The sequence below is a fragment of the Paradesulfitobacterium ferrireducens genome (assembly GCF_017310645.1).
GTDB lineage: Bacteria > Bacillota > Desulfitobacteriia > Desulfitobacteriales > Desulfitobacteriaceae > Paradesulfitobacterium > Paradesulfitobacterium ferrireducens.
Map to the genome: position 1 here is coordinate 57,672 of NZ_JAFLRH010000017.1, position 115,343 is coordinate 173,014.

General features: G+C 49.7%; 118 protein-coding genes, 5 tRNA genes, 1 pseudogene and 3 riboswitches (2 of these 127 cut by a window edge). Of the genes and pseudogenes, 17 read left to right on the forward strand and 107 right to left on the reverse strand.

Features of this window, described 5'->3' with window-relative positions:
- From J0X21_RS05450 to J0X21_RS05465, 4 genes are all read right to left on the reverse strand, one after another.
- On the reverse strand, nucleotides 1–182 hold the 5' end (the start) of the coding sequence (locus J0X21_RS05450) for a WecB/TagA/CpsF family glycosyltransferase (RefSeq protein WP_206811184.1). The gene continues 559 nt to the left of window position 1, outside the view; the window shows 182 of its 741 coding nt (coding positions 1–182); it begins with the start codon at nucleotides 180–182; the stop codon falls past the left edge of the window.
- Between the two features lie 170 nt (nucleotides 183–352).
- Nucleotides 353–1,339 (reverse strand): rod shape-determining protein MreB, encoded by a 987-nt coding sequence (mreB, locus tag J0X21_RS05455; protein ID WP_209011304.1) that lies wholly within the window; start codon nucleotides 1,337–1,339, stop codon nucleotides 353–355.
- 230 nt (nucleotides 1,340–1,569) lie between these two features.
- On the reverse strand, nucleotides 1,570–1,818 hold the full coding sequence (spoIIID, locus tag J0X21_RS05460; RefSeq protein WP_206811186.1) for a sporulation transcriptional regulator SpoIIID: 249 nt from the start codon (nucleotides 1,816–1,818) through the stop codon (nucleotides 1,570–1,572).
- Nucleotides 1,819–2,033: 215 nt separating this feature from the next.
- A complete protein-coding gene (locus tag J0X21_RS05465; protein WP_206811187.1) occupies nucleotides 2,034–3,410 on the reverse strand; it encodes a methyl-accepting chemotaxis protein in 1,377 nt (458 codons plus the stop codon).
- Nucleotides 3,411–3,779: 369 nt separating this feature from the next.
- Here J0X21_RS05465 and J0X21_RS05470 point away from each other — a divergent pair, with 369 nt between their 5' ends.
- From J0X21_RS05470 to rd, 3 genes are all read left to right on the forward strand, one after another.
- Nucleotides 3,780–4,469: a flavin reductase gene (locus tag J0X21_RS05470; RefSeq protein WP_206811188.1), complete on the forward strand. Its 690-nt coding sequence runs from the start codon at nucleotides 3,780–3,782 to the stop codon at nucleotides 4,467–4,469.
- 19 nt (nucleotides 4,470–4,488) lie between these two features.
- Nucleotides 4,489–5,679, forward strand: coding sequence for an anaerobic nitric oxide reductase flavorubredoxin (locus J0X21_RS05475; protein WP_206811189.1), 1,191 nt, complete (start codon nucleotides 4,489–4,491; stop codon nucleotides 5,677–5,679).
- A gap of 69 nt (nucleotides 5,680–5,748) precedes the next feature.
- Nucleotides 5,749–5,913 carry a rubredoxin gene (gene rd, locus J0X21_RS05480; protein ID WP_206811190.1) on the forward strand — a complete coding sequence of 55 codons (165 nt, stop codon included), beginning with the start codon at nucleotides 5,749–5,751 and terminating at the stop codon, nucleotides 5,911–5,913.
- A gap of 245 nt (nucleotides 5,914–6,158) precedes the next feature.
- On the opposite strand, the gene J0X21_RS05485 is transcribed toward rd, so the two are convergent.
- The 13 genes and pseudogenes from J0X21_RS05485 to J0X21_RS05545 all read right to left on the reverse strand — a co-directional run bounded on the left by J0X21_RS05485 (nucleotide 6,159) and on the right by J0X21_RS05545 (nucleotide 19,402).
- Nucleotides 6,159–7,256, reverse strand: a complete 1,098-nt coding sequence (locus tag J0X21_RS05485; RefSeq protein WP_206811191.1) for an HD-GYP domain-containing protein — start codon at nucleotides 7,254–7,256, stop codon at nucleotides 6,159–6,161.
- 129 nt (nucleotides 7,257–7,385) lie between these two features.
- Nucleotides 7,386–9,116 carry a methyl-accepting chemotaxis protein gene (locus tag J0X21_RS05490; protein WP_206811192.1) on the reverse strand — a complete coding sequence of 577 codons (1,731 nt, stop codon included), beginning with the start codon at nucleotides 9,114–9,116 and terminating at the stop codon, nucleotides 7,386–7,388.
- Between the two features lie 143 nt (nucleotides 9,117–9,259).
- The gene (locus J0X21_RS05495; RefSeq protein WP_206811193.1) at nucleotides 9,260–9,682 is read right to left on the reverse strand and encodes a chemotaxis protein CheW; all 423 of its coding nucleotides are present in this window, start codon (nucleotides 9,680–9,682) and stop codon (nucleotides 9,260–9,262) included.
- Between the two features lie 72 nt (nucleotides 9,683–9,754).
- Nucleotides 9,755–9,838, reverse strand: a riboswitch (cyclic di-GMP riboswitch).
- A gap of 59 nt (nucleotides 9,839–9,897) precedes the next feature.
- A pseudogene (locus J0X21_RS16180) lies at nucleotides 9,898–9,976 on the reverse strand (methyl-accepting chemotaxis protein); the annotation flags it as partial.
- A gap of 613 nt (nucleotides 9,977–10,589) precedes the next feature.
- Nucleotides 10,590–10,787, reverse strand: coding sequence for a PDDEXK-like family protein (locus J0X21_RS05505; RefSeq protein ID WP_206811194.1), 198 nt, complete (start codon nucleotides 10,785–10,787; stop codon nucleotides 10,590–10,592).
- A 29-nt stretch (nucleotides 10,788–10,816) separates the two neighbouring features.
- Complete coding sequence (locus J0X21_RS05510) at nucleotides 10,817–12,166, reverse strand: ATP-binding protein (RefSeq protein WP_206811195.1); 1,350 nt, start codon at nucleotides 12,164–12,166, stop codon at nucleotides 10,817–10,819.
- Nucleotides 12,167–12,449: 283 nt separating this feature from the next.
- Nucleotides 12,450–12,674, reverse strand: a complete 225-nt coding sequence (locus tag J0X21_RS05515; RefSeq protein WP_206811196.1) for a hypothetical protein — start codon at nucleotides 12,672–12,674, stop codon at nucleotides 12,450–12,452.
- 129 nt (nucleotides 12,675–12,803) lie between these two features.
- Nucleotides 12,804–14,525, reverse strand: a complete 1,722-nt coding sequence (locus J0X21_RS05520) for a methyl-accepting chemotaxis protein (RefSeq protein ID WP_206811197.1) — start codon at nucleotides 14,523–14,525, stop codon at nucleotides 12,804–12,806.
- Between the two features lie 14 nt (nucleotides 14,526–14,539).
- Complete coding sequence (locus J0X21_RS05525; protein ID WP_206811198.1) at nucleotides 14,540–14,629, reverse strand: chemotaxis protein CheW; 90 nt, start codon at nucleotides 14,627–14,629, stop codon at nucleotides 14,540–14,542.
- 72 nt (nucleotides 14,630–14,701) lie between these two features.
- A riboswitch (cyclic di-GMP riboswitch) is annotated at nucleotides 14,702–14,785 on the reverse strand.
- A 972-nt stretch (nucleotides 14,786–15,757) separates the two neighbouring features.
- A complete protein-coding gene (locus J0X21_RS05530) occupies nucleotides 15,758–16,180 on the reverse strand; it encodes a universal stress protein (RefSeq protein WP_206811199.1) in 423 nt (140 codons plus the stop codon).
- Nucleotides 16,181–16,241: 61 nt separating this feature from the next.
- Complete coding sequence (locus J0X21_RS05535) at nucleotides 16,242–17,258, reverse strand: YeiH family protein (RefSeq protein ID WP_268939352.1); 1,017 nt, start codon at nucleotides 17,256–17,258, stop codon at nucleotides 16,242–16,244.
- A 193-nt stretch (nucleotides 17,259–17,451) separates the two neighbouring features.
- The gene (locus tag J0X21_RS05540; RefSeq protein WP_206811200.1) at nucleotides 17,452–19,026 is read right to left on the reverse strand and encodes an ASKHA domain-containing protein; all 1,575 of its coding nucleotides are present in this window, start codon (nucleotides 19,024–19,026) and stop codon (nucleotides 17,452–17,454) included.
- Entirely contained in the window at nucleotides 19,013–19,402 is a 390-nt protein-coding gene (locus tag J0X21_RS05545) for a DsrE family protein (RefSeq protein WP_206811201.1), read from the reverse strand. Before J0X21_RS05545 ends, J0X21_RS05540 begins: the two co-directional genes overlap by 14 nt.
- Before the next feature lie 309 nt (nucleotides 19,403–19,711).
- Between J0X21_RS05545 and J0X21_RS05550 the strand changes: the two genes are divergently transcribed.
- The gene (locus J0X21_RS05550; RefSeq protein WP_206811202.1) at nucleotides 19,712–20,596 is read left to right on the forward strand and encodes a LysR family transcriptional regulator; all 885 of its coding nucleotides are present in this window, start codon (nucleotides 19,712–19,714) and stop codon (nucleotides 20,594–20,596) included.
- Nucleotides 20,597–20,678: 82 nt separating this feature from the next.
- On the opposite strand, the gene J0X21_RS05555 is transcribed toward J0X21_RS05550, so the two are convergent.
- Nucleotides 20,679–21,437: a M23 family metallopeptidase gene (locus tag J0X21_RS05555; protein ID WP_206811203.1), complete on the reverse strand. Its 759-nt coding sequence runs from the start codon at nucleotides 21,435–21,437 to the stop codon at nucleotides 20,679–20,681.
- A 106-nt stretch (nucleotides 21,438–21,543) separates the two neighbouring features.
- On the opposite strand from J0X21_RS05555, the gene J0X21_RS05560 reads away from it, so the two are divergent.
- On the forward strand, nucleotides 21,544–22,782 hold the full coding sequence (locus J0X21_RS05560; RefSeq protein ID WP_206811204.1) for an O-antigen ligase family protein: 1,239 nt from the start codon (nucleotides 21,544–21,546) through the stop codon (nucleotides 22,780–22,782).
- On the opposite strand, the gene spoIID is transcribed toward J0X21_RS05560, so the two are convergent.
- From spoIID to sleB, 40 genes are all read right to left on the reverse strand, one after another.
- Nucleotides 22,766–23,704, reverse strand: a complete 939-nt coding sequence (spoIID, locus tag J0X21_RS05565) for a stage II sporulation protein D (RefSeq protein ID WP_206811205.1) — start codon at nucleotides 23,702–23,704, stop codon at nucleotides 22,766–22,768. The two genes, J0X21_RS05560 and spoIID, sit on opposite strands and share 17 nt — an antisense overlap.
- A gap of 152 nt (nucleotides 23,705–23,856) precedes the next feature.
- The gene (gene murA / locus J0X21_RS05570) at nucleotides 23,857–25,107 is read right to left on the reverse strand and encodes a UDP-N-acetylglucosamine 1-carboxyvinyltransferase (protein WP_206811206.1); all 1,251 of its coding nucleotides are present in this window, start codon (nucleotides 25,105–25,107) and stop codon (nucleotides 23,857–23,859) included.
- 29 nt (nucleotides 25,108–25,136) lie between these two features.
- Complete coding sequence (locus tag J0X21_RS05575) at nucleotides 25,137–25,814, reverse strand: hypothetical protein (RefSeq protein WP_206811207.1); 678 nt, start codon at nucleotides 25,812–25,814, stop codon at nucleotides 25,137–25,139.
- Nucleotides 25,815–26,003: 189 nt separating this feature from the next.
- Nucleotides 26,004–26,420: a F0F1 ATP synthase subunit epsilon gene (locus J0X21_RS05580; protein ID WP_206811208.1), complete on the reverse strand. Its 417-nt coding sequence runs from the start codon at nucleotides 26,418–26,420 to the stop codon at nucleotides 26,004–26,006.
- A gap of 3 nt (nucleotides 26,421–26,423) precedes the next feature.
- A complete protein-coding gene (gene atpD, locus J0X21_RS05585; RefSeq protein WP_206811209.1) occupies nucleotides 26,424–27,821 on the reverse strand; it encodes a F0F1 ATP synthase subunit beta in 1,398 nt (465 codons plus the stop codon).
- A 36-nt stretch (nucleotides 27,822–27,857) separates the two neighbouring features.
- Entirely contained in the window at nucleotides 27,858–28,703 is an 846-nt protein-coding gene (gene atpG, locus J0X21_RS05590) for an ATP synthase F1 subunit gamma (RefSeq protein WP_206811210.1), read from the reverse strand.
- A gap of 23 nt (nucleotides 28,704–28,726) precedes the next feature.
- Nucleotides 28,727–30,235 (reverse strand): F0F1 ATP synthase subunit alpha, encoded by a 1,509-nt coding sequence (atpA, locus tag J0X21_RS05595; RefSeq protein WP_206811211.1) that lies wholly within the window; start codon nucleotides 30,233–30,235, stop codon nucleotides 28,727–28,729.
- A gap of 4 nt (nucleotides 30,236–30,239) precedes the next feature.
- Entirely contained in the window at nucleotides 30,240–30,812 is a 573-nt protein-coding gene (locus J0X21_RS05600; RefSeq protein WP_206811212.1) for a F0F1 ATP synthase subunit delta, read from the reverse strand.
- Entirely contained in the window at nucleotides 30,806–31,300 is a 495-nt protein-coding gene (gene atpF / locus J0X21_RS05605; RefSeq protein WP_206811213.1) for a F0F1 ATP synthase subunit B, read from the reverse strand. The genes J0X21_RS05600 and atpF overlap by 7 nt, the downstream gene beginning before the upstream one ends.
- Nucleotides 31,301–31,397: 97 nt before the next feature.
- Nucleotides 31,398–31,628 (reverse strand): F0F1 ATP synthase subunit C, encoded by a 231-nt coding sequence (atpE, locus tag J0X21_RS05610; protein ID WP_206811214.1) that lies wholly within the window; start codon nucleotides 31,626–31,628, stop codon nucleotides 31,398–31,400.
- 122 nt (nucleotides 31,629–31,750) lie between these two features.
- Nucleotides 31,751–32,467, reverse strand: coding sequence for a F0F1 ATP synthase subunit A (gene atpB / locus J0X21_RS05615; protein WP_206811409.1), 717 nt, complete (start codon nucleotides 32,465–32,467; stop codon nucleotides 31,751–31,753).
- Between the two features lie 39 nt (nucleotides 32,468–32,506).
- Complete coding sequence (locus J0X21_RS05620) at nucleotides 32,507–32,863, reverse strand: hypothetical protein (RefSeq protein ID WP_206811215.1); 357 nt, start codon at nucleotides 32,861–32,863, stop codon at nucleotides 32,507–32,509.
- Nucleotides 32,853–33,083 carry an AtpZ/AtpI family protein gene (locus tag J0X21_RS05625; RefSeq protein WP_206811216.1) on the reverse strand — a complete coding sequence of 77 codons (231 nt, stop codon included), beginning with the start codon at nucleotides 33,081–33,083 and terminating at the stop codon, nucleotides 32,853–32,855. Before J0X21_RS05625 ends, J0X21_RS05620 begins: the two co-directional genes overlap by 11 nt.
- Before the next feature lie 203 nt (nucleotides 33,084–33,286).
- Nucleotides 33,287–34,387, reverse strand: a complete 1,101-nt coding sequence (gene wecB, locus J0X21_RS05630) for a non-hydrolyzing UDP-N-acetylglucosamine 2-epimerase (protein ID WP_206811410.1) — start codon at nucleotides 34,385–34,387, stop codon at nucleotides 33,287–33,289.
- Between the two features lie 732 nt (nucleotides 34,388–35,119).
- A complete protein-coding gene (locus tag J0X21_RS05635) occupies nucleotides 35,120–35,575 on the reverse strand; it encodes a deoxycytidylate deaminase (protein ID WP_206811217.1) in 456 nt (151 codons plus the stop codon).
- Complete coding sequence (gene upp, locus J0X21_RS05640; RefSeq protein WP_206811218.1) at nucleotides 35,575–36,204, reverse strand: uracil phosphoribosyltransferase; 630 nt, start codon at nucleotides 36,202–36,204, stop codon at nucleotides 35,575–35,577. The genes J0X21_RS05635 and upp overlap by 1 nt, the downstream gene beginning before the upstream one ends.
- 74 nt (nucleotides 36,205–36,278) lie before the next feature.
- Nucleotides 36,279–37,535: a serine hydroxymethyltransferase gene (locus tag J0X21_RS05645; RefSeq protein ID WP_206811219.1), complete on the reverse strand. Its 1,257-nt coding sequence runs from the start codon at nucleotides 37,533–37,535 to the stop codon at nucleotides 36,279–36,281.
- 25 nt (nucleotides 37,536–37,560) lie between these two features.
- Entirely contained in the window at nucleotides 37,561–38,157 is a 597-nt protein-coding gene (locus J0X21_RS05650) for a TIGR01440 family protein (protein WP_206811220.1), read from the reverse strand.
- Nucleotides 38,158–38,170: 13 nt separating this feature from the next.
- Nucleotides 38,171–38,620, reverse strand: coding sequence for a ribose 5-phosphate isomerase B (rpiB, locus tag J0X21_RS05655; RefSeq protein WP_328812351.1), 450 nt, complete (start codon nucleotides 38,618–38,620; stop codon nucleotides 38,171–38,173).
- Nucleotides 38,621–38,852: 232 nt separating this feature from the next.
- Nucleotides 38,853–39,308 carry a low molecular weight protein arginine phosphatase gene (locus J0X21_RS05660; RefSeq protein ID WP_206811221.1) on the reverse strand — a complete coding sequence of 152 codons (456 nt, stop codon included), beginning with the start codon at nucleotides 39,306–39,308 and terminating at the stop codon, nucleotides 38,853–38,855.
- Nucleotides 39,309–39,335: 27 nt separating this feature from the next.
- Nucleotides 39,336–39,920 (reverse strand): manganese efflux pump MntP, encoded by a 585-nt coding sequence (locus J0X21_RS05665; protein WP_206811222.1) that lies wholly within the window; start codon nucleotides 39,918–39,920, stop codon nucleotides 39,336–39,338.
- 530 nt (nucleotides 39,921–40,450) lie between these two features.
- The gene (locus J0X21_RS05670) at nucleotides 40,451–41,497 is read right to left on the reverse strand and encodes an L-threonylcarbamoyladenylate synthase (protein ID WP_206811223.1); all 1,047 of its coding nucleotides are present in this window, start codon (nucleotides 41,495–41,497) and stop codon (nucleotides 40,451–40,453) included.
- An 80-nt stretch (nucleotides 41,498–41,577) separates the two neighbouring features.
- Nucleotides 41,578–42,447 carry a peptide chain release factor N(5)-glutamine methyltransferase gene (prmC, locus tag J0X21_RS05675; RefSeq protein ID WP_206811224.1) on the reverse strand — a complete coding sequence of 290 codons (870 nt, stop codon included), beginning with the start codon at nucleotides 42,445–42,447 and terminating at the stop codon, nucleotides 41,578–41,580.
- Nucleotides 42,444–43,514 carry a peptide chain release factor 1 gene (gene prfA / locus J0X21_RS05680; protein WP_206811225.1) on the reverse strand — a complete coding sequence of 357 codons (1,071 nt, stop codon included), beginning with the start codon at nucleotides 43,512–43,514 and terminating at the stop codon, nucleotides 42,444–42,446. Before prfA ends, prmC begins: the two co-directional genes overlap by 4 nt.
- Before the next feature lie 19 nt (nucleotides 43,515–43,533).
- Nucleotides 43,534–44,412, reverse strand: a complete 879-nt coding sequence (locus tag J0X21_RS05685) for a DUF1385 domain-containing protein (RefSeq protein ID WP_206811226.1) — start codon at nucleotides 44,410–44,412, stop codon at nucleotides 43,534–43,536.
- A gap of 118 nt (nucleotides 44,413–44,530) precedes the next feature.
- Nucleotides 44,531–44,731 (reverse strand): 50S ribosomal protein L31, encoded by a 201-nt coding sequence (gene rpmE, locus J0X21_RS05690; RefSeq protein WP_206811227.1) that lies wholly within the window; start codon nucleotides 44,729–44,731, stop codon nucleotides 44,531–44,533.
- A 99-nt stretch (nucleotides 44,732–44,830) separates the two neighbouring features.
- Nucleotides 44,831–45,544: a M23 family metallopeptidase gene (locus J0X21_RS05695; RefSeq protein WP_206811228.1), complete on the reverse strand. Its 714-nt coding sequence runs from the start codon at nucleotides 45,542–45,544 to the stop codon at nucleotides 44,831–44,833.
- Between the two features lie 549 nt (nucleotides 45,545–46,093).
- Nucleotides 46,094–47,074 carry a class II fructose-bisphosphatase gene (gene glpX, locus J0X21_RS05700; protein ID WP_206811229.1) on the reverse strand — a complete coding sequence of 327 codons (981 nt, stop codon included), beginning with the start codon at nucleotides 47,072–47,074 and terminating at the stop codon, nucleotides 46,094–46,096.
- A gap of 369 nt (nucleotides 47,075–47,443) precedes the next feature.
- Nucleotides 47,444–48,088 (reverse strand): fructose-6-phosphate aldolase, encoded by a 645-nt coding sequence (gene fsa / locus J0X21_RS05705; RefSeq protein ID WP_206811230.1) that lies wholly within the window; start codon nucleotides 48,086–48,088, stop codon nucleotides 47,444–47,446.
- A 155-nt stretch (nucleotides 48,089–48,243) separates the two neighbouring features.
- Nucleotides 48,244–49,098, reverse strand: coding sequence for a class II fructose-1,6-bisphosphate aldolase (locus J0X21_RS05710; protein ID WP_206811231.1), 855 nt, complete (start codon nucleotides 49,096–49,098; stop codon nucleotides 48,244–48,246).
- 4 nt (nucleotides 49,099–49,102) lie between these two features.
- Nucleotides 49,103–49,777 (reverse strand): hypothetical protein, encoded by a 675-nt coding sequence (locus J0X21_RS05715; protein WP_206811412.1) that lies wholly within the window; start codon nucleotides 49,775–49,777, stop codon nucleotides 49,103–49,105.
- Between the two features lie 143 nt (nucleotides 49,778–49,920).
- Nucleotides 49,921–50,283 (reverse strand): response regulator, encoded by a 363-nt coding sequence (locus tag J0X21_RS05720; protein WP_236006087.1) that lies wholly within the window; start codon nucleotides 50,281–50,283, stop codon nucleotides 49,921–49,923.
- A 45-nt stretch (nucleotides 50,284–50,328) separates the two neighbouring features.
- Complete coding sequence (gene alr, locus J0X21_RS05725) at nucleotides 50,329–51,510, reverse strand: alanine racemase (protein ID WP_206811233.1); 1,182 nt, start codon at nucleotides 51,508–51,510, stop codon at nucleotides 50,329–50,331.
- 79 nt (nucleotides 51,511–51,589) lie between these two features.
- Nucleotides 51,590–52,714, reverse strand: coding sequence for a lipid II:glycine glycyltransferase FemX (locus J0X21_RS05730; RefSeq protein WP_206811234.1), 1,125 nt, complete (start codon nucleotides 52,712–52,714; stop codon nucleotides 51,590–51,592).
- A 125-nt stretch (nucleotides 52,715–52,839) separates the two neighbouring features.
- Nucleotides 52,840–54,432, reverse strand: a complete 1,593-nt coding sequence (locus J0X21_RS05735) for a CTP synthase (RefSeq protein WP_206811235.1) — start codon at nucleotides 54,430–54,432, stop codon at nucleotides 52,840–52,842.
- A 117-nt stretch (nucleotides 54,433–54,549) separates the two neighbouring features.
- Complete coding sequence (rpoE, locus tag J0X21_RS05740; protein ID WP_206811236.1) at nucleotides 54,550–55,044, reverse strand: DNA-directed RNA polymerase subunit delta; 495 nt, start codon at nucleotides 55,042–55,044, stop codon at nucleotides 54,550–54,552.
- Nucleotides 55,045–55,114: 70 nt separating this feature from the next.
- Nucleotides 55,115–56,800, reverse strand: coding sequence for an arginine--tRNA ligase (gene argS / locus J0X21_RS05745; protein WP_206811237.1), 1,686 nt, complete (start codon nucleotides 56,798–56,800; stop codon nucleotides 55,115–55,117).
- On the reverse strand, nucleotides 56,797–57,228 hold the full coding sequence (locus tag J0X21_RS05750) for a DUF1934 domain-containing protein (RefSeq protein ID WP_328812357.1): 432 nt from the start codon (nucleotides 57,226–57,228) through the stop codon (nucleotides 56,797–56,799). The genes argS and J0X21_RS05750 overlap by 4 nt, the downstream gene beginning before the upstream one ends.
- Nucleotides 57,229–57,811: 583 nt before the next feature.
- Complete coding sequence (locus J0X21_RS05755) at nucleotides 57,812–59,185, reverse strand: PepSY1/2 domain-containing protein (RefSeq protein ID WP_206811239.1); 1,374 nt, start codon at nucleotides 59,183–59,185, stop codon at nucleotides 57,812–57,814.
- An 11-nt stretch (nucleotides 59,186–59,196) separates the two neighbouring features.
- Complete coding sequence (sleB, locus tag J0X21_RS05760) at nucleotides 59,197–59,886, reverse strand: spore cortex-lytic enzyme (protein ID WP_206811240.1); 690 nt, start codon at nucleotides 59,884–59,886, stop codon at nucleotides 59,197–59,199.
- Nucleotides 59,887–60,106: 220 nt separating this feature from the next.
- Between sleB and J0X21_RS05765 the strand changes: the two genes are divergently transcribed.
- Entirely contained in the window at nucleotides 60,107–60,982 is an 876-nt protein-coding gene (locus J0X21_RS05765; RefSeq protein WP_206811241.1) for a radical SAM protein, read from the forward strand.
- Between the two features lie 202 nt (nucleotides 60,983–61,184).
- Here the strand turns inward: J0X21_RS05765 and J0X21_RS05770 are convergent, their stop codons facing one another.
- From J0X21_RS05770 to J0X21_RS05830, 13 genes are all read right to left on the reverse strand, one after another.
- Nucleotides 61,185–61,586 carry a cell wall-binding repeat-containing protein gene (locus tag J0X21_RS05770; protein WP_206811242.1) on the reverse strand — a complete coding sequence of 134 codons (402 nt, stop codon included), beginning with the start codon at nucleotides 61,584–61,586 and terminating at the stop codon, nucleotides 61,185–61,187.
- A 102-nt stretch (nucleotides 61,587–61,688) separates the two neighbouring features.
- Nucleotides 61,689–62,933, reverse strand: a complete 1,245-nt coding sequence (locus tag J0X21_RS05775) for an LUD domain-containing protein (protein WP_206811243.1) — start codon at nucleotides 62,931–62,933, stop codon at nucleotides 61,689–61,691.
- On the reverse strand, nucleotides 62,933–63,916 hold the full coding sequence (locus J0X21_RS05780; RefSeq protein ID WP_206811244.1) for a (Fe-S)-binding protein: 984 nt from the start codon (nucleotides 63,914–63,916) through the stop codon (nucleotides 62,933–62,935). Before J0X21_RS05780 ends, J0X21_RS05775 begins: the two co-directional genes overlap by 1 nt.
- Nucleotides 63,917–64,122: 206 nt before the next feature.
- Entirely contained in the window at nucleotides 64,123–64,605 is a 483-nt protein-coding gene (rlmH, locus tag J0X21_RS05785; RefSeq protein ID WP_206811245.1) for a 23S rRNA (pseudouridine(1915)-N(3))-methyltransferase RlmH, read from the reverse strand.
- Nucleotides 64,606–64,607: 2 nt separating this feature from the next.
- Nucleotides 64,608–65,768, reverse strand: a complete 1,161-nt coding sequence (locus tag J0X21_RS05790) for a S1C family serine protease (RefSeq protein ID WP_206811246.1) — start codon at nucleotides 65,766–65,768, stop codon at nucleotides 64,608–64,610.
- An 18-nt stretch (nucleotides 65,769–65,786) separates the two neighbouring features.
- Nucleotides 65,787–66,596, reverse strand: coding sequence for an MBL fold metallo-hydrolase (locus tag J0X21_RS05795; protein ID WP_206811247.1), 810 nt, complete (start codon nucleotides 66,594–66,596; stop codon nucleotides 65,787–65,789).
- Nucleotides 66,597–66,619: 23 nt separating this feature from the next.
- Nucleotides 66,620–67,252: a tetratricopeptide repeat protein gene (locus J0X21_RS05800; RefSeq protein WP_206811248.1), complete on the reverse strand. Its 633-nt coding sequence runs from the start codon at nucleotides 67,250–67,252 to the stop codon at nucleotides 66,620–66,622.
- 22 nt (nucleotides 67,253–67,274) lie between these two features.
- Entirely contained in the window at nucleotides 67,275–69,245 is a 1,971-nt protein-coding gene (locus J0X21_RS05805; protein WP_206811249.1) for a molybdopterin-containing oxidoreductase family protein, read from the reverse strand.
- A gap of 210 nt (nucleotides 69,246–69,455) precedes the next feature.
- Nucleotides 69,456–70,907, reverse strand: a complete 1,452-nt coding sequence (scfB, locus tag J0X21_RS05810; RefSeq protein WP_206811250.1) for a thioether cross-link-forming SCIFF peptide maturase — start codon at nucleotides 70,905–70,907, stop codon at nucleotides 69,456–69,458.
- Nucleotides 70,908–71,002: 95 nt separating this feature from the next.
- Nucleotides 71,003–71,143 carry a six-cysteine ranthipeptide SCIFF gene (gene scfA, locus J0X21_RS05815; RefSeq protein ID WP_206811251.1) on the reverse strand — a complete coding sequence of 47 codons (141 nt, stop codon included), beginning with the start codon at nucleotides 71,141–71,143 and terminating at the stop codon, nucleotides 71,003–71,005.
- Nucleotides 71,144–71,228: 85 nt separating this feature from the next.
- Nucleotides 71,229–72,164, reverse strand: coding sequence for a magnesium transporter CorA family protein (locus J0X21_RS05820; RefSeq protein WP_206811252.1), 936 nt, complete (start codon nucleotides 72,162–72,164; stop codon nucleotides 71,229–71,231).
- A gap of 409 nt (nucleotides 72,165–72,573) precedes the next feature.
- A riboswitch (M-box (ykoK) riboswitch) is annotated at nucleotides 72,574–72,738 on the reverse strand.
- Between the two features lie 121 nt (nucleotides 72,739–72,859).
- On the reverse strand, nucleotides 72,860–73,027 hold the full coding sequence (locus tag J0X21_RS05825; protein WP_328812361.1) for an aspartyl-phosphate phosphatase Spo0E family protein: 168 nt from the start codon (nucleotides 73,025–73,027) through the stop codon (nucleotides 72,860–72,862).
- A 173-nt stretch (nucleotides 73,028–73,200) separates the two neighbouring features.
- Nucleotides 73,201–73,275, reverse strand: a tRNA-Gly gene (locus J0X21_RS05830).
- A gap of 405 nt (nucleotides 73,276–73,680) precedes the next feature.
- Here J0X21_RS05830 and J0X21_RS05835 point away from each other — a divergent pair.
- On the forward strand, nucleotides 73,681–74,043 hold the full coding sequence (locus J0X21_RS05835) for a Na-translocating system protein MpsC family protein (RefSeq protein ID WP_206811254.1): 363 nt from the start codon (nucleotides 73,681–73,683) through the stop codon (nucleotides 74,041–74,043).
- A gap of 101 nt (nucleotides 74,044–74,144) precedes the next feature.
- On the forward strand, nucleotides 74,145–74,903 hold the full coding sequence (locus tag J0X21_RS05840; protein WP_206811255.1) for an HD domain-containing phosphohydrolase: 759 nt from the start codon (nucleotides 74,145–74,147) through the stop codon (nucleotides 74,901–74,903).
- 216 nt (nucleotides 74,904–75,119) lie between these two features.
- Here J0X21_RS05840 and J0X21_RS05845 read toward each other — a convergent pair.
- The 17 genes from J0X21_RS05845 to J0X21_RS05925 form a co-directional block, all read right to left on the reverse strand.
- Nucleotides 75,120–75,195 (reverse strand) — tRNA-Phe (locus J0X21_RS05845).
- Between the two features lie 80 nt (nucleotides 75,196–75,275).
- A tRNA-Glu gene (locus J0X21_RS05850) sits at nucleotides 75,276–75,351 on the reverse strand.
- Between the two features lies 1 nt (nucleotide 75,352).
- Nucleotides 75,353–75,428 (reverse strand) — tRNA-Lys (locus J0X21_RS05855).
- Nucleotides 75,429–75,515: 87 nt separating this feature from the next.
- A complete protein-coding gene (locus tag J0X21_RS05860) occupies nucleotides 75,516–76,799 on the reverse strand; it encodes an adenylosuccinate synthase (protein ID WP_206811256.1) in 1,284 nt (427 codons plus the stop codon).
- Nucleotides 76,800–76,887: 88 nt separating this feature from the next.
- Entirely contained in the window at nucleotides 76,888–78,300 is a 1,413-nt protein-coding gene (locus J0X21_RS05865; RefSeq protein ID WP_206811257.1) for an NAD(P)/FAD-dependent oxidoreductase, read from the reverse strand.
- A gap of 202 nt (nucleotides 78,301–78,502) precedes the next feature.
- Nucleotides 78,503–79,837 carry a replicative DNA helicase gene (gene dnaB, locus J0X21_RS05870; protein WP_206811258.1) on the reverse strand — a complete coding sequence of 445 codons (1,335 nt, stop codon included), beginning with the start codon at nucleotides 79,835–79,837 and terminating at the stop codon, nucleotides 78,503–78,505.
- Complete coding sequence (gene lonC / locus J0X21_RS05875) at nucleotides 79,838–81,760, reverse strand: Lon family ATP-dependent protease (RefSeq protein ID WP_206811259.1); 1,923 nt, start codon at nucleotides 81,758–81,760, stop codon at nucleotides 79,838–79,840.
- Between the two features lie 23 nt (nucleotides 81,761–81,783).
- On the reverse strand, nucleotides 81,784–82,230 hold the full coding sequence (gene rplI / locus J0X21_RS05880) for a 50S ribosomal protein L9 (RefSeq protein WP_206811260.1): 447 nt from the start codon (nucleotides 82,228–82,230) through the stop codon (nucleotides 81,784–81,786).
- 22 nt (nucleotides 82,231–82,252) lie between these two features.
- The gene (locus J0X21_RS05885; protein ID WP_206811261.1) at nucleotides 82,253–83,191 is read right to left on the reverse strand and encodes a DUF2232 domain-containing protein; all 939 of its coding nucleotides are present in this window, start codon (nucleotides 83,189–83,191) and stop codon (nucleotides 82,253–82,255) included.
- Nucleotides 83,192–83,209: 18 nt separating this feature from the next.
- Entirely contained in the window at nucleotides 83,210–83,512 is a 303-nt protein-coding gene (locus J0X21_RS05890) for a MazG-like family protein (RefSeq protein ID WP_206811413.1), read from the reverse strand.
- Between the two features lie 358 nt (nucleotides 83,513–83,870).
- Nucleotides 83,871–84,101 (reverse strand): 30S ribosomal protein S18, encoded by a 231-nt coding sequence (gene rpsR / locus J0X21_RS05895; protein ID WP_206811262.1) that lies wholly within the window; start codon nucleotides 84,099–84,101, stop codon nucleotides 83,871–83,873.
- 23 nt (nucleotides 84,102–84,124) lie between these two features.
- Nucleotides 84,125–84,532: a single-stranded DNA-binding protein gene (locus tag J0X21_RS05900; protein ID WP_206811263.1), complete on the reverse strand. Its 408-nt coding sequence runs from the start codon at nucleotides 84,530–84,532 to the stop codon at nucleotides 84,125–84,127.
- 26 nt (nucleotides 84,533–84,558) lie between these two features.
- On the reverse strand, nucleotides 84,559–84,843 hold the full coding sequence (gene rpsF / locus J0X21_RS05905; RefSeq protein ID WP_206811264.1) for a 30S ribosomal protein S6: 285 nt from the start codon (nucleotides 84,841–84,843) through the stop codon (nucleotides 84,559–84,561).
- 297 nt (nucleotides 84,844–85,140) lie between these two features.
- Nucleotides 85,141–86,241, reverse strand: a complete 1,101-nt coding sequence (gene ychF / locus J0X21_RS05910) for a redox-regulated ATPase YchF (RefSeq protein ID WP_206811265.1) — start codon at nucleotides 86,239–86,241, stop codon at nucleotides 85,141–85,143.
- A 32-nt stretch (nucleotides 86,242–86,273) separates the two neighbouring features.
- Nucleotides 86,274–86,474, reverse strand: coding sequence for a DUF951 domain-containing protein (locus tag J0X21_RS05915; protein ID WP_206811266.1), 201 nt, complete (start codon nucleotides 86,472–86,474; stop codon nucleotides 86,274–86,276).
- Nucleotides 86,475–86,562: 88 nt separating this feature from the next.
- Nucleotides 86,563–87,297 carry a CvpA family protein gene (locus tag J0X21_RS05920; protein ID WP_206811267.1) on the reverse strand — a complete coding sequence of 245 codons (735 nt, stop codon included), beginning with the start codon at nucleotides 87,295–87,297 and terminating at the stop codon, nucleotides 86,563–86,565.
- A 182-nt stretch (nucleotides 87,298–87,479) separates the two neighbouring features.
- Nucleotides 87,480–87,577, reverse strand: a tRNA-Sec gene (locus J0X21_RS05925).
- Between the two features lie 192 nt (nucleotides 87,578–87,769).
- Between J0X21_RS05925 and J0X21_RS15890 the strand changes: the two genes are divergently transcribed.
- On the forward strand, nucleotides 87,770–87,898 hold the full coding sequence (locus J0X21_RS15890) for a hypothetical protein (RefSeq protein ID WP_268939351.1): 129 nt from the start codon (nucleotides 87,770–87,772) through the stop codon (nucleotides 87,896–87,898).
- Nucleotides 87,899–87,996: 98 nt separating this feature from the next.
- On the opposite strand, the gene J0X21_RS05930 is transcribed toward J0X21_RS15890, so the two are convergent.
- From J0X21_RS05930 to J0X21_RS05960, 7 genes are all read right to left on the reverse strand, one after another.
- A complete protein-coding gene (locus tag J0X21_RS05930) occupies nucleotides 87,997–88,440 on the reverse strand; it encodes a DUF2889 domain-containing protein (RefSeq protein ID WP_206811268.1) in 444 nt (147 codons plus the stop codon).
- Nucleotides 88,441–88,557: 117 nt separating this feature from the next.
- A complete protein-coding gene (locus J0X21_RS05935; RefSeq protein ID WP_206811269.1) occupies nucleotides 88,558–89,184 on the reverse strand; it encodes a CBS and ACT domain-containing protein in 627 nt (208 codons plus the stop codon).
- 369 nt (nucleotides 89,185–89,553) lie between these two features.
- Nucleotides 89,554–90,348, reverse strand: a complete 795-nt coding sequence (locus tag J0X21_RS05940; RefSeq protein ID WP_206811270.1) for an ABC transporter ATP-binding protein — start codon at nucleotides 90,346–90,348, stop codon at nucleotides 89,554–89,556.
- Nucleotides 90,349–91,251: an ABC transporter permease gene (locus tag J0X21_RS05945; protein WP_206811271.1), complete on the reverse strand. Its 903-nt coding sequence runs from the start codon at nucleotides 91,249–91,251 to the stop codon at nucleotides 90,349–90,351.
- A gap of 81 nt (nucleotides 91,252–91,332) precedes the next feature.
- Nucleotides 91,333–92,355, reverse strand: coding sequence for an ABC transporter substrate-binding protein (locus J0X21_RS05950; RefSeq protein ID WP_206811272.1), 1,023 nt, complete (start codon nucleotides 92,353–92,355; stop codon nucleotides 91,333–91,335).
- 324 nt (nucleotides 92,356–92,679) lie between these two features.
- Complete coding sequence (selB, locus tag J0X21_RS05955) at nucleotides 92,680–94,572, reverse strand: selenocysteine-specific translation elongation factor (protein ID WP_206811273.1); 1,893 nt, start codon at nucleotides 94,570–94,572, stop codon at nucleotides 92,680–92,682.
- 113 nt (nucleotides 94,573–94,685) lie between these two features.
- Nucleotides 94,686–95,717, reverse strand: coding sequence for a YkvI family membrane protein (locus J0X21_RS05960; RefSeq protein WP_206811274.1), 1,032 nt, complete (start codon nucleotides 95,715–95,717; stop codon nucleotides 94,686–94,688).
- 114 nt (nucleotides 95,718–95,831) lie between these two features.
- Here J0X21_RS05960 and yyaC point away from each other — a divergent pair, with 114 nt between their 5' ends.
- Complete coding sequence (yyaC, locus tag J0X21_RS05965; RefSeq protein ID WP_206811414.1) at nucleotides 95,832–96,401, forward strand: spore protease YyaC; 570 nt, start codon at nucleotides 95,832–95,834, stop codon at nucleotides 96,399–96,401.
- A gap of 217 nt (nucleotides 96,402–96,618) precedes the next feature.
- Here the strand turns inward: yyaC and J0X21_RS05970 are convergent, their stop codons facing one another.
- The 12 genes from J0X21_RS05970 to rpmH all read right to left on the reverse strand — a co-directional run bounded on the left by J0X21_RS05970 (nucleotide 96,619) and on the right by rpmH (nucleotide 106,113).
- The gene (locus J0X21_RS05970) at nucleotides 96,619–97,128 is read right to left on the reverse strand and encodes a DUF4446 family protein (protein WP_236006088.1); all 510 of its coding nucleotides are present in this window, start codon (nucleotides 97,126–97,128) and stop codon (nucleotides 96,619–96,621) included.
- A gap of 18 nt (nucleotides 97,129–97,146) precedes the next feature.
- Nucleotides 97,147–97,845: a DUF554 domain-containing protein gene (locus J0X21_RS05975; RefSeq protein WP_206811276.1), complete on the reverse strand. Its 699-nt coding sequence runs from the start codon at nucleotides 97,843–97,845 to the stop codon at nucleotides 97,147–97,149.
- A 152-nt stretch (nucleotides 97,846–97,997) separates the two neighbouring features.
- Nucleotides 97,998–98,840, reverse strand: a complete 843-nt coding sequence (locus J0X21_RS05980; RefSeq protein WP_206811277.1) for a ParB/RepB/Spo0J family partition protein — start codon at nucleotides 98,838–98,840, stop codon at nucleotides 97,998–98,000.
- Entirely contained in the window at nucleotides 98,833–99,594 is a 762-nt protein-coding gene (locus J0X21_RS05985) for a ParA family protein (protein WP_206811278.1), read from the reverse strand. Before J0X21_RS05985 ends, J0X21_RS05980 begins: the two co-directional genes overlap by 8 nt.
- A 176-nt stretch (nucleotides 99,595–99,770) precedes the next feature.
- On the reverse strand, nucleotides 99,771–100,466 hold the full coding sequence (gene rsmG, locus J0X21_RS05990) for a 16S rRNA (guanine(527)-N(7))-methyltransferase RsmG (RefSeq protein WP_407947630.1): 696 nt from the start codon (nucleotides 100,464–100,466) through the stop codon (nucleotides 99,771–99,773).
- Between the two features lie 28 nt (nucleotides 100,467–100,494).
- Nucleotides 100,495–102,393 carry a tRNA uridine-5-carboxymethylaminomethyl(34) synthesis enzyme MnmG gene (mnmG, locus tag J0X21_RS05995; protein WP_206811415.1) on the reverse strand — a complete coding sequence of 633 codons (1,899 nt, stop codon included), beginning with the start codon at nucleotides 102,391–102,393 and terminating at the stop codon, nucleotides 100,495–100,497.
- 10 nt (nucleotides 102,394–102,403) lie between these two features.
- Nucleotides 102,404–103,768: a tRNA uridine-5-carboxymethylaminomethyl(34) synthesis GTPase MnmE gene (gene mnmE, locus J0X21_RS06000; RefSeq protein WP_206811280.1), complete on the reverse strand. Its 1,365-nt coding sequence runs from the start codon at nucleotides 103,766–103,768 to the stop codon at nucleotides 102,404–102,406.
- 195 nt (nucleotides 103,769–103,963) lie between these two features.
- The gene (gene jag / locus J0X21_RS06005) at nucleotides 103,964–104,602 is read right to left on the reverse strand and encodes an RNA-binding cell elongation regulator Jag/EloR (protein ID WP_206811281.1); all 639 of its coding nucleotides are present in this window, start codon (nucleotides 104,600–104,602) and stop codon (nucleotides 103,964–103,966) included.
- A 29-nt stretch (nucleotides 104,603–104,631) separates the two neighbouring features.
- Nucleotides 104,632–105,300: a YidC/Oxa1 family membrane protein insertase gene (locus J0X21_RS06010; protein WP_206811282.1), complete on the reverse strand. Its 669-nt coding sequence runs from the start codon at nucleotides 105,298–105,300 to the stop codon at nucleotides 104,632–104,634.
- Nucleotides 105,301–105,311: 11 nt separating this feature from the next.
- Nucleotides 105,312–105,518, reverse strand: a complete 207-nt coding sequence (yidD, locus tag J0X21_RS06015; RefSeq protein WP_206811283.1) for a membrane protein insertion efficiency factor YidD — start codon at nucleotides 105,516–105,518, stop codon at nucleotides 105,312–105,314.
- A 20-nt stretch (nucleotides 105,519–105,538) separates the two neighbouring features.
- A complete protein-coding gene (rnpA, locus tag J0X21_RS06020) occupies nucleotides 105,539–105,871 on the reverse strand; it encodes a ribonuclease P protein component (RefSeq protein ID WP_206811284.1) in 333 nt (110 codons plus the stop codon).
- Between the two features lie 107 nt (nucleotides 105,872–105,978).
- On the reverse strand, nucleotides 105,979–106,113 hold the full coding sequence (gene rpmH, locus J0X21_RS06025; protein ID WP_206811285.1) for a 50S ribosomal protein L34: 135 nt from the start codon (nucleotides 106,111–106,113) through the stop codon (nucleotides 105,979–105,981).
- A gap of 342 nt (nucleotides 106,114–106,455) precedes the next feature.
- On the opposite strand from rpmH, the gene dnaA reads away from it, so the two are divergent.
- From dnaA to pdxS, 7 genes are all read left to right on the forward strand, one after another.
- Nucleotides 106,456–107,808 carry a chromosomal replication initiator protein DnaA gene (gene dnaA, locus J0X21_RS06030; RefSeq protein ID WP_206811286.1) on the forward strand — a complete coding sequence of 451 codons (1,353 nt, stop codon included), beginning with the start codon at nucleotides 106,456–106,458 and terminating at the stop codon, nucleotides 107,806–107,808.
- Nucleotides 107,809–108,012: 204 nt separating this feature from the next.
- Entirely contained in the window at nucleotides 108,013–109,116 is a 1,104-nt protein-coding gene (gene dnaN, locus J0X21_RS06035; protein ID WP_206811287.1) for a DNA polymerase III subunit beta, read from the forward strand.
- Between the two features lies 1 nt (nucleotide 109,117).
- The gene (gene recF / locus J0X21_RS06040) at nucleotides 109,118–110,215 is read left to right on the forward strand and encodes a DNA replication/repair protein RecF (RefSeq protein WP_206811288.1); all 1,098 of its coding nucleotides are present in this window, start codon (nucleotides 109,118–109,120) and stop codon (nucleotides 110,213–110,215) included.
- Nucleotides 110,216–110,476 (forward strand): extracellular matrix regulator RemB, encoded by a 261-nt coding sequence (gene remB, locus J0X21_RS06045; protein ID WP_206811289.1) that lies wholly within the window; start codon nucleotides 110,216–110,218, stop codon nucleotides 110,474–110,476.
- 65 nt (nucleotides 110,477–110,541) lie between these two features.
- Nucleotides 110,542–112,476 (forward strand): DNA topoisomerase (ATP-hydrolyzing) subunit B, encoded by a 1,935-nt coding sequence (gyrB, locus tag J0X21_RS06050; RefSeq protein WP_209011310.1) that lies wholly within the window; start codon nucleotides 110,542–110,544, stop codon nucleotides 112,474–112,476.
- Nucleotides 112,477–112,489: 13 nt separating this feature from the next.
- The gene (gene gyrA / locus J0X21_RS06055) at nucleotides 112,490–114,958 is read left to right on the forward strand and encodes a DNA gyrase subunit A (protein WP_206811290.1); all 2,469 of its coding nucleotides are present in this window, start codon (nucleotides 112,490–112,492) and stop codon (nucleotides 114,956–114,958) included.
- Between the two features lie 143 nt (nucleotides 114,959–115,101).
- Nucleotides 115,102–115,343: the beginning of a pyridoxal 5'-phosphate synthase lyase subunit PdxS gene (gene pdxS / locus J0X21_RS06060; protein ID WP_206811291.1), read on the forward strand. Its footprint extends 643 nt past the window's final position; only the first 242 of its 885 coding nucleotides appear in the window; it begins with the start codon at nucleotides 115,102–115,104; the stop codon falls past the right edge of the window.

Consider the following 115,343-nt stretch of genomic DNA (forward strand, 5'->3'; position numbering starts at 1 on the left):
ACCAGGCCGGCTGTATTGATCACTTGCCGCAGGCGAACATCATGACTTGCCCGGAAAATCATTTCCGGGTTGGCCGTGACTACCCGCAGCCGCTCATTATCTTCGATCGTCCGGGCAATGCGTTCGATGCACGCCGCCAAAGTGATGTGATCTATCTTTACCCCCAGAATATCAACTTTCATAGCTAATCCTTACCTCAGCACTTGCACAAAGGATTCGTGCTCTCTTATCTTTCAAGCGCTCATTATTTACGGATAGATTATACGGAAAGCAGAAAATCCCGGAACTCGGCTTTTACACTAGCCTTAACGCCCCGGGGGTTATCCGTATCCTATCTGCTTTGTCCAATACTTTAAAAGCTTCCGTCCAGAACCTTGCCGGTTCCTAAAGCCACACAGGAAATGGGGTCTTCGGCCAAGATCACGGGCAGGCCCGTTTCGCGTGCCAGCCGGATATCAAAGCCGTAAATGAGAGAGCCTCCTCCGGTCATCACAATCCCTTTGTTCAAAATATCCGCCGAAAGCTCGGGGGGGGTGCGCTCCAAGACTTCCTTCACTCCGGCGACAATGGCTTCAATCGATTCCTCTAAAGCCTCAAAACATTCTTTGGAATCTACCGTAATTGTCTTCGGCAAGCCTGTAACTAGATCACGCCCGCGCACGTCAATAATGGCATTATCAGGGCGCCCTTCCCGGATTGCGGACCCGACGGCTATCTTAATCTCTTCGGCGGTTCTCTCCCCAATCATCAGGTTATGTTCCCGCCGGATGTGGCGCATGATTGCCTCATCAAATTTATCTCCGCCAACCCGCAGACTGCGCTTGCACACTATCCCACCAAGGGCAAGAACCGCAATATCCGTCGTGCCTCCTCCGATGTCCACCACCATGCTGCCGGTAGCCCCGGTAATATCCAACCCTGCACCCAGCGCTGCCGCGTAGGGTTCCTCGACGACTTTAACATGCTTGGCCCCTGCTTGATAAGCCGCTTGTTTAACAGCCCGCTCCTCCACTTCTGTCACACCGGAAGGAATGCAGACAACAACCCGGGTGCGGAAGAACGGCCATCTTCTGGCTCCTGCCTTCTCCATAAAATATTTCAGCATGAGTTCCGTGGTTTTGTAATCTGCAATCACACCGTCCCGCATCGGACGTACTGCAACGATGTTGCCAGGGGTCCGGCCCAGCATTAAACGGGCTTCCTCCCCGACAGCTATCCTTTTATTGGTATTTTTGTCAATTGCCACAACAGACGGCTCATGCATCACAATCCCTTTCCCTTTGGCATACACTAGTACGCTGGCCGTCCCCAAGTCTATTCCTAAATCAATCCCGAACATGAACCGGTGTACCCCTTTCCTTATCACCTAGCTTGTCCATTAAAAGAAGTTAACATATAATAAGCAAAAGTCAATCTCCCCGGCGGGAGATTAACTTAAAGCCTAATTTACCTAATTCTTTACTCTTTTTCTTATTCGTTATAAATTATCTAATTCCTTTATTTTACCCAATTTTTTTCAAGAATAGCGCTAAAATGAATGACTTTAGCCGATAGATTTGAAAAAAGCACTTAGTTTTCCTGATATTTTTTACGTGTTGCTTCCCCGCCGCGAAGATGCCTTTCTGCTTTATTGTTTTCCAAAACCTGTTTTACTTCCATAGCCAACTTCTCATTAATTAGCTGCAAGCGCTCTGTCACGTCCTTATGAACTGTGGACTTTGACACACCAAAAACATCAGCTGTTTGCCGGACGGTGGCACTTGATTCCAAAATATAATTCCCTATGTCGAGTACCCTTTTGCGAATGTATTCCTGCACGCTGAGCCCTCCTTCTAGCGGCCATTTTTTGTACATCTATATGCACGTGCACAAAAAAAAGACATCCTTAAAAGGATGTCCCCCGTTGGTAAATGCTGTATAAATTTTTCCCTATGTCCAAATTGATCATTGACCTTTGGTGTAAAGCTGTTCCTCTATTTTCTTATACTTTGTGACATCGACTTCTCGATCTCTTTAACACGAGCTGTCCGTTCTCAGTCCAGACACTGCTGTTGCAACTCACCTAAAATGTTCACGACTTCCCCAGAAGCCTGCACCATCCTTTCCAAAATCTGTTCCGCCTTGGCAATATTGCCCTGTTCATATACAACCGCCGCCTCGCGCGCCAACTCATGGACCTGTTGATGCGGAGTCTCCAGTTGGTTAAACGCAGGCAACGAACGACACTTTGCCGCATCCTGGCTGTCCACCCAGTGCCCCAAGCGGCATTCGTGATGGTTGCCGACCTCGCTGGATTTTAAGTGTTCAAACCCTAAAACCATGTTGTGGATTCGCCAAGTCCAGAGCAAGTGGTCGGTCTTATAGAGTTCCAAAGCTTGGTGCGTATTCAGTTCAGGCACCCGAGTGATTTGTTCCGCCCGTATCTTTTGTAAAGCTTGGCTGATGTCATAGATACCCTGCCCTGTTACTTTGGCAATGTGATCAATCTCTTCCGCCGCCATCGCAATCGTGGAAACACTGCTGGCCGCTTCCTGAACCGCCGCACTTTGTTCTTCACTACTGGCGGCAATATTATGAATATCCTCAGTAATGGAACTGAAGTTATGGATAATCCCCTGCAAAGACTCTGCCGCTTCCTGCATGATATCTTTGCCGTTTTGCATGGTCTGGGAAAGGGAGGAAATACTTTGGGCGGTTGCTTGCGAATTCTGGCTTAAGCCTGAGATTTTCTGACGGATATCCGTTACAGAGGATTTCGTATGTTCTGCCAGTTTACGAACTTCATCCGCTACGACGGCAAACCCTCGACCCTGCTCTCCTGCACGAGCCGCTTCAATGGCGGCATTGAGTGCAAGAAGATTCGTCTGATCAGCCACCCCTGCTATAACCCCCACGATTTGCTCAATTTCCTGCATGGAGTGGAGCACGCCTTGAACCTGCTGGCTCACCTTGGCAAATTCATCGAAGGAATGCTCCACAAATTGAATCGCCTGCTGGATTTTCTCTCCCCCTGAAGCCGCTGCTGATGCCGCCTGTTCGACGAAAGTGGCTGAATTGGTTGCAGAATTAGCAACCTGATTGGCGGCGGCTCCCAATTCTTCAGCCTGAGCCGACATGCTGGCAAGCTGATTCGTCTGTTCGCCAATTTTCACCAGCATCTGGCGAATGGATGTCATACTAGTCAAATGCCGCACTGTCCCATCCAAATCGGCTAAGGTGGCTAAAGCTGAAGCCTGCCGTTCGCTGATGACGCGGTTTAAGATTTCGACTGCGGAATAGAGTGGACTGGATGAGGGAATATCCACTTTAATAGGCTTGGTAAAATCGCACTGGGTCAAACATTGATAGAGCTTATTATAGTCGGATTGGTCGGCTGAACTGGGGGCGGTTTCCCGTCTAAAAAATGGCATGTTCACACATCCTTTTTTGACACATTCATCGCGTAATTTAACTTATTAAAGAATTAAATATGCACAATCATTTCGTCGCGGAACAGTAACTCTCGACTGCGTATTTGGTTTTCTCAACTTCACATTCAAAACAAAAAATTAAAGGGCTAAAATGCCTTGGCTTAAGGCAAGTTTTCTTTGTATCCAGGTGTATTCTACTACATTCTCCAAGAATTTGCTTTTTCCTGCTTTATCTGCAATTTTGTAGGGTCAGCAGGAATCCAGCAGCAATAGAGCGAAATAGACAAAAGTACAAAATTGTATTACTCTAAAAACGGTTGAGTCAATCATAGCAAATTAGCATGGCATCTGCCGGAAGGAGCTTGTTGCATGAATTCAAAAGTACTTTATAAACTAAGTTATGGTTTGTACGTCATTTGTTCCATCAACGGCACCCAGTTAAACGGACAAATAGCCAACACCGTATTTCAAATCTCTTCCGAGCCACTAACAATTGCGGTCAGCATAAATAAAAATAACTTGACCCACGAGTACATAGAAAAAAGCGGTGTCTTTTCCGTGTCCGTTCTGCCTGTGACAACACCCCTGGATTTCATCGGGCAGTTTGGCTTTAAGTCGGGCCGCGATGTGGACAAATTTGCCGGCGCAGCGTATCGCACCGGGCTGACGGGAGTCCCCATCCTGCTGGAAAACAGTATTGGTTATTTGGAGGCCAACGTGGTTCAGCATTTAGATGTTGCAACCCATACTCTGTTCATCGGCGAAGTCGTGGAGGCAGAGGTACTCGGCGAAACAGAACCCATGACCTATGCTTACTATCAGGCCGTAAAGAGAGGTTTAGTGCCTCCCGCAGCACCCACTTACATCAAGCCTCAGACCATGCCCACTGGGGCAGAGGGAGAAAAGCACAAATGCACAGTGTGCGGTTATATTTATGATTCCGCCCAAGGCGATTCGGCCTCCGGGCAGGCTGCAGGAACCTTATTTTCAGCCCTGCCTGAAGCTTGGGTCTGTCCGGTCTGCGGTGCCGGCAAAGAGGAGTTCGAAGCACTGTCTTAACCGAACCAGGAGGTAGACAATGGCTATAAAGTTGAATAACAGCGTACGTTGGGTAGGGAAAATTGACTGGGAATTGCGCAGGTTTCATGGTGAGGAACTTTCAACTCATCATGGATCATCCTACAATTCCTATTTAGTACAGGATCAAAAAACAGTTCTGATCGATACGGTATGGGGACCTTTCGCTCAAGAGTTTGTGAACGACTTGAAACGGGAAATCGATCTGCACCAGATTGATTATATTGTCGCCAACCACGGCGAACCGGATCACAGTGGGGCCTTGCCACTCTTGATGCACGAAATACCGGGTACACCGATTTATTGCACGGCCAACGCCGTTAAGTCTCTCAAAGGGCAATACCATGCAGATTGGAATTTCAAGGTCGTAAAAACAGGGGAACGCTTATCCCTGGGGACAAAAGACTTGATTTTCATCGAGGCTCCGATGCTGCATTGGCCTGATACGATGTTTTCTTACTTGACCGAGGATAATATTTTGTTCAGCAACGACGGTTTCGGTCAGCATTATGCCTCACATCAGATGTTTAATGACCTGGTCAATCAGGAAGAACTCTACTACGAAGCCATGAAGTACTATGCCAACATCCTTACACCTTTCAGTAAGATGGTTACGAAAAAGATTGCTGAAATTCTGGCTCTCAATTTACCCCTTGAGATGATTTGTCCGAGTCATGGTATCATCTGGAGGCAAAACCCGCTGCAAATTGTTGAGCGCTATCAAAAGTGGGCCCAGGACTACCAAGAAAATCAAATCACTTTCGTGTACGACACGATGTGGAACAGCACGCGCCGGATGGCGGAAGCTATTGCGGAAGGGATCAAGCAGGCAGACCGCCAAGTTGAGGTCAAACTCTTCAATTCCGCCCGGGCCGACAAAAATGACATTCTCACTGAGGTCTTTCGTTCCAAGGCTGTACTCGTCGGATCACCGACAGTGAATAAAGGCGTTCTCTCCTCAATCGGCAGTTTTTTGGAAGAAATTAAGGGACTCAGTTTCAAAAATAAGAAAGCCGCAGCCTTTGGAGCTTATGGCTGGAGCGGCGAATCCATGGCCACCATTTCAAAAGGGTTATCGGAAGCTGGCTTTAATGTCGTCTCTGACGGCCTAAGACTTCTCTGGAACCCCGATGCGGAGAGTTTGGCGCGCTGCGCGGATTTCGGGAAAGAGTTTGCAGCAAGTTGCCTCTAGGCCGGAATCCAGTGATTCCGGACATCGGGAGTTTTCGAAAGCACTCATTATATGAAGGGAGGAAAAATGATGAAAAAGTGGATCTGTACCGCTTGCGACCATATCTATGATCCGGCTGCCGGCGATGCCGACGGTGGCATTGCTCCGGGTACTGCTTTCGAAGATCTGCCAGACGATTGGGTTTGCCCGGTATGTGGCGTAGGTAAAGACATGTTCGAAGAATACAACGATTAAAAATGCTGAAAAGCGGGGCGCAGTGAAACTTCGGTTTTGCTGCGCCCCACTTAATAGTTGTGGTTATCAACCGCTCTGGCTACACGGACAGACATGGCTATTGTTCTTTGATCCCTTGATCCCATTTCCTTCGGTTTATGGTTTCCTTTACTTTGAGAAGATGAACATGGCTCCCTTTTAGCTGAGCGATTCGCTTAACACAATCTCCGTTGATCTATGCCGGCGTTCAGCCTTATTTTCTCTTGTTACTCCGCCTCCTTAAACTCCACCCGTTCAATGAACCGGGTTAAATCCTGCAAGAGGTCTAAATAGGTCTCCCGCTCGTGAAACCTTCCTTCACTGTCAAACAGAAGACGCACCAGCGGACGGGTTGGCATCTGCGTGGGCACGGCGACTACTACGCCAATTTCACCCGTGTTCAAAGTAACCATGGCGTTTTCGGGATATAGGATTAAAAATTCACGAAAGGCTTGAACGACTCTTGGGTTAAAGTCTTGTCCCGACCAGGCTATTACCATTTCTAGAGCCTGATAAGGAGGCAAGCCTTTGCGGTACGGCCTGTCCGCTGTCAAGGCTTCGTAAACGTCGGTAACGGCGATGATCTGGGCATCCATGTGAATCTTGCTTCCGCTCAAGCCGTAAGGATACCCCTTTCCGTTCCAACGTTCATGGTGTTCCCTGACCATCGCTCGAACACTGGGTACCAACCGGGTATGATTGAGCATATCTTCTCCCACAAGGGGGTGCTGCTTAATGATTGTGAATTCCTCCGCCGTCAGACTCCCTGGCTTGTTTAGAATCTCCTTTGGCACTTTCAGCTTCCCCAAGTCATGCAGCAGTGCACCTAACGCCAGATATTTAAGCCTCTTCTCCGTGTATCTCAACCTCATCCCCGTGAGGACGGTGAGCAAAGCGGTATTCATTACATGCACAAATGTGCCGTAGTCATGCTCTTTGATTTGCTCCATATCCAAGCGGATGGCATCAAAATCCAAGTAGACATTCTGGGTATGGAGTTCTTTCAGAATCGTTTCCACCAGTTTCACCGTTTGCTCGATTTGCGCGGCCCCAATAAGCTTCGCTTCATGGTAAATACTCCAGAGGGAGCCGACAAGCTTGAAGTAGACATCCCTGGGGAAAGCCTTGACCTGCCGGCGGGAGAAAACCGTCTCCTCCCCTTTCCGCCAAATATAGACCTCCCGTTTCTCCAACAGTTCCCTTATCCCTGCAGTGAGCGGCTGACCTTTTTTCAGCAGCAAAACCCCGGCGGCATCAAAGAGATCTTGGGTGGCTGTCTGTTCCATTGCTGAATTTGACTCTGGTTTCTTTAATACCAAATTCATACAGAAAACCTTCTTCCTCCTTTCACCTTTCCTTAAAACCGCTCACTCTTCGCGCCTCATACCGCAGCTCCATACCGCCCTTTTAGGCAGCAAAAGCAACCCGGTCGGGAGGACCGGCTATGTCCAAGGTTATACCTTAAACCGTCCTACCAGTTCACTCAGCTTCCCTGCCAGCACGGCTTGAGATTGAGCCGATTGATTGACCTGTTCGACCGCCGTGGTGGTCTGAATCACGCTGGTTGAGATCTCTTGAGAACTGGCGGCAGACTCCTCTGCTGTTGACGTTACGTTTTGAATGGCTGAACCGATTTGATTGATGATTTCGCTCATGGACAGGGTTGCATCCGCCAGTTCTTTGGACATTTCTGTGACAAATTGGGAGTCCTCTTCATACTGGCTGCCTGTCTGAGCATACGCTTCATAATCAGGCCGCACCTTGGTTTCAATAAAGGCGAGCAATTCCTGGGTATTCGCCATAAGATTGCCAAAGGCTTTCTGGACATCGCTGATAACATTGTGGATGTTGCTGACAGCGGTCTGAGACTGTTCCGCCAGCTTGCGGACTTCATCGGCAACCACTGCGAAACCGCGACCCGCTTCCCCTGCACGGGCGGCTTCAATGCTGGCATTGAGAGACAACAGGTTGGTTTGCTGGGCAATTCCGCCAATCGTCTCTGCCATAACCTTGATTTCATCGACCACTTTGGACTGTTCCAAGGCTTGTTTGACTTTGGCTTCCTTGTCCCTATAGATGGCATCCGCTTCATTCACAGCCTGTGTGCCTCGTATCCTTACCTCACTGGCTCGCTCCTTAATCGCTGAGGCATTTTTCTGTCCCTCATCCGCTTTGGTTGTCAATTGTTTGGTAAATTCCTGTATTTCAAGTGCCGATGCTCCAACTTCTTCTGTGCTGGCACTGAGTTCTTCCGTTCCTTGGGCAATCTGCTCCGTCGATTGTTGAATCGTCTGCATCGTGGCCGAGAGTTCCTCCATCGTGGCAGAAAGTTCCTCAGACTGAGCACTTAGCGTCTGAGAACCGTCCCGTATCGCGAGTAGTAATTCTCTCACCTTTTGCACCGCCTGCTTGAGGGCATCCCCCAGTTGTCCCACTTCATCCCTTCCGTGCAGGGCGAGTTCTTGCGTCAAATCCCCTTGGCCAAAGGCTTCCGCAAACCGGACCATCGTGGAAAGCCGGCGGGAGAGGCTTAACGCCAGATAAATTCCGATCAGCAAGGCGAAAAACACACTGAATCCTATGATGCCGAGCATCGTCGTCCTTGAGCTCACAAAAATTTCACGATCGACATTCACTCTGCGTTCGGCATTCTGTTCTTCAGCCGCAATCAAGTTATTCAAGCTTCCCCGAGCCTTGTCATTCGTCTTGATCGCATTTTGCAAGGCTTGTCCAGTTTCTGCAGAGTTCCCTGCATTAGCCACCTGGACCAGCTTGTCCAGCTGGCTCCGCCACTCCTCCCTGGCAGCTTTAAAGGCGTTGTAATATTCTTTTCCTTCAGCCGAGAACTTGTCTAAAAAGTTCTTCTCTAATTCCTCCTCGGCTTTATTGTCCGCCGCCTTGTTATCTGCAAGCTCTTTTAAGCTCGCCTCCTGTTGGGCTGTATCCTGTGTGGCAGAGGCTGCATAGAGCATAATTGCGGCCGCACGGTCTCGATGAAAGAGCGCGCGCATGTTGTTTAAAGCCACAATGCCTTTCAGATCCTCACTGTAAATCCTTTCTCCTCTGTCATTAATAACCTGCATTTCGCGGATACCGATATAGCCAACGACACCTACAAGCAAAGCAATCAGAATAAATCCTGCCGTCAATTTGAGTTTCCAGGACAAGTTATTCATGAATTTCATGCTCTCATTCTCCTTCTCAATTTTTATTAAACCGACATTGTAAACTTAGCACAGAGCCGGTATTCTTAATGGCGAGCCAAGCTCACTCTGTCCGCTCATTTCATGGAAATTGTCAATCGCCGCATCCATCGCGCATGCCGGAACTATGAAGCAAAGAGGGCTGGTACATTGAGCATCAGGATAAGCCTTTCCCCTAAATTAAGAATACCGTCCAAAAATGTTTCCCGCCCGACAGCCGCCGGAGGAGGTTCCAGCTCGTACCGGGCAATATCGAGGACCTCCTTCACCTCATCAACTTCAATACCTAAGAGTACTTCTTTATCTTCTAAGACAACGATGCGGCGCTGGAGCTCTGTGACGGAAGAGATTGAATCCAATTTGAGCAGTTGAGCAAGGTTTAATACCGTTATAACCTTAGTTCTCAAACTTATAATTCCCCGCACATGTCCTTTGGCATTGGGTACGCTCCTGATCTGCGGTGGAACAATGATTTCCCTTACGGCGCTCATGGGCACAGCGTACTGTTCCACACCCATTTGGAAAATGACAACTTGTTCATCACGCACTGAAAATGCCTCCTTCTAAAATAATATGCCGTCATGTATGAGCATCACGACGGCAATTCTCCCCTTCATGCACTGGGTAGCCTGGCAGTCGTCAGCCTCACTGGTCGACCCATGGCTTTGCGTCCCTGGCTTTCGCCAGGTTTGCCGTTGTCCTTGCTTACCTGTTCTTTTCCTTTTTCTAAATAAACGGTACACCACACTCTTGTTCTGGCTCAACCCTCGCTCCTGCTCACCCGCACGAGCCGCTTCAATGGCGGCATTGAGAGCAAGAAGATTCGTCTGGTCAGCCACCCCTGAAAGAACCTCCACGCTTTGCTCAGTCTCCTGCATAGAGCGAAGCACGTCTTGAACCGTTGGGTAAAATCGCACTGGGGGCGGTTTCCCGTTTAAAAATAGCATGTTAACACATCCTTCTTTGACACATCTTCTCTACATACAGAATTAGCAGCAGCCTTCCAAGACAATAAGCTGTCATGTATAAAGAGCATGACGGCAATTCTCCCCTTTACGCACTTCAAAGCAAAAAATTAAAGGGCTGGATTTAACACCGCCTGGAATTACTTGTTTTTCCAGCCGGTAATAAATGCAACCCTTTTAGCGGTTTGTTTTGGTTGTTGCAACAAGACCCATCGGGAATATTTATTCCATAATATGGAATCTAAGGCATAAAATACCCCCCCCGAACATGTGTTCTATATATCTTGCCGCATTCACACGTTTTCATCTCAGGATCCATCCTTTCGCGTTATGTCTTCCAACATATCTTCCTTTATCCTAGGTTTTGACATAATAACCTTTTTGTCATTATATAATGACTATTTATTAAAGTCTATACTTAATTTGAATTAACATTAATTATTTGACAATGGTTGTTCAGGATCTTTTGCATACTCAAATTTAAGATTTTTCATTTGTATTCTCTATACTTAGGATGTTTTTCAGCTATAACATCATATCTGCAATCAACAACCAGCAGAGCTACTCCATAACCAGCTTTTAACAGTTTTGCTATGGCAAGGCTCTCTCTAATTTTCCCCTCAGTACTTGTTTGAGAAAATTCTTTATCTAATTCCCGAACTTTTCGATCTAAATTCTTCCTTGTCATTATATACCTCCTCTCAACAGGCACTGGACTTAAAATTCCAACTGTTTCAATGCCATCCCGATAAGTTTATCTGCATAGTCGGCCATGAACAGCGGGATATTCAGCAGGTCGTCGTCCAGCCTCAGATTGTTCAATGAAAAACGGATACGGAGTTTGACCTTGTCGCCGTATTTTTCTTTAAACTTCTTCAGGCTCCTGCTTTCGACATTGCTTTCCGATTTAACCTCCACAGGCAGGATATCGTTCTCGCTCTGGATCAGAAAATCCACTTCATACCTTGGATTGTCCATCGCCCAATACCGCGGCATGGCCTCAAACTGGTTTTTCAACGCCTGCAGCACATAATTCTCACTAAGAGCCCCCTTGAACTCAACGAACAGACGGTTGCCTTCGCTGAATGCAGAAGGCGCCAAAAGCGACAGACGGCGCAAAAGCCCCACGTCCACCAGGTAAAGCTTGAAAGCAGACAAATCGTCATAGGCGGAAATCGGCAGTCCCGGCGCACTGCTCCGGTATATTTTATAAGTCAGGTTCGCATCACAAAGCCATTGTAATGCATCCTCGTATTCTCTAGCCCGGGCACCTTCCTTGACAACCTTATAAATGAATTTTTTGTTTTCCCTAGCAAGCTGAGAAGGTATTGACTTCCAAATCAATGATATCTTGGGAAAATCCTTGGGGTCCGGATGTTTAGCAAAATCCCGTTCATATGCCCCCAGGATATTGGAAAGCACCTGCTGCATCAGTTCAACATCCCGGTCTTCTGTCCAAGACCTGACAGATTCCGGCATCCCTCCGGTCACAAAATACATTTTCAGTTTTTCATAAAGAGGATTGAAGAATGCATCCGGAACAGCCCCAATCCTGTCCAAGCTGCTCATATAGGCAGCAAGATTGCCGTCGCCATTGGCCATTAAAAATTCAGTAAATGTCATAGGCCCTATTTCCAAAAAATCCACCTTGCCAACAGGAAAAGAGGCCGGCTTTGACAATGCAATGCCCAAAAGTGAGCCGGCGCAGGCTACATGATAGTGCGGCGTGTTTTCGCAGAAGTATTTAAGCGTATTCAAGGCATTAAAACATTCCTGTATCTCATCAAATACAATCAGCGTATCCTCCGGTTTATCCGGCTTAATTGTATGACCGCTTGCCATCATCAGGTTTTGAAGGATGCGTTCAACATCCTTTGTATTTTCAAAAAACTGCTTATATTCCGGGTGCTCGTCAAAGTTAAAGTAAGCAATGTTTTTATAATAACGTCTGGCAAACTCCTTGAGAGCCCATGTTTTGCCCACCTGGCGCACGCCTTTCAAAATAAGAGGCTTGCGGTGCCTGGAATGTTTCCACTTCAGCAAATCCTGCATAATCAACCTTTCCATAACATCACCTCCAAAATATCACACTATTATACATATTTTGCGGCTAATAATCACATTTTTATAAACTATTATAACCACATGCTCGGGTATTTAGTCAATGCATCACATAATTATTACTAATTTTGCAAGCATAATCACATTTTTATTTAAGATTCCAGGTGCATTGTCAATCTGTCAACATTTGATAGTTGGATGATGTACTTCTTACAATAATAAAACCTGCCTTGCATTAAACAAAGGCAGGTTCTATTATCAGCAGACTCTATTATCAAAACATATCATTTTACCTGTCATGCGGCATATTCAAAGACCCAATGCAACCGGCACCAATTCTTAACACGGTATGAACTGTGGACAAGACCTCCCGTTTCTCCAACAGTTCCCTTATCCCTGCAGTGAGCGGCTGACCTTTTTTCAGCAGCAAAACCCCGGCGGCATCAAAGAGATCTTGGGTGGCTGTCTGTTCCATTGCTGAATTTGACTCTGGTTTCTTTAATACCAAATTCATACAGAAAACCTTCTTCCTCCTTTCACCTTTCCTTAAAACCGCTCACTCTTCGCGCCTCATACCGCAGCTCCATACCGCCCTTTTAGGCAGCAAAAGCAACCCGGTCGGGAGGACCGGCTATGTCCAAGGTTATACCTTAAACCGTCCTACCAGTTCACTCAGCTTCCCTGCCAGCACGGCTTGAGATTGAGCCGATTGATTGACCTGTTCGACCGCCGTGGTGGTCTGAATCACGCTGGTTGAGATCTCTTGAGAACTGGCGGCAGACTCCTCTGCTGTTGACGTTACGTTTTGAATGGCTGAACCGATTTGATTGATGATTTCGCTCATGGACAGGGTTGCATCCGCCAGTTCTTTGGACATTTCTGTGACAAATTGGGAGTCCTCTTCATACTGGCTGCCTGTCTGAGCATACGCTTCATAATCAGGCCGCACCTTGGTTTCAATAAAGGCGAGCAATTCCTGGGTATTCGCCATAAGATTGCCAAAGGCTTTCTGGACATCGCTGATAACATTGTGGATGTTGCTGACAGCGGTCTGAGACTGTTCCGCCAGCTTGCGGACTTCATCGGCAACCACTGCGAAACCGCGACCCGCTTCCCCTGCACGGGCGGCTTCAATGCTGGCATTGAGAGACAACAGGTTGGTTTGCTGGGCAATTCCGCCAATCGTCTCTGCCATAACCTTGATTTCATCGACCACTTTGGACTGTTCCAAGGCTTGTTTGACTTTGGCTTCCTTGTCCCTATAGATGGCATCCGCTTCATTCACAGCCTGTGTGCCTCGTATCCTTACCTCACTGGCTCGCTCCTTAATCGCTGAGGCATTTTTCTGTCCCTCATCCGCTTTGGTTGTCAATTGTTTGGTAAATTCCTGTATTTCAAGTGCCGATGCTCCAACTTCTTCTGTGCTGGCACTGAGTTCTTCCGTTCCTTGGGCAATCTGCTCCGTCGATTGTTGAATCGTCTGCATCGTGGCCGAGAGTTCCTCCATCGTGGCAGAAAGTTCCTCAGACTGAGCACTTAGCGTCTGAGAACCGTCCCGTATCGCGAGTAGTAATTCTCTCACCTTTTGCACCGCCTGCTTGAGGGCATCCCCCAGTTGTCCCACTTCATCCCTTCCGTGCAGGGCGAGTTCTTGCGTCAAATCCCCTTGGCCAAAGGCTTCCGCAAACCGGACCATCGTGGAAAGCCGGCGGGAGAGGCTTAACGATAAATACAGGCCCAGCACCAGAGCAATGAGGAGGCTGAAGCCGAGAATGGAAATCATAGTTGTTCTAGAACGTATAAAAGTTTCATGGTTCATATCGACATGGTTTTTTGCTTCGTTGTCTAAAAAAGCCACTATTTTATCCAAACTGGCCAGAGCCTTGTCATTGGCTTTTAGAGCCTCCGACAGTACTGACTCCGCCTCGGTATAGTTCTCCGCCTTGACGAGTTGAACCAACTTGTCCCGCTGAATCCTCCACTCCTCCTGAGCAGCTTTAAAAGCGTTATAATATTCTTTTTCTTCAGCCGAGAGCGTTTCTAAAAAGTTCTTGTCGTATTCCTGCTGGGCTTTATTGTTCGCTGCCTTAATTGCCTCAATCTGCTGCAAGATCGCATCCTGCTGTGTTTTGTCCCGGGTGGCGTAGAACAGGATGCTGACGGCACGGTTTTGTTCAAATGTTTCCTGAATTTGGTTTAAGTTTTGTGATGCCACAAAGTTATCACTGTAAATACTTTCTCCCTTCGCCTCAATCGCCTGCATATCGCTGATACCGATATAGCCAACCAAGGCGACTAAAAGGGCAACGAGAATAAATCCCGTCGTCAGTTTGAGTTTCCAGCTTAAGTTATTCATAAATTTCATGCTCTCATTCTCCTTTAGTGAACAATGATTTCCCTTACGGCGCTCATGGGCACAGCGTACTGTTCCTCACCCATTTGGAAAATGACGACTTGTTCATCACGCACTGAAAGTGCCTCTTTTCAAAATAATAAGCCGTCATGTATGAGCATCACGACGGCAATTCTCCCCTTCATGCACTGGGTAGCCTGGCAGTCGTCAGCCTCACTGGTCGACCCATAGCTTTGCGTCCCTGGCTTTCGCCAGGTTTGCCGTTATCCTTGCTTACCTGTTCTTTTCCTTTTTCTAATAAACGGTACTACATACACTTGTTCTCTGATCTTTGTGATTTTGAGAACTCATGCCGGCTTAAGATGTCGACCACGGAATAGAGGGAACTGGATGAGGGAATATCCACTTCAATAGGTGGGGTAAAATCCCACTGGGTCAAACAGTGATAGAGCTTATTATAGTCGGAATTATCGGCTGAACCGGGGGTGGTTTCCCGTTTAAAAATAGCATGTTAACACATCCTCTTTGACACATTAATGCTAATCTGAGCTGTTAAACATTGCACAAGAACTTCTTGGCGGAACAGAAAATCCCCGGTCTGCGTGAGTTTCTTAACATTCACATCACCCTGTTAATGCGTGATATCTTCTCTACATCCGGAATTAGTAACAGCCTTCCCCTTGGTTCGCTATTCCTACGTTCTCCACTTACGCACTTCAAAACAAAAAATTAAAGGGCTGGATTTAACACCGCCTGGAATTACTTATTTTTCCATTCGGTAGTAAATACAACCCTTTTAGCAGTTGTTTTAGTTGTGGCAACGAAACCCATAAGGAAATAATTATTCCATAATATGGAATTTAAGACATAAAATACCCCCCCCCCCCCCCCCCCCGAACATTTGTTCTATATGTTTTACCGACACGTTCACACGTTCTCATCTCGGAATCCATCCTTTCGCGTTATGAACGTCACAATACATCCCAGCAAGCACGACTGTTTAAGCATATCCGAAAGCATAACTTTCATCGGAGTGCATAAGTGCAACTTGGGCTTCTGCCGTCGCCTAAAATGCCTTGGCGCAAGCCAAGTTTTCTTTGTAACGAGGTCTATTCTACTGCATTCTACAAGAATTTGCTTTTTCCTGCTATTATCTGCAATACTGAACACAAAAAATAGGAGCCATATGATGAACACGGCCCCCTGTCAGCTAAGCGCATCCTTCATTCACACATCCTTTGTAGTCACTCCCGGATAACCATAACAGGAATCTTGGAATAGCTTACGACTTTTTGCGCCACACTGCCCATGAGTAGCTTTTTGAATCCTCCCAAGCCGCGGGTCCCGATGACTATTAGATCCACCTGGTGATCCTCGGCATATTGGAGCAACTGTTCTGTCGGATGGCCCTTCAGGATCACCGTCATAATGTCACACCCGAGCGTTGAACCATAAGCCTTTACCTCCTGCAGCAAAGGCTGGTAGTATTTCTCTGCCTGCTCAAGTTCCTCCACTTCTCCTCCGCCTGGGCTGAAATCCGGTAAATGCACAACCGTCAAAGTTGTGACCGTGGCATTGAGTTTCCGGCTTAAATCCACGGCGGCTTGCAAGGCTTTCCGGCTGCTTTTTGAACCGTCAAGACCAACAAGAATGCTGCGAATATCCATAAGAAAAACCCCCTTTTATTTTCATAGGACTTTTTAGAAGGCCCTGCGTCCAGGTTACTGCTCAGAACTGCAAAGTAAAGTAAGAAACCACGGATACTATGAGCGAAGCGGCAAACATAGCCGTTAAGGGACGCAAGGCCCGCGTTCTCAGGTTAGCAAGATGTACATTCAATCCTAAACCGACCATAGCTGCAGCCAGGAGAAAGGAGGCCACAGTGGAAATGGTATTCAAGACGGCTTGCGGGATCGGCAAGTACGTTCCTATGAGACTGGTCAGCATGAACCCGACAAGAAACCAAGGAAACGGTGTACTTTGTTTGACTTCTCCATTTTCTTTCCGGCGCATCCAGGAAGCCAGAATAAAGCTCAAGGGAAGCATGAGGAAGACACGCCCCAACTTAGCCAGCAGTCCTTCTGCCAAAGCCTCCGTGCCGGCGGGTGCCGCTGCTGCGGCGACATGGGCAATCTCATGCAGGCTGACACCGCTCCATACTCCATATTCCACAGGACTCAAAGGAAGGGAGCCGCGCAAAAAAGTGTAAGCGAGAGTAAATATAGTCCCCATAAGCGCCACGATGCCTGCCCCGATAGCGGTATCTTCATCATCTGCATTGAGAATCGGAGCAACCGCGGCAATAGCTGCCGCTCCGCAGACCCCTGTTCCGATCCCCAGAAGAAGGGACAGCTGTTTTTCGGCCCCTATCAGCCTGGCAACCAGCATCGTTGCTCCAATGGCCAAAATGATGGTCAGCGCATCATAGAGCAGGAGAGTCATCCCCTTATGCAAAACAACATCAATATTTAATTTAAAGCCGTAAAGGATGATGGCAAAACGCAGTATTTTGTGCCCCGAAAAGCGGATTCCTTCCCTCAGAGCCTCGGGGTATCCCTTAACATTTCGATAAATGACCGCCAGCAGGATCGAAGTTAACATCGGCCCGACACGGTTTAGCCCTGGAAGGTATGCCAAAGCAGTCCCTGCTGCCGCAATGATCAGGGTAAACATGAGGCCTAATATAAACGAACCCCATTTTGTTTGTTCCGCAGCAGGTGCTGAATAAGACACTTCTTTTCTCAGTGAACTCTTTTTTTCTTGTTGTAACACTCAACATCCTCCTTCATTGTCTGATACTCCCTGCAGGTTTGACATGAATAACTATAATTGGCCCAAGACTGAGCAGTCAATATCGATATCCTATACAAACAATTAGGAAGACTTATGATATAGAAAACTTATGGGATGAAAGCCAAATATGGAGTTGTACCGGATGCTAGAGCCTCCGGCGGCGGGCTTGCAGGCGCGCTTTGACGCTTGGGTAGCGGTCGATGTCTGTGTGGGGTAGAAATTTGCTGCTTTTGAATTTGTCCATGAAAGTCGGGTTGGTGTTAAGCTCGAAATATGTGATCCTGGCGGCCAGTGCTTCCGCTTCCCTGCGCTTGGACTGGGACATAAGCACCTGTCGGGCTCCTTCGCCGGAGCTGTTGCCCAGGCGGACCATCGCCGAACGCGGCAGATCGGGGTAAAGGCCGATCGTGATGGCTGATTCCAGGGGAAGGTATTGTCCGAAGGCTCCCGCAGCGTAAAAGCGCCGGATATCCTGCCAGTTGCAGCCGACGCTCTCCAGGAGAACCTCGAGGGCGGCATTAACCGCTCCTTTCGTGGCCATCAGGTTATCGATATCCGCCTGTGTGACAACGATATCCTGACCTGAGGCAGATTCGGCGGCAGGCACGACCACAAAATACCTTTGCCCGGCGCTAAACCGCGCTGCCCTGTCAATGAGCCCGTTAAGAAAGAGCTCGGCCAAGACGTCCACCAGGCCTGAACCGCAGATTCCACGGGCCGGGGCATTCCCAATCGTCGAATAGCGCACTCCGGTGACGGGGTCCAGGCTCACCCGATCGACCGCTCCCGGTTCTGCCCGCATGCCGTGGGTCGTGACACCGCCTTCCAGAGCTGGCCCTGCCGCCCCGGCACAGGCGACCAGCCACTCCCGGTTTCCCATGACGATTTCTCCGTTTGTTCCGATGTCCACAAACAGAGAGATCTCCTCCCGGTGGTCCATCTCGCTGACAAGAACTCCCGCAATGATGTCACCGCCGATGAAGCTGCCGACGCTGGGCAGGCAGTAGACAGGTGCCAGAGGGTTGATATGGAGCCCGATGTCCTGGGCCGTGAGGATGCCAGGGTTGTTGACGACCGGGATATACGGGGAACGGCTGAGGGACGCAGGGTCAAGGCCAAGAAGAAGATGCACCATGGTCGTGTTGGCTCCGATGCTTGCCGCGCTGATCCGGGTAGGAACAAGAGGCGGAGTGCAGAGGCGTCCGATCAAACGGTTTAGCGTATCGCAAATCGTCTTTTGCAGCTCAGCAAGGCCGCCGGGGTTGGCGGCGTGCCTAATCCGGCTGAGAATATCTTCTCCAAGTGGGACTTGCCCGTTAAAATCAGCTGCACGCCGGAGAACTGCCCCGCAACTCATGTCAATGAGGTAGACGACGACCGTGGTCGTACCGATGTCGATAGCCAGCCCGTAGTGTTCCTGGGCGGTGTCCCCCGGTTCCAGGTCAATAAGCTGCCAACCCCAGCCCGTCATGGAAACGGTGGCTGTAACACGCCCGCAGACAGAACAAACCTGATGGATTTGGGACATTAAAGCAAGGGGCACCGTAACCGGACCGACTTGGTGCTCAAGAGCAAGGCGCAGCCGGTCGACATCCGCCCGGTTATCCGTTGGAGTCGGAGGCGGAAGCTGCAAAAGAACCTTCCGGGTCAATGGGTCTAAGTCACCGAGGTCCGCTTGAATTTGTTCACACAAGATTGACGCTTGTTCAGGGTTTGACATAACCGTAACCCTCAGCCTGTTTCTTGACGATCTCCGTAATACCTGCCGGGATGACGGTCACAAAGGGGTGGAGAGACTTCTCTTCCAAGGCATTCATCTTCAAGGCATTGGCGCAGGCCAGAAAAGGAATACCCAGTTCCCGAAGGTGCTGTATGTCGCGCAGGAGCTGTTGACGGAATTCACCGCTCCAGCTTGGCGGCAGTTTTTCCCCGATCTCCGGGGAAGTAGCATAGAGAAGAACCGCGGGGCCGTTGGCGACGACCTCGGCTTGGATGTTCTCTGATCCGGTGTCTTTAATCAAGTTGCGCAGGTTAAGCAAAGCGACAGGCCAACGGCTAAGCTCATTCACGTGAAACAGAATCTTGTAGGGCAACATCAAATGGCCTCCTTCCAGTCGTTTCTCTACATTATTATTTTCAATTAAGAAGCATGAGCGCACTCCCTTCTAATTAAGGGTTTGCTGAACAGACCCCAAATTTTCAAACCATAATATAATCATCAAGACTTATAAGCTATTCAGCAGGCCCTATTTAACACTATAAATTGCAGTGAATTGTCGAGCAATCGAAATTCCTTATTCGTAGTATTAAGAAATCGAATCTCTTCGTCGGCGCATTCTGTGCTAACTACTTAAATTTGATTTATAATCTAAGGTAATGGTCTCTTTAAGGAAGGAGGACAACGAATGATTATTGACACACTCAAAGTATTCGTCACCGTCATCGAACAAAAAAGTTTTTCGCGCGCAGCCGACATTCTATATATATCTCAACCCAGTGTAAGCTTACACATCCGGAACTTGGAAAATGAACTGGGAACTAAACTCCTTCACCGATCATCAAAACATGTAGAGCCAACCCAGTCTGGCGATATCATCTATCAGCACGCCAAAAAGATTCTCCTGCTTTATGAAGAAGCCAAACAGAAGATCAACCTGTTGAAGAATGAGGTTACAGGTTCTTTAAAAATTGGTGCCAGTTTTACCATCGGGGAGTACATCCTTCCAGCACTCCTGGCGGAGTTGGCCGCCCAGTATCCCAAAGTTGATATAGATGTTGCTATTGACAATACCGAGGAGATTGCCCAAGAAATCCACTCCAATCACCTTGACATTGGACTGGTGGAAGGGAACGTTAGTCATGTGGATTTGAATATCCAAACATTCGCCAAAGATGAAATGATTATAGTGGTCTCCAACAATCATCCCTTAGCTCGTCTTCCCGTCGTCATAGCTAACGATTTACAAGATCAGGTATGGATTCTCAGGGAAAGAGGATCAGGTACCCGAGCTTTTTCCGAGCTTCTGATTGAGGATTTAGGACTACGAGTGAAGCGGTCTTTTGTTTTTGGAAGCAATGAAGGGGTGAAACAGGCGGTTATTGCAGGTCTGGGCATCGCCCTGGTTTCCTGTTTAATCGTCCGCAAAGAGTTAGATGCAGAGGAACTAACCGCTCAACGCATCAAAGGAAAACACCTCTTCCGCTCCCTGTCTATCTTAAGGCCAAAAGAGCCAACGACCTCCAAAGCAATAGAAATATTCATGGAAAAACTCCTATCCACAGAAAAATAAATAGAGATGCTCGAATGCCATCTATATGCGTGCAAAGAAAAAAGACATCCTTAACGGATGTCCAATAACCGGTAAATGTTGTTTATTCTATGACTTCCTCTCCGTGTCTAACCTCGTAATGAAGCTGGGTCTGTCCACTAACAGCATCTGGTCCCCCATCGAGGGCAACCTGCCCTAAAACTGCCTGCCGCTCAACTTTATCTCCTGCTTTTACCCTGAGATTATCCAGGCAGCCGTAGGTCACAAACCAGCCACCGCTGCAGTCTATTTCAACCTTTTGGCCCAGGAATGGATCAGGGCCGGCAAATATTACCGTCCCCCCGCGGGTGGCCGTAATGATTGCTCCCTCAGCCTGGAGATAATCCGTTCCGGAGTGATAAAGGTAATCCTGAATATCCTCGGAATAGTAGCTGCCGACAGCCCGCAGGATCGGGCCTTGTACCGGACTTGGAAAATCGGCAAGCGTTAGTTCATCGGCCTGCCCAGGGCTGTCTTGGTGTGTGTTGCTTTTACTAGCGGCGGTCGTTGTCTTAGCTTTCTTAGTGGAAAGATTTTGCTCCTCTGGCACCTGCAGAACTGTCTGACGGTCTGAACCTTCTTGAAGATTCGAACTTTCTTGCCGGTTCGCTTCCTCTTCCGGATTCGGGATTTCCTGAGAGTCCCCGCCTGCGCCTGGATTCTGCGTTTGGTCTCCCTGAACCGGCAATGACGGTTCAGCATCAAGACTACTGTTGGCCGCCACCGCCATCAGGGCTAAGCCTACAGCTAATAAGGCGAAGGCTAACAAACCTATTCTTAACCATATTTTTGTCCATTTGCTCCATTTTCTTCGTTTTCTCATAATCTCACCCTGGTTCTATCCTGCCCACAACCTGCTGACTTTAGACCAGACCATGGGTTCGATTGCGGCCTTAAGATCACTCTGCTATACTGAACTGGGTGAGAAAATGTTAGATTATCTTCTACATATACTGCTTTATCTATATGTTTTTTTGCTGCCGTTTCTCCCTCTGACCTTAGGGGGACTTACACTCCCGGTCTCCGGGGATATTATGTTGGCGGCTATCTTTGGGGTTTATAGCCTTAACCTCCTGGTTCCGGCTGCCAGGAGGCGCCTTGTCACGGCCTTCCGCTTGGCCCGCCCCGGAATGTTGGAGTTTTTTCTAATCTTAATGTCCGTGATTATGCTTGGTTCTATTGCTTACGCTTTGGAGAAGAAACTGGCACTTAGCGAAAGCTTGCGGTTTCTTAGCTATGTTCTGTTATTTTTAATCATCAAGTATTCTTATAATTCTTTCTCATTCCTTAAAAAGCTGTTGCACTCATACTTGCTTAGTGCAGCTATGCTTAGTGTACTCGGCGCTTATCAGTATTTTTTTAAGCCTGATTATGTCCAAAAGTGGGTAACTGCAGGCGGAAATGTTGTAAGAGTTCCCGCTACTCTTGGCAACCCTAATTCCTTCGGCGCTTATCTTGTGCTCGTGTTGTTCCCAGTATTAATGCTTGCCTTCACCCAGCGCCGACACCTGTCCGGCCTGATCTATGGCTGCCTTTCCCTCTTGCTGATCCTGAACATCATTTTTACGGGGTCGCGCAATGCCCTTCTCGGCTTAATTCTAGGATGTCTCATGCTCGTCGTTATTTATAATTGGCGCGTTATCATGGCCTTTATTCTTCTTGCCCCCATCGCTCTCTTTCTGCCCCAGGTGTCAACGCGCCTCCATGATATAGGGAACGTATCGCAGAATATGTCGCGCATCAGGCTCTGGCAAACTGCGCTTAAGATGATCAAAGATCATCCTCTTCTGGGTGTTGGCAACGGCAATTTTGTGAGTTATTACGATCAATACATTGCCAAATACCCCGAATTAGCCTGGGAAGATTGGAAACGGTACCCGGTTCACAACTCTTACCTAAAAGTCCAGAGTGAGCTGGGTCTGGCGGGCAGCATCTCCCTGGCCGGTATTCTTATCAGTGCCTGGCTCACTGTGAGAAAGGCTGCTAAACATGTGTCCGACCCGTTCGTAAAGAGTTTTTGCATTGGCTTTTTAGCTTCCATACCGGCATTCTATTTTATGAACTTTTCTGATAACCTCCTGTTTGTGCCCAAAGTTACGGCCTATTTCTGGCTGATGCTGGCTGTTGCCGCGAGTGCCCAAGTACAAACGACTAACGAGCTTGTTTAGCGAGGGTTAGAATTTTGGTGCCAGGGTAGAAGTGGGCTAGGATCTCTTCATATCCCTGGCCTTTGCGTGCCAGATCATTGGCACCGTACTGTGACATTCCCACGGCATGCCCATTGCCGTAGGTGGTAAATGTGATTTGGCCCGGTGCTACAGACCACTCAATGTCAGTGGAGGCTAGCCCCAGCAATGTGCGCAGCTGGGTAGCCGCATAGGGCCGCCCGAACAAAGCGAGGGTGCGGACCCGCCCTGCTGCCGTGCGTGATATTACTTTAACATCTGCGCTTCCGCTGGCGGTCGGCACCTGGGGCAGACTTAACTTCTGGGCCAGTTCCTGCACACTAAACGTAATCTTTTTTACAAAACGCTCCGGATTCTCTTCTCCGGAAGCTACATTTTGCAAATAAGAGCGGGCCTCACTCCATACCTCTTCCGGCCTTTCTGTCGGCTTGCGCCCGCTGCTGCTATGGAAGAAAGCATCTATGTATTCTCCGTTCGCTACCAGCACCTGGCCCCGCGTACTTTCCACCGCTTTGGCAATACGAGTCCGGTAGCGCCAATAACCCACGAAGCCCCACTTTGAACGCAATTGTTTGTTGGAATGCCACGCTTGGGTCTTAACGGTCGTATCCACATCATAACCGGGATCCGGCAGGGGCACCTGGCTTAAGCGTTTGGCTGCATAAGTCCGGGCAGCCACGGCCTGGGCTTTCAGTGCTTCCAGCTCGAATTCGGCCGGCATCTCGGCGGCCACCACCCCAATGAGGTACTCTTCCAGGGATAACTTGCTCACCGTGCCGTCGGGCATAAGGATCCGGATCTGGTAGTCTCCGGACGGTTTTTGATGCCAGCGCAAGACCGTCCACGGGAGTATCGCCGCAATACAAACTGAAAGCACGATGATTAAAAGCCATTCTTTTTTCACTGGACAATCCCTCCCGGACTCGTACAAGCTTCTGCTTATGACTATGCGGGAAAGATTAGAAATATTAAGTTTTGTAAATAAAAATACCGGATTCAGGTCTATCCTGTCCCGGTATATTTGTCTTGGGATTTTTATATCATATTGGTCTAGGTTTAGTTACTTCTAATCACCACTCCGAGACCGCGCAGTTTTTCTTCAATAGATTCGTAGCCGCGGTAAATGTGGTGAATCCCGGAAATCTCACTGGTGCCCTCTGCCGTTAAAGCGGCCAAGATCAAGGCAGCACCCGCCCGCAGGTCGGTAGCGGTCACAGGGGCTGCCGTTAAAGCCGGCACTCCTTTAATAATCGCAGTCCGTCCTTCAATTTTGATGTCTGCTCCCATGCGTTTTAGTTCGTCCACGTGCATAAACCTGTTCTCAAATATTGTCTCGGTCACCATTGATGTTCCCTGGGCACGGCTAAGCATCGCCAAGAAAGGAGCTTGCAAATCCGTGGAAAACCCAGGGTGAACCTGGGTTTTAACATCGACTCCCTGGTAGAGCCCATCTCCCCTTACACGGATAGCGTCTCCCTCTTCTTCCACCATCACTCCCGCTTCAAGCATTTTAGCGAGCAAAGGCTTCAAATGATCCGAGATTACATTTTGAACAAGCACATCTCCCCCGGTTGCTGCAGCCATGAGCAAAAAGCTTCCGGCCTCAATCCGATCCGGAATCACGGTATGGGTTGTTCCATGAAGTTCTTTAACTCCTTCAAGGTGAATGACACTCGTACCCGCGCCTCTTACCTTTCCGCCCATTTCGTTCAGAAAGTTGGCCAAATCCACAATCTCCGGCTCTTGAGCCGCATTCTCGATCACGGTCGTTCCCTCGGCCATGGCCGCTGCCATCATAATATTTTCGGTGGCTCCGACACTGGGAAAATCCAAGTAAATGCGGGTGCCTTTCAAGCCTTGGGCAGCACTTACATCTAAAAAGCCGTGGTCCATCCGCACTTCTGCCCCCAGGGCTTCCAGGCCTTTAAGGTGCCAGTTAATCGGGCGTGAGCCGATTGCACATCCGCCCGGGTGAGAAATGCGCACCCTGCCTTTTCTGGCCAAAAGCGCACCCATAATCACGATGGAAGCCCGCATTTGCGTCACCAGTTCGTGCGGCGCTTCAATGCTTTCCAAGTCCCGTGCTTCAATCTGCAGCCTGGAACCCTGGCGCACAACGGACGCGCCAAGGGATTCGATGACTTGTGTCATGACATTCACATCTATTAAATCAGGGGTTTCTTCCAAAACAACCGGCTCGGCTGTCATGAGCGCAGCTGCAATAATGGGGAGTACGGCATTTTTGGCCCCGCTGATACTCACCGTCCCCTGCAGGGGTTTTCCACCTGTAATGTATAGTTTGTTCAAATTATGGAGTCACCCCTCTTAATGTGCTACTAGAATTCCTCCAGGAGTGCCGGAAGGGCTAAGACGCTTTTACCTTCTTCGGAACCGGAGCGCGTCATTACCTGGAGATTGATCAGATCCGAACCAGCCTGTATCGACGGGCTTCGGTCTTTTCTATAGGCTGCAATCGAACTTCCCTGATCTAACCAAACCCATTGCTTAGGCTTGGCATCTACCTCAGCGAGATAGGCAGCAATATCAACTACTCCCGGAACCCGTTCGTCCAAGTATAAGTACCCGCCGCTTTTCCTAACCTTAGGTGCGAATTCTTGGTACCATTGACTAATGGCCGGTTCCTCTTCACGGGTGACCAACCGTTCGGCAGATACAGTGGCCGCCCGCCGGTCCGCACCAGTCACTTTTTCGCTCAGCGTCCACTCCCACTTTTCCCGCTCTAATTCTTGAATAACCACCGGTGGAATATCATCTTCCTCATACCACAGAATGAGGCGGACCTCTGCCTCAGTCGCATCCACTAACCCTGACTCAAGCAGCCACGGCAGTCTAACCGGAGAGGATGTGATAACCCCGTTCCCGTACTTTATCATGAGCGGCCATATTAATAATAAAACATAAGCTAGGACAAGCACAAGTAATATGTTTCGCAACTTGGGAATTCCAAACGGATTCGCATACTCCAGATCAGTATCAAGGAGATCTAAGCGCATCATTTTTCTCCTTTTCGCCCAAATGAACCTACTTATCTCTATTGTTGCCAATGGGCTAAAAAGAAAACATGCTATATCTCTAGTTTTTATACGCAGCATGCACTGATTTTAAGGAGGTTAAGATTAGGATTGAAAAAGCGCAAGAAATCCATTGGTTCAGATTTCTTGCGCCCTAAAGCTATATGGATGTTATCTCCGTCCGGCGTCTCCTTCAGCGGCGTTAATCCGGGCGACCGCCTTGCGCAGGGCATACTCTGCCCGGCGCACATCCACTTCCGGCGTACGCTGGGACAGGCGTTTCTCTGCCCTCTCCTTAGCCGCCAAGGCCCGGGCCAGATCAATCATATCCCCGGGTTCGGCAGTGTCTGCCAGAACTGTGGCTTTGTTGTCTCCCACTTCGACGAATCCGCCGGAGATGGCCAGCTTCCTTACAGAGCTGTTGGCAGTGTAGCGCATGACCCCAACTTGCAGTCCGGCAATCAAGGGAGCGTGATTGGGCAAAATCCCCAGCTCTCCTGATTCGCCGGGCAGGACCGCAAACTCCACTTCTTCTTTGACAACTTGACCTTCCGGTGAAACCACCCTAAGTGTAAATGTTCCTGCCATGGCTTACGCCCCCAGTGTAGCGGCTTTTTCCACAGCCTCTTCAATCGTGCCCACCATATGGAAGGCCGCTTCCGGCAAGTTGTCGTGTTTTCCGTCCACAATCTCTTTAAAGCCGCGGATGCTCTCTTTAAGCGGCACGTATTTTCCGGGCTGGCCGGTAAAGGCTTCGGCCACGTGGAAGGGCTGGGACAGGAAACGCTGAATCTTACGCGCTCTGGCCACGATCAGTTTCTCTTCTTCGGAGAGCTCATCCATACCCAGAATTGCGATGATGTCCTGCAATTCCTTATAGCGCTGCAGAATCTGCTGGACGCTGCGCGCAACCTGGTAGTGCTCCTCGCCCAGTATCTGCGGAGACAGGATGCGGGAGGTTGAGTCCAGCGGGTCCACCGCCGGATAAATTCCAATCTCGGCAATGGCCCGGGACAGAACTGTGGTCGCATCCAAGTGAGCAAAAGCAGTGGCTGGGGCCGGGTCGGTCAAGTCGTCCGCCGGTACGTAAATCGCCTGCACGGATGTGATCGAACCCTTGCGCGTTGATGTGATACGCTCCTGGAGCGCGCCCATTTCCGTAGCCAGGGTCGGTTGGTAACCAACCGCTGAAGGCATCCGTCCTAAGAGCGCGGACACTTCAGAACCGGCTTGCGTAAAGCGGAAAATGTTATCGATGAACAAGAGCACGTCCAATCCCTGCTCATCCCGGAAGTATTCAGCCATGGTGAGGCCGGTCAGGCCCACCCGCAGACGGGCGCCCGGGGGCTCATTCATCTGTCCGAAAACCATGGACATCTTATCGATAACCCCGGACTCTTTCATTTCGTTCCAGAGGTCATTTCCTTCCCGCGTGCGCTCACCCACGCCCGAGAACACGGAAATACCCCCGTGCTCCATGGCGATGTTGTTGATCAGTTCCTGAATCAAAACCGTTTTACCAACTCCGGCGCCTCCGAAAAGACCGATCTTACCCCCCTTAGCATAGGGAGCTAACAAGTCTACGACCTTAATGCCCGTCTCCAAGATCTGAGTCGAAGGATCAAGATTTACGAATTCCGGTGCCGGACGATGAATCGGATAATTGGTCTCGGAGACCACCGGGTCTTGTCCGTCAATCGGGTCCCCTAAGACGTTAAACATCCGGCCCAGAGTCTTTGGTCCCACCGCAATCGTAATCGGGGCGTTGGTATTATGCGCTTGCATTCCGCGCTGTAACCCATCAGTTGATGACATGGCCACACAGCGCACGGTGTCGTTTCCTAAGTGCTGGGCGACCTCCAAGGTTAAATGAATCTTTTGCTCAGGATAGTCGACCTTAATCGCACTATAAATTTCCGGCAATTCTTCAGGAGCGAACTCCACGTCGACTACCGGACCCATTACTTGCACAATCTTACCGATATTCACAGGTGCCAAAACCTCCTTTGTGGGTATTTCCGGCAGCTATTCGAGAGCAGCCGCTCCGCCGACAATCTCAGAAATCTCTTTCGTAATGGCAGCCTGGCGGGCCCTGTTCATTTGCAGGGTAAGCCGGTCAATCATCTCTTTGGCATTATCCGTAGCCGAACCCATGGCGGTCATACGGGCGCCTTGTTCACTGGCCTTGCTTTCCAAAAGAGTACGGAAAATCACAGTCTCTACGTACTTAGGCAGGAGCCTGGCCAGGATTTCTTCCGGGGACGGTTCAAAGATATACTGCCGGCCCAGTTTGCCTTCGGGCTGCTCAATCGGAAGAACTTTCATCAAGGTCGGCTTCTGCTGGATGGCCGTGATGAATTCTGTATAGACCAGGTAGACCTCGTCGAATTCGCCCTTTTGGTAACGAGACATCACTTCCCCGGCAATTTGCTGGGCCTGAAGGAAACTCGGGTCATCACCTAGTCCGGTAAACTCATTAATGATTTCTACTTTGCCGCGGCGAAAAAAATCCCGTCCTTTGCGGCCTACAGTCACCAGACCCGTGCCTTTGCTCTGCTCTGCTAAGATGCCGGAGGTCATGCGGATTAGGTTGGCATTAAACCCCCCGCAGAGCCCGCGGTCAGAAGTTATCAGGACATAGCCTACTTTTTGCACAGGTCGTCTGTCTAAGAGAGGATGCGTGACATCAACCTGTGCTTGAGCCAGGCGGGCTAATATTTCTTGCAGCTGGCGGGCGTAAGGGCGGGCAGAGACAACTTTCTCCTGTGCCTTCCTAAGCTTAGCAGCGGCAACCATTTTCATCGCTTTCGTAATCTGCTGCATGTTGCGCACACTGCGGATCCGGCGACGAATATCGCGTACTCCTGCCACCTAGTTCACCTACTCCCTTTGCATTAGGACAAGAAGCCCTGTTTAAATTCCTTGACGGCTGTCTCCAGCTTCGAATTCAGCTCATCCGAGAGCGCTTTCTTGGTGCGGATTTCTTCTAAGATGTCCGCTTTCACGGAACGCATAAAGCGCAGGTACTCTTGCTCGAATTTGCCGACTTTATCCAGGTCAAGGTCATCAATTAAACCTTTCACAGCGGCAAAGATAACCACGACTTGCTCCTCAACCGGCATCGGCTGATACTGGCCCTGCTTCAAGAGTTCCATGGTACGCTGTCCCCGGGCCAGGCGCATCTGGGTTACCTTATCCAAGTCAGAGCCAAACTGGGCAAAGGCTGCCAACTCACGGTACTGGGCTAAGTCCAGACGCAGCTGACCGGCAACCTGCTTCATCGCTTTAATCTGAGCCGAGCCCCCTACCCGGGATACCGAGATGCCAACGTTGATGGCCGGCCGGAATCCGGAAAAGAAAAGGTCGGACTCAAGGAAAATCTGTCCGTCTGTAATCGAAATCACGTTGGTCGGGATATAAGCCGAAACGTCCCCTGCCTGAGTCTCGATGATGGGCAAGGCCGTCATCGAGCCCCCGCCCATTTCCGGCGAGAGCTTGGCCGCCCGCTCCAATAAACGGGAATGGAGATAGAAAACATCCCCGGGATACGCTTCCCGTCCGGGCGGACGCTTGAGAAGGAGGGAGAGTTCGCGGTAAGCCACGGCTTGCTTGGACAAGTCATCATAAATAATCAGGACATGCTTGCCGTTGTACATGAACTCTTCGCCCATAGCGCAGCCGGAATACGGCGCGATATAAAGCATCGGGGCCGGCTCAGAAGCCGTGGCCGCAACGACGATCGAATAGTCCATCGCTCCGTGGTCTTCCAGGGTTTTCACCACTCCGGCCACGGTAGACGCTTTCTGGCCAATGGCTACATAAATACAGATCACGTTTTGCCCTTTTTGATTGATGATGGTGTCAATAGCCAGGGCGGTTTTTCCGGTCTGACGGTCTCCGATAATCAGCTCGCGCTGGCCGCGGCCGATCGGAACCATAGAGTCAATGGATTTAAGACCGGTTTGCAGGGGCTCGTGGACGGATTTCCGCGTCACAACTCCGGGCGCCGGAGATTCAATCGGGCGGAATTTATCCGCCTTGATCTCCCCTTTGCCGTCAATCGCCTGGCCCAGGGAGTTAACCACCCTGCCGATCAGAGCCTCACCCACCGGCACTTCCACAATCCTGCCCGTGCGCTTAACCTGATCGCCTTCTTTGATTTCCGTGAACGGACCCAGGATAACGCATCCGATGTTATCCTCTTCCAGGTTCATGGCCATGCCATAGACCCCTCCCGGGAACTCCAGGAGCTCACCGGCCATGGCTTTTTCCAAACCGTAGATCCGGGCAATTCCGTCACCAACCTGGATAACAGTACCCACATCTACTACTTCCACCGTATCTTTATAGCGTTCGATTTGCTGCTTAATAATCGAACTGATCTCTTCTGGACGTAAATTCATCCTGTTATCTCACCCCTATTCCCTGAGGTTCTTTCTCCGGAGTCTTGCGCAGTTCTTCCCGCATGCGCTCGAGGGAATGGGCAACCGTTCCGTCAAACACCCGGTCCCCCACCTGGACCATCACTCCGCCGATGAGTTCAGGCCTAAGTTCACTGACCAGGCGCACATCTTTCCCGGTCAAGCGGCTAAGTTCCTTCTTGAGACGTTCTTCTTGGCTGGGCGTTAAGGACACTGCACTTAGAACTTTGGCCTCAATCACTTGGCGCTTGTCATCGGCCAATTGGGTAAACTCACGCACAATCAGCGGCAATAAATTCTGCCGCCTGCGGTCAATGAGCAGATGCAAAAAATTACGAACAGTTTCTCCGACCTGGTCCCCCACCAGCTTGTCCATGAGAGACTTCTTCTCCGTCAGAGAAATATGCGGATGGTACAGAACCTGCTCCACTTCAGTATTGCTTTGCACAAGTTCTGTCAGCCCCTGCAGCTCCTCTTGAATCTGATCCAAAGAGTCCGTCTCCACGGCAAGTTCAAACAAGGCCTGGGCATAGCGGCGGGCTAAGGCTCCGCTTAACATGGCATATCCCCTACCTCTTGGATGAATTGCTCAATCAATTGTTCCTGCCCGCGCAGATCAAGCTTCTGACGGATAATCTTCTCGGCAACAGCCACCGACATGGCGGATACTTGAGCCTGCACATCGGCAATCGCTCTGTCTCTTTCTCTCTCGATATCCACTAAGGCGGATTGTTTCAGTTTTTCCGCCTCTTCACGTGCCTTGGCTAATATCTCATTGGCCCGCTCCTCGCTAAGCTTCGTGGCCTTAGCGATAACCTCCTGGGCCTCCTGGCGGGCTTTCCGCATTTCTTCCTGATATTCACGTTTGAGCTGCTCCGCTTGCTCACGTTCCCTCTCTGCCTGAGCTAAGCTGTCCGCAATGAACTGACGCCGGTCTTCCATGATTTTCATCAGCGGTTTCCAAGCGACCTTGCTTAGGATAAAGACTAAAAGCAGAAAAGATATCACCTGGGCAGGGAGCGTCAGATTAATAGCTATGGGATTCACCGGTTACCCCCCTCTCAAGTCTGGTGCGTGGGAATTTTTTCAAGGGGGAACTGCCGTCCCCCCTTGGTGCCTGCGGGCCTAAAGCCCGGTTTCAGACTTACTTCGTGAAAATGAGAAGTAGGGCAATAACCCATGTAAGCAAGGGCAAGGCCTCGATCAAACCTACACCGATAAACATTGTTGCTTGCAATGAACTTTTAGCCTCCGGCTGACGGGCAATCCCTTCCACCGTCTTTGTAATAACACTACCATTACCCAGCGAAGCTCCGAGGGCTGCTAAACCAGCAGCGATTCCTGCACCAAGTGCAGCTGCAGCAGATACATCCACCGAAGTTTCCTCCTTTCCTTATTCCCCTAATATTTTTTTAATTGTATGATTCCCTCAGTGCATGGAAAGAGCACTGAAAACTTACATCAGCAGCTAAAGGCTGTTTCACGGCATGGGCTTGATTAGTGGTCCCCGGCCGCCACGGCCTGGGCAACATAAGCAGTCGTCAGTACGGTAAACACAAAGGACTGGATCGCTCCGACGAAGATGCTGAACCCGAGCCAGATTACGTCCGGTATGATTCCGGGCAGAACCCAGATTCCCGGAAGCATCAGAATAACTTTAAGCAATACCTCCCCGGCAAAAATGTTGCCGAATAGACGGAAACCAAGTGTCATGGGCTTAGAAGCCATGTCAATCACATGAATTAGCAGAAAAGCCGGGTTCGGTTCAAGAAAATGATGGAAATAGCGGCCACCGTGGTGTTTTACACCCATAGCGATGACCAACGTGATCGTAAGCAAAGCCAAGGCCAAAGTCGTATTAATATCGGCCGTGGGTGACATAAGCGACGGCCCTTCAAAAATCTTATTCAGCTCTGCAAACTCCACATGGAAATGCTCGAATAAGTTAAATGTAAGATTGGGCACAAGCCCCAGCATGTTGGAAAAGAAAACAAACATGATTAAGGTAACTAAGTACGCCAGCAAAGGCCGCCCTTTTTCATAACTCATGTTATCCGAGATCAGCTTGCTGACAAAGTCAAAGACCCATTCCAGGAAATTCTGCATTTTCCCCGGCGTTTTGCTCGACAGCTTACGCACTCCCAGCAGCGCAATAATTAAAATGATACCCATAACAATCCAGGTCATGACGAGAGTTTTGGCATTAAGGCTCATGCCAAACACATGCCAAAGGACTGTTTCTTCATGCACTCCCTATCCCTCCTTTCCCTCTCTAATCTTGGCGGCAATTGAAACTGAGATCGAGACCAAAATCCCTAAAGCAATCCCCGCTGCCAAACCTGGCAGCCATCCCGGCTGGAAGCGTGCGGTCGCAGCCACCGCCAAAGTAACCGCCCCCAAACGCGCAAAAAATCCCCGGCGCATTTTCTTGATGGCCGTGATCGGATCCATTTCGGAACTGATTAAAGTATCGCGCTGGAGCCATCCAGTCAAGACAAATCCAATGATATAACCCAGGAGCGCGCCCACTAAAACAAAGCTGCCGCTCACAGAAACTGTTATTAGTATCAGGGCCGAGCCGCCTGTCAAAGCGACAAACCTACTCTTCACCGTCAGTCATCCCAAACTTCTTCAAGGTTGTTACCAAGTAGGCACCTCCGAAGACCAGCCCTACGAGCATGAAAACAAGCTCCAGCCAAGGAGTGAATCCCCAGCGCCTGTCCAAAAAGCGCCCGAAGAAATATCCTCCCCCAACTAAGCCCGCCAACGTGGTCGCGATACTGGTACCGAAAGAAACCGCTTTAAGCCAGGTTTTCCGGTTCTCTGCCATGCTCTCCACCCTTATATACGCATCATGACTTTATTCGCTAAACTTTCCTAAAATTCCTGCTCCCACAATGAATAATTTTTGCATACTTTTGCATACAAAGTATTTTCTGCAATAATTTATAATCCTATGCATTAGTACTTTTTATGCTGGGCGATCCCGAATAATATACGGTTCCGAAAAAGTACAACATTATGCAGTAAATTCTAATACGCTTCGATGATCTCCGCGATCCTAATCGCAGCCTTTCCATCTCCATAAGGATTAATCGCCATGGCCATTTCATCATAGGCTTTTTTGTCACTGAGCAATCGGTAGAGCTCAGCCCGAACGCCTTCGTAAGAGGTGCCCACCAATGAGACCGTACCTGCCTCTACCGCTTCCGGGCGCTCCGTGGTATCGCGCACCACCAGCACCGGCTTGCCCAATGACGGAGCTTCTTCCTGAATCCCGCCTGAATCCGTAAGGATCAAATAGGAGCGGGCCATCAAGTTGACAAACGGCTGGTAGTCCAGCGGTTCAATCAAGTGTACCCGCGGGTGCGCACCCAACACTTCCTGAACCACCTCGCGCACTGCGGGATTCTTATGCACCGGAAAGATAATAAATGTATCCGGGAATTCCGCCAATATACTTTCTAACGCAAGATAGATCTGGCGCATCGGTTCTCCCAGGTTTTCCCGGCGATGGGTCGTGACCATGATCATCCGCCGGTCCTTCTCCGACGCGAGAATCTGCTCAAGATTCGGATCACTGAACCGGTAATTGGGAGCGACCGTAGCTAACAGGGCATCAATTACCGTGTTGCCTGTGACGTGAATAGACTCGGGCACGATACCTTCCCTCAGCAGATTGGCGCGCGCCGTTGCCGTCGGGGCGAAATGAAAGTCTGCCACAGCTCCGGTCAGCTTTCGATTCATCTCTTCAGGGTAGGGTGAGTACTTATTATGTGTGCGCAATCCGGCTTCAACATGACCTACCGGAATCCTCTCATAAAAAGCCGCCAGAGCAGCTACAAAGGTGGTCGTCGTATCTCCGTGCACCAGGACCAAATCCGGGCGTTCACGGGCAAAAACCCCACCTAAACCGGCAAGCGCTCCGGTGGTGATGGAGGTCAGGGTTTGTCCCGGCTGCATCAAGTCCAAGTCATAGTCCGGAGTTATCTTAAATAAATGCAAAACCTGGTCCAGCATCTCCCGGTGCTGGGCAGTAACTGCCACGATACAGCGGATGGAAGCCTTACTTTTTAACGCCTGAACCACGGGAGCCATTTTAATTGCTTCCGGCCTGGTGCCAAAGACAACCATGACTTTGCGCGGTGTTTGCACCACTTACTCCTCCTGACTCCTTACAACTCAGTACTCAGAATTCAGGAGTCAGTACTCAATCAGTACTCAGAATTCAGAAGTCAGTATCCAGAATAACATTAGCTTCTGTTTCTGACTCCTATCTCCTGTCTCCTGTCTTCTGTCTCCTGTCTTCTGTCTCCTGTCTCCTGTCTTCTGTCTCCTGTCTTCTGTCTCCTGTCTTCTGTCTCCTGTCTTCTGTCTTCTAACTCTGCCCTGAAAATAGACAAGGGGCAATTACTTAGCGAACCGTAGAGCAGAGGAGCGTCGAGAGCGCAGTTGATTCAGCGTTAAGCAGCGTCACGGGACTAGTCCACGGAAACAAGTGCGTTAGTCCGGGCAAGGACTAACGGGACTGATGCCGCGAGTGCCAGGACGGCACAGGAGCGGCGCACTTCAGGTATTACCCTAAGGTTTGGCGCTGTAGCTGAATCAACAAGCTCATCCTTCGGCGAACAGCTTCACGCTGTTCGAGCATCCGGCGCGTGGTACGATTATCTCCGGTGACATGAATCTCCGGTGGAGATTCATGCCGAGGGCGATTCCACAGAGAATACTCACCGCCCGAGGATGATAATCGCCGAAGCCGCACAACACCAGAGAATCTCTTCGCGGCGAAGGATGCGGGTAATGCACCTTGGCTATTTTCATCCATCAGTGGTGCCGCATAGCGGCATGGGAGTCTGACTCCTCCTAATCTGTCAGCTGCACCAGCTCCAACCCGGCTTCCTCCGCCATGGCCAGGGCCAGTTTATCCGGATAGGAGATTTCATAGACCACGCGCTTGATGCCCGCATTAATCAGCATCTTTGTACACAGCACACAAGGCTGTACGGTCGTATAAACATCCGCGCCGTCAATGGCCACTCCATGTTTGGCTGCCTGAATTAAGGCATTCTGCTCGGCATGGACAGCCCTGCACATTTCGTGCCTCTCTCCGGAAGGAATGGCCAGGCTTTCACGCAGGCACCCCACCTCGGCGCAATGTTTAAGGCCGGAAGGGCTGCCATTATAGCCCGTGCTCAAAATCTGCCTGTCTTTGACAATAACCGCTCCAACCTGACGGCGCAGGCAAGTGGAGCGGCCCCTGACCACCCGGGCCAGCTCCATAAAATAACTGTCCCAACTCGGGCGTTTCAGCTCAGTCATTATTTCGTACCAAATAAACGATCCCCGGCATCACCCAACCCAGGGACAATATAACCGTGATCATTGAGGCATTCGTCAACCGCTGCCACAAAAATGTCTACATCCGGATGGCTTTCCTGCACAGCCTTAATCCCTTCCGGCGCAGCAATTAAACACATTAATTTTATATTGCGGACCCGCCGCTCCTTTAGAAAACTGATGGCCGCGGCAGCTGAACCGCCGGTAGCCAGCATGGGATCAATCACGATCAAATCCCGCTCCGACACATCGGATGGGAGCTTGCAGTAATATTCCACCGGTTTTAAAGTTTCCGGGTCACGGTAAAGGCCAACATGCCCTACCTTAGCCGCCGGAATTAACCTTAACATCCCATCAACCATACCCAACCCGGCTCTTAAAATCGGCACCAGTCCTACTTTGCGGCCGGAGATCATCTTGGTCTTGGCGATACTGACCGGGGTTTTCACTTCAACTTCCTGAAGCGGGAAATCACGGGTGACTTCATAGGCCATGAGCATGGCCACTTCTTCTACCAGTTCCCGGAAGTCTTTAGAACCCGTATTTTCATCCCGGATCAGGGCCAGTTTATGCTGGATCAAGGGATGCTCAAGGACGTGTACTGCTGACAAGGCCGGTCAACTCCTCTAACTTTTATTGAGGTATTCTGAATTCAGTAATTAGAATTCAGAATACCTCCTGGCTTCTAATCAAGATTAGGATAAAGCGGGAACTCCCGGCAGAGAGCATTTACGATCTCCCGCGCCTTCGCCAGTTTATCAGGTTCATCCTGTGCGGTCAAGGCCATATCGATCGCTTCTGCGATCCCCTCCATGGCCGCCGGATTCATGCCACGGGAGGTAGCGGCCGGAGTCCCGATGCGAATGCCGCTGGTCACAAACGGACTGGCTGTATCAAAAGGAATGGTATTCTTGTTCACCGTGATGCCGACTTCATCGAGAATATGCTCGGCATCTTTCCCAGTAAGGTCCTTCGGGCGCACATCCACCAGCATCAGATGGTTATCCGTGCCTCCGGAGACCAGCCTGAACCCTTTAGCCGTGAGCGCCTGAGCCAGTGCCTGGGCATTGTCAATAATCCGCTGCTGGTATTCCTTAAACTCGGGCTTAAGCGCTTCCCCAAAGGCCACGGCCTTGGCCGCAATGACATGCATTAAAGGCCCGCCTTGAATACCGGGGAAAATCGCTTTGTCAATGGCCTGGGCATGCTCCTGGCGGCAGAGAATCAGCCCCCCGCGCGGGCCGCGCAGGGTTTTATGCGTGGTGGAAGTCACGAAATGCGCATAGGGCACCGGATTGGGATGAAGTCCGGCAGCTACAAGACCGGCGATATGGGCCATATCCACCATAAAATAAGCCTCTACCTCATCTGCAATCTCCCGTAAGCGCGCAAAGTCAAACTTGCGCGGATAGGCACTGGCACCGGCCACAATCATCCGGGGCTTGTGTTCCAGCGCCAGGGAGCGCACTTCCTCATAGTCAATCTGCTCCGTCTCTTTATTTACCCCATAGGGAACAAAGTTAAAATAGACTCCGGAAATATTAACGGGGCTTCCGTGGGTGAGATGCCCGCCGTGGGACAGGTTCATGCCTAAAACTGTGTCACCTGGTTTAAGCATGGCGAAGTAAACAGCGGTATTGGCCTGCGCTCCGGAATGGGGTTGAACATTGGCATGTTCCGCGCCGAAAATCTCTTTAACCCGGTTTCTGGCCAGGTCTTCCACAACGTCCACATACTCGCAGCCGCCGTAGTAACGTTTGCCGGGATAGCCTTCCGCATACTTATTTGTAAGCACTGAACCTTGAGCTGCCATCACAGCCCGGCTCACAAAATTTTCAGAAGCAATCAGCTCGATTTTGTTCCGTTGGCGCTCTTCCTCCTGCGCTATGGCTTGGGCAACTTCCGGGTCTTGCTCCTCAACCCACCGTTTTATGTAGTCCAATGGTATCCGCTCCTTCTGTTTATTTTTACGGGTATTGTGCCCGCGGGCCTCCGATGAGGCGGGGGCGGGTGCGGGCAAGCGTCAGGTGAGCCTGTCCCAGCGAATGAACGGGCAGGCGTATGGGCACAACCACCGGGCGCAGATGCATCCCGATAAAGGTGTCTCCAATATCTATTCCGGCATGTCCCTGGATTTTTTCCACCATCACCGGGGAATCGAAGCTCTGCCAGGCCTTGACCGTCATGGCCCCGCCGGCATGAAGCGCGGGCAGAACTGTAACGGCATCCAGATTGTAATGTTCCACGCAAGCTTCTTCCACCACCAATGCCCGGTTAATATGTTCGCATCCTTGAACCGCCAGAAAAACTTGAGCACTGCGGCAGCGTTCCAAAAGGGGCGGGAGCAGGATATCAGCTACAGCCATACTGCTTCCCTTCCCAATACGGTGCCCTAAAACTTCACTCGTACTGCAGCCAACCACTAACATCTGCCGGGGGCGGAGGTTGGCTTGCAAGAAGAAATCATTGAGTACATCTTCCCACACGGAAGCAATTCCGTCCAACAAATCCCGCTCAACTTTAAGTCCATCCCGTTCATTTTGATCCGGTTGGTCCTTCAACATCTGCTCCCTCCCTCTAGATTACTTCTCCCCGTTCCACCGCTGTGATTAAATCGACCCGGCGGGCATGGCGGCCACCGGCAAAATCCGTTTTCAAAAAAATATCCACAATGTCTAATGCCAATCCGACCCCGGTAACTCTGCCCCCAAGTGCTAAAACATTGGCATTGTTATGTTCCCGCGCCATCCTGGCCGAATAGGTTTCAGTGCAGACCGCAGCCCGGATTCCCGGCACCTTATTAGCTGCCATCGAAATACCCAGGCCTGTCCCACAGACGACAATCCCTAAATCCGCCTTCCCGCTGCGGATCGCATCCCCCACCGCAAATCCAAAGCGCGGATAATCCACGGATTCCGTCGAATGCGTCCCCAGGTCTAGCACCTCTATTCCCTGTCCCTGCACGAAAACCTTAATCTCTTCTTTTAAGTGGTAACCCCCATGGTCTGCTCCCATAGCTACTCTCAAGCTGATACCCCCCAAAACTAAGTACTCAGTACTCAGGAGTCAGTACTCAGGAGGTTTTTGCATTCCTTTTGGGTTTGAGAACCTCAAATATGTGCTGAAATTTCTTCTTCTCACTCTGAACCCTAAATCCAGAATTCTGACTCCTGACTCCTGTATTCTGACTCCTGCAACTTTCATAATGCTATAGTTTAATCCCTTGACCCCTGTTCTATCCTCAAGGTTTGTCCATTTTTTAAGGCTTGTCCGTCTCACCCGGCTGCTGAAGCCTCCGTCTAAAATCCCCAAGCAGTTTCTCAAGCTCAGACGCGCAGGCGCGGTATTCCTCAACAGACCCGCCCCAAGGATCCGGGACATCCCTTGGGTGATCACTCCACTCTCCCAAACGGACAATCTTATGTTCATACTCCGGAAAAAGCGCTTTAAGTCTCAATTCATGAGCCTTGGTCATCGGAAGCACCCAATCTGCCGCGGCAACCTCTTCCCGGCTCACTCTACGCGAGCGGTGCACGCTTAAATCAAGCTCTCGTTCTTGCATCACGGTCATGGCTTCCTGGCTGGCTCCGGAGCCCTCCCAGGCATCCGTGCCTGCAGAACCGATCTCTGCGTCCGCCCCAAAGATCTGCCCGGCTAAAGCGGCAGCCATTGGACTGCGGCAGGTATTGCCCGTACATACAAACAGGAGCTTCATTAGACACCCTCCTCGCTCTAAAAATCACTAAAAGAATAACTTCACCCCAATAAGCAGCAGCGCTAAGCCTCCAAAAAGTTCTGCCCTTTCCCCGGCCCGCCTACCTAAGAACCGGCCCAAAACCAGTCCGGTCCCGGTCATCAGTCCAGCCACAACCCCCATGGTTAAAACGGTCTGAACAATTGTACTGCCCAGGGTTCCCAAGGAAAATCCGACGCTCAGGGCATCCAGGCTTACACTGAATCCCAAGGCATAGATTCCATACCCGTTCAAAGAAACTCCCGGCGGCATTCCCCGCGGCTGTAAAAGCCGGCGGGCCTCCGCTAAAGGCGCGCTTTCCCGAGTGGGCCTGAGAACATGATAAAGCATTTTGCCGCCTAAGCCAATAAGGATGAACGCTCCTAAGGCACGAGCCAGCCTGCCCAAAAATAATCCCAGTGTTTGCCCGGCCACCAGACCGATAAGGGGCATGAACACATGAAAAATTGCAACCAGCACAGACAAGCGCACGATCATGCGCTTTGAGATCCCCACCAGCCCGATGGCGATGGCCAGAGAAAAGGCATCGGCGCCCAAGGCTACGGAAACAGCTAATACCCATGCAAGATTCAACCCACGCACCCCCCATATTTTATATGCCCGCAGGTGCGTGTTCGATGCTCAGCATATTTTATGCGTAACTATTCAGGTCATGTAATCAGGAGACAGAAGTCAGGAGTCAGACTCCCATGCCGCTATGCGGCACCACTGATGGATGAAAATAGCCAAGGTGCATTACCCGCTCACCACGCGCCGGAGCTGTTCGCTTGTTGATTCAGCTACAGCGCCAAACCTTAGGGTAATACCTGAAGTGAACCGTGACGCTGCTTAACGCTGAATCAACTGCGCTCTCGACGCTCCTCTGCTCTACGGTTCGCTAAGTAATTGCCCCTCGTCTATTTTCAGGGCAGAATAATGAACTGACGAAATAGAACCGATGAATTTTGGAGTTTAAGCAGCTTTTCTTTTCATAAAAATATATTTGGCAAGCGTAAAGCCCAATTACTGTGTAATGGAAATCCCCAAACTCATATGCTCCTTGTTTTAATGCCCGATGTATTCTGAATTCTGACTCCTGAATCCTGAATACCTAATAGTTACTACTATACCCTAATTACCTTATGCCCTGAGGCTTTGTCCAGCCTGTTCATGATGGCCAGTCCCAGCCCTCCCTCATCAAAGCCTTCCGCCAGAATCAGCTCCATACCCCGTTGGTCGCAGAGCCTCAGCCCGGCAAAAAGGCTGGCAGCAACCTCCTGCGGCTGTGTCCGGGAACCCAGGACATAGAGAAGGTCCGGTTGTTCCAGCTGAAGTTGAGGCGCACTTTCCAAGGTGCAGAGAATTGCTATTCTCTTGTGCTGGTAACGCCCGATTTTAATTTCCTCACTCATCCGGTCAAGTACATGGTCCTTAGGCCCAACCACCACATACATCTCCCCCCGGGGGGCATAATGCCTGTATTTTAAACCCGGCGCCCGGGGAACACCGGTCACACTGGGTCGGTCCAATTCAACCGGTCCCAGCACCTTTTCCAAATCTTCCTTGGCCAGGCCGCCCGGGCGCAAGATCACCGGCACATCCCCGCTCACATCCAAAACGGTGGATTCCAGCCCCACGTTGCAGCTCCCGGCATCCAAAATAAGCGGAATCCGCCCGCGCATATCTTCCCATACATGGGATCCGGTCGTCGGGCTGGGCCTGCCGGACAGATTGGCGCTGGGAGCGGCCAGCGGGAGCCCGCCGGCCTCGATCAAAGCCAGGGCCACCGGATGGTCGGGCATACGGACGGCTACCGTGTTCAAACCGGCAGTAACCCGGTCCGGAATCCGTTCATTCTTTGGAAACACCAAGGTAAGCGGACCCGGCCAAAAGGTACGGGCACAGATTTCCGCCGCCGGCGTCCAATGGGCAATGATCTCATCAACCATCTTCGGACGGCTGACATGAACGATTAAGGGATTATCCTGAGGCCGGCCTTTCACCTCAAAGATACGCGCACAGGCTTCTGCATCCAAGGCATTGGCCCCCAAGCCATATACTGTTTCCGTCGGAAAGGCCACCAGTTCCCCGGCACGCAAGAGTGCAGCCGCTTCATGCAGAACCGCCGGATCCGGGTGTTCAGGATCTATGTATGCTCTTTTGGTATCCATGGTCTTTCGCCTCTTTGCTATTAACAGCTGGCAATCTGCACAGCACGCTCAGCCGCTGCGCTCGCTTAACGCTCCTTTGCTCAGACGGTTCGCTTAGCTTGTGCAGCTTGCCAACCTAACACTACCCGGTCGCGGCCGGCCAAATCCTGATATACTTTCGTCCTAAACCCTTGTTCATGCAGGATGTCTGTCACGGCTTGAGCCTGATCGTATCCAATTTCCATAATGATTTTTCCGCCTGGGCGCATGAGCCCCGCGCTTTCCCGAGCCAAACGCCGGTAAAAATCAAGCCCTTCCTCCCCGCCTAAAAAAGCGAGCGCGGGTTCGGCCATGATCTCCGGTTCACAGGCCCGATACGCTTCCGGAGAAAGATAAGGGGGATTAGTTACAATCCAGTCCCATTTTTCTCCTGCCGCAGGGTCAAGAAAATCTCCCTCCCGCCACTCGACCTTCAGTTTCAGGCGTTCGGCATTCAGGCGGGCAACCTCAAGCGCCCCAGGGGAAATATCGATCCCCACCACCCGGGCCTGAGGGATATAATGAGCCAGGGAGAGGGCCAAGGCCCCGCTCCCGGTCGCAACATCCACAATATCAAGCTTCGCGGATGCTTCCCCTTTAGACGACTTAACCAATTCTATGACTTTCTCCACTAAGACCTCACTGTCCGCCCGGGGAATCAGCACCCGTTCATCCACATAGAACTCCAGGCCCATAAATTCCTGGCGTCTGGTCAGATATTGGAGAGGGATGCGGGCAGCCCGCCGTTCGATTAAATCCCGGTATGCGCTGACTTGCTGCCGCTTAACCTCAGTTTCCCGCTCAAGATACAAGCGCTCCCGTCCCCAGCCTAAGACAAATCCTAATAAAAGGTCAGCATCGAGACGCGCATTTTCAACCCCGGCATCCGCCAGCCTCTTTTCTCCCCAATGCATGAGGCCGAGCATGATCATCCCACTTCAGCCTTCAAGCGCTCGGCCTGGTCATTGGAAATCAAGGCCTCGATAATCTCGTCTAAGTCTCCCAGCAAAATAGTATCTAGCCGGTGCAGAGTTAAGCCGATGCGGTGATCCGAAACCCGGCCCTGGGGAAAATTATACGTGCGAATGCGCTCACTCCGGTCTCCGGTTCCAACCTGGCTCTTGCGTTCAGACGCAAGCTCTCCCATTTTCTCTTCCTGGGCTTTCTCTAACAGGCGCGCGCGCAGAACCCGCATCGCTTTATCCTTATTCTTATGCTGAGATTTCTCATCCTGACAGGATACCACAATCCCAGTCGGCAAGTGCGTCACCCGAACCGCGGATTGGGTCGTATTCACAGACTGTCCTCCCGGGCCGCTGGAACAGAAAATGTCAATACGGATATCATTCGGATTGATATCCACCTCAACCTCGTCTGCCTCCGGCAGCACCGCTACGGTCGCCGTGGACGTATGAATCCTTCCTCCGGATTCCGTCACCGGAATCCGCTGCACCCGGTGCACGCCGCTTTCAAACTTAAGTTTGCTGTAAGCTCCCTGGCCGGCCACCAGGACGATGATTTCTTTAAACCCTCCAATGTCGGTATAGCTTGCGCTAAGCAACTCGGTTTTCCACCCTTGGCGCTCAGCATAGCGGGTATACATCTTGAAAAGATCTCCCGCAAACAGGGCAGCCTCTTCTCCCCCGGCACCGGCCCGGATCTCGATGATCACATTCTTGTCATCATTCGGATCTTTGGGCAGCAGCAGGACTTTGAGGCGCTGTTCGAGTTTCTCAGCCCGTTCGCTTAATTCTTCATGCTCCAGTTCAGCCAGTTCACGCAGCTCTTGCTCCGGTTTCTCCTGGAGCAAAGCTTCCGTATCTTCTTTTTGGCGCAAAACTTCTTTATACTCGCGGTAAGCCTCGACGATTTCCGTAAGCCCGGCCTGCGCTTTGGCGTATTTCTGCCATTCACTCTGGTCAGCCAGAACATCCGGACTGCTCAGTAACTCGGTCAGTTCATCATATTTTTTTTCGATCTCTGTTAGCCTGTTTAACATCTAATCACCCCGAATATGATTAAGTCAATTCCTGCCCGGATTCCAGCACTTCGCTCAAGGCTTTTAGAGCCACCTCAATCTGGCTGTCGTCCGGTTCTTTCGTTGTCAGGCGCTGCAGCATTAAGCCCGGCACAATCATCCAGCGCAGCCAGGGCGATTCCAAATGGCGGGCGGAAAACTTCAGCAGTTCATAGGCGATTCCGGCCACCAAAGGCATGAGCAGGATACGCGAGAGAAAACGCCACCACAGAGGATGAAGACCCAAAAAGGCAAAGACAAAGATGCTGACCACAACCACCAAGAGCAGAAAACTAGTCCCGCAACGGGGGTGAAGCGTGGAAAACTTACGCGCGTTTTCCACAGTCAGTTCCTCCCCAGCCTCATAGGTATAGATTGCCTTATGCTCAGCCCCGTGATATTGAAAAACCCGCTGAATATCAGATAACCGGGAAATGGCAATAATGTAGATAAAGAAAACAACGAGCCGGATTAACCCCTCCAGGAGGTTCTGCCACACCACTCCCTGCACTTTCCCTTGCAGCAGGTGAGCCGCTCCAGTCGGGAGTCCCACAAACAACAATAGTCCCAGTCCCAAAGCAATCGCGATGGTTAGGAACATTTCACCCCAGCCCAGTTCTTCTCCCTCTTCTTCTCCCACGGCCCGGTTGGCGGAGTAAGTGAGAGCCTTGGTTCCCACAACCAGGGATTCAAGCAAAGCAACAAAGCCCCGGATGACCGGGAGCTTAAGCAAGGGCTTAGTCGCCCAGGCACGAATCGGCTGGCGCGTCACTTCAATCTCCCCGTTAGGGAGCCTGAGTGCGATTGCACTTTCGTTCGGGCCACGCATCATGACCCCTTCAATAACTGCCTGACCCCCATATTGTACCGGTCTGCCCACAAAAACTATCCCCATTCTCCTTATAGTTATGCAAACGCTAACACCAATGAAACTTGCTTAAGAAAAAAGCAGAGCTGGCGCTCTGCTTTTTCTTAGAAGCAACGACCGCAGGCCGTTGTTATTGCATTCCGTATTTCTTTTTAAAGCGGTCAACCCGGCCGCCTGCATCCACAAAACGTTGAACACCGGTATAGAAAGGATGGCATTTGGAACAAATCTCCACCTTAATATCTTTCCTGGTGCTTCCTGTATGAATGACTTCTCCACAGGCACAAGTAATCGTGGTTTGCTCGTACTTGGGATGAGTGTTTTCTTTCATGTTTTTTCACCCACTTTCTCCAGCTCAACTCTAAATATTTTAGCACAGAGGACCGGCAATGGTCAAGCGCTAAGAAATCAATAGTGCTAAGAAAACATCTTACTGAGCCCCTGTACTTGCATAGAGTTGTCTGGGCAGCACTTTCTGGGGATCAATGGTTTTCCCGGAGAGCCTCACTTCAAAGTGAAGGTGGGGTCCGGTGGTATTTCCGGTATTACCGGAAATCGCAATGCCTTCTCCTTTTTCCACCCATTCTCCAACCTTAACCGTCAGTCTGCTGTTATGAGCATAAAGGGTTTGCACTCCGTTTCCATGATCGATCACAACGGTCAGTCCATAAACCGGGAGCCGTTCCGCTTTACTCACGCGCCCGGCTCGTGCGGCTTTCACCGTGATTCCCGTTGGAACCGCGATATCCAATCCGTGGTGAAATTCTCCTTCGCGCTCTCCATAAGATGATGAGACCGGTCCAACCAAGGGCCAGCTCCAGCTGCCGTTGGATCCACGTGCCAGTTCATGCCCTAAATAATTCTCTTTAATGGTCAGTGTGGTTCCCGGCCGAATCGTTTTAATTTTAGGATTCTGACGCAGGATCTGTTCCACGGTGGTGTGATAACGTTCGGCAATCAGAGGAAGCTCTCGGGCAGAATCAACCGTCACGACTGAATAAAACACATCCGGTGTTATGGCAGCCTGGGAATATGCAGGTCTTGCAGCTGGAAAGACAAAAAGCATCCCAGCAAGCACATGAGCCGAAATCAAAAGGAAAGCGGCGCTTCTTTCCCAAATTCGCCGCCTTCGATCACTATTCATAAAGAAGAAATACCACCTCAAACTCTCTTAATGAAGGCATTCCTCTTTAGCTTTCCCATATGCCGGCAGATCTATACCTGACTCTATTCAGGTAAGTAGTCAGGAGACAGAATTCAGGAGTCAGAATAAGTATCCTGTGATACAAAACGATAAATTCGCAGCTTATGAACAGCTCCAAACCGTTTCGTAACGTATAACTGGTGGGCGTGGTAGGGGTAAAATCCCATTGTAGTGTAATAGAAGTACTCGAACTCGCACGATCCTTGTTCTTTTGCCCAACGTATTCTGAATTCTGCCCTGTAACATGCCTGCAAGCTACCTTGCCCGCTCACCACGCGCCGGAGCTGCTCGCTTGTCGACTCGCTACCGCGCCAAACCTTTGGGTAATACCTGGAGTGAACCGTGGCGCGGCTTCACGCTTCGTCGACTGCGCTCACGACGCTCCTCTGCTCTACGGTTCGCTCCGCAAGGTAGCTTGCCTGTTACATTCATCAGTGGTGCTGCGTAGCAGCATGGAAGTCTGACTACTGACTCCTGACTACTTCAAACTTAGACGTTTAGCGCCCCTTTGATCATATTCTTGGGCTTCTTGTCAAAACGGTGGCGGGCCTCAATAAAGCGCACGGTTCCGGATTTGCCGCGCATCACCACGGTATGCGTCATCGCCCCTCCCGCATGGAAAGTCACTCCCCGCAGAAGATGTCCCTCCGTAATTCCGGTTGCCGCAAAAAATACATCGTCATTAGCCACTAAATCATCCAGCGTTAATAATTTGGACACATCTTGAATTCCCAACGCTTTGGCCCGTTCGACATCCGCATCATTTTCCGGCCAGAGTCTGCCCTGCATTTCTCCGCCCAAACAGCGCAGGGCTGCCGCAGCCAGAACCCCTTCCGGAGCTCCCCCAATCCCCATCATAATGTCAACCCCGGTCCCTTCGAAAGCGCAAGCCACTGCAGGAGACACATCCCCGTCACTGATCAGGCGAATTCTGGCTCCGCAAGCACGAACATCCGAAATCAGCTTGGCATGGCGCGGGCGGTCGAGGATTACCACGGTCAGGTCATCCATACTCTTATCCAAGGCTTGAGCGACCTGTGTAAGGTTTTGCTCTACCGGAGCATCAAGATGAATCCGCCCGCGCGCCGCCGGGCCCACGGCAATTTTGTCCATATACATATCCGGAGCATGCAAGAGCACACCTTTTTTAGCAATCGCAACCACAGCAATGGCCCCGGTCAAACCTTTGGCCACAATATTGGTTCCTTCCAAAGGATCTACCGCAACGTCAAGCTCACGCCCGTCTCCGGCACCTACCTTTTCCCCGATGTAAAGCATCGGTGCTTCGTCCATTTCTCCTTCTCCGATGACCACGGTTCCATTCATGTGAATGGTGTCAAAGACCGCACGCATTGCTTCCACAGCCGCTTCATCCGCTGCTTCCTTATTGCCGCGCCCAACCCACCTGGCCGAAGCCAATGCTGCAGCCTCTGTGACCCGGGCAAATTCCATAGTTAACTCTCTTTCCAAGTCCCCGCCCCCTTGATTTCGTAAGGATTCAGGAGTCAGGAGTCAGGAGTCAGAATTCAGAATTCGATTTCAAAATCTGGCAAACATTATTCCGCAATGACTACTGACTACTGACTACTGACTACTGACTACTGACTACTGACTACTCTGTGTATCATATTTTTGAATTTCCCTCCTTATTGTGCCATACGAATTGAGGCATTGCAACCAAATTACCTACATTTGCCAAGAAATAATACACAAATTTTAATTCCGGTTTTCCCTTTCTGTAAAAGAAAACACCCCTAAACCTTAATGGCAGCGGTGCTTTCTACTCTAACCTCAAAAACTTTGGTTTTCTTTTATTCGAGGAACTTTAAGTAATAGTAATTAAGGATTTAGCTTCTTCCAATCATCTAGGAACCTTTGAATTCCGGCTTCTGTCAACGGATGTTTGAATAATTGGCGCAAGACTGCAAACGGAATCGTGGCATAATGCGTCCCCAGCTTAGCCGCTTCCAGTACATGATAAGGATTGCGAATGCTGGCGGCAATCACTTTCGTTTCAAGCTCATGCACAGCGAAGATATCGCAAATATCCGCTACCACCTTGAGTCCGTCTTCACCAATATCATCCAGGCGCCCAAGGAAAGGACTAACATAGGTGGCTCCTGCCCTTGCTGCCAATAGCGCTTGCACCGGGGTAAATACCAAGGTGACATTGGTCTTAATCCCTTCCCCAGCCAACACTTTAACCGTACGCAGCCCTTCCTCCGTCATCGGAATTTTGACTACGATATGGGGACTGATCCCGGCGAGTTCACGGGCTTCCCTTAGCATCCCCTTATGGTCCAGCGCTATAACTTCCGCACTGACTGGTCCTCGAACAATGCCCATGATCTCGTGCAAAAGCGTGTGAAAATCTTTGCCTTCCTTCGCTACCAGCGTCGGATTCGTGGTTAAACCGGCGATAACACCCATATTCCAGGCCTGGGTTATTTCGTCAATGTTAGCCGAATCTAGGAAAAACCGCAATTCATTCACCTCTTACGTATTTATTTAATGAGCTAGTTAAGTAGCAAAAACCGGCTGGTTTGTAGCCAACCGGTTCTATTTCTAGAGCGATCTCGCTTAAATCCCGAGTTCACCCTCCTTGACTACGCCTTTAGTGTATGACCCGCGCCCCCGGATTATGCTTTGCCGTTACTGCCGAAGACCCTGATTTTCTCGCGGATAATCTCGGTTGCAGCTTCCCGGGCCGGACCTAGCACCTTGCGCGGGTCAATTTCCTTGGGATTGTCGTTGAGCACCTGACGCGCCGCTAAGACGAAGGCTTCCCTTATGTTGGTATCGATGTTAACCTTGCGCACGCCCAAAGAAATGGCTTCTTTGATCGCCTCATCCGGAACTCCGGAAGATCCGTGAAGCACGATTGGGAGGCTTACTCGGGCTTTGATTTTTTTCAAGCGCTCAAAATCGAGTTTTGGCACCCCTTTATACTGTCCATGAGCTGTACCGATCGCCACTGCCAAAGAGTCTACTCCGGTTGCCATGACAAACTTTTCTGCTTCCTCCGGATCAGTGAAGAAGGCCTCCCGCTCATCTACACTGATGTCATCCTCTGTGCCGCCGATCTTGCCCAGCTCAGCCTCTACCGAGATTCCCAAAGGCCGTGCCGCTTCAATGACTTTGTTCGTGAGCGCAATGTTTTCAGCAAGAGTGAGCTTGGAGCCATCTATCATAACCGAGCTGAAACCGCTGCGGATGCATTGCATGACCTGGTTAAAGCTCGTACCGTGGTCAAGGTGAAGCGCCACCGGCACTGTAGCCTGCTCTGCCGCCAGTTTGGTTAAGGCCGTGATATAATCGATCCCCGCATACTTGATCGCACCTTGGCTTGCCTGGATAATCACCGGGGAACGTTCGGCCTCGGCTGCTGCTACAATCGCCTGGACGATTTCCATGTTGTTGCAGTTGAAGGCACCGACTGCATAGCCGCCGCGTTCGGCCTCAGCCAGTAAATCTTTCACAGGAACTAAATTCATAATGTTATTCCTCCTCATTCGCCTTTGCCAGGTGCTGCCCGCGCAAAGGACGATTAATTAGCCATGTTTTATTCTCTTCCAAAAAGATGGAAGTCATGCTTTCTACAGGCCTGATTTTATCTGAACTGTCCGCATAAATGATTCCAAGCGCTTCACAATGCTCACAATATAATTCAATGCGGTCAGGCAGAAGCTCAAACGCTAAATGGTTATTGCCGCAGCTGCAGCCTAAAGCTCCGTTTTTGGACAGATAATGAAGGTGATCTAACAGCCTCAGCATAACCTCCGGATTTTCAAATTCTTCTTCATATCCCAGCTCGGTTGCCAGTTCACTGATCGATTTTTCACGTTCCTGGAACGACTGGGCCACTTTTTGTTTGGGACCGATAAAACCTGTCGGCGTCTCCACTTCCGGACACATAAGCGGAAGCACGTCTTTGCTCCAAAGCGCGCGCCGGCTTAAGCGAATATAATGGGTCTGGCTGCAAAAAGCGCAATCAAAGGCCAGACTAAACTCTTTTCGTTTCAGGCTGGCTACGGAGAGTAAGTTCGCTCCGCATTGACAGGTAAGGTTTACTCTTCCTTCCCTTGAAAAAGCAAAGAGAGAGAGCGCCTGAAAGTTTAATTCCCCACACTGCGGACATTGGATGGCGATGGTCGTCGTTGTCGGCAGAATCACAATTCCCACCTCTTTTCTGTACAGCATATACTTCGGCATTTAAGAAATTTTTCCTGCCAAGAGGAAGAACTTTCAATTTCTTAATTTTCGAAAGACAAAAGCCTCCGGCTTGACTTCGATCACCGAAGGCTTAAAATAAGGAGTCAGTTCTTTGCTAAAATTTCGCGCACTTTATCACGCAATTCGAATAAATCAAAAGGCTTGCTTATGTAGTGAAGGATCCCTAATTCCTGTGCCTGCTCCATATTCTGTATATCCCCGTAGGCTGTCATCATAATAACTCCTACTTTTTGATTATTAAGCCGGATTTGGCGCAAGGTCTCAATCCCATTTATCCCGGGCATTTTCATATCCATAAGAATCAGATCCGGAAGGAAACGCTGTATAAGCTCTAATGCCTCTGTGCCATTGGCAGCCATCTCCACTTCATGCTTTTCCTCACGGAAGGTCTCATACAGGAGACGGCGCACCCCCAGTTGATCATCCACAATTAGTATTCTAGCCAACCGATCATCCCCTTCGCTGTCCAACGTCATATATCTTTGTGTAAACTATTCTGCTTGTACCTCTAAAACTCCTTCTTCTGTAAGGGTACGCTTTGCATAAATCCTGCCTTGGCGCCAATATTGCCGGAGCAGGCGCGGATTGGCCAGGGTGCGCCTGAGCGGAATCTCCACTTCATCCCCGGGAAGACTCTCTAACTGCCCTAAATCAAGCACCGTCAGCTGCATTCCGATTTTTCCGGCAACCGGGACGGTCTGGCCGTGCACTTTAATTTTTTCCGTACCTAATGTGACTCCAAACAATGCGGCCGTGTTCTTTACAAATATTTTTAATAAATCCCACAATCCCTGAGGCACAAAATGAGGCACCACGCCAAAACCATCGGCATACCCCGCCCCGATTACCGCTAAGGTTGTCTCCGTCTTCGTTTTGTAAATGCTTTGATACCCTACATACGTGCCTTTGGGCACCCGGTGAGCATAGAGCACCTTCGCTTTGGCAGCCCACGGGTCTTTTAAGGTGAGTTGACGGCCAAAGCCCGGTCCCGGCATATGCCCGATTAAAAGGGTGCCTATACGCACAAAATCGTGATGGTACTCCGGATAATCCAGGAAAGCCGCACTGTTGCACACATGTTTCCATTGGGACTTGATCCCGTACCGTTCCAGGGCAGCAACCCCGTCCCTAAACTTTTCATATTGCCCCCGGGTATAGCTATGATCCCTTTGAGCAGCCCGGGCAAAATGCGTGTAAACCCCCGCGACCTCCAAATGAGAAGCGTTGAGCAAGAGCTCAGCCACTTCCGGAAGTTCTTCCGGGCGCATGCCGGTCCTTCCCATACCCGTTTCCAGCTTCAGATGGACAGCGGCTTTAAGTCCTTCCTGACGACAGAGCTCGTCCAGCCTGGAGATGCTTTGCCTGTCAGCTAAGCTAAGCTGCAACCCACCCTCAATGGCTTTCCTCCACTGCTGGGGCAAGGTTGGACCCAGAACCAGGATCAACCCTTCAAGTCCATGGCGGCGCAGGTTCAACCCTTCTTCAACCGTCGTCACCGCGAAGGCTTCACACCCTTCAGCCGCCAGGGTCCGGGCCACTTCCACCGCCCCCAAGCCATAGGCATCTGCTTTGACTACCGCCATGCAGCGCGCCTGGGACTGGATAATGCGTGTTACTTCTTGATAATTATGTGCAACCGCATCCAGGTCAATGTCTATCCAAATTACGGCCACTTTTTCCCCACCTCCGCCAGCGCCCGATATAGGAAACTTACTTCAGATGGGGTTTTAACCCCCGATAGTTCCGGTGGAACTATCGCACTTGTTTCTGAAGTTTAGTTGAACTTATCCAGGGGCGCAGCCATCGGATAAACGGCTTTAAGACATCGGAATAGAATGGCTCGAGCCGGGTCCACAGTTGATAGACCAGCGGACGGTACACCAAGTCCCATTCCCCGATAAATTCCGTATACTCCCCGTTAAACCCCTTTTTGAAACGATAGAGCCCATAGAGAGGGTTGTCCTCATTCAAGTCTCCCGGCACTCCCCGGAAATCATAAAGGGTGCAACCCAAAGACTTGGCCCAGCGGATCATCTCCCACTGAATCAGGTAGTTGGGCATGACATTGCGATGGCTGTTGGAAGAAGCCCCGTAAATATACCAGGCTTTATCCCCCAGGACAAAGGCCAGAGTTCCGGCCACGACCTGCCCCTCATACTCCCCGATGAATAATTTCCCCAGGCCCGCAGGCACCAGGGTATCATACAGGTCTTCAAAATAAGAATAGGCCCGCACCAAAAACTGGTCCCGCTCCGTCGTTTCTTTAAGCACCCGGTAAAACTCCGGTAAGTCTTCCCTGGCGCCGAAACGGATGGTTACCCCCTTTTTCTGGGCCAGGCGAATATTATAGCGGGTTTTTTGATGCATTTGATTTAAAAGGGTCTCTTCGGCCGGGGCAATATCCAAGCGGAAGACATACTTCGGCTGAACCCCCTCAAACCCTTTTCCGGTCTCAGCCGACTTAAACCCGCTTGTCTGCAGGTACTGCTCCAGCTCCCGGTCCGCAGACGGAACATCCGGATCAAGCTTAAGAAATATGGCCCCGCGCCTGCGCGCCAAGGTGCGGATTTCAGCCAGCAAACGGCCAAACAGGCTTGTGTCTTTAAAATCAAGCACAGGCCCGCGCGAAGCATAAAATATCGGTATGTTAATAAAGGGCAAGCGCCGCTCCAAGATCGAAGCCGCAGCCACTATCTCCCCCTCTTCCTCCAGTACCAGGCGCCAAGGAGTCCAGCCGGTGCGGCTCTTAATCTCTCCCCACTCCCAAGTCTGAAGCACATGCCCCTTGGGATGGCGAGCCAAAAACGCGTTAAAGCGCCCCCGCTCCGAATCCTTCAGCCACTTCGCCACAATCTTGCGTTCTTTCACGTCTGCCATAATTCTATCCTTTCTCAATAGAACAAAGAGCAAGTCCAAAAGATCCTGCTCTTCGCTTTCCGTTAGTTATATTCTAGACCATTTTTATTCATTTTCAGACCTAGGCAAGCCAACGGCTATCCGGCTTACTTCAAAGTGGCCTTGACAAATTCCCGGAACAGCGGATGAGACCTGTTGGGCCGGGATTTGAATTCCGGGTGAAACTGGGAGGCTACAAACCAAGGATGATCCGGCAGTTCGGTAATCTCCACCAGGCGCTCATCCGGGGAGGTGCCGGAGAAGAAAAGTCCGGCTTTCTCGAGTTCCGTGCGGAACTGGTTGTTCACCTCATAGCGGTGGCGGTGGCGTTCGTAAATCACCTCATCCTTGTAAGCTGCAAACGCCTTGCCTTCTTCCTTCAGCTTCGCCGGAGAAATCCCCAGACGCATGGTTCCGCCCTTATCTTCGATGTCTCTCTGCTCGGGTAAAATGTCAATTACCGGATAGGGCGTGTCCGCATCAAATTCCGTACTGTTGGCCCGCTCCATCCCGCACACGTGGCGGGCAAATTCAATCACGGCACACTGCATCCCCAGGCAGATTCCGAGAAACGGCACTTTATGTTCACGGGCATAGCGGATGGCCGCAATTTTTCCTTCGATTCCGCGGTCCCCGAAACCGCCGGGCACCAAAATCCCATCCGCACCTGCCAGACATTCCTCCGCGTTGGTGCTTTCGATTTCCTCAGCATTGACCCAGCGCACCTTGACTTTGGCCCCGTGCTCAGTGCCGGCATGGCGCAACGCCTCAGCCACGCTTAAATAGGCATCCGGCAGCTCTACATATTTCCCGACCAGAGCGATCTCGGTTTCTTTAACCGGAGATTTGATCTTTTCCACCATGGCCCGCCACTCGGTCATATCTGCCTCCGGAGCTTCAATTCCAAGCTGGCGCAGGACAATATCGTCCAGGCCCTCTTCCTGAACCAGGAGAGGAACCTCGTAAATCGTCGGAGCATCCACTGCCTGAATAATGGCAGCGCGGTCGATATCACAAAGCAAAGCCAGCTTTTCTTTCATTTCGTTGGAAAGCTGTTTTTCCGAACGGCAGACTAGAACATTGGGCTGGATCCCGATACCCCTGAGTTCCTTGACGGAGTGCTGGGTCGGTTTGGTTTTCAGTTCCCCGGAGGCCGCTAAATACGGTACCAGGGTCACATGAATATAAATCACATTTTCGCGCCCGATATCGCTGCGCATCTGCCGGATCGCTTCCAGGAAAGGAAGGGATTCAATGTCCCCCACCGTTCCCCCGATCTCAGTAATGACAATATCCGGATGGCTTTCCCGGACCACCCGGTACAGCCTCTCCTTGATTTCATTGGTAATATGGGGAATCACCTGCACCGTTCCTCCCAGGTAGTCCCCCTTGCGCTCTTTGCTAATCACTGACCAATAAATTTTGCCGGTGGTCACATTGCTGTTCTTTGACAGCGGTACATCAATAAAACGCTCATAATGCCCCAGATCCAGATCCGTTTCCGCGCCGTCATCGGTTACGAAAACCTCTCCATGCTGGTAAGGGCTCATGGTTCCAGGATCGATATTAATATAAGGGTCAAACTTTTGAATTGCAATCTTTAGTCCCCGGTTTTTCAACAAACAACCAAGAGAGGCAGCTGTAATCCCCTTACCCAAGGAAGACACTACCCCGCCGGTTACGAAAATGAATTTTGCCATCGTTTAACCCTACCCTTTCCCCTAACATCAAAAAGAAAAGAAAGCTAGTCCGCACAATGCACTAGCTCTATTTACCCGCCGGTGTTTATTCTAGCCAGCTTCATGGGCAATGTCAAGCTACTCCCAGTTATCCTCCCTGGTTTCCTCGGCATCTTCGGGCCCTTCTTCATCAAACTCTTCATCAAATTCTTCATCCAAATCCAACAGTTCATCATCGTCCAGATTCAGTTCCATATCATCGAGTTCTTCATCGATGGAGGGATCCGCCAGCTTAAGCTCTTTCTCATCCAATGCCAGTCTTTTGTCCATATCATCATCATGGTCGTCATCCACTTTGTGGCTCACTGTCAGAGAGGGCAAACGCCGGGAACCACGCTGCGGAACCCAGGCTTTAAGGCCCCACTCCCCTTGACCGACATAAGCAAAGCGGGAATCCAGGTTTATCTGCGTGAGTACGGCAGCAATCCGCTGGGGCTCCTGGGGAAGGCCCAGACGGTTAAGCACTTCTTCCACCAGCTGATAATAGTGCTGAGGCCGGCCTTGCGTCTGGAGAATTTCAAACACAATGTCAACTTCGGATGTTTTCGGTTTTTGGCTGTACGATTGAGACAATGTCTACCACCGCCTTCCTCATTATAAATATTACTATATTCTAGCTAGTTGCAAATATTTCCTGCTGCCTTTACATCCTTTCAGGAGCATTCACCCCCAGCACTGCCAGGACATTGGCTAACACTTGTTTGGTCGAGCGTACTAACGCCAGCCGCGCCCGGCGCAACCCTTCATCCTCAACCAGTACCCTTTGGCTGTTGTAAAAGGTATGGAAAAGGGAAGCCAAATCCAGCACATAGCGGGCCAGACGGTGGGGCTCCATCAAGCGTGCCGCCAGGGCGATTTCCCCCGGCAGTTCCGCAATCTTTTTCAACAGTTCTCCCTCTTCGGCACTGGTTAACTGCTCCAGCTCTTCCGTCGAAGGCTGTCCTGCAGCCAGCATTCCGGTCTCCTCTGCCTGGCGCAAGATACTGCACAAACGGGCGTGCGCGTATTGAACATAATACACCGGATTATCCGAGGACTGGGATTTCGCCAAATCGAGGTCAAATTCCACCGTGGAATCAGGGTCACGCATGATAAAGAAGAAGCGGGCCGCATCTTTTCCGACCTCATCCATTAACTCCCGCAGGGTGATATACTGGCCGGAGCGTTTCGACATGCGCACGATTTCCCCATTTTGAATCAGGCGCACCAACTGCATCAAGATGATGTGCAAGGAATCCGGATTATATCCGAAGGCCGACATCGCACCTTTCATGCGGGCCACATGACCGTGATGGTCTGCACCCCAGATATTAATAACCTGTTCAAAACCGCGTTCAAATTTATTGCGGTGGTAAGCAATGTCTGCCGCAAAATAGGTGGGTATGCCATTGCTGCGCACCACCACTTCGTCTTTCTCATCTCCGAATTCCGTCGACTTCAGCCACAAGGCTCCTTCTTTTTCATAGATGTACCCGCGCTTCTCCAGTTCCTCCATCGTCCCCTTGACTGCTCCTGAATCATGGAGGGACTGCTCGCTGAACCAGACATCGTATTTAACCCCGAACTCTTCCAGCGTTTCCCGGATCGACTTGAGCTTTTCATCCAGGGCGTAACGCACCAGGAACTCCCGCCTAAGCTCCGGCTCCACATTGAGATATTTCTCTCCCACTTTGGCAATGAGCCCTTTCACGGTATCAATCAGATCTTCCCCATGATATCCTCCTTCAGGAAAGGGAATATCCTGGCCCAGAAGCTGGAGATAGCGGGCTTCCAGGGATAGGGCGAAATTCTGAATCTGGTTGCCGGCGTCATTAATATAGAATTCGCGCAGAACCTCATATCCGGCCATGGCCAAAAGAGAGGCCAAGCTGTCTCCCAGAGCTGCACCCCGGGCATTGCCCATATGTAAAAGCCCGGTGGGATTGGCGCTCACGAATTCCACTTGTACTTTCTGCCCCCGCCCCAGATTAACCCTGCCATAGTCCGAGCCTTGGGCCAGTACTTCGGGAATCACAAGGCTTAACCAGCGGCGGTTTAAGCGGAAGTTGATAAAACCCGGGCCGGCAATTTCCGAACGTTCAATCCAGGTTCCCTCCGTACTCAGATTCCGGAGAATGATTTCCGCCAGTTCACGGGGAGGGCGTTTGGCTTGTTTTGTTAAAAGCATGGCCAAATTTGTGGCCAGATCGCCATGCTGCCGCTCCCGCGGCTCTTCCAACACAAATGGGGGCAAGCTCTCAAAGTTAAGCTCTCCCCGGTCTTTCGCTTTGGCAGCTGCTTCACTAAGGTTTTGAATAATCCGTTCTTTGATTTGCTCATAAATACTCATCCGGGAGGCTCCCCCTTAATCCTAATCCTTAACGAATTATGACTTACCAGTTCATCATCAACAAACAGGTCATATTTTAGACTAATATGTCCTCCCTGGGCTGTCAAGTCGATTTCCACACTTGCGGTCAAGATACTGAGCCACAACTCTCCATAAGGAGTAATATAGGTACTCCGGTGCAATACCCCGTGTTCAAATTCTTGTTTCAGTTTAACCGGCCCCACGCGGTTCAAGGTCACCCGTTGACCCCGAACTTTTAAGGAAGTGGTCACTCCCTCCATGCCGGTAATCTCCGACTCCCGGTAAACCAAATAATATGCCTCTTTGCGCCGGTGATAGGTGCCAACCGTCACAAACTCCAGGGCATGCTCATCCCCATCCGGGAAATTCTGTCTCCCTTCAACGGTGATCAGGGCCTTACTCTGCACAGCTCTTCTCCTATTCTGATGTTCAATCTTTCTCTGCAAACGATATTTCTTCATTGAGAGGGGAAAATCCTCTAACTAATACAGCATCCTGAAAAAAGTCGGCAAGCTCCCTTGCCCGCATCCTTCGCCGCAAAAGCAATCTCTGTGGTTTGCGGCTTCGGCGATTATCATCCTCGGGCGGTGAGTATTATCTGTGGAATCGCCCTCGGCATGAATCTCCACCGGAGATTCATGTCACTGGAGGCAATCGTACCACGCGCCGGATGCTCGAACAGCGTGAAGCTGTTCGCCGAAGGATGAGCTTGTCGACTCCGCTACCGCGCCAAACCTTTGGGTAATACCTGAAGTGCGCCGCTCCTGTGCCGTCCTGGCACTCGCGGCATCAGTCCATCCGTGGACTAGTCCCGTGACGCGGCTTTACGCTTCGTCGACTGCGCTCACGACGCTCCTCTGCTCAAACGGTTCACTCTGCAAGGGAGCTTGCCTTAGTTCTCTGCATGCTAAAGAAAAATATGAGTGAGAGGAAGGCTTATCTTCCTCTCACTTGATTAGTGTTACCAGCATAACCCCTCTTATATGCATCTTACTGCAGATACTCACCGCGCGGGGTCTTGATGATGCGCTGGATTTTTTCTTCATTGCCGTTCAAGGCATTGAGATAGAGCAAGTATTCTTCTCCCTTGTATTTTCCTCTGAATTCCCAGGAAAACACTTCTTGATTCCCCATTTTGGGAATGAGGGCCAGCCTGCTTTCCGTCACCTGAAAATCCGGACGCAGTTTGCTTTTGGCCTTATCTAAGGGCAAAGCTTTGGCCTTGCTTATAGTACGGCTGGTATGGTAGGCATAATAAGGCGTGGCATCAAACCCCACCAGCTTCCCACTGTCCAGGCCTACCATCAGGCGGATTTTGTCCGGATAGATCCGAATTCCGTCCTGTTCATTGATAGCTTCTAATTGCAGGTATGACCCAAAATCCTCGCTGGAGGTCAGGACCATCGTATTCCAGCCCAAGGCTTTCAAAGCCGCAACCGCCTTATTCTTGGCATCTTCAGGGGACAGGGTGCGCACTTGGAGCTCGCGCTGGTCGCGGTAAAGGGTCACTGCTCCTCCGCGCTTGCTCACTTCAAGGGAAGCATCCCCTTGCTTCCACTGGAATCCGGCAAAAGGACCCTGGGTTTCCCCGGTGAATTCCAGGTTATCGGTCCCATATCCGATCTTAGCCAGGAAATCTCTGGCGACTGCCTGGGATTGCTCACGGCTGATCTCACCGGCAGGAAGTCCGAGCGGTTTATCGACGAATTTGGTGGAGAACTCTCCGGAATAACTAAAAGGAGGGAGTTTTTGGAGACTGGCATCCAATTGTTCCAGACCCCCGCGTACAGACTGAGGCGGCCCTTCCTGGCCTTCGGCTGCAGCTTCCGCTACTTGGGCCTTTCCGAATCCCAAGCGTTGGCGCAGAGTCGGAGACTTACTCAGCCAGGCCGTCTGGTCTGAGTCCATAAGGGTTGAAATCTCATCTACTTTCCGGTTAACTGAGGCTACCCGATCATGGATATCCCTTAATATATTTTCCTCAGCAGGGGCTACCTGGCCGCCCCCCGCCACCCTTTGGGCCAACGTCCGGCCTAAATCACTGATCTGGTTAAGAAACTGGTCGACATAGCTAATCCCGACCTGCTCCGCCGGGAGCTGGGCCAAATCTTTCATGGCAGACTCACTGTGTCCCCAAACCTGAGTTAAATAGAGAATTCTTTGATTGGGTGCAGTAGCAACCTGGCCTTTTGCTAAGTCAGTCTCAAGCTGGTCCAGGTGACTGGACAGATCCGTGAAGGCCCGGCGATACTGGTTTTCCGTGCTTAAGCGGAGGTTCTCCGCTTGACGGTATTCATTGTATCCCCAGGCCAGAGAGAGGACTAAAGCTACACCCAACGCACCCAGCCAAAAGTTTCTACGCATTTCTTTTCCCCCTAACGTGTGAAGATATGGTTTCCGATTTTGATGATTTGCGGACGGGACCAAATAAATCTGTTGGATGTCTTGGCCGGGTTAAAGAAGAATAAAGCGCCGTAAGAAGGATCCACCCCGCTCATGGCTTCCCTTGCCGCCCTGATGGCTGACGACCCGGGGGCTAGGTTTATCTGGCCGTCGCTAACACTGGAAAATGCCCCCGGTTGGTAGACAATATCCGCGATGGTGTTGGGAAACTCAGAGCTTTTAATGCGGTTGAGCACCACTGCCGCTACCGCCACCTGGCCCTTGTACGGCTCCCCCCGGGCCTCGGCATTGACAAGCCGGGCCAATAAATTAACATCGCTGTTTTTGTACCCCACTGGTTTCCCTGAGGCAGTGGTACTTTCCCCGCTAAGAAGTTTGAGTTCATTAATCGTTTGGGGACCGGCAACCCCATCTACCCGGAGACCCCGCTCCTTCTGAAATCTTGTGACCGCCGCCTGGGTCTTGGGCCCATATTTGCCGTCGATCGGGCCTACGACATACCCCAGCCGCGCCAGCTTTTGCTGAAGTTCGCTCACTTCCGGACCTCTGGCTCCCCTGCCCAAAACATGGTCACCCAGGGCCGCATATGCCACTGCGCCGAGCATTAAAGTTAAGACCACTCCGATGATGGCAAGACCCACAGGCCTGATACGCAATTTCATACCCTCACCTCACTGAGAATTTTTCTTCCTTAGTTTGGCTGAGGAACCAGTAATTTATCCGTGTTCGGCAACGGAAAAATAAAGCAAGGCAGCTTGCCGCGAAGGAGCAGAGAGTTTTTAGGGACTTACGCGTATATTGTCCGTGTGGTAATATTAGGTTATATCTTCAATATTCAATCGACTAAGGGTTTGAATGGATTGATCCAGGGGGTAACCGTCGATGTTATACGAAGGAGCAATTTACCGTCCGCCGAGTGAGGCATTCAGCCTCATTTTGCAAATTACGGTCGGCTGCCGCCATAATGCCTGCACCTTTTGCAGCGTGTATAAGAACAAACGCTTTCGAGTGAAGAGTGAGCAGGAAATTTCCGACATCATTGCCTGGGCCAAGGAGTACCATCCGACTGCAGAGCGCATTTTCCTAGCAGATGGGGATGCCCTCACCGTGGATACCGCGCTCCTGATTTCCGTGCTCGATCGCTTGCATGCGAATTTTCCGCGGCTTAAGCGAGTCGGAATTTATAGCGGAGCAAAAGATATCCTGGCCAAAACCCCGGACGAACTGGCTGAGCTTAAAGCGCATGGCCTAAGCATTGTCTATTTAGGAGTGGAAAGTGGGAGTGAACGCATTCTTAAAAGTGTGCATAAAGGAGTGGCTCCTGCGCAGATGGCCGCTGCCGGACAAAAAGTTAAGACCAGCGGTCTCACCCTATCCTGCACGGTGATTGTCGGGCTTGGAGGGAAGGAATTGTCCGAGGAGCATGCGCGCGAAACCGCCAAGGTGATCAATGCGATCAACCCCGACTTTCTCGCACCCTTAACCCTCATGGTGGAACCGGAAGCTCCAATCGCCCGCACGGTCAAAGAAGGAGCCTTAACCCTCTTAAACCCGCTTGAATCTCTGATTGAAATTCACGCCCTCGTGCAAAGCCTTGAACTAACTGACTGTACTTTCCGCAGCAATCACGCTTCCAACTACCTCCCCCTTAAGGCTCACCTGCCCGAGGAGAAGGAACAACTCCTGCACACGATCGAGGACATTCTAAAGCATAACCGGACGGAATTATTGCGTCCGGAAAACATGAGAGCGCTCTAACAGAGCGCTCTCACTGCATATAGAGTAGGGGAACCACTTTCATGTTTTCCCCTCATCAAACCGTACGTGTACCCTACTAAGGCATACGGCTTACCTAGCGTGATTAGCAATCTCCTCCACAACCAGAGAAATGCTGTCCTCCGTGTGCCCGGGCGTAAAGAGAATTTTGCCTGGAATGCCCAATTTGGGTAAAAACGTATCATTATCCTCTTGCACAACGATATCTTGGGAACGGGTGACGTAGTTTGTAAACTCGGAAAAACCTTTGTTCAGTTTGGTAAACATGCCGACAATCAAGCCGGGTGACCGATCCCGGCATGGCAACGGCTGCCGTTTCACTTACCGCCCCTATTCCCCCGATGACATAGCTCTTGTTGACCGTCGCCCGTTTTGCTGCCAAATACTCCTGAACGACTGCCGGCAACTGCCCAGGTGCTGTGAGCAGGATTGGCATCCCTTTTCCGGCGGCAACCGGAGCGATCGAGAGAGCATCGGCCTGACTGAGGCCTGTGGTAAGGGCGACCTGGTTCACCGCCGCTCCTTGGTTCTCCAGTTCCTTGGCTATATTGACAGCCGTCGCATAAAAAGCGACTGCCTCTCGCACATAAAAAAAAGCGTGCCCGCTGGCACGCTTAAAACCAAATCTTTTCCCTTTTTAACTTCATCCGCTTTTTGCTTTGACAAGCTCGGCTCTTGATTATCCAACTTAACTGTGGGCTACTTGAGGAAGGGGCTCCTCTCCTTGGGCCGCCCCGTTAACAATCCGGTTCCTCAGTTCTCCGATCATCGCGGGCACATTAATCTGCATTGGGCATCTTTCCATGCAGCGCCCACAGCGCAGACAGGTATAGACCAGCGGGGCTGCTTTTTCCAATCCTCCGGAGACAAAGGCAGTCCAGACGGCACCGATCCCACTCAGGTAGGTGTGCCCGAAATGCCCGGCTGTTACTTGGAACACCGGACATTCATACATACAGCCACCACAGCGCAGGCAATGCAAAGCTTGGCTGAACTTTTCATCCTTGGCCATCTCGCTGCGCCCGTTGTCCACAAAGATCACATAAAATTCCTTGGGACCGTGGGCCCCATAAGTGGTCACTTTTTCAATGTCACCGGTCTTGCTGGGACCGCTGACAATGTTCACATACCCGGGGACCCCGTATTGGGCATAGCGCCAGGTCACTTCCGCCGTTTTCATCGCTTCCTGGAACGTAGGCACGATCTTTTCAATCCCCACCATCACAATATGCACAGGGGGAGCGCCGCTGGCCAGCCTGACATTGCCCTCGTTCTCGATAATGACCATGGCTCCGGTATCTGCGGCCACGACATTGGCGCCGCTGATCCCCACATGGGCGCTGAAGTATTTCTCGCGCAGGAATTCCCTGACCACACCGACTTCCTCTGCGATTTCCGGAGGAACGTCCTTATTAAAGAACTTGGAGAAGATCTCGGCCACCTGCTCCCGGGGCACATGAATCGCCGGGGAGAGAATGTGCATAGGGCGGTCTTTCTTCAGCTGGAGGATGAATTCCCCTAAATCCGTCTCCCATACTTCATTGCCCTTCTCTTCCAGGTACTCGCGCAGGTGCAGCTCTTCCCCCAGCATGCTCTTGCCTTTGACCACAGTTTTCCCGGTTCCGATGATCCCGGCGGCAATTTCCAAGGCCTGCTGCCGGTCCCTGGCGTAGAAGGCCTTTCCTTTATTGCGCTCCACGGAAGCCATGGCCTGGGCCAGCAGCTCAGAATTATTGGCCATGGCCTGGGTCTTGATTTCACGCACTTCTGCGGCCATTTCGGGGGTATGAGGGAATCTTTCCAAGCTCTCCGCAACCGTGCTCCGGTAGGCTTTCACCGCTCGGGTAATGGCCGTGTTAATATGTTGGTCCTTGCTGGCTTTATTTAGATTCTGGGTATAATCATTAAATTCTTTTTGCAAATCGATTTTCATCATTTTACCCCCCTATAGAGGAACTCAATCAAATCCTCGATCCCTGTCTGGCTGCCTTTTTCCTGAGCTCCTTCCAGAGCGGAGAGACAATAGGGGCAGGCTGTGAGTATTACTTCGGCCTCTGTTTGCTCCAGCTCGGCTACCCGGCGCCCGGCAATGGTATGGGAGACTTCCGGGAATAAAAGCTTGCTCGGGCCGCCGCAGCAGGTGGTCCACTTGCCTTTGCACTCCGGTTCCCGGATTTCCGCGCCTACAGAACTTAAAATATCTCTTAACTCTTGTTCAATGTTCAGCTCACGGGCTAAACGGCAGGAATCATGAATCACTACCGGTTTATTGAAGGAAGCGGCTGGAAGTTTGTGCCTTTGTTCCCAAACCAATTCAACAAAAGTTTTAACCTCGTATTTGAAATCTCCTAAAATTTTAGGATAAATAAATTTAAAAACTTCAGCCGCATGGGGAGACAGGCAGACAATGGTTTTGGCTCCGCTCTGTTTGATGACGTTGGCCACCCGGGGCGCGTACTCCTGAAGATCCTGCCAGTACCCGAGCTCATACAGCAAGGCCCCGCTGTAAAGTTCTTGCTCCCCGCCATAGCAAAGATCATACCCTAATTTTTGCAGGATAACGGCCGCTTTATAGGAGACCGCATTGTATCTATCTTTATCTTTGGCCAGCACGGATGCATACATTTTTTCCGCACTGATCCCGGCTTTATTCAAAAGGTTGCGCGCGCCCATCATCAGGGAAAACCCTTTGCTCCCCTGGTCGACATAGGTCATGGTTTTCACGAGGGAATCAATAAAGGGCAACAGCTGATACTCTCCTCCTGTGTAAAAGAGCATTTCCCCCCTCGCCGGTAAATTCAAGGCCTTGGCCCAGGAGGAGATCTCTGAGCCCTTGAGGGCCAGGGGGTTGCCATGCTTCACAATATTGCCGCGTATGATTTCCAGTACCGGTGGCAACTTCATTTCGACTGCCATCAAGCCCACCTTCCTTCCGTTTCCGTTCGCTGTTTTCTTCTGTCTTTGTTTGATCCTTTGCTGCAGATAAAAAGTATTTTACCTTACCATTAAAGCAAAAAACAAGAAGGAAAGTAAACTGTATTTGGCCATGTATTATGTATTCACATTTAATTTTTTTATACAATTTGGAATGCGTTTGGGCATGAAGTTGCGGATTGGATACGCTACTTATGATACGGTTCCCCCCGGCTAATCTTAAACGCCCGGTAAAGCTGCTCCAGCAAAACCAGCCTCATCAGCTGATGGGGAAAGGTTAGCTTGGAAAAGGACCAGCGCAGGTCGCATCGTTCTCTAACTGATGAAGATACCCCTAATGACCCGCCGATAATAAAAGCCACGTTTGAGCGCCCACTTAACGCCAGCTCTTCCAGCATGTGCGTAACACCGGGCGAGTCCAGCTGCTTGCCCTCAAGATCCAATAGGATCACATATTCTTGGGGGGAGATCGCCCGTAAAATCCGCTCCCCCTCCTGGGCTTTAACCCGCTCTTCTTCAGCAATGGATAAGCGCTCCGGGCAGGGTTCATCCGGGACTTCGAGCATCTCCAGACGGGTAAAGGGACCAAGGCGCTTTAAGTATTCCCTGATCCCCTCCTGCAAATATTTTTCGCGGACTTTACCCACAGTCACGATTTTTATTTGAAGCATAACTAGGATTTAAGCTCTCCGAGCACAACTTTCACGTCCTTGCTTGTGCCCTGCCGGAAATAAGTCACGGTAATCGTATCGCCCGGTTTATACTTAAACAATTCGTGAGTCAGTTCCAGAGAATTGCTGATTTCAATTCCATTGATCTTTGTCAGCACATCCCCGGCTTTAATCCCCGCTTTGTCGGCTGGTCCGCCTAAGGAAACCTGGGCCACCAAAGCTCCGGCCGGCCACCCTCTCTGCGAGGCGTACTCAACCGTGTAGCGGTCATCGATCTGAACCAGGAGTCCAGGGTGGCTGGCATATCCTTTGGCTATCAACTGTTGGACTGTGGGCATGGCATCGGAAATAGGAATGGCGAAACCCATCCCTTCGAACCCGGGTTCCTGATTCTTAGCGGAGTTAATCCCGATGACCTGCCCCTGGGAGTTAACCAAAGGCCCTCCGCTGTTGCCGGGGTTAATTGCAGCATCGGTCTGAATTAGGTTAAAGCTGGATTCTCCCTGAAGCATTAAGAAGCGATTAGTGGCTGAAACCACTCCGGTCGTGACCGAGCGGGCAAATTCCTGTCCTCCCGGGTTCCCGATTGCCACCACCGGTTCCCCCACCTGGAGCTTGGTCGAATCCCCGAGATGTACGGCCGTCAGATTCTTGGTATCATCAATCTTGACCACGGCTAAGTCTGTGCGTGCATCGGCGCCGATGATTTTGGCATTCAGATTGCGCCCGTCGGCTAAACTGACGACAACCTTTTCCGCCTTTTCGATCACGTGGTTATTGGTGACAATATACCCGTTTTTGGCATCCACGATAAAACCTGACCCGCTGCCCGCTTCGGCCAGTCCCGACCCGCCGAAAAAGCCTCCTTGGGTCTGAAAGTTGGCGATACCTACGACTGCCGGGCCTACTGCTTTGGCAATCTCCACTACCGGAAAGCTGGCTGAATTGGGGTTAACACTTACAGGCGGAGCACCGCTTTGTCCCAAAACTACCGTTTGCTGCGGGTTGGCGCCCTGCTGGCGGCTATAAAGGTTTTGGGCCAAAGAGCCGCCGATCAGCCCGCCTATAAGCGCACTAATGAGCGCGACCACAATCAGCGGAAAGGAACGCGGTTTCCGTCCGTTGTGGTAATTTGAGTAATTGGAATTGTCATAATAGCTCATGACCGGTTTTCCTCCTCTTTAGTTTTCGCGCAGTAGAATTAATTCGTGAGGTGTATAACGGGGGGCCACCCGCAAGCGCAGGTCCTTATTCTTTCGGATAGAGCGGGATGTGCGCAAGGCCTGAACCACGGTCGAAAGAGCAAGCTCAGGCGTATTATTTTCCTCGCTTAAATGAGCCAAAACCACTCTTTGGGTATTGTCTTCAATCCATTCCAGAAGCCCTTCGGCCAGCTGCCGGTTGTCCAAGTGTCCGAAAATGCCGCTGATTCTTTTCTTCAGATACCAGGGATAAGACCCGTGCCACAGCCTGTCTTCATCGTGATTGGCTTCCACAATCAAGGCATCACATCCTTTTAATGAGCGATGCATCTCTTCGGTAATCGTGCCGCTGTCCGTGGCAATTCCCAAAGCCAGCACCTTTTGATCAGGCCGGCGGCGTTCAATGCGCAGACCATAGCTTTCCCGGCTGTCATGAGACGTAGCAAACATTTCGATAGCTAAACCGGCGCAGTTAAACTTAGTGTTTACAGCTACGCGTTGATTATCCGCCAATTTTCCGACAGACTGCTCCATTTCCTGCCAAATAGCCGGAGAGGTATAGACCGGGATTTTTAATTTGCGGGCCAAAGCGCCGACCCCTTTAATATGGTCATTATGTTCGTGAGTGACGATAATCCCTTCGATCTCAGCCGGCGCCACCTTCAGCAATTCCAGGTTATGTAGCAGGCTCTTCATGCTGATGCCCGAATCGACCAGCAAACTGCGTTTGCCTTCCCCGACTAAAATGGCATTGCCCGAACTTCCGCTAGCCAACGTTGCAAAATGCAAGTGGATTTCTCCTCCTCAAAACCTCATTTTCCGTTCAAAGAAGCCTGCAGTTCCCCCTGGGCGGCCGCGATCAAGCTCTGGAGCATTTGTTTGTTCTGATCCGACGGGCTGTTGTTCAGGGCCTGCTGCCACACTCGCATCGCTGTGGCGTAGTCTTTTTTGGCATCATAGAGGAACCTGCCGTAATTTACCAAAGCCGGATAGAAATTGGGGTTCTCGCTTAAGGCCGCTTGAAAACCGGATTCAGCCAGCTCATTGTTCCCGGCATAAAAAGCGGCAGTCGCCATATCCACCGTGATGCTAATATCTTTTTTCCCTTTAAGAGCCGCTTGGTAGGCAGCAATCGCCTGTTCCAGATATCCCTTGGCATCAGCCGGCGCCAAGTCGAAAGCCGCCGTCCCCAGATCATAATAGGTATTGCCCAGCTGAGTCTGGAGTTCAAGATTGTCCGGATTAGACTTGGCCGCTTCCGTTAAAGCTTGAGCCCGGCTTTTGAGGTCCGCAAACTCCTGGGCCGGGTCATAGGTATTCGCCGCCGAAGGAGTAGCCTGTGGAGTTCCTCCCCCGTAGAAATAGCTGAAAACAGGAAGCCCCACCATACTTAGAGTAATTACGCCAACGATAATTATGGCTCCCAAGCGGTGCCTGCGTTTCAAAACCATCCCTCCAATTTTCACCCTAATCTAAGCGCCATTTGCGAATTTCACAGCGAATGTCGTAATAAGAGGTGCTCTTACCCAAATCAGACAACTCCGATTCAATCAGCTGATTTACCCCAAACCCTTCAGCGGTAGCCCCTTCGGGTACAACCACGGTTTCCGGGTGAATAGCCTCCGATACGGTCACCAGCGCCTTAAGCTGCCCCGCCTTGGTCTCCACTACTGCCCAGTCGCCGGAACGCAACCCACGTTTCTCAGCCAATTCAGGATGAATATAGAGGGTAAAGCCGTTTTCGTCCTGAAACTGGGAATGCAGCCCCTTAGCCGGATGCGGAGTGACCAGATACCAAGGGAATTCACGCGCATCCTGGCGCCGGCCGGCAGGGACAAAGGCTGCCACCGCGTCCCCGGCCTCTGCTAAGGCCTGCTCGCTGGCCAATTCTATTTTACCGCTGGGAGTGGAAAATTTCTTTTCAGCCCAGGCGACCGTGGGGATATAAGGAGCATGCAGCGCGCCTTGGCTCAATTTTTCAAGTGTTATCCCGTCCGTTTCCTCTAAGGGGGCAAGGATATATTCCAGCCACTCGCGCGCTGAATAAGGAAAATCCTGTTCCAGCCCCAGCCTTCGGGCTAATTCCGTAAAAATCTCCGGCTCCGGCCGGGCTTCGGCTTGAGGCTTCAGCACTGGCTGAGCGTATTGGATCATAGGACCCCAGGAGGTGTAAATCAAATCTTCTTCTTCAAAGACCGTAGTTACGGGAAGCACGAGATCGGCCTGGCGCGCCGTTTCGGACATGACCGTATCCAGGACAACCTTAAACGGAATCCTGTGCCATACCTCCCGCCACAACACAGAATTGGGCTGCTGCACCAAAGGGTTGGAGCGGGTGACCACGGCCAATTCAATCGGAGGCTCGGCATTGGCCAACGCTTCTGCCAAACGGGCATGGGGAATCAGGCGCGCCTGATAACGTTCCGGCGGCAGGAGAAGAGTGCGCAGGCGGCCGCGATGGTACTGATGCCCGTATTGCACCCCGGCACCGGAGACCCCGACGTTGCCTGTGAGCGCAGCCAGGGCGTCAATGGCCCTCACCGTGCCGCCGCCTCCTTCATAGCGCTGAAGTCCGAATCCAAGCAGAAATGAGACCGGCCTGGCATGCGAGATCATATACGCCAGCGAGGTGAGAGTCCTAAGCTCTATCCCCGTTAGCTCGGCCGTGCGCTCAGGCGGAAATTCTTTGGCGCGCAAAGCAAACTCTTCCAGGCCATGCACATGCGCGCGCACAAATTCCCAGTCAAGCCAGCCTTCCTTAAGGACAATGTGGCTTAGCCCCAAAGCCAGGGCCCCATCTGAACCGGGCCGAACTGAAATAAACTCATCCGCAAACTCTGCGCTCTTGACCCTGACCGGATTAATGACCAGGAGACGGGCTCCCTTTTTCTTGGCCTCCAATAGATAGGGCATTAAATGAATATTGGTAAGGGCCGGATCTCTGCCCCAGAGGATAATGGTTTTGGCCTGATAAAGATCTTCCCAGTCACTTAAGCACATGGCGCCAAAATCAAGTTCTTGGGCGCGCTTTCCCGCTCCCCAGCACATACTTCCATCCGGTTCCGTCACTCCGCCCAAAGCTTGAAAAAAGCGGCGGTCCAGATTGCGCAAAGCGCCGTTGTGCCCATAGTCATAGTGATGCAGTATTCCCCAAGATCCGGTTTTCTTAAGCGTTTGCTTAATTTTCCCGGCCACTAAATCATAAGCTTCATCCCAAGAAATTCTAGCCCAGCCTTCCCCCGTACGCTTAAGCGGAAAGCGCAGCCGGTCAGGGGAAGAGACCCGTTCAAGCAAGGCTTGTCCTTTGGAGCAGACAAAGCCCTTCGTAATCGGGTTTTGCCCGTCTCCGTGCAGGCGCAGGCCCTCGGGCCTCACTTCAACTAAGAAACCGCAGCTATCCGGACAGTTCAAGGGACAGGCTGAACGAACCATCTTCATTATGAGCACCTCATATAAGGAGAATTCAGGAGTCAGGAGTCATCCAGACTCATGCGATTAAGCGAATGAAACAGAATCATCCCCAGATGTCATCGTTATTGGAAACTCATGTCACCGGAGGCTATCGTGGTGGTACTATCAAAGGAGCTGAAATTAGATCCGTGGTATTCTGAATTCTGACTCCTGAATTCTGAATGCCTTCAGAAATCACTACCCTTGAAGTTCCTTCACCTTGAGATAAAGTGCGACTTCAAGCCGTTTTTGCTGAAGTTTACACCCTAAAGTATACACTTGGTTGAGGTCCCCGGTAAAGGCCGTGTTGGCGGCATGGCAGCCGCCGCTGCAGGCAAAGCGGGCCCAACACTCCCGGCAAGCTGGCTTAGCATAGATATGGGCTGAACGGAATGCTTGTACTAATTCGGCGTCCAAGGCAACTTTATCCTCCGCGTGCAATGACCCCAGCTTATATTGCTCCTGGCCGACAAATTGGTGGCAGGGATAGAGATCTCCTTCCGGGGAAACAGCCACGTACTCATGTCCGGCCCCGCAGCCGCTTATGCGCTTGGGCAGGCAAGGGCCCTGATCCAAAGCGACATTAAAATGAAAAAAGTTAAAATCCTGTTTCCGGCGGCGGCGTTCCAGAATCTCTTCCCCCAGGCGGTCATAGGATGCATAAATCTTTTCCAAATCCTCCTCACGGAAGGCGTAAGCATCCTGGGGCCCAGCCACCACCGGCTCGAGGGAAATCCGCTCAATCCCCAGGTCGGCCATGTGGAGGACGTCCCGGTCAAAATCCAGGTTAAAGTGCGTATAAGTACCGCGCACATAATAATAAGTTCCGACGGCATAGGGAGAGCTTTCCGGCCTTTTTGCGACAAACCGGCGAATGGCGGGAACCACTTCCTCATAGCTGCCGCTTCCATCGGCATAAGGGCGCATCCGGTCGTGAACCTCGGGGCGCCCGTCCAGGCTTAACACCACGCTGATATCTTCCGCCTCTAAAAAATCCTGAACCTCATCATCCAAGAGTACGGCATTGGTGGTCAGGGTAAACTTAATGCTTTTACCGGCTTTCGCCGCCGCTTCCCGCCCATAGTGCACCAGGTCTTTCACGACCGGGAAATTGAGCAGGGGCTCCCCGCCGAAAAAGTCCACTTCACAATGCGTGCGGTGCCCTGAAGCCTCCAGAACGTAATCAATGGCCTTAGCCCCGGTCTCAAAGTCCATCAGGGTGCGCACTCCGCCAAAGGCACCGGTCCCGGCGAAGCAATATTCACAGCGCAGATTGCAGTCATGGGCCACATGGAGGCAGATGGCCTTAACCACCGGCTTCTCCGGATAGGCCGGGGGCTTTTCCGGCGCCTCAGGACTAAAGAGCGTACCCTCTTGCTTAAGCCCGGCCAGTTCTTCAAGGATCTCCTCCAGCTCTGGCGGCTGTTTATCCCCACCCTGCCGCAGGCGGTCTTTATCTAAACCCTCGCCGGCCATACCCCTCTCCTGTAATTCTTCCATCCGCTGCAGGATTTGATAAGCAGATTCATCCAATACATGGATCGAACCGGAATTGACATCATAGGCCAGAAAGAGATCCCCTTGCCTGAAAGCATGAACATTTTTTTTGAGATTGTACTGATGTAAATTAAGCATTTCTAAATTAAGCATTCTATCCTCTCTCTCAATCAAACAGAAAGAGAACCCATCCTTAAAAGGCGGGTTCCGTCTGAATCTCCCTGATGTTATTTTTCACAAAAACCGTATTACTTTACGCACACTTGGTTGCCCACAGTGCAGGAAGTCTTGCACGCCGATTGGCATGACGTCTGGCACTCCCCACAGCCTCCGGTTTTTACGGTTGCGCTCAGATTAGCTTTCACAACTGTTTGAATGTGTTTGGACACTCAAACCCCTCCTCCCATCTCAAACTACTCTGATTATAGCATGCAAACAAGTTTTATGGCAAAGCCCGGTGAAAAACATCTTGCGTCAAAACATTTTTTTCTTCGCCATAGCCAGCGCTGCTACGACACAGGCCCCTATGACAATTACGACAATAATTGCAAAGGCGTGGGGATTATCGTGCAGGGGAACATTGACGTTCATGCCGAAGAAGCTTGCAATCATGGTGGGAATAGCCATGACGATGGTTACAGAAGCTAAAAACTTCATAAGAATATTTAAATTATTGGAGATGACCGAAGCAAAGGCGTCCATGGTCCCTGTCAGAATGTCGCTGTAAATCTTGGCCATTTCGATGGCCTGCTTATTTTCAATAATGACATCTTCCAGTAACTCCGTATCTTCGGGGTAGTTCTTAATGCTCTCCGTGCGCAGCATCTTTTCGAGCACGATTTCATTGGATTTAAGGGAGGTTGAAAAATAGACCAGGCTTTTCTCAAGCTCCAGTAATTGGATCAGCTCTTTATTCTTGGTGGATTTATGGAGCTTGGCTTCAATCAGGCTGCTTTCTTTATCGATCCTTTTCAAATACTGAAGGTATTTAGCCGCATTGCGGTAAAGAATTTGCAATATGAAGCGGGTTTTTTTATAGGTGTAAAATGTCTTGACCCGGTTATCCAAAAAATCCTTGATGATTGGATTTTCCCTTAAGCATACCGTAATAATATTTTTATCGGTAATGATAATTCCCAGCGGAATGGTTGTATAAAAAGGAGAGCTGCCGTCATACTCCGCAATTGGGATGTCCACCAGAATCAAAGTCGAACCGTCTTCATCAATCTCGATCCGGGAGCGTTCTTCTTCGTCAAGGGCAGCCCGCACATAGTCGGGATCCAGTTTCAAGGTACTGCTCACCCGCAGAACTTCTTCCTCGGTCGGGTTAATCAGATTAACCCAGATTCCGTCTTCATAATGATCAAGGGTAACCAGCGTTTCCCCTACGGATTTTAAAATTTCCATCATAGCCATTAGTCCCTTCTTACTTGACTTACTTAGTATGCGATGTCATGCACCTAAATAACCTAAATTAACAGCTATCGTTGCTTGTACTGCTAATTCAGGCCGCGGCCGGCGTGTCCGGCTGCTTTAGCTTTAGTTTTAGGTTCATTCTTACTACACGGGCCTCCGTCCACACCAACCACCTCCGTCTTTCAGAATTAAACACTGAACTAACATTCAGTGGGAAGTGAATCCATCCTTCAGCGCAATAGCGTAAGTTAAGGGCTAAGCGCTTTCGGCGAAAGTGTCCACTGGACACTTTCGTCTCTGAATGAAGTCTCGTTCAATGGCTCATCAAATCCCGGTTGTGCAAATCAAATTAAAAACCCTTTCACGACGAGTGAAAGGGTAGATAAAGCTGACCAGCAGCCTATCGCATCTTCACTCGTTCAGCTTTGGCACTGCACAGCTTTGGATATAATCCAGCTACATTAGGTAAAACCTTATTTCGGTAATACCTGTTAACCCTTGGGCATCTTTCGATGGGGCAGGGCAGCAGCCTATATCTGTGCAGGAGCCTCACCTAACGAAGATTTCGTTTGGATTTACATGCCGAGGAACAAATTAATAATACTATTGTCCTATGGGTTTTTCAATAAGTAAAGTTGAAAAAATAAACCCCGGCTATTTCCGAGGTGCTTTATCGTCATCTTGTTTAATTAACCGGCTCGATATACCATCTCATAATACTGATTCAGCAGTCGGTCAAGTCCCTGACTAATCTGAACAACGTCAGGGTCTGTGAGGGACCGGTCCCTGGCTGATTCATTCATCCTTCGCCTGGACTCCTCAATCATATTTAACAGGATATCCAACTCCAGCTCCACCTCTGCATACCTCTCTCCACATAATTTCATGCTGTTGTATACAAGTTCCACCTGGAATATCTTAGTACATTTTTGGGTATTTGGCAAGATGGTAGGTAATATTTTTAATGATTAAGCCATGAAAATTTTTGATGCAAAAAGCGCCGTAAACCTACGGCGCTCAAAATGTCTTCTGGAGCGGATGACGGGATTCGAACCCGCGGTCCTCGGCTTGGGAAGCCGATGCTCTACCACTGAGCCACATCCGCATTTTATAGAGAACGTTATTTATTATAAACTGGCCCTTAATTTATGTCAACCATAGTATTGGAGTTTGTATTGGAGTATGTGCTGAAGTTTCTTAGCTTGTTTCTTAGCTTATATAGGCAAAAATGATAATTTGAAACAGGAATTTGACCAAGCTTGTCGAATGTATCTTTTTTAAGTGCTGTTATCAAATCGGTTAAACTGTTTAAAATCCCGGCAGCAATCATTTATTTTCTGGGGAAGGTATTGTCAGTAACGGTATCTCCTCACGCCACCACGGGCTCGGTTGGGTTTGCATTCGTGTTATCAGGATGACTTACACGCCGAATTATCCTATTGAACAGTAGGATAATTTTGGTGTGTTTTTTTATGTATAAGATAAGGTATTGCACCGGGGGCGAAAGTGTGTGAAGCACAAATCTGTTTTGGAAAAAGATCTAAACAAGCTCATTACTAAATTACACCGGGAAGTATTCGGAAGGGGGCCGGATGAGGTATGGGTTAAAATACACCGTAATGTTGGCACTTTCTCCTGTGTAAAATCCCTCACTTCCCTTGAAGAATTCCTACTTACCACTCCACATGGAGTTGATGAGGTTTTGCGTTTAAGACAAGTAATAGCTGCTAACATAAAGCCCCGCTTCTGCGCAGAGGTTGAGTCGCTCAGCGGAGTCAAAGTCGTTAGTGTCACCGGAAAGCTTAGCATTGAGACAAACACCTTTTACGGAGCTATCCTATTCCATGACGAAATCGAAGACAAACTTTCTTAACACGAGAATAAATTTTTAGCCACAAGTGGGTGCTGAAAACCGGAAATGTTAATTGGGAATACCAGTGATTTTCGGAAAGACTTTAATAGGAGGGATAATTAGTGAGTGTGGAATCACTGGGAACTTTGATTAAAACCATGGAACGGTCCCGTACCAAACTCTTTTATCACTGCTCAGCAGTGGCTAATTTAGCGGATCGGATCTGCATTTTATTAAAAATTGAAAATTCTTTAAGACAAAGAACTGTTGCCAGTGCTTTAATGCATGATGTAGGGAAAATAGACATAAGTCCCGCCATTCTTGATAAACCGGGAAAGCTTAACGCTGAAGAATGGTCTGTAATCAAGACCCATCCCCTGAATGGTGCCTCCATGGTTAAAGAGAGGGGAGAAAGCAAGCTCTCCGAAAACATCCGTTACCACCACGAAAGATGGGACGGTAAAGGTTATGAAGGTCTGAGTGGAAATCAGATTCCCCTGGGAGCTCAGATCATTGCCCTGGCAGATTCACTTGATGCCATGGTATCAAGAAGACCTTATCGCACCCCTTTAAGATTAGATGCCGCCTTGCATGAAATTCATCGTAACCGTGGCACCCAGTTTAATCCGGAAATAATAAACGTTCTTGTCGAATCAGCTTTTTGGCAGCCCGAAACTTATCTACACCCAACTAAACTAGAGCGACAAATCGAAGAGGAAAAATCCCGGCTGGTCCAACTGGTTCAGTTGTATGCCGGTACGCATCATCCGCTGGTATACGCCCAAAGCCAGTGGTTAGATCATCTTTTGAATTTGTTAGGGTATTACTCCGGATTCAGTGGTACCAACAAGTCTTTGCTTAGGAATACTACCGGTTTTTAGTATGGAAAAAAATAGCTGCAGTATCCTCTGAAACCGCAGCCTCTCTTTCACACCTGGCCGAACAGTTACAGAAAACCGTAGCCGGGTTTCAAATCGAGTTTTATATCCCTTTGGGTAAAACTAATAAACCCTCTTAGATCCTCTTAAGCTAAAGAGGAAACAAGAGGGTTTATTTACCAAATGAGTACCTTTCAAATTTAATGGTTATTCCTAAGGTGGTGCCCCAGGACGGAATCGAACCGCCGACACGAGGATTTTCAGTCCTCTGCTCTACCGACTGAGCTACCGGGGCAAATCGATATTCGATATTCGATATTCGATATTCGACGTTCGACGTTCGAACTACGAATATCGAACCACGAACCACGAAATTGGTGACCCGTACGGGATTCGAACCCGTGTTACCGCCGTGAAAGGGCGGTGTCTTAGGCCGCTTGACCAACGGGCCGTGGTGAGCCATCCGCGACTCGAACGCGGGACACCCTGATTAAAAGTCAGGTGCTCTACCGACTGAGCTAATGGCTCAATAAAAAGATGTCACGGATTTGAATTTTACCGTAAACTGAACAGGCTGTCAAGAGAATAAGCTAAAAAAGTATAAGCTAAAAAACGCTAAAAAATACTTTCCCTGACAATAGTCTGTTCTCTTCCCGGTCCCACCGCCACCAGAGTAACCGGTACTCCCGTCAGCTGCTCCACCCGCTCGATGTAGAGCTTGGCTGCCTCCGGCAAGTCCTCAAAACGCCGAACCCCGGTAATATCTTCACTCCATCCCGGAACTTCTTCATAGACCGGGACACTGTCACGAAAAATTTTTTGGCTCTGCGGAAATTCATAGATAACCTCATTTCCAAGCCGGTAGCCGACTCCAATCCGGATTTTTTCGATCCCGGTAAGCACATCCAGCTTGGTCAGGGCTAAATCCGTCAAGCCGTTCACCCGGGCGGCATACCGGACAATGACCGCATCAAACCAGCCGCAGCGGCGGGCACGACCGGTGGTTGTGCCGAACTCATGTCCCCGCTCCTGCAGCATCATTCCGGTTTGATCCCTCAGCTCTGTCGGGAACGGGCCTTCCCCGACTCTGGTAGTATAGGCCTTAGCCACCCCCACCACCCGCTGGATCCGGGTCGGTCCGATCCCGGCTCCAATACAGGCTCCCCCGGCAATCGGGTGAGAAGAAGTCACATAAGGGTAAGTCCCATGGTCGAGATCCAAGAGCGTTCCTTGCGCTCCTTCAAAAAGGACTTTTTCTCCGCTTTGAATACTCTGGTCAATCACCAGGGAGCTGTCCGCAACGAAAGCCTTCAACTTCAAAGCATATTCCCGGTACTCATTAAAAATTTCTTCATACTCAAGCGGTTCCGCTCCATAAAGCTTGGTTAAGAGATTGTTCTTATCGGCAAGATTCCGCTTTAATTTGGCCGCAAATTCTTCCTCATCAATTAAATCCCCGACCCGGATGCCGATCCGGGCGGATTTATCCATATAGGCAGGGCCGATTCCGCGCTTGGTCGTCCCGATCTTATGCTCCCCGCGGGCATCCTCCTCCAGACCGTCGAGCAAACGGTGGTAAGGCATGATTACCTGAGCATTGCTGCTGATTAAAAGCTGTCCGGTTTTTACCCCGCACTCTTTAAGATAACTCAGTTCTTCCAGCAGCACCTTCGGATCCAGCACCACTCCATTGCCGATCACGCAGGTTTTATTCTCATATAAAATGCCTGAGGGGATCAAATGGAGCTTGAACTCCTGCCCATGCGCGACCACTGTGTGCCCTGCATTATTTCCCCCTTGATACCGGACGACTAATTCCGCTTTTTCAGCCAGAAAATCCGTAATCTTTCCTTTGCCCTCGTCTCCCCATTGCGCACCGATTAAAACAACCGCAGCCATCCAGATTCCTCCTCTATGGCAAGTCCGGTTTTGAACAATTTTATCCGAATTTGCCTTTCTTAAAAATAGTGCTCACTTTTAAGCATTTTTACGCTTTTTCGGCCAAATCACGGGCTACTACGATCCCGGTCGTGGAAGCCTGCATCAGTCCCCTGGTAATCCCGGCCCCATCCCCGATCGCATACAAGCGAGGAATTGCGGTTTCAAAGGTATTGCTTACCTTGACTTTGGAAGAGTAGAACTTTACTTCGACCCCGTAGAGCAAGGTATTGCGGGAATAAAGGCCGGGCGCAATGTTATCAAAGGCCCTTAGGGTTTCCGTGAGCGAAATCAGGTAGCGCTCCGGCAGCACATAGCTTAAATCCCCGGGCACCGCCGATTTTAAGGTCGGCACCGTCGTCGACTTGCGCAGGCGGCTTTCGTCCGTCCGCCTGCCCTGGAGCAAATCCCCCAGGCGCTGGACCATAACTCCCCCTCCGGTGAGCATATTGGCCAAGCGGGCGATATAGCGCCCATACTCAATCGGTTGGTTGAACGGGCGGGTGAAACGAGTGGATACCAAGAGCGCAAAGTTGGTATTGGAAGTTTTCATGGCCGGGTCAGCATAGCTATGGCCGTTAACGACCGCGATCCCGCCATCATAATGTTCTTCAGACACCACCCCGCCCGGATTCACGCAAAAACTGCGGGTTTTAAGCTCAAAAGTATCGGAATAATACACAAGCTTAGGCTCATACAGATCTTTGGTCAGATGATCCAAAATCGAGTTGGGCACCTCAACCCGTACCCCGATATCCACTTCATTATTTTCCGTCTCGATGCCCAAAGCTACGGTCTGCTCAGTCAGCCAGCCGGCGCCGCCGCGCCCGGGGGCTACCACCACATAGCGCGCCTTAACTTCGATCAGTTCATCCTGGCCCCGTCTCCGGATGCGGGCCCCTGCTATCCCTTCCGGTTCCGCTAAAATGTCAATAACCTCAGACAATTCCCAAAACTCCGTCCTGGTATGGTTCTGCAAATACTCATACATGGCGCGGAGCACTTCAGCAGCTAACTCCGTACCCAAATGCCGGACCGGGGAATGAATCAGCTGGATATTATACCGGGAAGCCTCGTATTGAATTTCTTCCACCCTGCGGGTGTCAAGTCCGTGCACCGTATCCCGGGCTCCAAATCCCCGGTAGATTGAATCCGCATAATCTATGAGTTCCTGGGCCTTCTCCGGAGGCATATATTCCGTAATCCGGCCGCCTACCGCCGGGGAAAGGGAAAGCTTGCCGTCACTGAACGCTCCCGCTCCGGACCAACCGCTGGTAATAGAGCAAGGGGTACAATTCCGGCATACTCCGGTTTCACGGGCCGGACACCTGCGCTTCTCAATGGTATTTCCCTTATCTACAATCAATATTTTTAAATCCGAACGATGTTTGCTTAACTCTAAGGCGGTAAAAATGCCGGCAGGGCCGGCGCCAATCACCAGAACATCTACTTCAAGCTTCATTGCCAGCTCCTCCTCTGTCTGCGACCTGTCCGTCCAATTGATCACTCTGCGCAAACATATTAATATTACCAGCCAAAACGCTCTTTGTCAACGAAAAATCGAACATTGTCCAAAGTTTATAAAATAATATTCGGAAAAGCACCTTATTAAATTTACAGAATGCCGGCCTGCGTTCGCGTTAAATTAAAAAACCACCCTGGCCTTAGACTGCAGGGTGGTTCCGATCCAGATTGACAAACTTGGTGAATTCCTTGAGATATCCTAATTCCACAGTCCCAACCGGGCCGTTGCGGTGTTTAGCCACGATAATCTCCGCAATTCCTTTCTTCTCGGAATCCGGATGATAATACTCGTCCCGGTAGATGAAAGAAATCACATCTGCATCCGCTTCGATTGCACCCGACTCCAGCAAATCAGACATAATCGGGCGTTTATCCTGCCTTTGCTCCACTCCGCGGTTTAATTGAGACAGGGCAATGACCGGAACCTTCAGTTCGCGCGCAATGCTTTTAAGCCCACGCGAAATCTGAGCCACTTCCTGTTGACGGCTCTCGGTGCGTTTGCCCACGGTCATCAACTGCAAATAATCAATCACTATCAGCCCCAGCCCGCTCTCGCGTTTCAGGCGTCGGGCCTTGGAACGAAGCTCCGCCAAGGAAATCCCGACCGTATCATCGATAAAAATCGGGGCCTCAGACAACGGTCCCACTGCCCGGGTAAGTTTAGGCCAGTCAGTGTCCAAGAGCTCCCCGGTGCGCACCCGCTGCTGGTCCACCATGGCCTCGGAGCACAGCATCCGCTGCACCAGCTGCTCTTTCGACATCTCAAGACTGAAGACCACGACCGGGATCCGGGCCCGCACGGAGGCATTCTGAGCCATGTTTAAGACTAAGGCGGTTTTCCCCATAGACGGGCGGGCGGCGATAATAACTAAATCCGCAGCTTGCCAGCCGGATGTCATCCGGTCCAGTTCATGAAAAAAAGTTGGGACTCCCGTCAAATTTCCTTTATTGGTTGAAAGGTGTTCAATCTTTTCAAAGGTGCTGAGCAAAATATCACGAATCGGGATGAAATCATTTTTTACCTGCTTCAGAGATAACTCTAAAAGCATTCTCTCCGCTTCTTCCAAAAGCTGAGTGGCTTCCTCCCCCGGCTCATACCCTTTGTCCGCGATCTGGTTGGCAATTCGGATTAATTGACGCATAAGGGATTTTTCCGCGACCAGTACTGCATACCGGTCAACATTGGCCGCACTGGGCACTGAGCGGGCAATTTCCGCAATCGTAGCCAGCCCGCCTACTTGCTCCAGCCTGCCCTCCCGGCGCAGCACTTCAGCCACCGTGACCAAATCGATCGGTTCTCCGCCCTCAAACAGCCCCCGAATGGCCGTAAACATAAGCCGGTGATTATCCCGGTAAAAATCTTCTGCCTGCAAAATTTCAAAGACACTGCTCGCAGTCTGCGGATCCAGCATCAAGGCGCCTAAAACCGCCTGCTCCGCTTCCAGGCTTTGCGGCGGTATCTTTGGCAGCTCCATTTACATCTCCTCCACAGCGCCCTCAGAGAGCGCATGCCTTAGCGCTTCTTCTATCGTGCTTACAGGGACAACCTCAATCCCGCGCAGCCCATCAGGAACATCCACCATATTGTCCGCAGGGATCAAGACCTTGCGCACCCCGGCCTGTTTGGCTCCGAATATCTTCTCATAAATCCCGCCCACCGGCTTGACCTTGCCGCGGACAGAAATCTCACCCGTAACCGCCACATCCTGGCGCAACGGCTCCCCCTTGAGCGAACTGTAAATCGCCAAAGTGGTGGCCAACCCAGCCGAAGGTCCGTCGATTTTTCCTCCCCCGATGACATTGACATGAACATCGTAATTACTTAAGTCTTCTCCGGTCATGCGCCGGATCATGGCGGCCGCATTGAACACCGCATCGCGGGCCATACTGCCCGCAGTTTCGTTAAACCGGACCAAGCCCTTGCCATTGCGGTCGCCAAAGGTGATCACTTCGATTTCAAGCACGGACCCCACGAAACCGGCTACTCCTAAGCCCAAAATACGGCCGGTTTCCGGTCTCCAGTGGGCTTTATTGGCATTATAAGGAGTCAAGCGCGCCGACCGCAGAACCTCATACACATCGGCACAGGTTACGGTAATTCTCTCTTCATCCGGGTTTCTAAACCGGGCCATGCCATAAGCATCCGTCAAAAGGCTGGTGGCTTTGCGTCCTTCAATCACATACTCGCTGATAATTTCCGGGACATTCTTCTCCAAGATCACTCCCAGCTTGAATGCTGCCTGGCGCACGATGTTCTGGACATCTGCCGGTTCCAGCGGAACAAAATAAACTTCCGCACAGCGGGAACGGAGTGCCGGGTTTAGCTCCCCCGGATCCCGTGTAGTCGCCCCGATTAGGACAAAATCCGCAGGCGCCCCTTCTTCAAACAATTTCTTAATATACTGGGGAATATGGGGGTCACTCGGATCATAATACGATGAATCAAAAGATACCCGCTTGTCTTCCAAAACTTTTAAGAGTTTATTTAAAAGGAGACTGTCCATTTCCCCGATTTCATCGATAAAGAGGATGCCTCCGTGCGCATCACTGACCAGTCCCAGCTTGGGCTCCGGGATCCCGGTGTCAGCCAAGTCCCGTTTGGCTCCCTGGTAAATAGGGTCGTGTACCGAACCCAAGAGGGGATTGGTTACATCCCGGGGATCCCAGCGCAAAGTGGTTCCGTCCACTTCCACAAAAGGCGCATTCGGGGCGAACGGGGAATGGGGGTGCTTCTTTACCGTTTCCAGGGCAACCCTGGCCGCGGAGGTTTTCCCAACCCCGGGCGGCCCGTAAATCAAGATATGCTGAGGGTAAGGAGTGGCAAGCTTAGCCAATAAAGCCCTTACCGCACTCTCTTGCCCGATAATTTCTTCCACAGCCTGGGGCCGCAGGATGTCCGCTGCCTGTCTCCCCAATTTAGTCTGGTTCATTACCTCAAGGACAGCCAGCTTTTTGAGGGTTTGGGCATTTTCCGGACTTGAGGTTTCTTTTAAGACTTGCATCTTGATGTCTTTGACATAGTCCTCATGCCGCTCCTGCATCTTATCGGCCACCGCTTTTTCCAGGCGGTCTTCCACAGACCGGCGGGCTAAAAGATCGGCAATCTTTTCCTCAATCTCATCCAGAAGCGCCGGTAATTCCTGTTCCTTGGGGATTTGCTTCGCTGTCGGATCATCACTAAGTAGTTTTTGCAGCCCGGCCACCCGTTCGGGCAGGCTTTCCGAGCGCATCAAACCCAGCGCATCGAGTTTACTCGCTTTTAATACCAGTTTATCCGTACCGTAATAATTGGCCAACAATCCATAAAGGGCGTCCACTTCGCGCTGCCATTGCTCCTCGTCATCCAACCGGTCACTCCACGTATTATGCTGCAACCATTTTGTTAATAGCCCTTTCATTGCTGTCCCCTTCCAATCGGAGTTTAGGATGCGATAACCTTTACCTGGACGCGGGCACTGACTTCCGGATGGAGCTTGGCCACCAGGGTATACTCCCCTAACGCTTTAATCGGTTCCTTCAGTTCGAGCTTCCGTTTGTCAAGCTCGATGCCAAAATTCTTTTTTAAAGCCTCCGCAATTTCCTTGCTTGTGACCGAGCCGAATAAACGTCCTCCTTCTCCGGTTTTGGTAGCCACCTCTACCACCAGGGAATTCAGGCGACCGGCCAGCTCGGCGGCATTCTGCTTTTCTTTTTCTTTGCGTTTTTCCTCTACCGCTTTCTTATGCGCCAAGTCCTGTAGGCTCCCCGCCGTCGCTTCCACGGCCAAGCCCCTGGGGAATAAGAAGTTGCGGGCATACCCGTCCGCCACCTCATACACTTGTCCCTTCTTGCCAATGGCTTTAACGTCCTCTTTGAGAATAACTTTCACGCTCACTCACCCCACATCGTATCTAGCCTTCGGACTCCGGCAGCTTCCTAAAATTAAGCACCATGTCAAAAAGGCCAAACATAATAATACTGACAAAACTGAAGAAGAAGTAAAAAAGGTTGACCAAAATCAGCATCCCTTTTAGAAAACGCGGTACCTTCGGGGACTGCAAGAAATAGAGATAGACGGAAATTCCCAAAACCATGGCCAAGGCGGCATACACTACCATCAGGTTAAGCCCGACCCCACGCAAAGCATGCCAGGCCAACTCGTCCCCGAGCATGTAGCTGGCCAAGGCCAGGATTGCCCCCCAAATGGCATACCAGGGCAAGCGCCAGCGGGAAAAAGGGATTAATTTTTCCCTTTGATAAAACCAGCGCCGGGCAAAATAAATCACCGTTCCAAATTCCAGCATGCTGGTAAGGGCTATAAACGCCGGGGTCAAAAGCACGTAAAAAGGGAGATACTGGTCCAGAAACTGGCGCAGTTGGGCCTCATTCACACCCTGTTGCTGCAGGGCATTCAGCATCCCCGTGGAACGGTAAAAGTCAAGGGCATAATTCGAAAGGTCTGAAAGCATCTGCGTTTGCAAGCCCTGCACCGCAAAAGAGACGAACGGCACGGCACCTAAAATCCCAGCTAAGACTAAACTCCAGAAAAAGACAACCCGCTGCGGCCACAGCCTTTGCAAACCTATGCCTGCCAGCAGGGCGGCCCACGGGACAAAACTCATCTGGGCAGCTGCTCCTAAGCCTTGAACCACCAAAGGCACAACATACCCCAAACTCAAAAAAACCACGGTCTTGCCCGGACCATGCCGCCGGATGACCGCGAACACAGCCAGCATCAGCAGGATTTCGAGCAGCCATCCCCACAGGCCCAGAGAAATGCCGAGCAGCGGCAAAAGCAAAAGCAAAACGGGTCCCAGGAAACTCATTACTTTATCATCACTGATATACATGTATCCATTACTCCCAGTTTAATCTTCAGGGGCAAGATAGCTATAAAGCAAGCTGATATCCCCCCACTGGCTTTCAAGGCCGGCCATATCCTCTGCCCGCCACTCTTCCAGGCGTTTGATCAAAGTCCGGTCCAAGCGGGAAAAGTCAAAGCCCAAACGTTTGTTCACCAGATAACTCAAGGCAATCAGGTCAGCCAGACCCTGGATCATCTCAGATTCCGCACCGCTCACCGTACCGTGCTGAAAGAGCCACTGCGCCTGCAGCAGATTCACCTTCAACTCTTCAATCGCTTTTAGGCTCTTGACGACATCCACTTCGATTTGCTCCAAGGATGATACCTCCCAAATATAAATACGGGCAATTCCACCTTGGTAATCAATTCGTTATCTGGCAAAAATTCTCCTTCTAGAATGTAAAGAAAACTTGGCTTGCGCCACGTTAGTCCCGGTGGGACTAACGCACTTGTTGCCTTTAGGCGCAGGCGGTCGCTTCTCGCCATCCCGATAGTCTCCGGCGGAGACTATCGCACTTGTTTGGCTACAGCGACACTAGGCCCGATGGTCTCCGGTGGAGACCATCGCACTTGTTTCCATGGCCGTCGGAAGCCTTAGTTGCACTTATGCGCCTTCAAACTTATACTTTCAGGATAGCCAAAAAAGGGAGACTAGCTCCCTTTTCTTACTCTACAGTATATGGCAATAATGCAATACTCCGCGCGCGTTTAATCGCGACGGTGACTTGGCGTTGGTGCTTAGCACAGTTGCCGGAAATCCGGCGCGGTAATATCTTGCCGCGTTCCGTAATGAACTTGCGCAGTTTACCGGTTTCTTTATAATCTATCGACTCTACCTTATCCACGCAAAAGCTGCATACTCTTTTGCGCGGACGGCGTCCGCGTTCACGCTTCATATCCTACCCTCCATTCGAATGGCCTAAAACGGGATATCATCATCTAGGCTTACCTCATGTCCATAACTGCCGATTGCACCGGCAGATTGTTCCGTACCTGCTGCTTGTGCATCTTTCGGGCTGAGAAAGCGGACATCTTCAGCAATCACTTCCGTCACCCAGCGTTTCTGCCCGTCCTGGGTAGTATAGGAACGAACCTGAATCCGGCCGTCCACAGCCGCCATTTTACCTTTTGCCAGATAGTTTGTGACCAGTTCCGCCAATTGCCGGTAAACCACACAGGGGATAAAGTCTGTTTCCCTTTCCCCTTGAGCGTTTTTATAACTGCGGTCAACCGCTAAGGTAAAATTAGCAACCGCTATCCCATTCGGAGTGTAACGCAACTCGGGGTCTTTGGTCAAACGGCCAATCAAGACGACACGATTCAACACGGGAACCCCTCCTAAAAAATATCCTACTATTCTTTCTTAGTGGTCAAGAAACGCATAATGGAGTCGGAAATTTTCATAATCCGTTCCACTTCTTGCGCTGTACGGGCCTCACCGTTAAAGTTCATCAGGACATAATACCCTTCCCGATAATCATTAATCTCGTAGGCCAAGCGGCGTTTGCCCCACTTGTCAATGGACAGGTCAGATCCACCGTTATTGTTAACGATTTCACCATACTTGTCCACTTCAGCGGCAGTCGCCTCCTCATCCAGATCAGGCCGGATGATATACAATACTTCGTACGCTTGCATGTGTGCACCTCCCCTCGGACTTAGCGGCCCCGTAAAGCGGAGCAGGGATTTGGCAGCCAAAGCTGCTAGTAAAAAATTATAGCAGTTCTAAGAATAAAACGCAACCAAAATTGGGTCAGATGCAGGCCGTTCACCATGACGCCGGAGCTACTCGCTTGCTGGCTCCGCTGACGCATCCGAAACCCCTTTGTATTACTGCATGTGAACCTTCGGTGCGTCTAACGCTCTGCCAGCTTCACTCGTTTAACGCTCCTCTGTCAAAACGGTTCACTTACCTGCATCTGCCCCATAGTAGTATTAAACGTTGAAACGGAAGTGGACGATGTCGCCGTCCTGCATAACATAGTCCTTGCCCTCCAGGCGCACCAGGCCCTTGTCCCGCGCTCCGGCAACCCCGCCGTTCGTGACAAAGTCCTGATAGGACACCACTTCAGCCCGGATAAACCCGCGCTCAAAGTCCGTATGAATGACTCCGGCCGCCTGAGGTGCTTTCGTCCCTTTGCGGATGGTCCAGGCTTTGACTTCCATGGGACCCGCTGTAAAAAAGGTCATCAATCCTAAGAGGCTGAAAGCCGCTCTGATGAGCCGGTCCAGCCCGGATTCTTCAAGCCCTAGGTCTGTGAGGAAAACTCCTTTTTCATCGGGATCAAGCTCGGCAATCTCCGCTTCGATTTTAGCGCAGATAACCACCACCCCGGAGCCTTCAGCCGCGGCAATCTCCTTAACTTTTTGTACATAGGGATTGGAATCGGCTGTGCTGATTCCGTCCTCGCTGACATTAGCCGCGTACAGCACCGGCTTCGCCGTTAGCAGCGGAAAACTCTTCAGAATCTCCTGTTCTTCTTCACTAAAAACAAGGGTGCGCGCCGGTCGGCCTTGATCAAACGTTTCCTTGAGTTTATCCAAAAGCTGAACCTCAGCCTGCGCTTTCTTATCTCCGGATTTTAACAGTTTGGACGTGCGCTCCCAGCGCTTTTCCACGCTTTCTAAATCCGCCAGGATCAACTCATACTCGATCGTCTCAATGTCCCGTTTCGGGTCGACACTGCCCTCCACATGCACGACATTCCCATCTTCAAAACAGCGCACGACGTGAACGATGGCATCCACTTCCCGGATATGGGATAAAAAACGGTTACCCAGCCCTTCTCCTTTGCTGGCGCCCTTCACCAAACCGGCAATGTCAACGAATTCAACCGCCGCCGGAACGATTCGGTCCGGATTCACCATTTCAGCCAAAATCTGGAGCCGCTCATCCGGAACCTGAACAATCCCCACATTGGGGTCAATAGTGCAGAATGGATAGTTAGCCGCTTCTGCTCCGGCCTGGGTGATTGCATTAAATAATGTCGACTTGCCTACGTTGGGCAACCCGACAATTCCTGCTTGTAAGCTCATGGATGCCTCCTAAACAATCATAAGATGTCCAGTCATTTGATCCCGTCATTGCTGCGGGATAGAATTTCTTTAATCTGCCTTTCCAGTTTAACCCGGGGAATCCAGGCCTGGTGACTGCACTTCAGGCATTGGATCCTGAAGTCCATACCCGTCCGCATTATTTTCCAGTCATAGTTACCGCACGGGTGCGGCTTGCGCAGCCTGACGACATCTCCGACATTCAATTGGATCAAACGCAAAACCTCCCTAACGGTGTTTTGATTATCTATAGTATCTACAGATTAAGGACGCAAAAACCCGGGGTATTTAATTTATCTGGGTTTAAAACCAGATGCCTTCGGGAAGATTAAGCCGGAAATTTTCCGTCACTTTAATCGAGAACAGTCTAATGACGAGATCAAAAATATGAATTAAATACGGGTATAGCAGAGAACTCTCGATCAGGGAGAAGACCGTTCCGTTAAAGCCCAGCTTTAAGACCGGAGAAATGATTCCCGCCAATATCGCCAAACCCAAAAGTGAAGCCAGGCCGCCTAGAATAAGCCCGCCTCCGCGATTGGCCGCCCCGCCGACTGCGCCAAACGGCGCCATTATGATGGACCAAATAATCTGAGCCAAAGCAACAATAACGATATACACCAGTGCAAAGGCGAACAGATAGAGCAGATTCTGGCTAATGACTCCCGCCAGGCGGTGGGCCGCTTCCTCAAAAACCTGCTGCGGCACCACGCTCTGCATGTTTGGCAAGGTCGCCAAACCGCCAAACAAATCCCCCCATCCATTTGGCAAGGACGGGAGTATTTGGCTCAGCCCCTGAGTGGTCAATTCCCCCTGGAGTCTCGGAAGAATCAATTTATATACCCTTGCTTCAACTAAACTCTGAAGGGAAAATGTTCGCTCCAGCCAATTGTATACATTCAAATATTGGCTGGCGGCGAGCACTAGCCCTACAATACTGGCCAATAGATTCACTAATCCGGTCAAAAATCCTTTGCGGTACCCTTGTAAAGCCCCCAGCAGGATAAAGCCGATGATTAGAACATCGATTAGGTTCATACCAACCTCCTATACCAATTTGCCCATGCGGAAATGCCCCTACTGAATACTGACTCCTGACTCCTCGTACATATTAATGGCATAGCTTTAAGAAATATTAATATTCGCTTTAGCCCTTATAAATTCCTGCAAAACCTAAAAAAGCAGCCTTTGCGCTGCCTCAAGCTTACTAATTATGATAATGGCGGGGATGCGTGCGAATCGAACACACCTCGGAACGTTCTGCGTCCCGACACGCGGATTTGAAGTCCGGGGGCAGCACCAGCCACCATCCATCCCCATTTTAAGATTCCGACTTATTATTATAGCATAAAGAAAAAAATTTGCACCTTTTAGTTGAATTTTTGTGCCAGGATGATCATCCCGGGATTTCACCACAATCATGATTATTGAAAATATTTCCACAAAGAGTATGAAGCCCGAAAATAGGGGTAAGAATATTATTAGTTTCGATGACGAGGAGGTTGAGAGCTTGGCTGACCACAATTACCCAGTTGCCAGTTTGACAAAGCAGGAACTGGATCAAGTCACTGCACTTGAACAAAAGCTTAATTCCGGCTCCGGTGAGCAAAAGATCTTAATCGCTTATACCAAAGCGTAAATCGGAGATCTTATTCGAACTGGCAAAAAAGTACATTTGAGCACTGAAGAACTAGGACAAGTTTACTTGTCCTTTTCTTCATTCATTATCCGGAGATTTCATTCATTGCCCAGGGCCCTGAACCGGTAACAGCTTCCCCTCAGGTAAGCCTCCGTCTGTTTCTGAATCTCTTCCTCGGACAAAGTAAGGTGCATCAGACTGTACTTGGCTTGAATAAGCGCTTTGACACATTCCAGGGCTAGGTCTGCCAAATGCGTACACCCAGCGTCTGTCCCAACGGCTTCGGTAATCTTTTTTCTCACTCCCCGGGCCAACTTCAAACCGACCAAATTTTTTATCCTGTTTCCCGTCACTATGCAGTCAGGGTGGGGATAACGCCTAAGCTCACCTTCCGCCGCCGTGATTGCAAAATCCCGCATATCCACCCAAAGAGTTAGCGACACTTCGTGATAACTGTCCATAAAGACTCCATTAACGATAACACTTTCTCCCTCATCCTCACTCTGTATATTAATATTGATCGACCGGTTAAATACGTACATTTAATCTACTCCCTTAATCTCTTTGCTTTTAGTTTAAGCCTTTTTGATTACGCTAGCAAATACCGTATATAAAAGGCTTGGTGATTCGCTCACCAAGCCCTGCATAATGATGCTTATTTAACTTTCAAGGATATATCCTTTAGCGGCCAGTGCCTTTTCCACTTCTTCAACTTTTTCTCCGTTTAACCGAAGGAGAATTTTTATCTTCTCCGTACTCGGATGATAGATGGCTAGGCTGGCTATATTTACCCCATACTCCTTAATCGTGGTTGCCACATCACACATGACTCCTACTTTGTCGGTTGCCTCGACCACAATCCGGTCACCCGGGCTGCGTAGGCCGAGAATGTTTAAGAATGCTCCGAAGACATCACTTTCCGTGATAATCCCGACAAGACTGCCGTTTTCTACAACCGGAAGGCCCCCGATTTTGTGGTCACGCATCACTAGGGCAGCATCTTCAATTCTGGTATCCGGGCCGCATGTAATCACATGTTTAACCGCAATTTCGCGAATGGTTGTTTTTGCTACCAGGTAATTTAACTCGAAAATACTTAGTGTCGTAGCAGGGGAAGGAGATACCTCGCGCAAATCCCCATCTGTTACTAAACCTACCAGCTTGCCGTTCTCAATGACCGGCAAGCGGTTAACCTTTTTCTCCCGCATCAAGGCCATTGTATCTGCGATTGTATCTGTGGGAGCGACTGTAATTACATCCGTTGTCATTAATTGCCGTACGAACATATAACCACTCCTTCCAATTGCAACCATTCACGGTTGTTCCATGTAAATCACTATCGTGGCTTAGAAGTAGACTTTGACAACCACCTCCAGGCGATGGCTATATGTAGAAAACGAAGTTACAGCAATTCAGTATATGTCTGCTAAGTCTAAGGTTCATGTCTTGTGATAAATTTCACCATCTGTAATTCTATTCTACCACTACTTTGGAAGCTGTCAATGGGCTTTGATGTAAAATATTTTCCCCAGGCCTGGGCCCTATAGGTAATACCCTTTCCGAAGAGATCGCAAAATTAAAAACTCCCGCACACAGCCGAGGTATGCAGGAGTCAATGTTTTGGTAATGCGGATGCGGGAGTCATGTTTTTGAGTTTAGGCTAGGATCATACGGTCATTATTAATGTGCGTTCCGCTCGCTTTTTCAAACATTTCTAAGAGGCGGGCGATGGTCATATTTGATCGTTCGTTCCCTTTGATATCCAAAATAATCCGGCCCTCATGCATCATGATCGTGCGGTTGCCGTAAGCCAGGGCATGATCCAGGTTATGAGTAATCATCAAGGTCGTTAAGTTGGCTCCGTTAATGAAACGGGAGGTTAAATCCAGCACCTTTTCCGCAGTTTTGGGATCAAGGGCCGCCGTGTGCTCGTCTAAGAGGAGCAGTTTGGGCTCCTGCAAGGCTGCCATGAGCAAGGTCAGTGCCTGGCGCTGGCCGCCCGAAAGCAGGCTGACTTTATTGGTCAAACGGCTTTCCAAGCCAAGACCTAAAAGCGCCAGCTTCTCTTTAAATAAAGCACGTTCCCGCGAACCGATCGCCCGTCTGAGCCGTCGGTTATGGCCGCGCTTGAAAGCCATGATCATGTTTTCTTCAATAGTCATGCTGGCCGCTGTTCCCAGCATCGGGTCCTGAAAGACCCGGCTAATGAGCCCTGCCCGTTTATGCTGCGGCAAATTCGTAATGTCCCGTCCGTCTATGGCGATTTCTCCGCTATCCACCGGAAAATTCCCGGCAACGGAATTAAGAAGGGTGGACTTGCCGGCCCCGTTGCTCCCAATGACTGTGACAAAATCCCCGGGGTCAAGTTCAAGGCTTAAATGATCAATGGCTACTTTTTCATTGATTGTACCTTTGTTAAAAACTTTAACGATTTGGCGCACGGAAAGCATTTAGTTCTCCCCCTTTCCGCTAAGGACAGGGTTTTTTAGCTTGAACTTCTTCTTGAGCGCTGGAGAGGTCAGGGCAAGAATCACTATGAGTGCCGTAACTAATTTCAAATCTGTTGGTTCTAAACCTAATTGCAGTACCACGGCAATAATCACCCGGTACAAGACCCCCCCGACAATCACGGCAATAATCGTACGTGCAACGGATGAGGTTCCGACTAGAACTTCACCGATGATGACAGAAGCAAGCCCGGCGATTATCATCCCAATACCCATACCAACATCTGCAAACTGTTGATTTTGCGCCACATAACTTCCGGCAAAAGCTACTAAGCCATTGGAGAGCGCCAATCCCAGAACCTTCATGATATCGGTATTAACCCCTTGACTTTTGATCATCATTTCATTGTCCCCGGTTGCCCGCAAAGCCAGGCCGATTTCGGTCTCCAAGAACAAATAAAGGATAATCCCCACAATAATAACGGTTGCTAATGTTAGAGCCAAGACTCCATGACTGCCGATAAAAGGAATCTTCTCGAAATCCGAAAAAATTGTTCGAGTACGCAAAAGGGAAATATTGGCTTTACCCATAACCCTTAGATTCACCGAGTAGAGGGCAGTCATGGTCAGGATTCCAGACAAAAGCGGGGTAATATTAAATTTTGTATGGAGGATTCCGGTGAAAATACCGGCCAGAAGTCCTCCGATAAAAGCCAATGCCGTAGCAGCCCAAGGGTTGTGCCCGGTCGAGATTAAAATAGCGGCAATGGCAGCCCCCAGAGTGAAGCTGCCATCGACCGACAAATCTGCATAATCGAGCACACGGAACGTGAGGTACACGCCCAATACCATGAGCGAGTACATTAATCCCTGCTCCAACGTACTTAACCAAACTTGCGTGGACATTGCAAACACCTCAATTAATCTGCTGTGTCATGTAGTCCAACCGTCGTACCGTTCTACAGATGACTTCATATCTACTATCGTTTATTTTTTAGTTTCTACCATTTTGGCGGATTTTAAATCATCCGGAATGGTGATGCCCAATAGAGCGGCATTGGTCTTATTGATGACCGTATCATACTCTTTCTGGCTCTCGATTGGCATATCCGCCGGTTTAGCCCCTTTTAAGACTTTGAGTGCCATCTCGCCGGTTTGCTGTCCTAACTTTTTGTAGTTAATTCCGATCGTTCCCAGACCGCCTTTGTCAACCACGCTGCTTTCCCCGGCTATTACGGGAATCTTCGCCTGATCGGTCACTTTTAAGACTGCATCCGCAGCCGACACAACCGTATTGTCTGTGGGGATATATACAGCATCCACCTTATTCACTAAAGATTCTGTAGCTTGCATTACATCGGCACTCCCGGTAACTGTAGCCTCCACAATCTCCATGCCCATACCGGCTGCGATCTCTTTAGCCAATTTTACTTGAACTTGGGAATTAATCTCGCCTCCATTGTATATAACACCGACTTTCTTGGCATTTGGAACCAGCTTCTTTAAGAGTTCAAACTGCTCTTTAGCCGGATTCATATCATTGGTTCCGGTAACATTCATTCCCGGCTTTTCTAAGCTGTTTGCAAGTTTTGAAGTCACTGGATCTGTAACCGCCGTGATCAGTATCGGGATGTCCTTGGAAGCAGTAGCCATAGCCTGAGCTGAAGAAGTCGCAATGGCTAAAACAAGATCGGGTTTATCCGCAGCAAACTTTTGCGCAATGGAATTCAGCGTGGATTGGTCGTTCTGACCGTTTTTATAATCCACAGTCAAATTTTTCCCTTCCTCATAGCCGTTGGCTTTAAGAGTTTCCAAGAAACCTTCACGGGCAGCATCAAGAGCCGGGTGTTCAACGAGCTGGATGATCCCGATTTTGACGGTTTTCTTGTCATTGGATGTACCGGAAGCATTGGATGCACTGTTAGTAGATGAACCGGTCGAGCCGCAGCCCGCAAGGGCCAAGGCCATGACCACACTTAACCCGAGAGCGGACACTTTTTTCAGTTTCATTATGTTTTACCCCTCCTTTAGTTTACGGGCGTGGATTGCTTGGCAAAACCGCCCTTATGTAACGTGTTCCATCCTGCCATTCTAATCCAATAGTAAAACTTATGCGGGTAATTGTCAATCAATTCAGACTAGTGGGAAACGGCATTCTTTTTGACCCTGCCTAAAAAAGGCAACAAAAAAACACTCCATAGGAGTGCAACTCAGGCATTTTCTCCTACTGTCCTGCCATCCTACACGATGTTAACTTCCGTTTTTTATAATACGGTTATACCTAACCCTTGTCAATCATTATTATTCGTTTTTATGCCGTTTTCCATTAATTCCCTAAAACTTCACCCGTTTATCCCCCATGCGTCTGGTAACCTTCTGCTGATCAAAATACTCAAGCAGAGGTACGGTATATTTGCGGGATGTGCCCCAAAGTTCCCGCACTTCTGCCACCGCTACTTCTTTATGTTCATCTAAGTAGGCGACAAGTGCTTTTTTGGCTTCTTCCAGCACCGTTTTTTCAAAATATAACCCGGCAGCCAAACTCCATTCTCCAACTTCCATAAGGTACTGGGCATACTCAACCGCCGATCCTTTGATGCCACATTCTGTAGCCGCAGCATCCAGCTCAGGCGGCATAAGCCCAGCCTCCTCCCAGCGGCGGCGCAGGCAATCCAGCTTCTGACTGGTTTCAACCGGCAATCCGGCACCGGTCAAAGACTGGACCTTGCCCCCGCTAATCCGGTAATAGCCGCGTTTAGCCCCTTCCTCCAGGATGATTTGCCAGCGTCGGTGGCTCCAGGGCACACCTAAGCGTGCTTTGAGTTCTTCCCGGCCCAGCCCCAGACGCAAAGGATATTCCCGCTCGTATTCTTTCACAATTGCATTTAGCTTTTCCCGCCAGGCAACGGCCGCGTCTTTGGCCCAATATAATTCCGATCCTTCCTCCTGCCAAAGTTCTAACCGTTCCTGGCTGGCTAATTGGTCCAGTCTTTGTTTTAGCTCTGGCTCAGGAACGTGCGTTATTTTTCCCAGCTCCGCCAGATTCAATGGCTGATTTAGTTCCTTTTCCAATAACTGCAAGGGGTCGCCTTGGTCTTTTAGCTTCATCTGGGCCAGAACCGCTTCTTTGAAGCGTTTCTGCTTGCGTTCAGTCACCCCCAACACTTTCCCGCCTGCAATGGTATAGGCTGGGGAATAAAAGCGGAGGACAAAGCGGTCACCGGCAGCGGCAAGCACGGGCGCTTCCAGCAAGATTTGAGCGTATCCTTCCTGTCCGGGTTCTAATTCTTCGTGCTCCAGCAGGTGAATTCTGCCCAGGATTTCACTCGTCCCCAGGTGGAAACGGACCCTCTGCCTCTGGACAATAGGCTTGTCCGCAGAAGCAAGATTTAATAATTTGAGATCCAAAATATTCCCTACCTTAAACGCTTTCGGGGAAGCTAAAACCGAGCCCTTCTCAATCTCACCCACTTCGACTCCTGCCAGATTAATCGCAACACGCTGGCCGGCATAAGCCTGGGACACTTTTTGGTTATGTACTTGCAGGGAACGGACTTTGGTTTGCATGTGTCCGGGTTCTATGTCTAACTCTTGCCCTAAACTGACTGTCCCGCTATAAAGGGTTCCGGTTACCACCGTTCCAAACCCCTGAATGCTAAATACCCGGTCTAATGGCATCCTTACAGGACCATCAGCCCTTTTGCTCTGGACGTCATCGAGCTGTTTTTCAATGGTTTGCACTAATTCAGGAATTCCGGCCCCGGTAATGGCTGAAACAGGGCAAAGAGGAGCGCCTTCCATAAGTGTTCCTTTCAATTCCATGCGGATTTCTTCCAGGATCAGTTCCTTCCACTCATCGTCCACTAGGTCTATCTTGCTTAAGACTATGATTCCGCGTTTAATTCCCAAGAGTTCCAGAATACTTAAGTGCTCTCTGGTCTGCGGCATAATTCCCTCATCAGCTGCTATCACTAATAGAACAATATCCATCCCGCTGGCACCGGCCAGCATTTGACGCACAAACCGTTCATGTCCCGGGACATCGACAATTCCGACTTCCCGGCCGCTGGGAAGGGTCATATGTGCAAACCCTAATTCGATTGAGATTCCGCGCTGCTTCTCTTCCTTTAAGCGATCGGTTTCAATTCCGGTTAAGGCCCGGATTAACTCTGTTTTACCGTGGTCAACGTGACCGGCGGTTCCTATTAAAAAATGGCGATCTTCCATGAGCTCCTCCTTATAGTAGCTTCTGAATCTAGTGCTACCGCCTTTCACCTATTTACATGCTTCAAATATGTTGCGGCCTTATTTCTTAGTTTACCCATTATTTCAGGATATTCCTAGCGTCGTATCCACTTAATAAACAAGACCGGTAGAAAAACAAGTCCGATATAGCCAAAGATAGGATACCCAATTTGTACCAAATGGGAAAACTTGATGCCGGCTAATGGAATCACCAAAACAAGTACGAGCAAGATACTTTGCGCATACCCAAGCCAGCCCATTGTTGCAATGCGGCTGACAAGGCTAAAGGCATTGCCGATAGCCGCCGTAACCATGGCTAACCAAAGCACCACCATATATAGAAAAGCAGGCCAATTCCCTAACTTTCCGGCCACTGCAACCATTGGAATTTCCATCCCCTGGACCTCCGGAAAACGCATGAGCGCCAGGGCGATAACCAGGGCGAAAGCTCCCAGGGCCAGCCCTCCCAGGAAAGCTCCCAGCTTTGCCCCGCGCCTGTGTATTTCCTTGCCCAGAGAGGCAAAAACAACCATAGCCAGCGTTAGATTAAAGGATACATACAGCACCGCAGATACTGCCCAGTGATTTACTACAGGATTTGACGGTTGAATGAACCCCTCCATTTCACCGGGGTGAGCGAATAAAACAGCAATCAATCCAATCCCTAAACAAAATGCAAACTTGAGTGGGATTAGGACCGTGTTAATCCATAAAACCCCTTTGCCCCGCTGCCAAAGTGCCAACGCTATCACCACTGCGGTCAGGACAATGCCTGCATAACGGGGCAGGGCAAAGTATTGCTCAAATAACGCACCTGCTCCTGATAACATAGCAAGCATTCCCATAAACAGCAGGACACTGACCAGATAATCGGCCCGCACTCCCCACTTCCGTCCAAAAAGGCGTCTAAAGAATTCAGAGTAGGAATATATTCTCCATCGTTCCTGCAGATCAAGCATGATCCACCCCAGGAGCGCAAATAAGGCGGAACTCACTAAAATGCCCATGAGCCCAAAACTATGGTAACGCGCAAAGAACTGCTGTATTTCCTGCCCGGAGGCGAATCCCGCCCCCATAACCGCACCAACATAAGTGGCTGCCACTTGAAATGCAATTCTCCAGCTCATGATTTCCCCTCCTCGCCTCATGCATATGGGCAAAATCCCATTCTCATGCATAAATGGCCGCGGGATTGGAAATATTTTAGGAGAATAAGCTTGTTGCAAAGGCAGGATTTAAGCGTGAATTTACTTTCGGTTTTCACAGAGCCCCAAAAGCTTAAAGCCCATATGGAGGATGATTCCGGCTTAGCCAAATTAGAAGGGCGTTTAATCCATCTGCTCCGGTCCGCCGGCTCCCGTCCAACGATTATTTTATGCATTGGAACAGACCGCTCAACCGGGGATTCTCTAGGTCCGTTAATTGGAACTCATCTTAACCGCTTAAGCTTACCCCAGCTTCACATCTATGGCACGCTGGACCAACCCGTACATGCAGTGAACCTGGTGGAACACCTGGGACTCATTGAGCGTTCATTTATCAATCCGTATATCATTGCAATTGATGCCTGCCTGGGCAAACTGGATTCCGTCGGCTGCATCACTTTAGCCGAAGGACCGCTTCGCCCCGGGGCAGGGGTGCACAAGGATTTGCCGGCAGTCGGAGAAGCCCATTTAACCGGGATTGTCAACGTCGGCGGCTTTATGGAATACATGGTTCTGCAAAATACCCGCCTCAGTTTAGTGTGGCATATGGCAGAATCCATCAGTTCTATCATTTCGCGCGCCTACATCCGCAACCGCTGTTCCTAACCACCATAAGATTAAAGAAGCGGACATGGTTCCCTGATTGAACGAGACTTCATTCAGAGACGAAAGTGTCCAGTGGACACTTTTGCCGAAAGCGCTTATCCCTTAACTTACGCTATTGCGCTGAAGGATGGATTCAGCCCCCACTGAATGTTAGTCGAGTCCATATTCACTCGCTCTTATTCTCTACTTTTTTCTTCTAAATTCAATTATTAGCTTTCTACTGAATGCTTTTCGGTTTGGCTAATGCCTTTGCTATGGTTTCCTCTTCCTCCTTACTCAAGTTATATTTGGATTCCCCTTTGAGAACCGGCTTAGCATAGGTACGAGATTCTTCACGACTATGTATAGAAGATAGAATGACCCCGTCCCCTTCTTGATTCAAGAAGGCCAGAGCAAAGCTTAGATCACTGCCCATATTGTCAAACGCATTGTAGCGCAGTAATTCTACCCGGTCAACCGTATGCTTCAAGGCATGTTCCGCCCGCTCGACTCTCCCTTCCGCCTGACCAAGACGGGATTCCAGATTTTGAACCTGGTGCACGTACTGTTCTAGCATTTGATCAAGGTTTTTGCCGGAAAGAGTTGTCTGCAAGGCCAAGTAAGCCGACTCAAACCGCCGTAGACGACGCCTAAGGAGGAGTATTCCTGCTATTAGTATAATGACCAGCAGCGCCAGAATTCCAATCCCCAGCCAGACCATGAGGTCTGCTTGATTCCAATAACTCATTTTTTCATCCTTCCTCATTCATCCAACTTTTAACGCATTAAGCAGGAGGGTCAAAGGGATAGCCACTAAAATCCCCGGAAGAAGATTTCCCACTTTTATTTTGGTGATCTCAAGAATATTAAAACCAATTCCGAGAATTAATAAACCTCCGGTGGCACTCATTTCACTGATTACGGCGCTTGAAAGTACGCCCTGCACCAGACTTGCCGATAATGTTATCGTTCCCTGGTATAAGAAAACAGGTACGGCTGCTGCAATCACTCCTGCTCCCATAGAAGAGGCAAAAACAACCGATGAGATCCCGTCAAGCATTGATTTGGCGTAGAGAATGCTATGATTACCTTTAATTCCGCTTTCCAAAGAGCCCATAATGGCCATAGCACCTACACAATAGATGAGGCTGGCTGTGACAAAGGCCTTGGTAAATCGCCCCGATTCTCCTCGGAAGGCAACGTTTTTTTCTAACCATTGCCCAAGCTGGTTTAAACGCAGCTCGATGTCGATGATCTCTCCCAAGATTCCTCCGATGACCAAGCTGCCAATGATGATCAGGGGGTTTTTCGTCTGCATGGCCATGCTTATGCCAATTAAGAGAACCGCCAGCCCGATTCCTTGAATGACCGTGCTTTTAATCTTTTCAGTTAAAGCCTTGCCAAAAACCAGTCCCATCAATCCACCGACCACAATGGCTAAAGCATTAATAATTGTTCCAATCATTCAAACCACACCGTTCAATGTTCCACGTGGAACATTTTAATCTTTGCACGTTGATTCTGTTCTGCAATTACTCAAAGCTAATCACTTAATACTAGAATTCCTCATTTAAAACAATGGATTCTTTTGTGTGTATGTTCCACGTGGAACATTTTCTAAACTTCTAGCTTCCATAACTCAAGTAAGCGGTTAAGTTCTTCTTGGGAAAAAAATTCAATTTCTATCTTACCGCGTTCTTCACTGCCACTGATTCGTACCTTGGTCTGTAAAAGCTCACGCAGCCGGTCTTCAACCATACGCAAAGCAGGGATAGCCGCTTTCTTAACTTTAGGTTGTTCCTTTTTCCCGCGCAAGTTATTCAAGAGCTCTTCCATAGCTCGGACTGAAAGTTGTTCACGCGCCGCTTTATCTGCAATCAGCACTTGAACAGTAGAATCTTCTAAACCCATCAGAACCTTTGCATGCCCTAGTGAGATTTTCTCCTCCCTGAGCAGCTTTAATACCGGTTCCGGCAACTGAATAATACGCAAGAGATTGGCAACCGTGGGCCTTCCTTTTCCAACTTTCTGGGCCACCTGCTCCTGAGTCAAGTCAAATTCCTCCATCAACCTCCGGTAGGCAAGGCCTTCTTCCACTGGGGATAAGTTGGCTCGCTGCACATTCTCAACTAAAGCCCGCTCGGTCATCTCCAGCTCACTGCATTCTTGAACAATCACCGGAATCTTTTCCATGCCGGCTAGCTTAGAGGCACGGAAACGGCGTTCTCCCGCAATAATCATATATCGAGAACCATTAGGCCTAACTAAAATGGGTTGCAGTAAACCATGTTCGCGAATAGAGTCACCTAATTCTTTTAAAGTCTCTTCATCAAATTCGCGGCGAGGCTGATCAGGGTTCGGTTCTATGTCGGCCAGAGCAATCTCCCTGAGCGCTTGCGCTTGAGGGCCTTCGTCCGGAATTAACGCCTCTAATCCTCTCCCTAAACCTTTTTTAGCCACGTTCTAATACCTCCTTAGCCAAATCCCGATAAACATCCGCTCCCCGTGAACGGGGATCATAAAGCATAATCGGCTTACCGTGGCTGGGGGCTTCCCCTAAGCGGACATTACGGGGGATAATGGTTTGAAAAACTTTTTGCCGAAAATACTTCTTGACTTCATCTACGACCTGGATTGATAAGTTGGTACGGGCATCAAACATAGTGAGCAGGGCACCAATAATATTCAACTCAGGATTAAGTGACTTGCGGACACGCTCCAGGGTGTTCATGAGCAAAGTCAAGCCCTCCAAGGCGTAATACTCACACTGCACCGGAATCAACACATCAGTTGCCGCGGTTAAGGCATTGAGGGTTAATAAACCTAGTGACGGAGGACAATCAATAAATATGTAGTCAAATTGAGCTTTGACTTCAGCCAAAGCTTTCTTTAACCTTTGTTCACGCTGTTCAAGATTGACCAACTCAATTTCCGCTCCTGCCAGTTCAATACGGGCGGGGACAACTTTCAGCTGATGGGCCTCGGTCTTCTCGAAAACTTGGTCCATCGGCAAAGCGTCAATAAGGACATCATAAATACAATGCGACAGCTTATGCTTAGCAATCCCTAGACCACTGGTAGCGTTGCCCTGCGGGTCTAAATCAACCAAAAGCACCCTCTGACCTAATTCTGCCAGACAGGCGCTTAAATTAATCGCAGTCGTCGTCTTGGCAACTCCTCCTTTTTGATTGGCTATGGCAATAACCTTCGTCATAAGCGCGCACCTTCTCTTCCCAAAGCTTACTCCTTTATAGCACAAGAGATATCAAAGCACGGTCAAAGAACCGCCCTCTTCTTATACTAACAGAAGCACCGGAATAAAAAAAGCATCCACTCGGATGCTTTTTAATAAATTCCTCAACAAATAGAGAAAAATCCCTTCATCTCAAACTAACCTAACGGTTTTTTCCCCGGTATCCCGGGCTTGCGCGGATAAGCCGCCGGCGTCTGCTTTACCTTCTCAACCACAATCACGGCCCGGTGCTCAGCCTCTTCACCCAGGCTATACTGTTCAATTTCAAGGATGCTGCATCCTAATATTTCCAGGGCCTTAGTGCTCACTTCAACCTCTTCATCAACTTGAGCGCCCTTGGCCGCTAAAAATAATCCCCCCGTCTTAGTTAATGGAATCGCATACTCGAGCAAGACCGGAAGGCGGGCAACCGCCCGGGAAGAGGTATAATCAAAGAGCTCCCGGTATGCTTTATTTCTTCCGGCTTCCTCAGCCCGAGCATGGACGGCGCTTGCACCCTGCAAATCCAGTTCCTTAAGAACATGATTCAGGAAATCAATTCGTTTCCCCAAGGAATCAAGAAGCAATACCTCCAGTTCAGGAAGGCAAATTTTCAGAGGAATTCCGGGAAATCCCGCCCCCGTGCCAATGTCTGCCAGGCTTCCACCTTTAATCCAGCGGCTTAAAGCCAAGGAATCAATAAAGTGCTTGAGGATAACCTCCCTTGGTTCGACAATACTCGTCAAATTCACCTTCTCATTCCACTCCAGGAGCATATCCCCATACGCACAAAACTGTTCGATCTGGGTCTGGGTTAGGGTTAGACCCAGTTTGGCTAAGGCCTTCTCTTCCAGATATGAAGCGAATTCCTGAAACAAGCCGTTAACCTCCTCTGCGCCTTTGTTCAAGATAGACCAAGAGTACGGATATATCAGCCGGACTAACTCCGGTAATGCGCGACGCTTGCCCGATATTCATCGGCTGAACTTCCTTCAGTCTCTGTCTGCCCTCCGTGGATAAACCCCGGATGTCATCATAAGGCAAAGAAGGGGGGAGGGTGCGCTCCTCCAGCTTGGCAAAGCGCTCAATCTCCTGTTCCTGCTTCTCTATATAGCCTTCGTATTTTAGCTCAATCTCCGCTTCCTCTAAAATTTCATCATCCCATAATTTGCTCTCCGGAACGAACATTTTAAGATGCTCCAGGTTAATCTCCGGCCTTCTTAATAAGTCGGCAGCACTGGCGCCGCTTTTTAAAGGGGATGATCCCGCCTCTATAAGCACCTTTTGCACATCCTCCCGCTGCGGGGAAAACATCGAACCCTGCCATAAGGATGTCACCTTTGCCAGTCCTTCTTGTTTCAGGGAAAAGCGCTGCCATCGTTCCTCCGAAACCAATCCCAGCTCACGCCCTGTGGGGGTGAGGCGCAAATCTGCATTATCCTGACGCAGGACCAAGCGGTATTCCGCTCTTGAAGTTAATAAACGATACGGCTCTTTAATGCCTTTGGTTACCAAGTCGTCAATCAAAACCCCTAAGTAGCCGTCCGAACGCCGTATTACAAAAGGTCCTCGTTCCATAGCTTTAAGGGCCGCATTAATACCGGCCACCAACCCTTGAGCCGCCGCTTCTTCATACCCGGAAGTCCCGTTTAGCTGTCCGGCCGTGAACAAGCCGGGAAGCTGTCTTACTTCTAAGGTTAGCGCCAGCTGGTGCGGCTTTACATAATCGTATTCAATCGCATATCCCGGGCGCAGCATCTTCACCTGTTCCAGTCCAGGGATGCTCTGCAAAATCTCAACCTGAACCTCCTCAGGCATGCTGGTGGAAAGTCCGGCCACATACATCTCATTATTTTCCCAGCCCTCCGGCTCAAGGAATATCTGGTGTGCTTCCCGGTGGGCAAAGCGCACCACTTTATCCTCAATGGAGGGACAATACCGGGGGCCGATACCTTCGATCTCCCCACTAAAAAGCGGAGCCCGGTATAGATTTTTGCGAATGATCTCATGCGTTTCACTCGTCGTATAGCCAAGCCAGCATGGGACCTGGCGCTGCGGGTCCCCCTGCCAAAACATGCTCACCCGCGGTAAAAAAGAAAACTGCCAGGCCCGGTCATCTCCCGGCTGAATCGTAAACTTGCTGAAATCCACAGATAGTTTGTGAATCCTGGGCGGGGTTCCGGTTTTAAACCGCCCCAATTCGATTCCCTGGTCACGCAAAGCATGAGACAAATTCACGGCCGGCATTTGGCCATTGGGGCCGCCTTCATACATGGCTGCTCCCACGATAATGCGCCCGCGCAGGTAGGTTCCGCTCGTCAGCACCACACTCCGGCTCTCAAAGCGGGCACCGGTGCGGGTAACGACCCCACGGATTTCCCCTTGGTCCACAACCAGCCGTTCCACCAAGGCCTGAACGGTCGTTAATTTGGGCTCGGCTAAAATCACATCCAGCATCCGCCGGTGGTATGCTTTCTTATCCGACTGCATCCTGAGCGCGTGCACGGCCGGCCCTTTCCCGGTATTGAGCATTCTCACCTGGAGCGAAGTCTCATCGGCCACGATTCCCATCTGGCCGCCCAAAGCATCAATTTCACGAACCAAATGCCCTTTAGCCGGCCCCCCAACGGATGGATTGCAGGGCATATGCGCCACCGTATCCAAGTTAAGCGTCACCAGCAAGGTTTCACATCCCAGGCGGGCCGCAGCCAAGGCCGCTTCACACCCGGCATGACCCGCGCCAACCACGATTACATCATATTTTCCGGCAAAATACTCCATGCCCACGATCCTACTTTCCTATGCAAAATCTCGAAAAAATCGTCTCCAGTAAATTCTCCTGAATTTGATCCCCTGTCATTTCAGAAACAGCCTGCAACCCCTGGCGCACATCAATCGATAGGATATCCCAGGGCATCCCGCTTTCCACCCCGGTCAAAGCCGAAACAAGCGCACTGCGACAGCGTTCTAAAGCAGAGATTTGCCGTGCATTGGATAAAAGGGGTTCATCTTTACTTACCATTCGCCCTTGATAAACCCTTCTCTTTATTTCAGCATCCAAAGCTTCAAATCCAAGATGTTTATGTACAGAAAAAGGAATCCAGGTTCCCAGGCCTAAACCTGGAGTAAAGTCTTGAGGATCCTTGAGTAAATCCACTTTATTGGCAATCACAATCACTTTTTCCGGCTGGGTTTGGATAATCTTTACCTCTTCCGTCGCTAAGGCGGAATTGGCTTTGACTACTAACAGGATTAGATCAGCCTTCTCAATGGAGCGCCAGCTCCGCTCAATCCCTAAACGCTCGACCGGATCATCGCTTTCCCGGATTCCGGCCGTATCAATCAGCTGGAGCAAGATCCCGCCGACACTGACTGCTTCCCGGATTTCGTCCCGTGTTGTCCCCGGAATATCAGTGACAATCGCCCGTTCTTCCCGGACCAGGGCGTTTAATAAACTGGACTTTCCGACATTAGGCAAGCCTACAATCGCCGTCTGCAATCCCTCGCGCAAAATCTTACCTGTCTTGCTCCCGGCCAATATTTCCTCGACCAAACCCAGGGCCCCTTGAAGGCGTTCCCTTAACTGTTCCCGGTCCAAATCTTCCACTTCATCTTCGGGAAAATCTATCCCCGCTTCAATAAAAGCCAGGATATCCATGACCTGTTCCCGAACCTGAAGGATTTTTTCCGAGAGTCCGCCTTTTAATTGGCTAAAAGCCAGCCTGGACCCGCTTTCCGTTCGGGAACTAATCAAGTCGATGATCGATTCCGCTTGAATCAAATCTAATTTTCCATTAAGAAATGCCCGTTTCGTAAACTCCCCCGGCTCAGCCAAACGTGCCCCCTGTTTAAGGCAGACTTCCAGCAAGCGCTGGGCCAAAAAAGGCCCGCCGTGGCAGTTAATCTCGAACACATCTTCCCCGGTGTAGGAATAAGGCTTATGCATCCGGCTGACTAATACTTCATCTAAATGCTCTTCATTATCTTTAAAATATCCCAAATGGAGGGTATAACTCTTGTCCTCAGCCCAGCGCGCCGGGTGATGGGGCAGAAAGCAAGACTCAATAATCTGCTTCGCATCCGGCCCGCTAAGGCGCAAGACATGGATGCTTGCCTCCCCGAAGGCCGTGGCCAAAGCCACAATGGTGTCTACCACTAGCTATTCATCTCCGTGATTCTTACTTTATTAGGTACTCAGAATTCAAAAGTCAGTACTCGATTAGTACTCAGAATTCAGGAGTCTGTACTCAGAATTTTAAAGCCGCTTTTTCTGTCTCCTGACTCCTGACTCCTGTCTCACTAAATACGCATACCCATAAAATAAAAAGGGAGGTAATCCTCCCCGCCTAACCTAAGAAATATCTCTACTCCTTTTAAGTGAAATTACCACCCGGCGATTCGGTTCCTCCCCTTCACTGAAGGTGGATATTTTGTACTCATCTTGCAAAGCAGTGTGGATGATTCTACGTTCGTGAGGATTCATTGGTTCAAGGACAACACGGTTGCCGGTGCGTTTCACTTTTTCAGATAATCTCTTAGCTAAACGAATCAAGGTTTCTTCCCGGCGCTGGCGATAGCCTTCAACATCCACAATAATCTTAACCCGTTCCGACAACTGCTTCCCGACTGCCAGATTGGTTAAGTATTGAAGCGCATCCAGGGTATCCCCTCTGCGCCCTATTAGAATACCCAATTCCGGGCCGGTTATATCCACATGCCAGTGGGGTTCACGCTTGGTCACATGACAGACCGCATTCACTCCCATGGTCTGGCACACTTTTTCTATGAATTCACAGGCTAAGGCACCCGGATCATCCTCATAAGATACGCGGACTTTGGCCAAGGTTGTTCCTAAAAGACCAAATGGTCCTTTCTTCGATGGTTCCTCCAGGATCTCTATTTGTGCCCGTTCCCGTTCAACTCCAATTTCTTCAAGCGCTTTGCTAATAGCTTCTTCTACAGACTTGCCGGTTCGTTCTACGACTTTCATGTTTGATCCCCCTCATCGCGATCCATATCCTAAGCAGGATTAACCTCTTTGTTACTGAGTTTCTTATTTATGAAGAGCTGCTGGAGAATGGAAACAATATTCATCGTCACCCAATACAGTCCAAGTCCTGAAGGAACTGTGGCCGTAATATACCCTAAGAAAACCGGCATAATATACAACATCATTTTTTGAGTCGGGTCTTGGGAAGCATTCGGACTGGTTACCTTTGTTTGTAAAAAAGTCGTGGCCGCTGCCAGGAGAGGCAAAATTAAATGATAGGGTGAAGTAAAACCATAACTTTGAGTGAGGTTAAATCCTAAGAAATTGGCACTGGCTTCGTTTCCGTAAGGGAAATGAAGCAATGCACTATACAGTGCCCAAAAAATGGGGAGTTGGACAAGCAAAGGGAGACATCCCCCTGCCGGGTTTACGTTATTTTCTTTATACAGTTCCATAATTTTGGCATTAGCTTCTTGAGGTTTATCCTTGTATTTCTTTTGAATTTCTTTTATCTTTGGCTGCAACTCCACCGTTTTGCGCATAGAGACCATTTGCTTCCAAGTCAATGGAAAAATAAGGGATTTGATGATAATGGTTAAGAGGATGATAGCAATCCCGTAATTCGCTAGGCCGACCACTGATGTCAGGTTGTAAAGCCACTTTAATAAATCGGTCATCCATTGAACAATAATATTCACAAGAGCCCTCCTTAAACTGGATCATATCCTCCGGGATGAAACGGGTGACACTTCAAAATACGAACGAGAGATTTCCAACTCCCTTTCACCAGCCCGTATTTCATTAATGCCTGAACAGAATATTCGGAACATGTCGGCTGAAACCGGCATGAGGGCCGCTTCAGGGGGGAAATGAACTTTTGGTAAAATTTAATTAATCCAATAAAGACATATTTCATTTTTCTCATCTCTTCTATTTCTATTCCTTGAGAACACGGGCTTTACGCAAGGTCTGAAGGATAGAGGATTCAACTTCAAAATAGGAGACGCCATTAATCGTTGTGCGAGCAATTAAAATACATGCATACCCATCATGCATATCGGTTAGATGAAGCCGTATTACCTCGCGCATTAACCGCTTGGCCCGATTTCTCTGAACTGCATTGCCAATCTTCTTTGATGCGATAAAACCGAATTTTCGCGGACCTTTCAGTACATAAATCACTGTATATTTGCCAGGATAACTCTTTCCTGCATCAAACAAAATCTTAAATCCTGCCCGCTTACGTAAGCGCAGCTCTCTTTTAAGCATACTTCCTCCATTATGTACCAAAAGATCCCTTATTCTATTATTGCTTGCTTAACCAAACCTTAAACATAAAAAATTTTGAGCTAAAAAAAGGCCACAAAATTGCGGCCTTATGCAGATAACTTTTTCCGCCCTTTTAAGCGACGACGTTTAATCACGTTTTGACCTGTCGTAGAACTCATACGCTTTAAGAATCCATGAACGCGTTTATGACGCCGGTTTTTTGGTTGATATGTCATTTTCATAGTGAGACACCTCCTTTTAGCGCAAACAGAAGACATTCTTAAACGATTATACTCTAAATTTTTTTACCATGTCAAGCAAAGGAAATGCCTCTCTGTGGATAAGTTCCGGATATTAAATAAGTTATCCCTGTGAATATTCCACGAAAAGACTCCTACTTCCTGTTGATAACTCTATCGAAACTTGATATCATGTTTTTAGGAGAGACTTTCAATCCTAAATATAGTTGATCAGGTTAATCCACAGGTTCAATCTTCGAAGTTATCCACAAATGTGCATAAGTTTGTGTATAACTTTTTTCTTGTCATATTTTCTATACCATACTTGAAAAGGGAGGACAATCGATGCCACCCCAAAACCCGTCGTTAGCATCCATTTGGAGAGAAACCCTATCTAAATTGGAAGGAGAACTTTCCAAACAAAGTTTTGAAGTATGGCTTAGTTCTACTCGTTTAGTGGATATACAAGGTGATACCCTAATTATTAGTGTACCCAATGAATTTGCCAAAGACTGGCTTGAAAGCCGGTATTCTTCTTTAATACGTTCCACGGTGCAGCCTATTCTCGGTCATCCCGTCAGCCTTATTTTCAAGATTCCTACGGCTGAAGAGCAGCGTCAATTACCGCCAGAGCAAGTGTTAACTCCTCCGGCTCAACCTCAGGAGCGTTCTCCTAATTTCCTGAATAGCAAATACACCTTTGATACCTTTGTCATCGGCAACAGCAACCGCTTTGCGCATGCCGCCGCTTTGGCTGTCGCCGAATCACCGGCAAAATCTTACAATCCTCTTTTTATATACGGAGGTGTGGGGTTAGGCAAAACCCATTTAATGCACGCCATTGGTCATCATGTCCTCCAACATTCTCCTAATGAGCGTGTTCTTTACGTTTCCAGTGAAAAATTTACCAATGAACTCATTGATTCCATTCGGGACAAAAAGCAAATTGAGTTTCGCAATAATTATCGTAATGTTGATATTTTGCTCATCGATGACATTCAATTTCTGGCCGGTAAAGAACAGACTCAAGAGGAATTTTTTCATACATTTAATGCGCTCTATGAAGCCAACAAACAAATTATTATTTCATCCGACCGTCCTCCCAAAGAAATTCCGACCCTGGAAGACCGTCTCCGCTCGCGCTTTGAATGGGGGCTGATTACAGATATTCAGGCACCGGATCTGGAAACAAGGATTGCAATTTTACGCAAAAAAGCGAAGCTGGAAAATCTGCAAGTAGCCAATGAAGTCATGGTCTTTATCGCAGATAACATTCAATCCAACATCCGGGAACTGGAAGGCGCTTTGATCCGTGTCATGGCCTACGCTTCTTTAAGCAATAGTCCGATTACTCCGGAGATCGCTGCGAAAGCCCTTAAAGATATTCTTCCTCTAAGTAGTCCAAAGGAAATCAGCGTTGAATTGATTCAGAAGGTGGTTGCGGATTATTTCCACCTTACGCTGACTGAATTCAAAGCTAAGAAGAGAACCCGCAATATTGCCTTCCCCCGCCAAATAGCGATGTATTTGGCCCGGGAGCTGACTGATACCTCCCTTCCTAAAATCGGAGAAGCATTTGGTGGACGCGACCATACAACCGTTATTCATGCCCATGATAAAATAGCGGCCTCACTAACCAATGACCCGCTGTTAGAAAAGAGAATTAATGATATTATTCAAAAACTAAAATTGGCTTAAACGTGTGGATTAACTTGGGGAAAATTTGGGGATAAAATTGAAATTCTTAACATGTGGATAAGTTAAAACTTGTTATCCACATGTTGTACAAGCCCTCTTTTAGGCTCAGAATCGGCTCTCTCCCCAAATATCCACAAACAGACAGGCTATACTACGATGACGACTACAATTACTATATTATTATTATTGTTGAGGAGGTAGCTCATGAAATTTTTCTGCACCAAAAATGATCTCTTAACAGGAGTTAATACGGTGCAAAAAGCGGTGTCGAGCAAAAGCACTCAACCGATATTGCAAGGAATTCTGATCACAGCCGAAAATCAAAAACTTACTTTCGCCGCGACTGACTTAGAAATAGGAATCCTCTGTGACACACCGGCAAATATACTTACTGAAGGCAAGATGGTTGTACCGGCCAGGCTATTTTCCGAGATCGTCCGTAAACTCCCGGATACACAACTGTCTATAGAATTAAGAGATTATACTTTATTAATTGAATATGACCAATCAAATATCAACCTAAAGGGATATGATCCGGAGGAATTTCCGTTATTTCCGGAATTAGCCGACGCGGAATCCTTTACTATGCCAACGGCTTTACTAAAAACCATGATTAAGCAAACGGTTTTCGCCTGCAGTTCTGAAGGCAGCCGGCCGGTTTTTACCGGGACCCTGATGCAGGTTGAAAGCGGTACGGTTCGCCTGATTGGTACGGATACGCACCGCTTAGCTTACCGCATTGCCGAGATTCCGGAGAATCCGGAGCTGCACTTTTACGGAATCATTCCGGCCAAAACCATGTCGGAGATTTACCGTTTATTAAAAGATGAGGATGAGATTATTAATATCCGCTTTAATAAAAATCAAGTGGAATTTGAGTTTGGGTCAGTCCGGCTGCTTTCGCGTTTGATCGATGGCCAATTTCCAAACTATAAACAGGCTATTCCGCAAATGTGCGAAACCAAAACCTATCTCTCTGTCCGGTCTTTTCTGGAAGCGGTGGAGAGAGCTTCTTTAATGGCCAAAGATAATCATGTAGGCAATATCGTCCGGCTTGTCCTCAAAGAAGATGCGATGAATATTGCACAAACTTCGGAGATGGGTAAAATTCAGGAACAAATCCCGATTCGGCTTGATGGTAAAGAACTTGGGATTTCCTTTAATGCCAAGTTTATTTTAGATGTTTTAAAAATCCTGGATACGGATGAGATCCTGATGGAATTATCCGGACCGTTCAGTGCGGCAGTAATCAGGCCTTTGGAAGATCCAAACTATCTCTATCTTTTATTGCCTGTACGGACTGCCTAGTATGCTGATTGAAAGCCTGCGTTTAGAAAATTTCCGTAACTATGTTCAAGAAGAAATTAGATTAGAACCGGGGATCAATATTTTATTTGGGGAAAACGGGCAAGGAAAAACTAATTTTTTAGAAGCCCTGTATTTCCTGTTAACCGGAAAATCATACCGGGTTCAACGTGAGCAGGAGCTGACTCACTGGGGGGAAAACGGATTTCGGCTTCAAGGTCTATTTCAAGTAAAACAGCGCATCATTCAATTGGAAAGCCGCTATTATGAACGCCGAAAAATTTTAAAAATCAACAACATGCCGTGCCGCAAACTTTCGGATTATGTAGGCACGGTCAATGCTGTTTATTTTTCTCCGGATGACCTGATTTTAGTTAAGGGAGGGCCGGGGGAAAGAAGAAAATTTTTAGATTTTCATATTGCCCAGACTAAACCGGGATATGTCAGTTTACTCAATTCTTATAACAAAGTGTTAGAGCAAAAAAGGGCCTTGCTTAAAAGTAATTTGAGCCTCCAGTCCAAACGCAGCCAGTTGGCTGTTTGGAACGAAGAGCTGATTGAGTTAGGCCGTAAACTGATTAAGCACCGGATGAACTTAACCGAAGAACTGCAGACGGTTTCTTCTTACTTTTATCAACATATCTCCGAAGGCAAAGAAAAAATGGAAATCCACTATCGTCCGTTGGGGCTGAAAGACTACGAAGAAGCCATTTCCTCTTTTCCTAACCTGTTAATTGAGCATACGGAACAGGAAATAGAACGGCAAGCCGTCTTAATTGGTCCTCACCGGGATGATTTAGTGATTTATCTTAACCAGAAACCGGCCCGGCTTTATGCTTCTCAAGGACAGGTCCGCTCTCTGGTTTTAAGTTTAAAACTTGGGGAAGTCCAATTAATTCAAGCGAAGAAAGAAGAGTACCCTTTGTTATTGCTGGATGATGTCTTGTCTGAATTGGACCGTTTCCGGAGAAAATATTTATTGGAATTTATTTATTCCAGTTCGATTCAAACCTTAATTACAATGACCAGTGCTGAGGAAATGCCGGAAGGTAAAATAAACCGATATTACGTTAAGCAAGGACAGATAAGGAGGGAATTCTAATTGTTTTTACATTTAGGCGGCGATGTCGTGATTAATCAGGAAAAAATCGTAGCCATTTTGGACTACCAAAGTTCTTTAACCAATGACAATATGGATGTATTTCTGCATAATATTAAAGAATCCCAACAAGTACACTTTGTTTCTGAGCAAGGAAAGGGAAAATCTTTGGTGGTAACTACGGAAGGGTATTATATCTCTCCTATTTCTTCCACCACTTTACTGAAGCGCTCTCTATCTTTGGATGAATCTGAGGAAAATTGAACAATATGCTAATCTGTCGTATAATAAAAAGGTTAAAGGTTTAGTTGTAGTTGGGGGGAACGGCTTTGCACGATGGCACCGAAGCACACGAAATCAATAACTTAAACGAATACAATGCCGGACAGATTGAAGTTCTTGAAGGACTGGAGGCGGTTCGCCGGCGTCCTGGTATGTACATCGGATCGACCAGCAGCCGGGGTTTGCATCACCTGGTTTATGAAATTGTCGATAACAGCATTGATGAAGCCTTGGCCGGGTTTTGCGACCGAATCGATGTCACGATTCATACTGACAACAGTGTATCAGTCGTAGACAATGGGCGCGGAATTCCGGTCGACATTCATCCCAAGATGGGCAAACCGGCCGTTGAAGTGGCCTTAACCGTTCTCCATGCCGGGGGAAAATTCAGCGGAGGAGCGTACAAAGTCTCCGGTGGCTTGCACGGAGTCGGTTTAAGTGTTGTCAATGCTTTATCCAAGTGGCTGGTCGTTGAGGTTATGCTTAATGGCAATGTGTATCACCAGGAATATGAACGCGGCCACACCATGACCGAGTTGAAGATTATCGGGAAAACCAAAGGGAAAAAAAGCGGGACCAAAATTTCTTTTGCCCCCGATCCGGAAATTTTTGAAGAGACGGTATTTGATTTTAATACCCTTGCGCACCGGTTGCGTGAGCTTTCTTTTTTGAATAAAAATGTAACGATCAACCTCTTGGATGAACGAACCGACACCAAGGAGGTTTATTTGCACACCGGCGGGATCAGGGATTTTGTCCGTTATCTCAATAAAAATAAAGATGTCCTCCATCCCAAGCCGATTTATTTTGAAGGGGAAAAAGAAAGCACTCAGGTAGAGGTCTCGCTCCAATATAATGACGGCTATACCGAAAATCTTTTTTCCTATGCGAATAATATTCATACCCATGAAGGGGGGACCCATGAAGCGGGATTTAAGTCCGCTTTAACCCGGGTTATTAATGATTATGCCCGCAAGAGCAATCTTCTGAAAGGAAACGATGCCAACCTTTCCGGGGAGGATATCCGGGAAGGCTTAACGGCAGTTATTTCCGTAAAGGTGCACGAACCCCAGTTTGAGGGCCAGACTAAGACTAAGCTTGGCAACAGTGAGATTCGCTCGATTGTCGATTCAATTACCGGGGAAGGGTTAAGCACTTACCTGGAAGAAAATCCGCCCGTCGCCAAGCGGGTGATTGAAAAAGCGGTTCAAGCGTCGCGGGCGCGGGAAGCGGCCCGCAAAGCGAGAGAACTGACCCGCAGAAAAAGCGCCCTGGAAGGCACCTCTCTTCCGGGAAAACTGGCGGATTGTTCCTGGAAAGAACCGGATCTGTGCGAGATGTACCTAGTCGAGGGTGACAGTGCCGGCGGTTCGGCCAAGCAAGGCCGGGACCGGCGTTTTCAGGCGATCCTGCCCTTGCGCGGAAAGATTTTGAACGTGGAAAAAGCGCGTTTGGATAAAATTTTAGCCAATGAAGAAATCCGGGCCATGATTACCGCCATGGGCACCGGGATTTCGGATGACTTCGATTTAAGCAAGGCGCGCTACCATAAACTGATCATCATGACCGATGCCGACGTCGACGGCTCCCACATCCGAACCCTTCTTTTAACCTTCTTTTATCGCTATATGCGGCCGTTGGTGGAAAATAATTATGTTTATATCGCCCAACCGCCGCTGTTTAAGATAAAAAAGGGCCGGGATGTCACGTATGCCTATAGTGATGATGAATTAAGCCGAATCTTAGCCCAGATTGGGAAGGAAAAAGCTGAAGTTCAGCGGTACAAAGGCTTAGGGGAGATGAATCCGGAGCAGTTGTGGGAAACGACCATGGACCCGGCCAAACGGACCATTTTGCAAGTCACGATGGATGATGCGATTCTGGCGGATGAGCTGTTTACGATTCTCATGGGAGATAAGGTAGAACCGCGCAAAGAATTTATCTACCGCCATGCCAAAGACGTGCGCAATCTCGATATTTAAAGGAGTGCCGTGAATGTCGATTGAGCTCCAGGGAGGGAAAATCCTTCCGATAGAGATCTCTGAGGAAATGAAGAAGTCCTTTATAGATTATTCCATGAGTGTTATCGTGAGCCGGGCTTTGCCGGACGTGCGGGACGGACTGAAACCGGTGCACCGGAGAATTCTTTATACCCTGCACGAATTGGGGATGACTCCCAATAAACCGTACAGCAAATCCGCGCGTCTGGTTGGGGACTGTATGGCCAAGTTCCACCCTCACGGAGACTCCGCCATTTATGATGCCGTGGTGCGGATGGCCCAGGATTTTTCCAGCCGTTACCCCTTGATCGACGGCCACGGGAATTTTGGCTCGATTGACGGGGATTCGGCGGCGGCCATGCGCTACACCGAGCTGAGAATGTCTAAGATTGCCACCTACATGCTGGCTGACTTAGAGAAAGACACCGTTGATTTTATTCCCAACTATGATGAGAAACAGGAAGAGCCGAAAGTTCTGCCATCGAAGTTTCCGAATCTGCTGGTGAACGGTTCTTCCGGGATTGCCGTCGGAATGGCGACTAATATTCCTCCCCACAACTTGGTGGAAGTGATCGACGGCTGTATGGCCTTAATTGATCAACCGGATTTAAGTCCCCGGGACTTAATGAAATATGTCAAAGGTCCGGATTATCCCACCGGCGGCACGATTATGGGTACGGATGGGATTATCAGTGCTTATACCACCGGGAAGGGAAGTGTCAAAACCCGGGCCAAGGCGCATATTGAGCATATGGAAAAGTCGGGAAAGATGCGCATTCTGGTGACGGAAATTCCTTACTTGGTGAACAAAGCCAAATTGATTGAGAAGATCGCAGAATTGGTCCGGGACAAGAAATTAGAAGGAATTACGGATTTACGGGATGAGTCAGACCGCACCGGGATGCGCATCGTGATTGAACTGAGGCGGGATGTCAATCCCCAGGTGATTCTCAATCAGCTGTACAAGCATACCCAGATGGAAGAATCCTTTGGGATCATTATGCTGGCCTTGGTCGATGGCCGGCCTCAGGTTCTGAATCTCAAAGAAATGCTCCATTATTTCATTGAACATCAAAAAGAAGTCATTATCCGCCGCACCCGCTTTGAACTGAATAAAGCGGAAGCGGAAGCCCATATCCTAGAAGGCTTGCGCATTGCCTTGGATAATATTGACGCGGTGATCGAAACCATCCGTTCCTCGAAGGATGAGCCGGAAGCCAAGGCGAACTTGATGAGCCGGTTCGGGTTAAGTGAGAAACAGGCCCAGGCCATTGTGGATATGCGCTTAAAGCGTTTGACCGGCTTGGAACGGGAAAAGCTCGAAAGCGATTACCAGGAACTTCTGAATACCATTGCTTATTTGCGCGCGGTTTTGGCTTCAGAGAAGATGGTATTTGAAATTATTAAATCTGAATTAACCGAGATTAAAGAGAAATTCGGGGATGAACGGCGGACGAAAATTTCGTTTGACGAAAGCAAGATGGAACTCGAAGACCTCATTGCCGAAGAAGATGTTGTGGTGACGGTAACGCATGACGGGTATATTAAGCGTTTACCATTAAACACGTACCGCAGCCAGCGCCGGGGGGGTAAGGGCGTTCACGGGATGGCCACTAAGGAATCGGATTTTCTGGAGCACCTGTTTATTACCTCAACACATCATTATATTCTGTTCTTTACCACTCAAGGCAAAGTGTACCGCCTGAAAGCCCATGAAGTTCCGGAGGCCGGACGTACGGCCAAGGGAACGGCCGTTGTTAATCTTTTAAGCTTGAACCAAGATGAAAAGATTACAGCAGTGATCGCGATCAAAGAATATAATGATAATGAATTTCTCCTCACAGCCACCAAAGAAGGGATTGTCAAGAAGACCCGGCTCTCGGACTATGACTCAGCCCGCAAAGATGGACTGATCGCGCTCACCTTGGCGGAGGGAGATGAACTGATCGGCGTGCGGCTGACGCATGGTAATGATGACATACTCATGGCCACGAAAAACGGTTTATCCATCCGCTTCTCGGAAGAAGAGGTACGGGAAATGGGCCGTACCGCCCGGGGAGTCAAGGGAATCAGTTTAAGCCATGGCGATGTCGTAGTCGGAATGGATGTCGTACGGGATGACGGGGAACTTCTGACCATGAGTGAAAACGGGTTTGCCAAACGCACGGATTTGAAGGAATTCCGGGTTCAAGGGCGCGGCGGCAAGGGAATTATCGCGGCTAAGACCAATTCGAAAACCGGAAGTCTCGTAGGAATTAAAGTGGTAAACCAAGAAGACCAACTGATGGTGATTACCGCTGATGGTGTTATCTTGCGCATCGAAGTCGGAGGAATTTCTAAGCAGGGACGCTCGGCTCATGGAGTCATGGCGATGCGAATTGGAGAAAGTAAAGTTGTAGCGATTGCCAAAGTAGTGAGCAAAGAAGAAGATGGGAATACTACTGAAGAGGACAGTGATGAGTAGTCAGGAACGTGAAGGCCATTACTACGAATTGAGCTTATGGCCGAATGGAACAGAATTCAGGAGTAAACAAGGTAAATTGACAAACACTAATATAGGTGTTACCATGTCATTCGAAATCGAATTAGGCTTGAGGGGGAAGAAAAATGGCGGAAGTAGGTTCATGGAAAGTTAAAACAGGATTAGCGGAAATGCTCAAAGGCGGAGTCATTATGGATGTGACTACCCCTGAACAGGCTAAAATCGCCGAGGAAGCAGGAGCTTGCGCGGTGATGGCTTTAGAGAGAGTCCCGGCTGATATTAGAGCAGCGGGCGGTGTGGCCAGAATGGCTGACCCGAACGTCATCTTGCGCATTATGGACGCCGTGACCATTCCGGTCATGGCGAA

Coding starts and splice junctions, on each gene's coding strand:
- J0X21_RS05805 (WP_206811249.1), bottom strand. CDS start 69,245: ATGAAGATGGTTCGTTCAGCCTGTCCCTTGAACTGTCCGGATAGCTGC.
- J0X21_RS05670 (WP_206811223.1), bottom strand. CDS start 41,497: ATGGATACCAAAAGAGCATACATAGATCCTGAACACCCGGATCCGGCG.
- J0X21_RS05985 (WP_206811278.1), bottom strand. CDS start 99,594: ATGACGAAGGTTATTGCCATAGCCAATCAAAAAGGAGGAGTTGCCAAG.
- prmC (WP_206811224.1), bottom strand. CDS start 42,447: ATGATCATGCTCGGCCTCATGCATTGGGGAGAAAAGAGGCTGGCGGAT.
- scfB (WP_206811250.1), bottom strand. CDS start 70,907: ATGCTTAATTTAGAAATGCTTAATTTACATCAGTACAATCTCAAAAAA.
- J0X21_RS05515 (WP_206811196.1), bottom strand. CDS start 12,674: ATGAATTTGGTATTAAAGAAACCAGAGTCAAATTCAGCAATGGAACAG.
- J0X21_RS05470 (WP_206811188.1), top strand. CDS start 3,780: ATGAATTCAAAAGTACTTTATAAACTAAGTTATGGTTTGTACGTCATT.
- J0X21_RS05960 (WP_206811274.1), bottom strand. CDS start 95,717: ATGAGCTGGAGAATTGCATTTCAAGTGGCAGCCACTTATGTTGGTGCG.
- prfA (WP_206811225.1), bottom strand. CDS start 43,514: ATGTTAAACAGGCTAACAGAGATCGAAAAAAAATATGATGAACTGACC.
- rpmH (WP_206811285.1), bottom strand. CDS start 106,113: ATGAAAATGACATATCAACCAAAAAACCGGCGTCATAAACGCGTTCAT.
- selB (WP_206811273.1), bottom strand. CDS start 94,572: ATGGAAGATCGCCATTTTTTAATAGGAACCGCCGGTCACGTTGACCAC.
- J0X21_RS05560 (WP_206811204.1), top strand. CDS start 21,544: ATGTTAGATTATCTTCTACATATACTGCTTTATCTATATGTTTTTTTG.
- J0X21_RS05935 (WP_206811269.1), bottom strand. CDS start 89,184: ATGTTCGTACGGCAATTAATGACAACGGATGTAATTACAGTCGCTCCC.
- mnmG (WP_206811415.1), bottom strand. CDS start 102,393: ATGGAGTATTTTGCCGGAAAATATGATGTAATCGTGGTTGGCGCGGGT.
- J0X21_RS05490 (WP_206811192.1), bottom strand. CDS start 9,116: ATGAAATTCATGAATAACTTGTCCTGGAAACTCAAATTGACGGCAGGA.
- lonC (WP_206811259.1), bottom strand. CDS start 81,760: ATGAAAGGGCTATTAACAAAATGGTTGCAGCATAATACGTGGAGTGAC.
- J0X21_RS05550 (WP_206811202.1), top strand. CDS start 19,712: ATGATTATTGACACACTCAAAGTATTCGTCACCGTCATCGAACAAAAA.
- J0X21_RS05475 (WP_206811189.1), top strand. CDS start 4,489: ATGGCTATAAAGTTGAATAACAGCGTACGTTGGGTAGGGAAAATTGAC.
- J0X21_RS05505 (WP_206811194.1), bottom strand. CDS start 10,787: ATGACAAGGAAGAATTTAGATCGAAAAGTTCGGGAATTAGATAAAGAA.
- J0X21_RS05555 (WP_206811203.1), bottom strand. CDS start 21,437: ATGAGAAAACGAAGAAAATGGAGCAAATGGACAAAAATATGGTTAAGA.
- ychF (WP_206811265.1), bottom strand. CDS start 86,241: ATGAGCTTACAAGCAGGAATTGTCGGGTTGCCCAACGTAGGCAAGTCG.
- atpA (WP_206811211.1), bottom strand. CDS start 30,235: ATGAATTTACGTCCAGAAGAGATCAGTTCGATTATTAAGCAGCAAATC.
- dnaN (WP_206811287.1), top strand. CDS start 108,013: ATGAAATTTTTCTGCACCAAAAATGATCTCTTAACAGGAGTTAATACG.
- argS (WP_206811237.1), bottom strand. CDS start 56,800: ATGAGTATTTATGAGCAAATCAAAGAACGGATTATTCAAAACCTTAGT.
- J0X21_RS05860 (WP_206811256.1), bottom strand. CDS start 76,799: ATGGCTGCGGTTGTTTTAATCGGTGCGCAATGGGGAGACGAGGGCAAA.
- mreB (WP_209011304.1), bottom strand. CDS start 1,339: ATGTTCGGGATTGATTTAGGAATAGACTTGGGGACGGCCAGCGTACTA.
- J0X21_RS05755 (WP_206811239.1), bottom strand. CDS start 59,185: ATGCGTAGAAACTTTTGGCTGGGTGCGTTGGGTGTAGCTTTAGTCCTC.
- J0X21_RS05635 (WP_206811217.1), bottom strand. CDS start 35,575: ATGACTGAGCTGAAACGCCCGAGTTGGGACAGTTATTTTATGGAGCTG.
- wecB (WP_206811410.1), bottom strand. CDS start 34,387: ATGGTTGTCTTTGGCACCAGGCCGGAAGCAATTAAAATGGCTCCCGTG.
- J0X21_RS05625 (WP_206811216.1), bottom strand. CDS start 33,083: ATGGCAGAGAACCGGAAAACCTGGCTTAAAGCGGTTTCTTTCGGTACC.
- J0X21_RS05970 (WP_236006088.1), bottom strand. CDS start 97,128: ATGAGTTATTGGAATCAAGCAGACCTCATGGTCTGGCTGGGGATTGGA.
- J0X21_RS05465 (WP_206811187.1), bottom strand. CDS start 3,410: ATGCCATTTTTTAGACGGGAAACCGCCCCCAGTTCAGCCGACCAATCC.
- J0X21_RS05575 (WP_206811207.1), bottom strand. CDS start 25,814: ATGCGCTTAGATCTCCTTGATACTGATCTGGAGTATGCGAATCCGTTT.
- J0X21_RS05790 (WP_206811246.1), bottom strand. CDS start 65,768: ATGAGCTATTATGACAATTCCAATTACTCAAATTACCACAACGGACGG.
- J0X21_RS05765 (WP_206811241.1), top strand. CDS start 60,107: ATGTTATACGAAGGAGCAATTTACCGTCCGCCGAGTGAGGCATTCAGC.
- J0X21_RS05660 (WP_206811221.1), bottom strand. CDS start 39,308: ATGAAGCTCCTGTTTGTATGTACGGGCAATACCTGCCGCAGTCCAATG.
- J0X21_RS05945 (WP_206811271.1), bottom strand. CDS start 91,251: ATGTCCACGCAAGTTTGGTTAAGTACGTTGGAGCAGGGATTAATGTAC.
- rpsR (WP_206811262.1), bottom strand. CDS start 84,101: ATGAAGCGTGAACGCGGACGCCGTCCGCGCAAAAGAGTATGCAGCTTT.
- rpmE (WP_206811227.1), bottom strand. CDS start 44,731: ATGAAAGAAAACACTCATCCCAAGTACGAGCAAACCACGATTACTTGT.
- J0X21_RS05485 (WP_206811191.1), bottom strand. CDS start 7,256: ATGAATTTGGTATTAAAGAAACCAGAGTCAAATTCAGCAATGGAACAG.
- J0X21_RS05695 (WP_206811228.1), bottom strand. CDS start 45,544: ATGAATAGTGATCGAAGGCGGCGAATTTGGGAAAGAAGCGCCGCTTTC.
- rd (WP_206811190.1), top strand. CDS start 5,749: ATGAAAAAGTGGATCTGTACCGCTTGCGACCATATCTATGATCCGGCT.
- J0X21_RS05735 (WP_206811235.1), bottom strand. CDS start 54,432: ATGGCAAAATTCATTTTCGTAACCGGCGGGGTAGTGTCTTCCTTGGGT.
- dnaA (WP_206811286.1), top strand. CDS start 106,456: ATGCCACCCCAAAACCCGTCGTTAGCATCCATTTGGAGAGAAACCCTA.
- J0X21_RS05950 (WP_206811272.1), bottom strand. CDS start 92,355: ATGAAACTGAAAAAAGTGTCCGCTCTCGGGTTAAGTGTGGTCATGGCC.
- yidD (WP_206811283.1), bottom strand. CDS start 105,518: ATGAAATATGTCTTTATTGGATTAATTAAATTTTACCAAAAGTTCATT.
- J0X21_RS05520 (WP_206811197.1), bottom strand. CDS start 14,525: ATGAAATTTATGAATAACTTAAGCTGGAAACTCAAACTGACGACGGGA.
- J0X21_RS05530 (WP_206811199.1), bottom strand. CDS start 16,180: ATGGATATTCGCAGCATTCTTGTTGGTCTTGACGGTTCAAAAAGCAGC.
- J0X21_RS05510 (WP_206811195.1), bottom strand. CDS start 12,166: ATGGAAAGGTTGATTATGCAGGATTTGCTGAAGTGGAAACATTCCAGG.
- J0X21_RS05540 (WP_206811200.1), bottom strand. CDS start 19,026: ATGTCAAACCCTGAACAAGCGTCAATCTTGTGTGAACAAATTCAAGCG.
- J0X21_RS05865 (WP_206811257.1), bottom strand. CDS start 78,300: ATGAAGCTTGAAGTAGATGTTCTGGTGATTGGCGCCGGCCCTGCCGGC.
- J0X21_RS05600 (WP_206811212.1), bottom strand. CDS start 30,812: ATGTTAAGCGGAGCCTTAGCCCGCCGCTATGCCCAGGCCTTGTTTGAA.
- J0X21_RS05885 (WP_206811261.1), bottom strand. CDS start 83,191: ATGTATATCAGTGATGATAAAGTAATGAGTTTCCTGGGACCCGTTTTG.
- J0X21_RS05580 (WP_206811208.1), bottom strand. CDS start 26,420: ATGGCAGGAACATTTACACTTAGGGTGGTTTCACCGGAAGGTCAAGTT.
- J0X21_RS05730 (WP_206811234.1), bottom strand. CDS start 52,714: ATGGCAGACGTGAAAGAACGCAAGATTGTGGCGAAGTGGCTGAAGGAT.
- rlmH (WP_206811245.1), bottom strand. CDS start 64,605: ATGCTTCAAATAAAAATCGTGACTGTGGGTAAAGTCCGCGAAAAATAT.
- J0X21_RS05650 (WP_206811220.1), bottom strand. CDS start 38,157: ATGTTGAAGGACCAACCGGATCAAAATGAACGGGATGGACTTAAAGTT.
- J0X21_RS05920 (WP_206811267.1), bottom strand. CDS start 87,297: ATGAACCTAATCGATGTTCTAATCATCGGCTTTATCCTGCTGGGGGCT.
- sleB (WP_206811240.1), bottom strand. CDS start 59,886: ATGAAATTGCGTATCAGGCCTGTGGGTCTTGCCATCATCGGAGTGGTC.
- rpsF (WP_206811264.1), bottom strand. CDS start 84,843: ATGCAAGCGTACGAAGTATTGTATATCATCCGGCCTGATCTGGATGAG.
- jag (WP_206811281.1), bottom strand. CDS start 104,602: ATGAAAGTCGTAGAACGAACCGGCAAGTCTGTAGAAGAAGCTATTAGC.
- J0X21_RS05780 (WP_206811244.1), bottom strand. CDS start 63,916: ATGGCAGTCGAAATGAAGTTGCCACCGGTACTGGAAATCATACGCGGC.
- dnaB (WP_206811258.1), bottom strand. CDS start 79,837: ATGGAGCTGCCAAAGATACCGCCGCAAAGCCTGGAAGCGGAGCAGGCG.
- rnpA (WP_206811284.1), bottom strand. CDS start 105,871: ATGCTTAAAAGAGAGCTGCGCTTACGTAAGCGGGCAGGATTTAAGATT.
- J0X21_RS05710 (WP_206811231.1), bottom strand. CDS start 49,098: ATGAATTTAGTTCCTGTGAAAGATTTACTGGCTGAGGCCGAACGCGGC.
- J0X21_RS05545 (WP_206811201.1), bottom strand. CDS start 19,402: ATGTTGCCCTACAAGATTCTGTTTCACGTGAATGAGCTTAGCCGTTGG.
- J0X21_RS05820 (WP_206811252.1), bottom strand. CDS start 72,164: ATGATGGAAATTTTAAAATCCGTAGGGGAAACGCTGGTTACCCTTGAT.
- J0X21_RS05775 (WP_206811243.1), bottom strand. CDS start 62,933: ATGAAAATCGATTTGCAAAAAGAATTTAATGATTATACCCAGAATCTA.
- J0X21_RS05930 (WP_206811268.1), bottom strand. CDS start 88,440: ATGTACGTATTTAACCGGTCGATCAATATTAATATACAGAGTGAGGAT.
- recF (WP_206811288.1), top strand. CDS start 109,118: ATGCTGATTGAAAGCCTGCGTTTAGAAAATTTCCGTAACTATGTTCAA.
- J0X21_RS05975 (WP_206811276.1), bottom strand. CDS start 97,845: ATGATTGGAACAATTATTAATGCTTTAGCCATTGTGGTCGGTGGATTG.
- atpB (WP_206811409.1), bottom strand. CDS start 32,467: ATGAGCCTTAATGCCAAAACTCTCGTCATGACCTGGATTGTTATGGGT.
- J0X21_RS05940 (WP_206811270.1), bottom strand. CDS start 90,348: ATGCTTTCCGTGCGCCAAATCGTTAAAGTTTTTAACAAAGGTACAATC.
- gyrA (WP_206811290.1), top strand. CDS start 112,490: ATGTCGATTGAGCTCCAGGGAGGGAAAATCCTTCCGATAGAGATCTCT.